At 58.8% G+C, this 113,171-nt stretch carries 112 protein-coding genes and 2 tRNA genes; 45 read left to right on the top strand and 69 right to left on the bottom strand.

Translation table 11 applies throughout. The features are described 5' to 3' along the window. Positions 1-272 precede the first annotated feature (272 nt). The 3 genes from EYC95_RS30965 to EYC95_RS04210 all read left to right on the top strand — a co-directional run bounded on the left by EYC95_RS30965 (position 273) and on the right by EYC95_RS04210 (position 1,520). A complete protein-coding gene (locus tag EYC95_RS30965; RefSeq protein WP_371928403.1) occupies positions 273-446 on the top strand; it encodes a gp19.5 family protein in 174 nt (57 codons plus the stop codon). Positions 447-513: 67 nt separating this feature from the next. After that, complete coding sequence (locus EYC95_RS04215) at positions 514-1,068, top strand: hypothetical protein (protein WP_131059239.1); 555 nt, start codon at positions 514-516, stop codon at positions 1,066-1,068. A gap of 242 nt (positions 1,069-1,310) precedes the next feature. After that, positions 1,311-1,520, top strand: coding sequence for an SEC-C metal-binding domain-containing protein (locus EYC95_RS04210; RefSeq protein ID WP_007906737.1), 210 nt, complete (start codon positions 1,311-1,313; stop codon positions 1,518-1,520). Between the two features lie 150 nt (positions 1,521-1,670). Here EYC95_RS04210 and EYC95_RS04205 read toward each other — a convergent pair whose 3' ends face one another. Next, entirely contained in the window at positions 1,671-2,222 is a 552-nt protein-coding gene (locus EYC95_RS04205) for a cysteine hydrolase family protein (RefSeq protein ID WP_131059238.1), read from the bottom strand. A 144-nt stretch (positions 2,223-2,366) separates the two neighbouring features. On the opposite strand from EYC95_RS04205, the gene EYC95_RS04200 reads away from it, so the two are divergent. The 11 genes from EYC95_RS04200 to pdeM all read left to right on the top strand — a co-directional run bounded on the left by EYC95_RS04200 (position 2,367) and on the right by pdeM (position 16,521). Further along, on the top strand, positions 2,367-3,011 hold the full coding sequence (locus EYC95_RS04200; RefSeq protein WP_131059237.1) for a glutathione binding-like protein: 645 nt from the start codon (positions 2,367-2,369) through the stop codon (positions 3,009-3,011). Positions 3,012-3,317: 306 nt separating this feature from the next. Next, a complete protein-coding gene (locus tag EYC95_RS04195) occupies positions 3,318-5,768 on the top strand; it encodes a penicillin acylase family protein (RefSeq protein WP_131059236.1) in 2,451 nt (816 codons plus the stop codon). Between the two features lie 225 nt (positions 5,769-5,993). After that, a complete protein-coding gene (locus EYC95_RS04185) occupies positions 5,994-7,028 on the top strand; it encodes a ligase-associated DNA damage response exonuclease (protein ID WP_131059234.1) in 1,035 nt (344 codons plus the stop codon). Next, positions 7,025-8,713, top strand: coding sequence for an ATP-dependent DNA ligase (locus tag EYC95_RS04180; RefSeq protein ID WP_131059233.1), 1,689 nt, complete (start codon positions 7,025-7,027; stop codon positions 8,711-8,713). Before EYC95_RS04185 ends, EYC95_RS04180 begins: the two co-directional genes overlap by 4 nt. Positions 8,714-9,068: 355 nt before the next feature. Then, complete coding sequence (locus EYC95_RS04175) at positions 9,069-9,851, top strand: transporter substrate-binding domain-containing protein (RefSeq protein ID WP_131059232.1); 783 nt, start codon at positions 9,069-9,071, stop codon at positions 9,849-9,851. A 56-nt stretch (positions 9,852-9,907) separates the two neighbouring features. After that, the gene (locus tag EYC95_RS04170) at positions 9,908-10,636 is read left to right on the top strand and encodes an ABC transporter permease (RefSeq protein WP_131059231.1); all 729 of its coding nucleotides are present in this window, start codon (positions 9,908-9,910) and stop codon (positions 10,634-10,636) included. Beyond that, positions 10,633-11,343: an ABC transporter permease gene (locus tag EYC95_RS04165; RefSeq protein WP_131059230.1), complete on the top strand. Its 711-nt coding sequence runs from the start codon at positions 10,633-10,635 to the stop codon at positions 11,341-11,343. Before EYC95_RS04170 ends, EYC95_RS04165 begins: the two co-directional genes overlap by 4 nt. Before the next feature lie 9 nt (positions 11,344-11,352). Further along, positions 11,353-12,471, top strand: a complete 1,119-nt coding sequence (locus tag EYC95_RS04160; RefSeq protein ID WP_131059229.1) for a succinylglutamate desuccinylase/aspartoacylase family protein — start codon at positions 11,353-11,355, stop codon at positions 12,469-12,471. Positions 12,472-12,484: 13 nt separating this feature from the next. Then, positions 12,485-13,249 carry an ABC transporter ATP-binding protein gene (locus EYC95_RS04155; protein ID WP_131059228.1) on the top strand — a complete coding sequence of 255 codons (765 nt, stop codon included), beginning with the start codon at positions 12,485-12,487 and terminating at the stop codon, positions 13,247-13,249. A gap of 129 nt (positions 13,250-13,378) precedes the next feature. After that, complete coding sequence (locus tag EYC95_RS04150) at positions 13,379-15,865, top strand: ligase-associated DNA damage response DEXH box helicase (RefSeq protein ID WP_131059227.1); 2,487 nt, start codon at positions 13,379-13,381, stop codon at positions 15,863-15,865. Continuing rightward, positions 15,865-16,521: a ligase-associated DNA damage response endonuclease PdeM gene (pdeM, locus tag EYC95_RS04145; RefSeq protein WP_131059226.1), complete on the top strand. Its 657-nt coding sequence runs from the start codon at positions 15,865-15,867 to the stop codon at positions 16,519-16,521. Before EYC95_RS04150 ends, pdeM begins: the two co-directional genes overlap by 1 nt. 134 nt (positions 16,522-16,655) lie before the next feature. On the opposite strand, the gene EYC95_RS04140 is transcribed toward pdeM, so the two are convergent. Both EYC95_RS04140 and dcd read right to left on the bottom strand, forming a co-directional pair. After that, a complete protein-coding gene (locus EYC95_RS04140) occupies positions 16,656-16,865 on the bottom strand; it encodes a hypothetical protein (RefSeq protein WP_131059225.1) in 210 nt (69 codons plus the stop codon). Positions 16,866-16,971: 106 nt separating this feature from the next. Next, positions 16,972-17,538, bottom strand: coding sequence for a dCTP deaminase (dcd, locus tag EYC95_RS04135; protein WP_007947207.1), 567 nt, complete (start codon positions 17,536-17,538; stop codon positions 16,972-16,974). Between the two features lie 354 nt (positions 17,539-17,892). On the opposite strand from dcd, the gene EYC95_RS04130 reads away from it, so the two are divergent. Beyond that, positions 17,893-18,102, top strand: coding sequence for a cold-shock protein (locus EYC95_RS04130; RefSeq protein ID WP_002554837.1), 210 nt, complete (start codon positions 17,893-17,895; stop codon positions 18,100-18,102). Between the two features lie 108 nt (positions 18,103-18,210). Here EYC95_RS04130 and EYC95_RS04125 read toward each other — a convergent pair whose 3' ends face one another. Continuing rightward, positions 18,211-19,218: a DUF481 domain-containing protein gene (locus EYC95_RS04125; protein ID WP_131059224.1), complete on the bottom strand. Its 1,008-nt coding sequence runs from the start codon at positions 19,216-19,218 to the stop codon at positions 18,211-18,213. 136 nt (positions 19,219-19,354) lie between these two features. Between EYC95_RS04125 and EYC95_RS04120 the strand changes: the two genes are divergently transcribed. The 4 genes from EYC95_RS04120 to EYC95_RS04105 all read left to right on the top strand — a co-directional run bounded on the left by EYC95_RS04120 (position 19,355) and on the right by EYC95_RS04105 (position 24,156). After that, the gene (locus tag EYC95_RS04120; RefSeq protein WP_371928402.1) at positions 19,355-19,735 is read left to right on the top strand and encodes an MGMT family protein; all 381 of its coding nucleotides are present in this window, start codon (positions 19,355-19,357) and stop codon (positions 19,733-19,735) included. A 44-nt stretch (positions 19,736-19,779) separates the two neighbouring features. Continuing rightward, a complete protein-coding gene (locus EYC95_RS04115; protein WP_131059222.1) occupies positions 19,780-21,339 on the top strand; it encodes an AmpG family muropeptide MFS transporter in 1,560 nt (519 codons plus the stop codon). 130 nt (positions 21,340-21,469) lie between these two features. Beyond that, positions 21,470-23,185, top strand: a complete 1,716-nt coding sequence (locus EYC95_RS04110; RefSeq protein ID WP_131059221.1) for a proline--tRNA ligase — start codon at positions 21,470-21,472, stop codon at positions 23,183-23,185. A gap of 17 nt (positions 23,186-23,202) precedes the next feature. Next, the gene (locus EYC95_RS04105) at positions 23,203-24,156 is read left to right on the top strand and encodes a hypothetical protein (RefSeq protein WP_131059220.1); all 954 of its coding nucleotides are present in this window, start codon (positions 23,203-23,205) and stop codon (positions 24,154-24,156) included. 122 nt (positions 24,157-24,278) lie between these two features. Here the strand turns inward: EYC95_RS04105 and dinB are convergent, their stop codons facing one another. Next, positions 24,279-25,340, bottom strand: coding sequence for a DNA polymerase IV (gene dinB / locus EYC95_RS04100; protein WP_131059341.1), 1,062 nt, complete (start codon positions 25,338-25,340; stop codon positions 24,279-24,281). A gap of 301 nt (positions 25,341-25,641) precedes the next feature. On the opposite strand from dinB, the gene EYC95_RS04095 reads away from it, so the two are divergent. From EYC95_RS04095 to EYC95_RS04080, 4 genes are all read left to right on the top strand, one after another. Beyond that, a tRNA-Met gene (locus EYC95_RS04095) sits at positions 25,642-25,718 on the top strand. A gap of 207 nt (positions 25,719-25,925) precedes the next feature. Beyond that, a tRNA-Met gene (locus EYC95_RS04090) sits at positions 25,926-26,002 on the top strand. A 280-nt stretch (positions 26,003-26,282) separates the two neighbouring features. Next, on the top strand, positions 26,283-28,925 hold the full coding sequence (gene mprF / locus EYC95_RS04085) for a bifunctional lysylphosphatidylglycerol flippase/synthetase MprF (RefSeq protein WP_131059219.1): 2,643 nt from the start codon (positions 26,283-26,285) through the stop codon (positions 28,923-28,925). Then, positions 28,925-30,220: a virulence factor family protein gene (locus EYC95_RS04080; RefSeq protein WP_131059218.1), complete on the top strand. Its 1,296-nt coding sequence runs from the start codon at positions 28,925-28,927 to the stop codon at positions 30,218-30,220. The genes mprF and EYC95_RS04080 overlap by 1 nt, the downstream gene beginning before the upstream one ends. A gap of 264 nt (positions 30,221-30,484) precedes the next feature. On the opposite strand, the gene EYC95_RS04075 is transcribed toward EYC95_RS04080, so the two are convergent. Then, positions 30,485-30,772, bottom strand: a complete 288-nt coding sequence (locus tag EYC95_RS04075) for a type II toxin-antitoxin system RelE/ParE family toxin (RefSeq protein ID WP_038979200.1) — start codon at positions 30,770-30,772, stop codon at positions 30,485-30,487. An 11-nt stretch (positions 30,773-30,783) separates the two neighbouring features. Beyond that, on the bottom strand, positions 30,784-31,074 hold the full coding sequence (locus EYC95_RS04070) for a type II toxin-antitoxin system Phd/YefM family antitoxin (protein ID WP_131059217.1): 291 nt from the start codon (positions 31,072-31,074) through the stop codon (positions 30,784-30,786). A gap of 518 nt (positions 31,075-31,592) precedes the next feature. Between EYC95_RS04070 and EYC95_RS04065 the strand changes: the two genes are divergently transcribed. Further along, the gene (locus tag EYC95_RS04065) at positions 31,593-31,919 is read left to right on the top strand and encodes a DUF3077 domain-containing protein (RefSeq protein WP_131059216.1); all 327 of its coding nucleotides are present in this window, start codon (positions 31,593-31,595) and stop codon (positions 31,917-31,919) included. A 188-nt stretch (positions 31,920-32,107) separates the two neighbouring features. Here the strand turns inward: EYC95_RS04065 and EYC95_RS04060 are convergent, their stop codons facing one another. Next, complete coding sequence (locus EYC95_RS04060) at positions 32,108-34,009, bottom strand: potassium transporter Kup (protein WP_131059215.1); 1,902 nt, start codon at positions 34,007-34,009, stop codon at positions 32,108-32,110. Positions 34,010-34,298: 289 nt separating this feature from the next. Between EYC95_RS04060 and rimO the strand changes: the two genes are divergently transcribed. The 6 genes from rimO to tsaA all read left to right on the top strand — a co-directional run bounded on the left by rimO (position 34,299) and on the right by tsaA (position 39,533). Then, on the top strand, positions 34,299-35,636 hold the full coding sequence (rimO, locus tag EYC95_RS04055) for a 30S ribosomal protein S12 methylthiotransferase RimO (protein ID WP_131059214.1): 1,338 nt from the start codon (positions 34,299-34,301) through the stop codon (positions 35,634-35,636). A 112-nt stretch (positions 35,637-35,748) separates the two neighbouring features. Further along, positions 35,749-36,222: a GNAT family N-acetyltransferase gene (locus EYC95_RS04050; RefSeq protein ID WP_131059213.1), complete on the top strand. Its 474-nt coding sequence runs from the start codon at positions 35,749-35,751 to the stop codon at positions 36,220-36,222. A gap of 189 nt (positions 36,223-36,411) precedes the next feature. Continuing rightward, a complete protein-coding gene (locus tag EYC95_RS04045; protein ID WP_131059212.1) occupies positions 36,412-37,122 on the top strand; it encodes an rRNA pseudouridine synthase in 711 nt (236 codons plus the stop codon). Between the two features lie 75 nt (positions 37,123-37,197). Next, positions 37,198-37,668 (top strand): DUF1456 family protein, encoded by a 471-nt coding sequence (locus tag EYC95_RS04040; RefSeq protein ID WP_131059211.1) that lies wholly within the window; start codon positions 37,198-37,200, stop codon positions 37,666-37,668. Positions 37,669-37,880: 212 nt separating this feature from the next. Continuing rightward, positions 37,881-38,651: an SDR family oxidoreductase gene (locus EYC95_RS04035; protein ID WP_131059210.1), complete on the top strand. Its 771-nt coding sequence runs from the start codon at positions 37,881-37,883 to the stop codon at positions 38,649-38,651. Between the two features lie 183 nt (positions 38,652-38,834). Further along, the gene (gene tsaA / locus EYC95_RS04030; protein ID WP_131059340.1) at positions 38,835-39,533 is read left to right on the top strand and encodes a tRNA (N6-threonylcarbamoyladenosine(37)-N6)-methyltransferase TrmO; all 699 of its coding nucleotides are present in this window, start codon (positions 38,835-38,837) and stop codon (positions 39,531-39,533) included. Between the two features lie 136 nt (positions 39,534-39,669). Here the strand turns inward: tsaA and fpr are convergent, their stop codons facing one another. Further along, positions 39,670-40,449 (bottom strand): ferredoxin-NADP reductase, encoded by a 780-nt coding sequence (fpr, locus tag EYC95_RS04025; protein ID WP_003443014.1) that lies wholly within the window; start codon positions 40,447-40,449, stop codon positions 39,670-39,672. Positions 40,450-40,571: 122 nt separating this feature from the next. Between fpr and EYC95_RS04020 the strand changes: the two genes are divergently transcribed. Next, positions 40,572-41,498: a LysR family transcriptional regulator gene (locus EYC95_RS04020; RefSeq protein ID WP_131059209.1), complete on the top strand. Its 927-nt coding sequence runs from the start codon at positions 40,572-40,574 to the stop codon at positions 41,496-41,498. Here the strand turns inward: EYC95_RS04020 and EYC95_RS04015 are convergent. The 3 genes from EYC95_RS04015 to EYC95_RS04005 all read right to left on the bottom strand — a co-directional run bounded on the left by EYC95_RS04015 (position 41,495) and on the right by EYC95_RS04005 (position 43,551). Then, complete coding sequence (locus EYC95_RS04015) at positions 41,495-41,857, bottom strand: diacylglycerol kinase (RefSeq protein WP_008010143.1); 363 nt, start codon at positions 41,855-41,857, stop codon at positions 41,495-41,497. The genes EYC95_RS04020 and EYC95_RS04015 overlap by 4 nt on opposite strands. Positions 41,858-41,932: 75 nt before the next feature. Further along, on the bottom strand, positions 41,933-42,583 hold the full coding sequence (gene erdR, locus EYC95_RS04010; protein ID WP_131059208.1) for a response regulator transcription factor ErdR: 651 nt from the start codon (positions 42,581-42,583) through the stop codon (positions 41,933-41,935). A gap of 209 nt (positions 42,584-42,792) precedes the next feature. Then, positions 42,793-43,551 carry a tRNA-uridine aminocarboxypropyltransferase gene (locus EYC95_RS04005; RefSeq protein WP_131059207.1) on the bottom strand — a complete coding sequence of 253 codons (759 nt, stop codon included), beginning with the start codon at positions 43,549-43,551 and terminating at the stop codon, positions 42,793-42,795. A gap of 189 nt (positions 43,552-43,740) precedes the next feature. Here EYC95_RS04005 and EYC95_RS04000 point away from each other — a divergent pair, with 189 nt between their 5' ends. Next, the gene (locus EYC95_RS04000) at positions 43,741-44,166 is read left to right on the top strand and encodes a PA3611 family quorum-sensing-regulated virulence factor (protein WP_131059206.1); all 426 of its coding nucleotides are present in this window, start codon (positions 43,741-43,743) and stop codon (positions 44,164-44,166) included. On the opposite strand, the gene EYC95_RS03995 is transcribed toward EYC95_RS04000, so the two are convergent. Then, positions 44,167-44,361, bottom strand: coding sequence for a hypothetical protein (locus EYC95_RS03995; protein WP_131059205.1), 195 nt, complete (start codon positions 44,359-44,361; stop codon positions 44,167-44,169). Positions 44,362-44,839: 478 nt separating this feature from the next. Here EYC95_RS03995 and EYC95_RS03990 point away from each other — a divergent pair, with 478 nt between their 5' ends. Continuing rightward, positions 44,840-45,958, top strand: a complete 1,119-nt coding sequence (locus tag EYC95_RS03990) for a TIGR00730 family Rossman fold protein (RefSeq protein WP_131059204.1) — start codon at positions 44,840-44,842, stop codon at positions 45,956-45,958. Positions 45,959-46,012: 54 nt separating this feature from the next. On the opposite strand, the gene recX is transcribed toward EYC95_RS03990, so the two are convergent. The 24 genes from recX to EYC95_RS03870 form a co-directional block, all read right to left on the bottom strand. Then, on the bottom strand, positions 46,013-46,480 hold the full coding sequence (recX, locus tag EYC95_RS03985) for a recombination regulator RecX (RefSeq protein ID WP_131059203.1): 468 nt from the start codon (positions 46,478-46,480) through the stop codon (positions 46,013-46,015). 8 nt (positions 46,481-46,488) lie between these two features. Next, positions 46,489-47,541, bottom strand: coding sequence for a recombinase RecA (recA, locus tag EYC95_RS03980; RefSeq protein WP_131059202.1), 1,053 nt, complete (start codon positions 47,539-47,541; stop codon positions 46,489-46,491). An 83-nt stretch (positions 47,542-47,624) separates the two neighbouring features. Continuing rightward, positions 47,625-48,125 (bottom strand): CinA family protein, encoded by a 501-nt coding sequence (locus EYC95_RS03975; RefSeq protein ID WP_131059201.1) that lies wholly within the window; start codon positions 48,123-48,125, stop codon positions 47,625-47,627. 80 nt (positions 48,126-48,205) lie between these two features. After that, positions 48,206-48,742 (bottom strand): lysis system i-spanin subunit Rz, encoded by a 537-nt coding sequence (locus tag EYC95_RS03970; protein WP_131059200.1) that lies wholly within the window; start codon positions 48,740-48,742, stop codon positions 48,206-48,208. Beyond that, complete coding sequence (locus EYC95_RS03965) at positions 48,724-49,287, bottom strand: glycoside hydrolase family 19 protein (RefSeq protein ID WP_131059199.1); 564 nt, start codon at positions 49,285-49,287, stop codon at positions 48,724-48,726. The genes EYC95_RS03970 and EYC95_RS03965 overlap by 19 nt, the downstream gene beginning before the upstream one ends. A gap of 65 nt (positions 49,288-49,352) precedes the next feature. Beyond that, positions 49,353-50,369 carry a contractile injection system protein, VgrG/Pvc8 family gene (locus EYC95_RS03960; RefSeq protein ID WP_131059198.1) on the bottom strand — a complete coding sequence of 339 codons (1,017 nt, stop codon included), beginning with the start codon at positions 50,367-50,369 and terminating at the stop codon, positions 49,353-49,355. A 9-nt stretch (positions 50,370-50,378) separates the two neighbouring features. Then, positions 50,379-50,591 carry a tail protein X gene (locus tag EYC95_RS03955; RefSeq protein ID WP_131059197.1) on the bottom strand — a complete coding sequence of 71 codons (213 nt, stop codon included), beginning with the start codon at positions 50,589-50,591 and terminating at the stop codon, positions 50,379-50,381. After that, positions 50,584-50,967: a phage tail protein gene (locus tag EYC95_RS03950; RefSeq protein ID WP_131059196.1), complete on the bottom strand. Its 384-nt coding sequence runs from the start codon at positions 50,965-50,967 to the stop codon at positions 50,584-50,586. The genes EYC95_RS03955 and EYC95_RS03950 overlap by 8 nt, the downstream gene beginning before the upstream one ends. Then, the gene (locus EYC95_RS03945; protein WP_131059195.1) at positions 50,967-53,036 is read right to left on the bottom strand and encodes a phage tail tape measure protein; all 2,070 of its coding nucleotides are present in this window, start codon (positions 53,034-53,036) and stop codon (positions 50,967-50,969) included. Before EYC95_RS03945 ends, EYC95_RS03950 begins: the two co-directional genes overlap by 1 nt. A 128-nt stretch (positions 53,037-53,164) precedes the next feature. Continuing rightward, positions 53,165-53,749: a phage tail assembly protein gene (locus EYC95_RS03940; protein WP_131059194.1), complete on the bottom strand. Its 585-nt coding sequence runs from the start codon at positions 53,747-53,749 to the stop codon at positions 53,165-53,167. A 153-nt stretch (positions 53,750-53,902) separates the two neighbouring features. Beyond that, complete coding sequence (locus EYC95_RS03935; RefSeq protein ID WP_131059193.1) at positions 53,903-54,409, bottom strand: phage major tail tube protein; 507 nt, start codon at positions 54,407-54,409, stop codon at positions 53,903-53,905. Continuing rightward, positions 54,409-55,575 carry a phage tail protein gene (locus EYC95_RS03930; protein WP_131059192.1) on the bottom strand — a complete coding sequence of 389 codons (1,167 nt, stop codon included), beginning with the start codon at positions 55,573-55,575 and terminating at the stop codon, positions 54,409-54,411. Before EYC95_RS03930 ends, EYC95_RS03935 begins: the two co-directional genes overlap by 1 nt. Positions 55,576-55,577: 2 nt before the next feature. Beyond that, positions 55,578-55,763, bottom strand: coding sequence for a hypothetical protein (locus tag EYC95_RS03925; RefSeq protein WP_131059191.1), 186 nt, complete (start codon positions 55,761-55,763; stop codon positions 55,578-55,580). Between the two features lie 92 nt (positions 55,764-55,855). After that, a complete protein-coding gene (locus EYC95_RS03920; protein ID WP_131059190.1) occupies positions 55,856-56,077 on the bottom strand; it encodes a hypothetical protein in 222 nt (73 codons plus the stop codon). Next, positions 56,074-58,329, bottom strand: a complete 2,256-nt coding sequence (locus tag EYC95_RS03915) for a phage tail protein (RefSeq protein ID WP_256656903.1) — start codon at positions 58,327-58,329, stop codon at positions 56,074-56,076. Before EYC95_RS03915 ends, EYC95_RS03920 begins: the two co-directional genes overlap by 4 nt. Next, positions 58,330-58,965, bottom strand: a complete 636-nt coding sequence (locus EYC95_RS03910; protein WP_131059189.1) for a phage tail protein I — start codon at positions 58,963-58,965, stop codon at positions 58,330-58,332. After that, positions 58,962-59,957, bottom strand: a complete 996-nt coding sequence (locus EYC95_RS03905; RefSeq protein ID WP_131059188.1) for a baseplate J/gp47 family protein — start codon at positions 59,955-59,957, stop codon at positions 58,962-58,964. The genes EYC95_RS03910 and EYC95_RS03905 overlap by 4 nt, the downstream gene beginning before the upstream one ends. After that, the gene (locus EYC95_RS03900; protein WP_131059187.1) at positions 59,954-60,286 is read right to left on the bottom strand and encodes a phage baseplate protein; all 333 of its coding nucleotides are present in this window, start codon (positions 60,284-60,286) and stop codon (positions 59,954-59,956) included. Before EYC95_RS03900 ends, EYC95_RS03905 begins: the two co-directional genes overlap by 4 nt. Positions 60,287-60,296: 10 nt before the next feature. Continuing rightward, positions 60,297-60,908, bottom strand: a complete 612-nt coding sequence (locus tag EYC95_RS03895) for a phage baseplate assembly protein V (protein ID WP_131059186.1) — start codon at positions 60,906-60,908, stop codon at positions 60,297-60,299. Positions 60,909-60,911: 3 nt separating this feature from the next. Then, complete coding sequence (locus tag EYC95_RS03890) at positions 60,912-61,424, bottom strand: hypothetical protein (protein WP_131059185.1); 513 nt, start codon at positions 61,422-61,424, stop codon at positions 60,912-60,914. Between the two features lie 46 nt (positions 61,425-61,470). After that, positions 61,471-61,821 (bottom strand): phage holin family protein, encoded by a 351-nt coding sequence (locus EYC95_RS03885; protein WP_131059184.1) that lies wholly within the window; start codon positions 61,819-61,821, stop codon positions 61,471-61,473. A gap of 80 nt (positions 61,822-61,901) precedes the next feature. After that, complete coding sequence (locus EYC95_RS03880) at positions 61,902-62,483, bottom strand: DUF642 domain-containing protein (protein ID WP_131059183.1); 582 nt, start codon at positions 62,481-62,483, stop codon at positions 61,902-61,904. A gap of 15 nt (positions 62,484-62,498) precedes the next feature. Next, positions 62,499-62,678 (bottom strand): Com family DNA-binding transcriptional regulator, encoded by a 180-nt coding sequence (locus tag EYC95_RS03875; RefSeq protein WP_131059182.1) that lies wholly within the window; start codon positions 62,676-62,678, stop codon positions 62,499-62,501. 511 nt (positions 62,679-63,189) lie between these two features. Continuing rightward, entirely contained in the window at positions 63,190-63,924 is a 735-nt protein-coding gene (locus EYC95_RS03870) for an XRE family transcriptional regulator (RefSeq protein WP_131059339.1), read from the bottom strand. A 211-nt stretch (positions 63,925-64,135) separates the two neighbouring features. On the opposite strand from EYC95_RS03870, the gene mutS reads away from it, so the two are divergent. Both mutS and fdxA read left to right on the top strand, forming a co-directional pair. Continuing rightward, complete coding sequence (mutS, locus tag EYC95_RS03865; RefSeq protein WP_178083817.1) at positions 64,136-66,703, top strand: DNA mismatch repair protein MutS; 2,568 nt, start codon at positions 64,136-64,138, stop codon at positions 66,701-66,703. Between the two features lie 142 nt (positions 66,704-66,845). After that, entirely contained in the window at positions 66,846-67,184 is a 339-nt protein-coding gene (fdxA, locus tag EYC95_RS03860) for a ferredoxin FdxA (protein ID WP_131059180.1), read from the top strand. A gap of 472 nt (positions 67,185-67,656) precedes the next feature. Here fdxA and rpoS read toward each other — a convergent pair whose 3' ends face one another. From rpoS to EYC95_RS03820, 8 genes are all read right to left on the bottom strand, one after another. Then, positions 67,657-68,664, bottom strand: a complete 1,008-nt coding sequence (rpoS, locus tag EYC95_RS03855; protein WP_010462770.1) for an RNA polymerase sigma factor RpoS — start codon at positions 68,662-68,664, stop codon at positions 67,657-67,659. Positions 68,665-68,769: 105 nt separating this feature from the next. Further along, positions 68,770-69,627 carry a peptidoglycan DD-metalloendopeptidase family protein gene (locus EYC95_RS03850; RefSeq protein ID WP_131059179.1) on the bottom strand — a complete coding sequence of 286 codons (858 nt, stop codon included), beginning with the start codon at positions 69,625-69,627 and terminating at the stop codon, positions 68,770-68,772. A 211-nt stretch (positions 69,628-69,838) separates the two neighbouring features. Continuing rightward, positions 69,839-70,474, bottom strand: coding sequence for a protein-L-isoaspartate(D-aspartate) O-methyltransferase (locus EYC95_RS03845; RefSeq protein ID WP_178083816.1), 636 nt, complete (start codon positions 70,472-70,474; stop codon positions 69,839-69,841). 41 nt (positions 70,475-70,515) lie between these two features. Beyond that, a complete protein-coding gene (gene surE / locus EYC95_RS03840) occupies positions 70,516-71,265 on the bottom strand; it encodes a 5'/3'-nucleotidase SurE (protein ID WP_131059177.1) in 750 nt (249 codons plus the stop codon). Further along, positions 71,253-72,311 (bottom strand): tRNA pseudouridine(13) synthase TruD, encoded by a 1,059-nt coding sequence (truD, locus tag EYC95_RS03835; protein ID WP_131059176.1) that lies wholly within the window; start codon positions 72,309-72,311, stop codon positions 71,253-71,255. The genes surE and truD overlap by 13 nt, the downstream gene beginning before the upstream one ends. Then, a complete protein-coding gene (ispF, locus tag EYC95_RS03830) occupies positions 72,308-72,781 on the bottom strand; it encodes a 2-C-methyl-D-erythritol 2,4-cyclodiphosphate synthase (protein WP_010462780.1) in 474 nt (157 codons plus the stop codon). The genes truD and ispF overlap by 4 nt, the downstream gene beginning before the upstream one ends. A 300-nt stretch (positions 72,782-73,081) precedes the next feature. Next, positions 73,082-73,936: an S-formylglutathione hydrolase gene (fghA, locus tag EYC95_RS03825; protein ID WP_131059175.1), complete on the bottom strand. Its 855-nt coding sequence runs from the start codon at positions 73,934-73,936 to the stop codon at positions 73,082-73,084. Positions 73,937-73,944: 8 nt separating this feature from the next. Continuing rightward, entirely contained in the window at positions 73,945-75,057 is a 1,113-nt protein-coding gene (locus EYC95_RS03820; RefSeq protein WP_131059174.1) for an S-(hydroxymethyl)glutathione dehydrogenase/class III alcohol dehydrogenase, read from the bottom strand. Positions 75,058-75,164: 107 nt separating this feature from the next. Here EYC95_RS03820 and EYC95_RS03815 point away from each other — a divergent pair, with 107 nt between their 5' ends. Further along, positions 75,165-76,061 carry a LysR substrate-binding domain-containing protein gene (locus tag EYC95_RS03815; RefSeq protein ID WP_131059173.1) on the top strand — a complete coding sequence of 299 codons (897 nt, stop codon included), beginning with the start codon at positions 75,165-75,167 and terminating at the stop codon, positions 76,059-76,061. A 153-nt stretch (positions 76,062-76,214) separates the two neighbouring features. Here the strand turns inward: EYC95_RS03815 and ispD are convergent, their stop codons facing one another. The 23 genes from ispD to rpsB all read right to left on the bottom strand — a co-directional run bounded on the left by ispD (position 76,215) and on the right by rpsB (position 102,395). Beyond that, positions 76,215-76,922 (bottom strand): 2-C-methyl-D-erythritol 4-phosphate cytidylyltransferase, encoded by a 708-nt coding sequence (gene ispD, locus EYC95_RS03810; RefSeq protein ID WP_131059172.1) that lies wholly within the window; start codon positions 76,920-76,922, stop codon positions 76,215-76,217. Further along, the gene (ftsB, locus tag EYC95_RS03805; protein ID WP_008028992.1) at positions 76,919-77,197 is read right to left on the bottom strand and encodes a cell division protein FtsB; all 279 of its coding nucleotides are present in this window, start codon (positions 77,195-77,197) and stop codon (positions 76,919-76,921) included. Before ftsB ends, ispD begins: the two co-directional genes overlap by 4 nt. 171 nt (positions 77,198-77,368) lie before the next feature. Continuing rightward, positions 77,369-78,658, bottom strand: a complete 1,290-nt coding sequence (gene eno / locus EYC95_RS03800) for a phosphopyruvate hydratase (protein ID WP_131059171.1) — start codon at positions 78,656-78,658, stop codon at positions 77,369-77,371. Between the two features lie 156 nt (positions 78,659-78,814). Beyond that, positions 78,815-79,660, bottom strand: a complete 846-nt coding sequence (gene kdsA / locus EYC95_RS03795; RefSeq protein ID WP_007949350.1) for a 3-deoxy-8-phosphooctulonate synthase — start codon at positions 79,658-79,660, stop codon at positions 78,815-78,817. Between the two features lie 5 nt (positions 79,661-79,665). Continuing rightward, a complete protein-coding gene (locus EYC95_RS03790) occupies positions 79,666-81,297 on the bottom strand; it encodes a CTP synthase (protein ID WP_131059170.1) in 1,632 nt (543 codons plus the stop codon). Between the two features lie 274 nt (positions 81,298-81,571). Next, positions 81,572-82,900: a tRNA lysidine(34) synthetase TilS gene (gene tilS / locus EYC95_RS03785; RefSeq protein WP_131059169.1), complete on the bottom strand. Its 1,329-nt coding sequence runs from the start codon at positions 82,898-82,900 to the stop codon at positions 81,572-81,574. Positions 82,901-83,031: 131 nt separating this feature from the next. Next, positions 83,032-83,979 carry an acetyl-CoA carboxylase carboxyltransferase subunit alpha gene (locus EYC95_RS03780; RefSeq protein WP_131059168.1) on the bottom strand — a complete coding sequence of 316 codons (948 nt, stop codon included), beginning with the start codon at positions 83,977-83,979 and terminating at the stop codon, positions 83,032-83,034. A 139-nt stretch (positions 83,980-84,118) separates the two neighbouring features. Then, positions 84,119-87,640: a DNA polymerase III subunit alpha gene (gene dnaE / locus EYC95_RS03775; protein WP_131059167.1), complete on the bottom strand. Its 3,522-nt coding sequence runs from the start codon at positions 87,638-87,640 to the stop codon at positions 84,119-84,121. Positions 87,641-87,779: 139 nt separating this feature from the next. Continuing rightward, entirely contained in the window at positions 87,780-88,418 is a 639-nt protein-coding gene (rnhB, locus tag EYC95_RS03770; protein WP_131059166.1) for a ribonuclease HII, read from the bottom strand. Continuing rightward, positions 88,415-89,545 (bottom strand): lipid-A-disaccharide synthase, encoded by a 1,131-nt coding sequence (lpxB, locus tag EYC95_RS03765; protein WP_131059165.1) that lies wholly within the window; start codon positions 89,543-89,545, stop codon positions 88,415-88,417. The genes rnhB and lpxB overlap by 4 nt, the downstream gene beginning before the upstream one ends. Positions 89,546-89,547: 2 nt before the next feature. Next, entirely contained in the window at positions 89,548-90,324 is a 777-nt protein-coding gene (gene lpxA / locus EYC95_RS03760; protein ID WP_131059164.1) for an acyl-ACP--UDP-N-acetylglucosamine O-acyltransferase, read from the bottom strand. Continuing rightward, positions 90,321-90,761, bottom strand: a complete 441-nt coding sequence (gene fabZ, locus EYC95_RS03755) for a 3-hydroxyacyl-ACP dehydratase FabZ (protein ID WP_008154051.1) — start codon at positions 90,759-90,761, stop codon at positions 90,321-90,323. The genes lpxA and fabZ overlap by 4 nt, the downstream gene beginning before the upstream one ends. A 108-nt stretch (positions 90,762-90,869) precedes the next feature. After that, positions 90,870-91,925, bottom strand: coding sequence for a UDP-3-O-(3-hydroxymyristoyl)glucosamine N-acyltransferase (gene lpxD, locus EYC95_RS03750; RefSeq protein ID WP_109628213.1), 1,056 nt, complete (start codon positions 91,923-91,925; stop codon positions 90,870-90,872). Between the two features lie 3 nt (positions 91,926-91,928). After that, entirely contained in the window at positions 91,929-92,432 is a 504-nt protein-coding gene (locus EYC95_RS03745; RefSeq protein WP_123365857.1) for an OmpH family outer membrane protein, read from the bottom strand. Between the two features lie 45 nt (positions 92,433-92,477). Beyond that, positions 92,478-94,853: an outer membrane protein assembly factor BamA gene (bamA, locus tag EYC95_RS03740; protein WP_131059163.1), complete on the bottom strand. Its 2,376-nt coding sequence runs from the start codon at positions 94,851-94,853 to the stop codon at positions 92,478-92,480. A gap of 74 nt (positions 94,854-94,927) precedes the next feature. Beyond that, positions 94,928-96,280, bottom strand: coding sequence for a sigma E protease regulator RseP (gene rseP, locus EYC95_RS03735; RefSeq protein ID WP_131059162.1), 1,353 nt, complete (start codon positions 96,278-96,280; stop codon positions 94,928-94,930). A 53-nt stretch (positions 96,281-96,333) separates the two neighbouring features. Then, positions 96,334-97,524, bottom strand: a complete 1,191-nt coding sequence (gene ispC, locus EYC95_RS03730) for a 1-deoxy-D-xylulose-5-phosphate reductoisomerase (protein WP_131059161.1) — start codon at positions 97,522-97,524, stop codon at positions 96,334-96,336. Next, positions 97,521-98,327: a phosphatidate cytidylyltransferase gene (locus EYC95_RS03725; protein WP_131059160.1), complete on the bottom strand. Its 807-nt coding sequence runs from the start codon at positions 98,325-98,327 to the stop codon at positions 97,521-97,523. Before EYC95_RS03725 ends, ispC begins: the two co-directional genes overlap by 4 nt. Further along, entirely contained in the window at positions 98,327-99,082 is a 756-nt protein-coding gene (uppS, locus tag EYC95_RS03720; RefSeq protein ID WP_131059159.1) for a polyprenyl diphosphate synthase, read from the bottom strand. The genes EYC95_RS03725 and uppS overlap by 1 nt, the downstream gene beginning before the upstream one ends. A gap of 13 nt (positions 99,083-99,095) precedes the next feature. Further along, positions 99,096-99,653: a ribosome recycling factor gene (gene frr, locus EYC95_RS03715; protein WP_131059158.1), complete on the bottom strand. Its 558-nt coding sequence runs from the start codon at positions 99,651-99,653 to the stop codon at positions 99,096-99,098. Then, the gene (pyrH, locus tag EYC95_RS03710) at positions 99,650-100,393 is read right to left on the bottom strand and encodes a UMP kinase (protein WP_003172271.1); all 744 of its coding nucleotides are present in this window, start codon (positions 100,391-100,393) and stop codon (positions 99,650-99,652) included. The genes frr and pyrH overlap by 4 nt, the downstream gene beginning before the upstream one ends. A 209-nt stretch (positions 100,394-100,602) precedes the next feature. After that, positions 100,603-101,466: a translation elongation factor Ts gene (gene tsf, locus EYC95_RS03705; RefSeq protein WP_131059157.1), complete on the bottom strand. Its 864-nt coding sequence runs from the start codon at positions 101,464-101,466 to the stop codon at positions 100,603-100,605. Positions 101,467-101,657: 191 nt separating this feature from the next. Further along, a complete protein-coding gene (gene rpsB, locus EYC95_RS03700) occupies positions 101,658-102,395 on the bottom strand; it encodes a 30S ribosomal protein S2 (protein ID WP_007907989.1) in 738 nt (245 codons plus the stop codon). Between the two features lie 373 nt (positions 102,396-102,768). Here rpsB and map point away from each other — a divergent pair, with 373 nt between their 5' ends. From map to dapC, 3 genes are read left to right on the top strand one after another with little or no spacing between them, the layout of a single operon-like run. Further along, on the top strand, positions 102,769-103,551 hold the full coding sequence (gene map / locus EYC95_RS03695) for a type I methionyl aminopeptidase (protein WP_131059156.1): 783 nt from the start codon (positions 102,769-102,771) through the stop codon (positions 103,549-103,551). A 45-nt stretch (positions 103,552-103,596) separates the two neighbouring features. Beyond that, entirely contained in the window at positions 103,597-106,299 is a 2,703-nt protein-coding gene (locus EYC95_RS03690) for a [protein-PII] uridylyltransferase (protein ID WP_131059155.1), read from the top strand. A 55-nt stretch (positions 106,300-106,354) separates the two neighbouring features. Next, on the top strand, positions 106,355-107,554 hold the full coding sequence (gene dapC, locus EYC95_RS03685; protein WP_131059154.1) for a succinyldiaminopimelate transaminase: 1,200 nt from the start codon (positions 106,355-106,357) through the stop codon (positions 107,552-107,554). A 79-nt stretch (positions 107,555-107,633) separates the two neighbouring features. Here dapC and EYC95_RS30095 read toward each other — a convergent pair whose 3' ends face one another. After that, positions 107,634-107,807, bottom strand: a complete 174-nt coding sequence (locus EYC95_RS30095) for a hypothetical protein (RefSeq protein WP_165557423.1) — start codon at positions 107,805-107,807, stop codon at positions 107,634-107,636. Positions 107,808-107,918: 111 nt separating this feature from the next. Here EYC95_RS30095 and EYC95_RS03680 point away from each other — a divergent pair, with 111 nt between their 5' ends. From EYC95_RS03680 to EYC95_RS03655, 6 genes are all read left to right on the top strand, one after another. Beyond that, positions 107,919-108,566, top strand: a complete 648-nt coding sequence (locus EYC95_RS03680) for a hypothetical protein (RefSeq protein WP_131059153.1) — start codon at positions 107,919-107,921, stop codon at positions 108,564-108,566. Between the two features lie 32 nt (positions 108,567-108,598). Then, entirely contained in the window at positions 108,599-109,342 is a 744-nt protein-coding gene (locus tag EYC95_RS03675; protein WP_131059152.1) for a M12 family metallopeptidase, read from the top strand. A gap of 484 nt (positions 109,343-109,826) precedes the next feature. Continuing rightward, complete coding sequence (locus EYC95_RS03670; protein ID WP_256656902.1) at positions 109,827-110,189, top strand: ArsC family reductase; 363 nt, start codon at positions 109,827-109,829, stop codon at positions 110,187-110,189. Positions 110,190-110,222: 33 nt separating this feature from the next. Beyond that, complete coding sequence (gene dapD / locus EYC95_RS03665; protein WP_131059150.1) at positions 110,223-111,257, top strand: 2,3,4,5-tetrahydropyridine-2,6-dicarboxylate N-succinyltransferase; 1,035 nt, start codon at positions 110,223-110,225, stop codon at positions 111,255-111,257. A 159-nt stretch (positions 111,258-111,416) separates the two neighbouring features. Then, the gene (locus EYC95_RS03660; RefSeq protein ID WP_131059149.1) at positions 111,417-112,622 is read left to right on the top strand and encodes an aminotransferase class V-fold PLP-dependent enzyme; all 1,206 of its coding nucleotides are present in this window, start codon (positions 111,417-111,419) and stop codon (positions 112,620-112,622) included. Further along, a complete protein-coding gene (locus EYC95_RS03655) occupies positions 112,619-113,029 on the top strand; it encodes a SufE family protein (protein WP_131059148.1) in 411 nt (136 codons plus the stop codon). The genes EYC95_RS03660 and EYC95_RS03655 overlap by 4 nt, the downstream gene beginning before the upstream one ends. Positions 113,030-113,171: the final 142 nt, after the last annotated feature.

Genomic DNA, 113,171 nt, shown 5'->3' with positions numbered 1-113,171 from the left:
AGTGGGTGCCGAAAAAATCTCATTGAGCGAACTCATAGTCGAAAACGCGAGAGACCCACGGTTGCTACTCCGCCCACTATCTGCGCTGGCATAGGTGTGACTGGGCAAGGGCGTCTGGTCACTTCCAGCACTCATTTAAAAACACCCACTATAAGCAGAGGGGGACTTTAGGCTATTCAAACAGCCCTGCTCTTTAAGACCTCTCTCTGGCTATCTCTCTGGTGATGAATATCAATTGACCAATAACCACTCACACACGGGAGGGCTTAGCGATGACTACTCGGTGGACAACCTTTGTAGCAGTAATCCGCACTCTGGCTACCCACCGTGTCACCTACCGATTTCTTGGTCTACTCCTTGTCACTCTTGGAGTTGCTCAAGGTGGTCCTTTGGTCGAAGGCCTTGGGGATGTCGTCTGCGTTGTGCTTGGTGGCTGCGCTGAGTGACGTAAGTACTGCTCTGATAGACTCGGAAGCTTACCGGTGCCGAAAACATTAGCGCCGGAGCTTCCCGATGGAGACGCATGAGATGGAGTTTACCGAGCACTATTACTTCCTTCGGATGTACTCAGTTGACCTAAACACCGCTCGCTTAGCCGTCAAGGTTCTAAAACGCTACAGACGTGCGGATGTTCGGTACGCGCTTCTTCGCGATCTTATAGTCACCTATGTTCGCCCCTTCTCCGTAAATAAGGGGCGACAGTCCAAGCACATTTTGAGTGTTAAAAGGCATGTCCCGGCGTCAATGAGGTCACTCCACGATGAGCTTGTACGCGTAAGAATGCAGCAGTTCGCCCACACCGATTTAACCTATTATTCACCCTTAACACTGACTTTCCGAGGTCCGAACGGGGAGTTCAACGGCTACGGGACGATGTTCAAGGGCTACGATTACGGGGCGCTACTCGAAAAGCTTCCTCACATCGAAAAGCTTATTGCGGCAGTAGAAACGAGCGTTAACGCTGAGTTGAGAAGGGAAGAACGGGAGTCGGGTACAGATGGTCCAGTCATCCCCATCCCTCCCGAGCAAAAAGCCGACCTTGAGAATCTGACAGAAAAATCTGAATGACCACCTCAATCAGGAGTTGCCCTCGCGTCCCCCCGTGGGTGCCCTCGCCTGAGCCTTATCGCGTGCCTACGTGGGTCCTTATCGCGTGCCCATGCGCGCCTTTGGATGAGACTTTTGGGGATGGGCCAAGAGTGCGACAATGGTGTAACAAACTCAGTAGACAACCGGCTGAGTAGGCCCATATGATTGACCTTCCGGCCTACTCGGCTAATCCCCGCCGATTTAATTCCGGAGCAAAACCGATGACCCAGCAACCCCATGTCCATGGCCCTGACTGCAACCACGATCATGACCATCACGACCACCATGATCACGACCATGGCCATGTCCACGGCCCGAACTGCGGCCACGCCCACCAGGAACCGGTGCGCAACGCCCTGAAAGACGTCGGCCGCAACGACCCTTGCCCATGCGGCAACGGCAAGAAATTCAAGAAATGCCACGGCGCTTGATGCTTCGGGCGGATAATTTTTTCGCCAGTTGAATCGCCTTCGCGAGCAAGCCCGCTCCCACATTTGAACTGCGCCCGACACATATTTTGTATCCGCCGCAGATTTAATGTGGGAGCGGGCTTGCTCGCGAAGAGGCCCTCAAACCCGCCATCAATCCAGAATCTGTGCAGTGCTGACGACCATCGCATATTCCCCGTGCAAATTCCCCAGCGACATCGCATGCACTTCCTCGGCTGAATGCGCATTGCCGAAATAATCAGCCTTATCGAACGTAAAGCACGCATCCTCCACAACCCAGGCGTCAAACCCCAGGTTCCCGGCCGTTCGCGCCGTGGACTCCACCGAGTTGTGAGTCGCAACGCCAACGATGATCAACTGCTCGATCCCCGCCTCGCGCAAACTCGCCTCCAGCCCCGTCGCACAAAACGCATCCGGCACCTGTTTGGAAATCAGCTGCTCGCCGGCCAACGGCTGGAAACGTTCCTGAATCTCCACACCCGATTGCTGCGGCCAGAACACTGAATCCGGTGAACGGGACAGGTGCTGCACATGAATCACCGGCCGCCCGGTTCGACGCCAATACGCGAGCAAATCTAGGATTCGCGCCTCGGCCTGAGGATTATTTCGGCGACCGAGCCTGGGGTGCAGGATGCCTTTTTGCTGGTCGACAATGATCAGTGCTGCGTTGTTCTTGAGCTCCATGCCGACTTTTCTCACACGAGGTCATTGAATTTCACGCACTTCAGCATCACCTCCTCTTACAGGCAAGCCATCGAATGCAAACAGGACGACCTGATGCCCGCGGTCGCTGTCCGACCCTACGACGTCTCTTGATGTGGAGTACTCATGATCGACCTGTATTACTGGACCACCCCCAACGGCCACAAAATCTCGATTTTCCTGGAAGAAGCCGGCCTGCCGTACAACGTGCACCCGATCAACATCAGTCAGAACGAGCAGTTCCAGCCGCACTTTCTGAAAATCTCCCCAAACAACAGAATCCCGGCCATCGTCGACAATGAGCCAATCGATGGCGGTGAACCGCTGTCGGTGTTCGAGTCGGGGGCGATTTTGCTGTACCTGGCGGAGAAGACTGGCAAGTTCCTGCCCAAAGACCTGCGCGGTCGCCAGCAAGCGCTGCAATGGTTGTTCTGGCAGATGGGCGGTCTGGGGCCGATGGCCGGGCAAAATCATCACTTCAGCCAGTTTGCACCGGAGAAAATTCCTTACGCGATCAAGCGCTATATCGATGAAACGGCCCGCCTGTACGGAGTGCTCGACAAACAGCTAGCCGATAAAGACTTCGTCGCCGGCAGCGAATACAGCATTGCCGACATGGCGATTTACCCGTGGATCGTTTCCCACAAGTGGCAGAGCCAGAACCTGGAAGACTTCCCTAACGTGCTGCGCTGGTTCACCCACATCCAGAACCGTCCGGCGACCGTAAAGGCCTATGCCCTGGCGGCCAAGGTCAACCCCCCAAAACCCTGAAAACGACGCATGACCTGTGGCGAGGGGATTTAGCGAAACGTCGCACCGCCCCGTTCGGCTGCGAGGCAGTCGTGAATACGGACAACTCGGTCTGTAAATGGATTCTGGGTGCCGCTTCGCGCCCCAACGGGGATAAATCCCCTCGCCACAAATGTGGGTGCCCGCGCTTATGTGAACAGTATTACGATCTAGAGTTGTGGTTTATCGGACAAATCCGGAAATAACCTGATACCCCGCTTGCGCGCCCTCCTCCTGCTCTCTAACGTAGCGCCTTTATTGCGCCTCTACCCCCGCAGGAGCTTTGCCATGGCCTCGCCAGCCCATACACATTTTCTTCCCCGGTTCGGCGTTGCCGCAGCAGTGGCCGGTGTTTTGAGCCTGACCGGTTGTCAGACCTGGAACACCCAGGACACCCTCCCGCCGACCACCGGCGTACAGCCGCTCAAGGGCCTGGCGCAGAACGTTTCGGTGCGCCGCAATGCCATGGGCATGCCGCTGATCGAAAGCAACAGCTTCCACGACGCCCTGTTCGCCCTCGGTTACGTCCACGCCAGCGACCGCATCACGCAAATGGTCACTCTGCGCCTGCTTGCCCAGGGCCGGTTGTCGGAGATGTCCGGTTCGGACCTGCTGGACGCTGACCGTTACATGCGCGCCGTCAACCTGAAGAAAAGCGCCGGCGAGCTGTACAAAGCGTCTTCGCCGCGCCTCAAACGCTTCTTCGAAGTCTATGCGCGCGGCGTCAACGCCTACCTGTTCCGCTTCCGCGACAAGCTGCCGGCCGACCTCGTGGCCACCGGTTACAAGCCTGAATACTGGAAGCCGGAAGATTCGGCGCTGATTTTCTGCCTGCTGAACTTCAGCCAGTCCGCCAACCTGCCGGAAGAAATCGCCGCGCTGATGCTGGCCCAGACCGTCACCACCGACAAACTCGGGTGGCTGACGCCGTCCGCTCCCGACGAAAAACTGCCGCTGGGCGAAGCCGAAAAACTTCAGGGCATCAAGCTCAATGGAGCAATCCCGGGCCTGGCCGACATCAGCAAAGCCACCGGGCAACTGTCCGACCTGAATCTGTTGGGCGCCACCTCGTCGAACAACTGGGCCATCGGCCCGCAACGCAGCCGCAGTGGCAAAAGCCTGCTGGCCAGCGACAGCCATGGCCCGTTGGGCGTGCCGTCGTTGTTCAGCTACGTGCAGATTCGCGCGCCGAAATACCAGGCCTCAGGCGTGACGATCGCCGGTTTGCCCATGGTGCTCGGCGGTTTCAACGGCAAGGTGGCGTGGAGCATGACCTCGGTCATGGGCGACAACCAAGACTTGTTCCTGGAAAAAATCAAACGCCAGGGCAACGGCCTCACGTATGAAGTCAGCGGCAAATGGCAGCCGGTGATCGTGCGCAACGAGACCTACTTCGTCAAAGGCCAGCGGCCGATTCGCGAAGTGGTGTACGAAACCCGTCACGGCCCGCTGCTCAACAGTGCCCAAGGCACGACGCTGGCCAATGGGTTCGGCCTGGCCTTGCAGACGCCAAACTTCACCGACGACAAGACACTGGACGCGTTTTTCGACCTGTCCCGTGCCCAGACCGTCGAGAAAGCCTCGGACGCCAGCCGTGAAATCCGCGCCATTGCGCTGAACCTGGTATTTGCCGACGCCAGCAACATCGGCTGGCAAGTCACCGGTCGCTACCCGAACCGTCGCGAAGGTGAAGGCCTGATGCCGTCGCCGGGCTGGGAAGGTCGCTACGATTGGGACGGTTACGCCGACCCGATGCTCCATCCCTATGACCAGGATCCGGCCCAAGGCTGGCTCGGCACCGCCAACCAGCGGGTCATTCCCCATGGCTACGGCATGCAACTGTCCAACTCCTGGTCAGCGCCGGAACGTGGCGAACGCCTGGCCGAACTGGCAAGTGTGGGCAAACACGACACGCGCAGCGTGATCGCGATGCAATACGACCAGACCACGACGTTCGCCGCCAAGCTGAAGAAAATGTTTGAAGCACCGGGCATGTCCCAGCCGCTCAAACAGGCCATCGAAGCGGTGCCGGTTGCCGATCGCGGCAAGGCTCGCGAGGCCTACACCCGCTTGATGGCGTTCGACGGCAAACTCGGCCCGACCTCTGCGGATGCGGCGATCTACGAGCTGTTCTTGCAGGAAAGCACCCAACAGATTTTCCTCGATGAACTGGGCCCGGAAAGCAGCCCGGCGTGGAAAGCCTTTATCGCCAACGGCAAGTTGTCCTACGCGGCTCAGGCCGACCACCTGCTGGGCCGTGAAGACAGTCCGTTCTGGGATGACGCGCGCACGCCGCAGAAAGAAGACAAGCCTGCGATCCTCGCCCGCAGCCTGGCAGCGGCGATCAGCGCCGGTGACAGCCAATTGGGTGGTGATCACAAGGCCTGGCAGTGGGGCAAACTGCACCGCTATGAATGGAAGAATGCCAGCGGCCAGACCGTGCGCGGTCCATTGGCGGCGGGGGGCGATCACACCACGCTGAACACCGCGGCGTTCACCTGGGGCCAGGACTTCAACACCACGCTGGCGCCGGCCATGCGCTTTATCGTTGATTTCAGCCAGGCGGAACCGTTGATGGGGCAGAACAGCACTGGACAGTCCGGCAACCCGGCGAGCCCGAATTATCTCGACAGCATTGATCCATGGCTGAAGGGGCAATACATGAGTTTGCCGATGCAACCGCAGAACTTTGACAAGGTGTACGGGAAGACGCGGTTGACCCTTACACCTGGCAAATAAGAGTCACCGCCGCTCCCACACGGGGAAATATTTCACCCGTACTGATCGTTCCCACGCTCTGCGTGGGAATGCAGCCCGTGACGCTCCGCGTCACTGGACGCGGAGCGTCCCTTGAGGCGTTACCACGCGGAGCGTGGGAACAATCGTCAAGCTTCAAAAAATCAATAGAACTTCTGCCTTCGCGCAAACCTCATAGCTAACAAGTCCCCCCATTTTGGTAACAACATGGATCTTGTTATCGCGCGCCCTGAAGGTTTGTACTGCCCCGTCGGCGATTTCTATATCGACCCGTGGCGGCCGGTCGAGCGTTCAGTCATCACTCACGCTCACGGCGACCATGCCCGCACCGGCAACCAGTATTATCTGGCGGCGGCCCCAGGCGAAGGGATTTTGCGTGCGCGATTGGGACAGGTCATCAACCTGCAAACCCTGCCCTATGGCGAGCGCTTGCAGCACCACGGCGTCACCCTGAGTTTTCACCCCGCCGGCCATGTCTTGGGCTCCGCCCAGGTGCGCCTGGAATACGACGGCGAAGTCTGGGTTGCCTCGGGGGATTACAAGATCGAACCCGACGGCACCTGCGCGCCATTCGAACCGGTGCGGTGCCATACCTTTATCACTGAGTCGACTTTTGGCCTGCCGATTTACCGCTGGCAACCCCAGGCGCAGATCTTTGCCGAGATCAATCAGTGGTGGCAGGCCAATGCCGCCGCCGACAAAACCAGCGTGCTTTTTTGCTATTCCTTCGGCAAGGCCCAGCGAATTCTCCACGGTATCAACGCCAGCCTCGGCCCCATTTTGGTGCATGGCGCGGTGGAACCGTTGAACCGGGTGTATCGCGAGAGCGGCGTTTACATTCCGCCGACGATCTATGCCGGCGACGTGCAAAAGAGCGACCCGATGATGCGCAAGGCGCTGGTCATCGCGCCGCCATCGGCCGGCGCCAGCACCTGGATGCGCCGCTTTGGCGATTACAGCGACGGCTTCGCCAGCGGCTGGATGCGTTTGCGCGGTACGCGGCGCAGACGCGGTGTGGACCGTGGCTTTGTCCTGTCCGACCACGCCGACTGGCCGGGCCTGCTCTGGGCCATCGAACAGACCGGCGCTCAGCGGGTGATGGTCACCCACGGCTCGGTCGGGGTGTTGGTGCGTCATCTGCGCGAACAGGGCCTTGATGCCATGGGTTTCAGCACAGAATACGGCGACGATGAGGAAGACAACGCCGCCGTCGAAACCGACAGCGCCGAGGTGACGCCATGAAGGCCTTCGCCGAGCTGTACGCCGAACTCGACGCCACCACGTCAAGCAACGCCAAACTGGCCGCCATGCAGTCCTACTTTGCCAAGGCTGCTCCCGAAGACGCCGCGTGGGCGGTGTACTTTTTGTCCGGTGGGCGACCTCGTCAGTTGGTGCCGGTACGCGTGTTGCGCGAACTGGCGGTCACGTTTTCCGGCCTGCAGCCTTGGCTGTTCGAAGAAAGTTACCAAGCGGTCGGCGATATGGCGGAAACCATTTCGCTGGTCCTGCCCGAGGCCCTGCACAGCTCCACCGACGGGCTAGCGGTATGGATTGAAGACAAACTGCTGCCATTGCGCGGTGAATCCCCGGAAGTCCTCGCTGAGCGATTGCCCGCGCTCTGGGCGCAATTGGATCGCCATAGCCTGATGCTCTGCATCAAACTCATTACCGGCAGTTTCCGCGTCGGCGTCTCCAAGCTCCTGGTGACGCGCGCCCTGGCGGCCATGGCCGGGATCGACAGCAAACGCGTAGCCCAGCGGTTGGTCGGTTACACCGACCTGTCCAATCGTCCGAGCGCTGCCAGTTATCTGAAATTGATCGCGGCCGAATCGTCCGACGAACATGCCCAACGCGGTGGCCAGCCCTACCCGTTTTTCCTGGCCCATGCCTTGGCGCAACCGGTCGAGCAATTCGAAAACGTGCTCGGCCCGGCGAGCCAGTGGCAAGTGGAATGGAAGTGGGATGGGATTCGCGCCCAGGTGGTCAAGCGTGACGGGCGGTTGTGGATCTGGTCGCGCGGCGAAGAGCTGGTAACCGAGCGCTTTCCCGAACTCGACAGCCTGTTGCACGGCTTGCCTGACGGGACGGTGATCGATGGTGAAATCGTCGCCTGGAAATCCACACGACCAAACACCGACGATGCCTTTGACCCGCAATCGCCGGCCTCTCCCGCGGTGTTACCGTTCGCGCTGTTGCAGCAGCGGATCGGCCGTAAAACCCTGGACAAGAAAATTCTCGAAGAAGTGCCGGTGGTGGTGCTCGCCTACGACTTGCTGGAATGGCAAGGCGAGGACTGGCGCAATCAGCTTCAGGCCAAGCGCCGCGCTCAACTGGATCAGCTCGTCACGACCTGCAACAACCCGGTGTTACTCGCCTCACCAGTGCTCACCGGCGAAGACTGGTTTGACCTCGCCAGACAACGCGAAGCCTCCCGCAGCCTCGGCGTCGAAGGCATGATGCTCAAGGCCCGGGATGCGCTGTATGGCGTCGGTCGGACCAAGGATATAGGCGTCTGGTGGAAATGGAAAGTCGACCCCTTCAGCGTCGATGCGGTGCTGATTTATGCGCAGCGCGGCCATGGTCGCCGGGCGAATCTCTACAGTGATTACACCTTCGCGGTCTGGGACGGCCCGCCCGACGCCAGCGAGCGAACGCTGGTGCCATTCGCCAAAGCCTATTCAGGGCTGACCGACGAAGAAATGCGCCAGGTCGACAGTATTGTGCGCAAAACCACGGTGGAGAAATTCGGGCCGGTGAGCAGTGTGAAACCGAGCCTGGTGTTTGAGCTGGGTTTTGAGGGCATCGCCCTGTCGAAACGCCACAAGAGCGGGATTGCCGTGCGGTTTCCGAGGATGTTGAGGTGGCGACAGGACAAGTCGGTGGAAGAGGCTGACAACCTCGCAACGCTGCAAGATTTGCTGGGCTAACCCCAATCTCTTTGTGGGAGGGGGCTTTTGTGGCGAGGGGATTTATCCCCGTTGGGCTGCGAAGCGGCCCGCGCGTCATTTCAGACTGAACGGTTTTGCCGAATTGACGACTGCTTCGCAGCCGAACGGGGATAAATCCCCTTAGGTATTTGTGCCATTCCGAACCAAGATGGTGCAGCAATTTTCCGACGCCCGTTTTCGTGCACAAATCCCCGATTGCCATTTCTTGAATCACCTTTTAAAACGCTTGTTCGGGACACTGGTTCGGAAATTGCTACTTTCATTAGGTCTTACGCTTTCCAGTAACAATAATTCTGCGCCACAAGCGCTCATATTGGTTCTTAGGGATTGAATAATGAAAAAAGCATTGCTGACCCTTTCTGCACTGGCGTTGTGCATGGCTGCTGGTTCCGCCATGGCAAAAGAATACAAAGAACTGCGTTTTGGCGTTGACCCTTCCTACGCTCCGTTTGAATCGAAAGCGGCTGACGGTAGCCTGGTGGGCTTCGACATCGATCTGGGTAACGCGATCTGCGCCGAGCTGAAGGTCAAGTGCAAATGGGTCGAAAGCGATTTCGACGGCATGATTCCGGGCCTGAAGGCCAATAAATTCGACGGTGTGATCTCTTCGATGACCGTCACCCCGGCTCGCGAAAAAGTCATCGACTTCTCCAGCGAGCTGTTCTCCGGCCCAACCGCCTACGTGTTCAAGAAAGGATCTGGCTTGACCGAAGACGTCGCTTCGCTGAAGGGCAAAACCGTCGGCTACGAGCAAGGCACCATCCAGGAAGCGTACGCCAAAGCTGTTCTGGACAAGGCAGGCGTGAAAACCCAGGCCTATCAGAACCAGGATCAGGTGTATTCCGACCTGATGTCCGGCCGTCTCGACGCGGCGATCCAGGACATGCTGCAAGCTGAACTGGGTTTTTTGAAGTCGCCAAAGGGCGAGGGCTACGAAGTCAGCAAGCCGGTTGACAGCGAATTGCTGCCGGCCAAAACAGCGATCGGTATCTCTAAAGGTAACAAAGACCTCAATGCACTTTTGGATAAAGGTATCAAAGCGTTACACGACGATGGCACCTACGCCACCATTCAAAAGAAACACTTTGGCGATCTGAATCTGTACAGCGGCAAATAATGCGCGGCGCCCATCTCACGATGGGCGTTTTTTTTATCCGATCAGGTTGCTGATTTATGTTCGAAAACCTCTTACAAAATCTGGGGCTCTCAGCCTTCAGCCTCAAGGGCTTCGGTCCGTTGCTGATGGAAGGCACCTGGATGACCATCAAATTATCGGCATTGTCGCTGCTGGTGGCCGTATTGCTCGGCCTGCTTGGCGCCACAGCCAAACTGTCAAAAGTCAAACTGGTGCGGGTTCCGGCCCAGATCTACACCACGCTGATCCGCGGCGTACCCGACCTGGTGCTGATGCTGCTGATTTTCTACAGCCTGCAAACCTGGTTGACGTCGTTTACCGATTTCATGGAATGGGAATACATCGAGATCAACCCGTTCAGTGCCGGGGTCATCACCCTGGGCTTCATTTATGGTGCGTATTTCACCGAAACCTTCCGTGGCGCGATTCTCTCGGTGCCTCGGGGTCAGGTCGAAGCCGCTACCGCTTATGGCCTTAAACGCGGCCAGCGTTTTCGAATCGTGGTGTTCCCGCAAATGATGCGTTTCGCCCTGCCGGGGATCGGGAACAACTGGATGGTGATGCTCAAGGCGACCGCACTTGTCTCGATCATCGGCCTGGCCGACCTGGTCAAGGCAGCCCAGGACGCCGGTAAAAGCACCTATCAGCTGTTTTACTTCCTGGTGCTTGCCGCGCTGATTTACCTGCTCATCACCAGCGCCTCCAACTTCGTCCTGCGCTGGCTCGAACGCCGCTACGCCGCCGGCTCCCGGGAGGCCGTACGATGATCGAACTCTTGCAGGAGTACTGGAAACCCTTCCTTTACACCGACGGCTACAACATTACCGGCCTGGCCATGACCATGTGGCTGCTGACCGCCTCGATCGTCATCGGTTTCCTGGTGTCGATCCCGCTGTCCATCGCCCGGGTGTCGCCGCACTTCTACGTCCGCTGGCCGGTGCAGTTCTACACTTACCTGTTTCGCGGCACGCCGCTGTATATCCAGCTGCTGATTTGCTACACCGGTATCTACAGCCTGGCCGCCGTGCGTGCGCAACCGGTGCTGGATGCGTTCTTCCGCGATGCGATGAACTGCACGATCCTGGCGTTCGCCCTGAACACCTGCGCCTACACCACGGAGATTTTTGCCGGGGCGATCCGCAGCATGGCTCACGGTGAAGTCGAAGCGGCCAAGGCCTACGGCCTGACAGGCTGGAAGCTGTATGCCTACGTGATCATGCCGTCAGCCCTGCGTCGCTCGTTGCCTTATTACAGCAACGAAGTGATTTTGATGCTGCACTCGACCACCGTGGCGTTCACCGCGACCATCCCGGACATCCTGAAAGTCGCGCGGGACGCCAACTCGGCGACCTTCCTGACCTTCCAGTCGTTCGGTATTGCCGCGCTGATTTACCTGACCATTACCTTTGCGCTGGTCGGCCTGTTCCGCCTCGCTGAACGCCGATGGCTGGCCTTCCTCGGGCCGACCCACTAGGACTTGCAAATGCGCCACCAAACACACGACCTGTTGGCCCCGCTGCCGGGGACTGCACGACAGATTCACAGCTTCCATTTCGGCCCATCGGCGGCCAAAGGCAAAATCTACATCCAGTCGTCCCTGCACGCCGATGAAATGCCCGGCATGCTGGTGGCCTGGCACCTCAAGCAGCGTCTGGCGGAACTTGAAGCCGCCGGCCGCCTGCGCAGCGAAATCGTGCTGGTGCCGGTGGCAAATCCCGTTGGCCTGGAACAGGTGCTGATGGATGTTCCGCTGGGTCGCTACGAGCTGGAAAGCGGGCAGAACTTCAATCGCTGGTTCGTCGATTTGAGCGAAGCGGTGGGCAACGAGATCGAAGGCCAGCTGGGCGATGACCCGCAGCGCAACCTCGAGACCATTCGCGCCACTCTGCGCAATGCGCTGGCCCGGCAAACCGCCAGCACTCAACTGCAATCCCAGCGCCTGACCCTGCAACGACTGGCCTGCGATGCGGACATGGTGCTGGACCTGCACTGCGATTTCGAAGCGGTCGCCCACCTTTACACCACACCCGAAGCCTGGCCGCAGGTCGAGCCTTTGGCGCGGTACATCGGCGCCGAAGCGAGCCTGCTGGCGACCGACTCGGGCGGTCAGTCGTTCGATGAATGCTTCACCCTGCTCTGGTGGCAGTTGAAAGAACGCTTCGGCGAACAGTTCAACATTCCGCTCGGCAGCCTCTCGGTCACCGTCGAATTGCGCGGCCAGGGCGACGTCAATCACCCGTTGGCCAGCCTCGATTGCCAGGCGCTGATCGATTACCTGATTCACTTCGGCGCCATTGTCGGCGAACCGGCTCCTTTGCCCGAGCTGCCCTACCCCGCCACACCGTTGGCCGGCGTCGAGCCGGTGTCGACACCGGTGGGCGGTCTGCTGGTGTTCACCGCGCTGCCGGGGGAATACCTCGAAGCCGGGCAACTGATCGCCGAAATCATCGACCCGATCGCTGATCGCGTCACCCCTATTCATTGCACCGCCGCCGGGTTGATGTACGCCCGCTCGCTGCGGCGCATGGCCACTGCCGGCATGGTGATCGCGCATGTCGCGGGCACCGAGGCCTACCGCAGCGGCTACCTACTTTCGCCTTGAGGATGCATGCCCCATGTACAAACTGACCATTGAAGGCCTGCATAAAAGCTATGGCGATCATCATGTGCTCAAAGGCGTTTCACTCAAGGCCAACACCGGCGATGTCATCAGCCTGATCGGCGCCAGCGGTTCGGGCAAAAGTACCTTTCTGCGCTGCATCAACTTTCTTGAACAACCCAACGACGGCGCCATGACCCTGGATGGCCAGAACATCCGCATGGTCAAGGATCGCCACGGCATGCACGTGGCCAACCCCGATGAACTGCAAAAAATCCGCACGCGCCTGGCCATGGTGTTCCAGCATTTCAACTTGTGGAGCCACATGACGGTGCTGGAAAACATCACCATGGCGCCGCGCCGGGTGCTGGGTTGCAGCAAAGAGGAAGCCGAAGACCGCGCGCGGCGTTATCTCGACAAGGTCGGGCTGGCGGCGCGCGTGGCGGATCAATACCCCGCGTTTCTTTCCGGTGGTCAGCAGCAACGCGTGGCGATTGCGCGCGCCTTGGCCATGGAACCGGAAGTCATGCTGTTCGACGAACCGACCTCGGCACTCGACCCGGAGCTGGTGGGTGAAGTGCTCCGAGTGATCCAGGGCCTGGCTGAAGAAGGCCGGACCATGATCATGGTGACTCACGAAATGAGCTTCGCCCGCAAGGTGTCGAGCCAGGTGTTGTTTCTGCATCAGGGCCTGGTCGAGGAAGAAGGCGCGCCGGAAGACGTGCTGGGCAATCCGAAGAGCGAGCGCTTGAAGCAGTTCCTGAGCGGTAACCTCAAGTAATCATCAAACCCTGTTGGAGCGAAGCTTGCTCCTACAAGGGTTGCGGTGTCGATCGGGAGTACTGCGATTAAACTTGTTCACTCGTGCCGCGGTCACTGAAAGAAGACTTTCAGAGCGCACACCGCCGGCATGGGAACCTCCCCCAACTACGCAAAACAATGGTTCAGCGCCCGCGACTGGAAGCCATTCGCCTTTCAGAAGCAGGTGTGGACGGCCGTTAAACGCGGTGAGTCCGGGTTGCTGCACGCCAGCACGGGTGCCGGTAAAACCTATGCGGTCTGGTTTGCCGCGCTCAATCGCTTCGCCACCTCGATTGCTCCTGTTGACCCCCCTCGCAAACGAAAACCGCTGGCCGAACCGCTGACGGTGCTGTGGATAACACCCATGCGCGCCTTGGCCGCCGACACCGCTCGCGCCCTGGAAGCGCCGCTGCACGACCTGCAGATCCCGTGGAGCGTAGGCCTGCGCACCGGCGACACCAGCAGCAGCGAACGTGCGCGACAGAGCCGGCGCCTGCCAACAACACTGATCACCACGCCCGAAAGTCTCACCCTGATGCTCGCCCGTGCCGATGCGCAAACAGCCCTGTCGACCTTGCGCATGGTGGTGGTCGACGAATGGCACGAACTGCTCGGCAATAAGCGCGGCGTGCAGCTGCAACTGGCCCTCGCCCGTTTGCGCCGGTGGATTCCGGATCTGATCGTGTGGGGCGTTTCCGCGACGCTGGGTAATCAACCCCATGCCGAACAGGTATTGATCCCACAGGGAGGCGGCATCAGCGTTCAAGGCCAGACGTCCAAGGAACTGCGGGTCGACACCTTGCTGCCGCCGGCCATCGAGCGATTTCCATGGGCCGGGCACATCGGGTTGAAGATGTTGCCGCAAGTCGTCGCCGAAATAGACTCCAGCCCCAGCAGCCTGGTGTTCACCAATACCCGTGCGCAATCCGAGATCTGGTATCAGGCCTTGCTGGAGGCACGCCCCGATTGGGCCGGACTGATCGCCTTGCATCACAGCTCACTGTCACGAGACACCCGCGACTGGGTCGAGCGAGCGTTGAAGGAAGGTCAGCTCAAAGCGGTAGTCTGCACCTCAAGCCTGGACCTTGGGGTGGATTTCCTGCCGGTGGAACGGGTGCTGCAAATCGGTTCGGCCAAAGGTGTGGCGCGCCTGATGCAGCGTGCCGGGCGTTCCGGCCATGCGCCGGGGCGTGTGTCACGGGTGACGCTGGTGCCGACCCACAGTCTGGAGCTAATCGAAGCGGCGGCGGCTCAAGACGCCGTGGCGCAGCGTCGTATCGAGCCCCGCGAGTCGCCGCAAAAACCGCTGGATGTGCTGGTTCAGCACTTGGTCAGCATGGCGTTGGGCGGTGGGTTTGTGCCCGATGAGTTGTATGAAGAAGTCCGTGGCGCCTGGGCTTATCGAGACCTCAGCGCGGAAGATTGGACTTGGGCTTTGGCTTTCGTACGCAACGGAGGGCTTTCCCTGACAGCCTATCCGGATTATCGCCGAGTCGAGCCAGACGAGCATGACGTCTGGTGCGTACCGGATGCGCGACTGGCCCGGCGACATCGCATGAGCATCGGCACCATTGTCAGCGATGCGAGCATTCAGCTGAAATTCTGGAGCAAGGGTGGCGGCGGCAAGCAACTGGGCAGTGTCGAGGAAGGGTTTATTGCGCGACTCAAACCGGGCGACGGTTTTCTGTTCGCGGGGCGCTTGCTGGAGTTGGTCCGGGTGGAAAACATGACCGCTTACGTCAAACGCAGCGCCGCGAAAAAAGCCGCGGTGCCGCGCTGGAATGGCGGGCGGATGCCGCTTTCCAATGAACTGGCACAGGCGGTGGTCGTGCGCTTCAGTGCGGCGGAACAAGGCGAGTTCATCGGCCCGGAAATGCGGGCGCTGCGTCCGTTGCTGGAGGTGCAAAAACGCTGGTCCGGGCTGCCAACCTCCAGTACGTTGCTGGCCGAAGCGCTGAAATCCCGCGAGGGCTGGCACCTGTTCCTTTACCCCTTTGCCGGGCGCCAAGTGCATCTGGGACTGGCGAGTTTGCTGGCGTGGCGGGTAAGCCAGCAGCAGGCGCTGACGTTTTCCATCGCGGTCAACGATTACGGGCTGGAATTGCTCAGCGCCACTTCCGTGGACTGGTCGCAGGTGTTGAACCCCGGACTGTTGAGCCCCGAGCATTTGTTGAAAGACGTGCTCGCCAGTTTGAATGCCGGGGAACTCGCGCTGCGCCGCTTTCGGGAAATCGCACGAATTGCCGGCCTGGTGTTTGCCGGCTACCCCGGCGCACCGAAAAGCACACGCCAGGTTCAAGCTTCCAGCGGGCTGTTCTTCGAAGTGTTCAAACAGTACGACGCCGGGAACCTGTTGCTGGCTCAGGCCGGGGAGGAAGTCCTACGGGAAGAACTGGATATTCATCGTCTGGAACAGACGTTGGCGCGCATCAATCAGCTGAAATTGGACCTGCATCACATCAAACGCCCTACACCGTTGGGGTTTCCACTGTTGGTGGAGCGCATGCGGGAAAGCATGAGTTCGGAAAAACTCGCGGACCGTATCCGACGCATGGTAACCGACCTTGAGAAAACCGCCGAAACCGGGAAAACCTGATGAGTACGTCCTATCCCGTGCGACTGGCCGGCGAAGAACTGTGGCTGCTGCCGGAAAAAGCCATTTACTGGCCGGCGCAACAAGCCCTGCTGATCGCCGATGTGCATTTTGGCAAAGCGGCAGCGTATCGAAGCCTTGGTCAGCCGGTGCCCCATGGCACCACCGCCAGCAATATCGCCGTGCTGGAGGGGTTATTGGCCGCCCTGCCCTGTCGCCAGCTGATTTTCCTCGGGGATTTCCTGCACGGGCCGGGCTCCCATGCTACCGGCACGTTAAGCGCACTGGCTGAGTGGCGAGCGCGCCACCCTGATCTGCCGATGACGCTGATTCGTGGCAACCACGACAAACGCGCCGGGGACCCGCCAGCCTCGTTAAACATTCGCGTAGTGCCTGAGCCGTTGTTGCTCGGACCGTTCGCCTTGCAACATGAGCCCGCTGCGCATCCGCAGCGGCATGTGCTCGCCGGGCACGTGCATCCGGTCTATCGGCTGAATGGCAGGGGTCGGCAGAGTCTGCGACTGGCGTGTTTCAGACTGGGAGAGGACATCAGCCTGCTACCGGCGTTTGGCGCGTTTACCGGCGGTTATCAGGTCGATCGGGACGCCAGCTGCAGGATTTTTGTCATCGGTGACAACGAAATATGGCCAGTCAGCTGAATTCTGCCCCTTACCCTGTAGGAGCGAAGCTTGCTCGCGAAGGCGGTGTGTCAGTCAACACATTCTTATCTGACACACCGCCTTCGCGAGCAAGCTTCGCTCCTACAAGAAGCCATTCAATTTCGGATTGGCAATCAGGCTACAGGCGCGGGAGGCGGCTCATCCGGCAGGGTAGGCTCACCGGGCTCTGTAGGTTGTTCGTTGGGGGTATCGGGATCAGGCTGGCCGGGGATGCCCCCTGCCATGCTGACGGCTGGATGTGCCAACAAGGACCAGGCCAAAACGCCAACCTGATTGGGCTCAAGCCTTGCCAGTTCGGCACTTATTCGCGGATCGATCTTCATAAAGCACTCCTGAGCGATGGCCCGGTCCGCTGTGCGCGAACCGGGCAGTACACCCAATAGAGTGTCTACCCGCTCAAGAATTCCCGCCACCTGCCAGATGAATCGATCAGGTGCGCGGAAGGGTGACGCCTAGCTGGCCCTGGTACTTGCCGCCACGGTCCTTGTAGGAGACTTCGCACTCTTCGTCGGATTCGAAGAACAGCATCTGCGCCACGCCTTCGTTGGCGTAGATCTTCGCCGGCAAGGTGGTGGTGTTGGAGAATTCCAACGTCACGTGGCCTTCCCACTCGGGCTCAAGCGGCGTCACGTTGACGATAATGCCGCAACGCGCGTAGGTGCTTTTACCCAGGCAGATCGTCAGCACGTTGCGCGGAATGCGGAAAAACTCCACGGTGCGCGCCAGGGCGAAGGAGTTTGGCGGGATGATACAGACGTCGCTTTTGACGTCGACAAAGCTCTTCTCATCGAAGTTTTTCGGATCGACGGTCGCCGAATTGATGTTGGTGAACACTTTGAATTCGTCGGCACAGCGTACGTCGTAGCCATAGCTCGAAACACCGTAGGAAATCACGCGCTCGGCGCCTTCACCGCGCACCTGGCGCTCTACGAAGGGCTCGATCATGCCGTGCTCTTGCGCCATGCGGCGAATCCACTTGTCCGATTTGATGCTCATGGCGGGTGTCCTGAATAGCGAGGTGGAAAAATTCTGTCCGGCATCTTACCGGGCGCGCGCTCCGGGTTCAAAGTCCGGGGCACAATTCTCGCCGATCCCCCGTGATAACTGGGCCTTCGTCGTAATCCGATGCACCGTCAGTCATGAAAACAGAGAAACCTTCGCCGGAAGGATTGGCACGTTCCGGAAAAAGGGTTAAGGTGGCGCCACTGTGCTGCTTGTGTCACTGAGAATCTCTACACGATATGTTGAATTTCGATCCAACCATCTACAAGAATTTTTCCTGCTCTTTGCACTCAGTCTCGGCCAGGGTTCTTCCTGCGTCGCAGTTATCTTTGTTCAAGGAGTTACACCATGTCTAATCGCCAAACTGGTACCGTTAAGTGGTTCAACGATGAAAAAGGCTTCGGCTTCATCACTCCACAATCCGGTGACGACCTGTTCGTTCACTTCAAAGCTATCCAATCCGACGGCTTCAAAAGCCTGAAAGAAGGCCAACAGGTTTCTTTCATCGCTACCCGCGGTCAGAAAGGCATGCAAGCTGAAGAAGTTCAAGTTATCTAACTTGTACTTGCTTTAGTAAAAAGCCCCGCCCTCAAAAGCGGGGCTTTTTTGTGCCTGTGTGATTTGCAGGAAAAAAAATCGCAGCCAGTGGCTGCGATTTTTTGCGTCTTACCAGGCTACACCGAATCCTGCGGTGTAGCGGGTCTTGTCCAGATCGGCATCGTCGGTGCCGCTGATGATGTCTCGCTCGGCCTTCAGGTTAAGCGAAGCCCACTCGGTCACCTTGTAGCGCAAGCCCATTTCGGCATCGAGCGCGTAATCCGCCACACCCGACAGCGGCTTGCCCACTTCGCCGTTCGTGAAGAACTCCACCTTCTTGCCGATCAGGTAGCGGTTGTAATCCCACTTCATCGCCAGGGAATAGAAGTTTTCCTTGCTGCCGTCGGAGAACTCATAGTCCGTGCGGTTGACCAGCGAGCCCAGGGAGAATGCGCCAAGCTCGTTATCCCAGAACTGGTAACCCGGACCGGTACCGACCGTGCGCTGACGGGAGAGGTCTTCAACCTTGTCGCGTTTATAGACCGCACGACCCTGCCAGAACCATTTCTCGGTCAGGAAGCGGTCGAGCGAGTATTCACCCCGCCAGTTGTCAGTGGTGACCACGTCATCCTGGAATTCGCGGTTGTACTCACCTTCCGCGATATGCCGCCATTTGCCATGGCGCGCAGTAGTCTTGAAGTCGATGTCGTAGTCATCGGTATCTTTTTCCGCCCGCTGGTAATCCAGCGCCGCGTCGATATTCCCTTTCCACACCAGGTCTTCGACCACCGGCTTGGGTTTGAGAATCTGCTGGATACTGGCCAGCTCGACCGTCTTCGGCGCCTCGCTGTTTTCCAGCGTCACCTTGCCGTCGTCTGCCGCATGCAGCGACTTGGCCTTCTCGCCGGTGTAGGCATCCTGCTTGACCAGCAACTCCTGATCACTTTCCAGGGTCTTGACCTGTTTCCAGTCGATCGGGACCGCACCGGCGTACTCGGTCTGGATCAGCAATTTACCGCCATCGAACAGCGTGATCTTGCCGCTCAATTTGTCACCGTTCTTCAACCAGACGGTATCAGCGAGCAACGGCGTGGAGGCGCTGAGGACAGCGAGGCACAGCAGGGATCTGGACACCATAAGCAAATACAGGCTCAAGTTTGCGAAAAAAAGTCGGCATTATCCCTGAGAATAAGACCCTAGCAAGGACTGACCCGACTATTTCTATTGAGTTCATTTCTCAATTGCTAATCCAGGACTTACTCTACCGACGGTAATGCGAACTTCCTCAGGAACCACGGACGTGACCGACTCACCCGCTGAAACCGAAAGTGCGGCGCAAATCCGACGCACGGCGCTCTACCTGACCCTCGCGCAGGTGCCCGAGGGCAAAGTGGTGAGTTATGGTCAACTCGCCGAGCTGGCCGGACTCGGCCGCGCCGCGCGCTGGGTGGGCCGCACATTGAGCCAACTGCCCGGCGACACTAAATTGCCATGGCACCGCGTACTCGGCGCCGGCGGTCGGATCAGTCTGCCTGTGGGTAGTCCTTCAGGTGATGAGCAGCGCGCGCGATTGCGCTCTGAAGGCGTCAGTATCCTGAACAATCGTGTTGATATTCAGCGCCATGGCTGGCGCCCGGTAGAGCACAGCGGTTAGAGTGCGCGCTTTGTTTCCGTAATTCTTGAGGCAGACTCCAGCCCATGCCCCGTAAAACCTGGCGCGCCGCGCTCGCCGCCTATGCCAGCCCCTCGACGCTTGTGTTGTTGTTGCTTGGTTTCGCCGCCGGCCTGCCCTACATGCTGGTGTTTTCGACGCTTTCCGTCTGGCTGCGTGAGGCCGGTGTGGCCCGCGAAACCATCGGCTATGCAAGCCTGATCGGTTTGGCCTATGCCTTTAAATGGGTCTGGTCCCCGCTGCTCGACCAATGGCGCCTGCCATTTCTCGGCAAGCTCGGTCGACGACGCTCCTGGCTGGTGCTGTCCCAGGTGCTAGTGATCCTCGGCCTGATCGGGATGGGCTTCTGCGATCCGCAAAAGCATTTGTCTTGGCTGATCGCTATCGCGGTGGTCGTCGCCTTCGCCTCGGCGACGCAAGACATCGCAGTTGACGCCTATCGCCTCGAAATCGCCGACGACACTCGCCAGGCCGCGCTCGCTGCCAGCTATATGTCCGGCTATCGGATCGCCGCCCTGCTGGCGACGGCCGGCGCGCTGTTCTTCGCTGAAGGCTTCGGCTCCACCGGTTTCAACTACAAGCATTCGGCCTGGGCCGGCACCTACATACTGTTTGGCGCCCTGATGGTCCCGGCGCTGCTGACCACACTGTTCATGCGCGAACCGCCCGTACCCCTGCGCACTCAACTTCAGGCCGGGCGCTACAGCTTTATGCATCAACTGATGTCGGTGTTCGTGCTGATCGTGCTGCTGGTGTCCGTGCCGGCCATGTTCACCCAGCTCTACAACACCGATTTCGCCAGCGTGCTGTTCGAAGGCGTGAGCCCGCTCGACCTGCTGCTCGAAGACCGCGCCTTCCTGCGGGCCATCCTCTACACCACGCTCACGTTTATGTGCCTTTCGGCCATCGGCCGCCGTGGTCTGGCGCCGGTGCTGACACCGATCAACGACTTCATTCTGCGTTACCGCTGGCAGGCGTTCCTGTTGCTCGGGCTGATTGCCACCTACCGCATGTCCGATACGGTTATGGGCGTGATGGCCAACGTGTTCTACATCGACCAGGGCTTCACCAAGGATCAGATCGCCAGCGTCAGCAAAATCTTCGGCCTGATCATGACCCTGGTCGGTGCCGGCATGGGCGGCCTGCTGATCGTGCGTTTCGGCATCCTGCCGATTCTACTGATCGGCGGCATTGCGTCGGCCGGCACCAACCTGCTGTTCCTGATGCTCGCCGACATGGGCGCCAACCTGAACATGCTGATCCTGACCATTTCCCTGGACAACTTCAGCTCGGGCCTCGCGACGTCGGCATTCGTCGCGTACCTGTCGAGCCTGACCAACCTCAAGTTCTCGGCCACCCAGTACGCCCTGCTCAGCTCGATCATGCTCCTGCTGCCACGCCTGATCGGCGGCTATTCAGGGGTCATGGTGGAGAAATTCGGTTACCACAACTTCTTCCTGATCACGGCGCTGTTGGGTGTACCAACCCTGCTGCTGATCGCCCTGCACTGGTTTCAGGAGAGCCGCCGTGCAGGCCCGACGCCGACACCCGAACCGGTGCCGACCCAGGTCGCGGAAGAATCGTAGGACATTTCGCAGAGGGCGCAGCGATTCCCGCCCTCCTGCCACACCGCCGACCGCACGCCTGTACGCCAGCGGATCTCGCCCGTACAATGCTCCGTCATTTCTCGTCATCAGCAACCGACAACGGCCAACCATGCGCACCAGTCAATTTTTGCTCGCCACACAGAAAGAAACGCCTTCCGACGCGGTCGTCATCAGCCATCAGCTGATGCTGCGCGCCGGCATGATCCGCAAACTCGCCTCGGGCCTCTACACCTGGCTGCCGATGGGCTTGCGAGTGATGCGCAAGGTCGAAGCCGTCGTTCGTGAAGAAATGAACGCCGCGGGCTCTCTCGAAGTGTTGATGCCGAGCACCCAACCGGCTGAGCTGTGGCAGGAATCCGGCCGCTGGGAAGAGTACGGCCCTGAATTGCTGCGCTTCAAGGATCGTCACGGTCGCGACTTCTGCGCCGGCCCGACTCACGAAGAAGTGATCACCGACCTGATGCGCAACGAGTTGAGCAGCTACAAACAGCTGCCGATCAACCTGTACCAGATCCAGACCAAGTTCCGTGACGAAATCCGCCCACGCTTCGGTTTGATGCGCGGTCGCGAGTTCATCATGAAGGACGCCTACTCCTTCCACGCGGATCAGCCTTCGCTGCAGGTCACCTACGACCGCATGCACCAGGCGTATTGCAACGTGTTCACCCGTCTGGGCCTGAAATTCCGCCCCGTAGAAGCCGACAACGGCTCCATCGGCGGTGCCGGCTCCCACGAGTTCCACGTACTGGCCGAATCCGGTGAAGACGATATCGTCTTCAGCAACGGTTCCGACTACGCCGCAAACATCGAGAAAGCCGAAGCTGTACCGCGTGAAACCTCTCGCGCCGCACCGGCTGAAGAATTGCGTCTGGTCGACACACCGAACGCCAAGACCATTGCGCAACTGGTCGAAGGCTTCAACCTGCCGATCGAAAAGACCATCAAGACCCTCGTGGTTCACGCGGAAGAACAAGGCAAGCTGATTGCCCTGATCATCCGTGGCGACCACGAGCTGAACGAAATCAAAGCCTCCAACCAGCCTGGCGTTGCCAGCCCGCTGGTCATGGCTTCCGACAGCGAACTGCGCGATGCCATTGGCGCCGGTGCCGGTTCCCTCGGCCCGCTGAACCTGCCACTGCCAATCATCATCGACCGTTCCGTCGAGCTGATGAGCGACTTCGGCATCGGTGCGAACATCGACGACAAGCACTACTTCGGCGTGAACTGGGAGCGCGATCTGCCGGTTCCGACCGTTGCCGACCTGCGCAACGTTGTTGCCGGCGACCCAAGCCCGGATGGCAAGGGCACCCTGGAAATCAAGCGCGGCATCGAAGTCGGACACATCTTCCAGCTGGGCAACAAGTACAGCAAGGCGATGAAGTGCGAAGTGCTGGGCGAGAACGGCAAGCCGGTTACCCTGGAAATGGGTTGCTATGGCATCGGCGTTTCCCGCGTGGTGGCTGCGGCCATCGAACAGGGCAACGACGACAAGGGAATCATCTGGAGCGACACGCTGGCTCCATTCCAGATCGCTCTCGTACCGCTGCGCTATGAAACCGAACAGGTTCGCGAAGCCACCGACAAGCTGTATGCAGAACTGACTGCAGCCGGCTTCGAAGTATTGCTGGACGATCGCGACAAGAAAACCAGCCCGGGCATCAAGTTTGCGGACATGGAGCTGATCGGCATTCCTCACCGGATCGTGGTCAGTGACCGCGGCCTCGCCGAAGGCAATCTGGAATACAAGAGCCGTACCGAACCTGAAGCGCAAGCGCTGCCGGTTGCTGACGTGCTGTCTTTCCTCCAGGCCCGTATCCGCCGCTGACACCAGATAGAGAAGTCATGTTCAAGCGAAACACCTTAGGCCTCGGTGGTGCCGCCCTGTGCGGCACCCTGCTGGTCAGCGGCTGTGCCAATCACATGTCGCAACGCAGCGAGCACGAGGAGCGCGTCGAGCGCAAATTGCTCGATCACAGCCTGCAGATCGATGTCGGTGAGCCCAAGGTGCTTGAGCTGCCGCAACGGCGGGTGAAAATCCACGAGCAGAAGACGTTCGAAGTCACCGAATTCGAAGTCACGCGTCACTACGATCGCTACACGCCTTACCAACCCTGGCGCGAGGTCTACGAGATTCCGCTGGGTGCGGTGGCGGTGGTGGGCGGTGTCGGGGCCAACGTGGTCAACGTGTTCGCCCTCGGCAACCTGCCGGACAGCGTCACCAAGGATTGGCTGAGCTACGGCTTTGCCGGGCTCAACCCGTTCATGAACGCTCAGTCCAACGGTCGTGCGCAGCAGAACCTGGCCGGCATCGACGAAATCCAGCTCGACAAACGCACCGAATACTCGAGCCTGCCCTGGAGCGAGCGTCCGGTTGTAGTGAAGGCCGGCAAGGAAACGTTCGAGCTGAGCACCGACAAAAACGGTGTTTTACGCATTAACCTGCTGGACAGCCCGTTCGCTGAACATGACATCAATCATTTGAGCCGACTGCTGATCAGTGTCGAAGACGGTCAGGACGATGTGCACACCGATTCGTCCCTGGCGGTCAGCAGTGGCTTGCGCGGCAAACTGCTCGAAGCGCATGCCCTGATTTATGACGACCTCGAAGACGACGAAGTGAGCCAGTGGGTACACCGGGTCAAGCGCTTGTCGGAACTGGGTCTGGAAGAAGAAGCCAGTGAGCTGGAACAAAGCCTGATCGAACTGACCCGCAATGATCCAGAGTTGCAGACCGAATTCCTCAAGTCATTGACCAAGGATGCCGGGCGACTGGTGGCGGATCCGGGGCCGAACTAAAAGCAAAAGCTTCGCGGGCAAGCCTCGCTCCTACAGTATTGGGCTGAACGCGGTACCGCGCATGACACAAATCCGTAGGAGCGAGGCTTTCCCGCGAAGAGGCCCTTGGATTCACCAAAAATCTACCGCTCAAACAACTCCATCTGCTCAAACCCACCGCGCAAATCCTCCAGCCTGACCCCAATCCCCAACAACCGCACCGGTTTCCCGCCGCGATTGAACGCCTGGGTCAGCAACAACTGATAACTCCCCAAATCCCGCCCTGCCCCGGCCTGTTCCAGTGTCGTCTGGGTAAAGTCATGGAATTTCACTTTGACGAACGGCTTGCCGGGCCGGTAGCTGCTGTCGATCCGCGCCATGCGGCCCGCCAGTGTTTCCAGCAGCTCGGGTAATTTATCCAGGCAGCTCACCAGATCGGGCAGGTCCACGTCGTAGGTGTTTTCAACACTGATCGACTGCCGACGGCTGTCGTTGTGCACCAAACGCTCATCAATCCCACGGGCCAGGCTCCAAAGTCGCTCGCCAAAACTGCCGAACTCACGCACCAGCGCCAACTTGTCCCACTCGCGCAGATGCGAGCAATCGACAATGCCGAGTTTGCTCAGTTTGTCCGCGGTGACTTTTCCCACGCCATGCAGCTTGCTCACGGGCAAACCGCTGACAAAGTCTTCTACTTGATCCGGCGTAATGACAAACAAGCCGTTGGGCTTCTTCCAGTCACTGGCGATCTTGGCCAGAAACTTGTTCGGCGCTACGCCGGCCGAAACCGTGATGTGCAACTGATTGGAGACTCGGCGGCGAATGTCTTGGGCGATGCGCGTGGCGCTGCCACCGAAATGCGCACAGTCGGACACGTCGAGGTAAGCCTCGTCGAGGGAAAGTGGCTCGATCAGGTCGGTGTAATCGCGAAAGATCGTGTGAATTTCCTTCGACGCTTCTCTATAGGCGTCCATGCGCGGCTTGACGATGGTCAAGTCCGGGCACAGTTTCAGGGCATGCCCGGAAGACATCGCCGAGCGCACGCCATAGGCCCGCGCCTCATAGTTGCAGGTGGCGATCACTCCGCGCCGATCCGCCGAACCACCCACTGCCAGGGGTTTACCTGCCAGGCGCGGGTCGTCACGCATCTCGATGGCAGCGTAGAAGCAGTCACAATCGACGTGGATGATTTTTCGCTGGGTCATATAGAAGCGGTGTTCATGGTGAAGAAATGGAGTCATGGGGTGCCGGATCGGCAGTATCTCACTGACACCTGTATATAGCACCAGTAGTCTGAATCTTCTTCCTCGCTCGTAGGAAAAGTCATGGATGAATTTATTTTCTCAATCGAAAGCCCACCTTCAATAGAGCTGAAAGCCTTGCCACGCCTGACTCGTAGCCCATTACACCGCCGTACTTTCAAGCTAAGCGATTGAACCAGAACAGGTTTTATCCGGATTGAAGGTTGACAGCCCGGCGATCCTCTGTAGAATGCCGACACACAGACGCGGGATGGAGCAGTCTGGTAGCTCGTCGGGCTCATAACCCGAAGGTCGTCGGTTCAAATCCGGCTCCCGCAACCAAACATCAAAAAAGGCTACTCGAAAGAGTGGCCTTTTTTGTGCGCGTCTGTTTTGTGCTCATCTATACTTACCAGAGGGAGAAATCGTTCTGATTCCGAAGCTTAAGTCTGCCCTGCGACCGCTCGCCGCTTATTTACACTTATTTGACCCGGTTCCAGATTAACAGTTGACACACAGGCGTATCTCTATAGAATGCCGCCACACAGACGCGGGATGGAGCAGTCTGGTAGCTCGTCGGGCTCATAACCCGAAGGTCGTCGGTTCAAATCCGGCTCCCGCAACCAAACATCAAAAAAGGCTACTCGAAAGAGTGGCCTTTTTTGTATCTGTTGAAAAAGTCCTTTCGCAACAATGACCTGTCACTGTGTAGAGACGCGTTCGGGATCTCCAAGGCTGTGAGTTCAGACTATGTTGAATCGCAGACAGAGAACCCTCTACGAGCAATGACATGCCATCGCCGATAACCGGTGAGAGGCGTTAAATTTTGTGATTATTTTTTTCTACAGGGATTGGTAACTTGGCTGGATACCCCCATCCTGTCGCGCACAATCCAAGAGGTGATTGATGCGCGCCAACTCGTCTGATCCACAAGACACCGTCACAGCGACACAACCGATCAAGGCCGAGCGTCTACGCTTGCTGGATCTGGTCAGCAAGTACCGTCAGCCCATCGGCCTGGCGGTCACTCTGCTGTTGTTCGCTATCGCGCTGATTGCCTGTCGTCATCTGCTGAGCGAACTCGATCTGTACGCTTTGCATGACTCGATCCTGGAAGTACCGAAACCGGCATTGCTGGGCGCATTGGGTGCGACAGTGGTCGGTTTCATCATTCTGCTGGGGTACGAATGGTCGGCCAGCCGCTACGCGGGCGTGACACTGGCGCCGCGCATCCTGGCACTGGGCGGCTTCACTGCGTTTGCCATCGGCAACGCCATCGGTCTTTCGATGCTCTCGGGGGGCTCGGTCCGCTACCGTTTATATGCACGTCATGGTCTGGGGGCTTCGGAAGTCGCTCACATGACGCTGTTTGCCAGCCTCTCGCTCGGCTGCGCCTTGCCACCGCTGGCCGCCCTGGCAACCCTCAGCAACCTGCCAGCCGCCTCGGCGGCCCTGGGACTGTCCGAAGGTTTGCTGGGTGGCGTTGCCGCAGCCGTATTGCTGCTCTTCAGCGTATTGGCCATCGGCATCTACCGCCGTCGCCTTCCGGATCAGCCTTCCAAGGACAACTTGCTGGTCAAGGTCGGACGCCGCACTTTGCGCCTCCCCGGCCGCCGCCTGACCTTCCTGCAACTGATCATTACCGCCCTGGACGTGGCCGCCGCCGCGACCGTGCTTTATTTGTTGCTGCCGGAAGCGCCGCCCTTCGGTGCATTCCTGCTGGTGTACCTGCTGGCCCTGGCCGCTGGCGTGCTCAGCCATGTGCCCGGCGGTGTCGGCGTATTTGAAGCCATCCTGTTGGCCGCCTTCGCCGCCACACTTGGCGCTGCCCCACTGGCCGCCGCGCTGCTGCTCTATCGCCTGATCTATGTCGTGCTGCCACTGTTGGTGGCGTGTGTGTTCCTGCTGATCAACGAAGGCCAGCGTCTGTTTCAGTCGCGCCAGTCCCTGCGGGCCGCTTCCGGTCTGGCGGCGCCGATTCTGGCGGTGCTGGTGTTCCTGTCCGGCGTGGTGCTGCTGTTCTCCGGCGTGACTCCGGAAATCGACACCCGCCTGGAACACATCGGCTTTCTGATCCCCCATCGCCTGGTCGACGCTTCGCACTTCGGTGCCAGCCTGATTGGCGTGCTGTGCCTGCTGCTGGCTCAAGGTCTGCGTCGTCGGCTGTCCGCCGCGTGGATGCTGACCACCATTCTATTGCTGGTCGGCGCCCTGCTGTCTCTGCTCAAGGGCTTTGACTGGGAAGAAGCCTGCCTGATGACCCTGACGGCGAGTCTGTTGGGGGTTTTCCGGCGCTCGTTCTATCGCCCGAGCCGCCTCACAGAATTGCCGTTCTCGCCGCTGTATCTGGTGTCCAGCCTGTGCGTGCTCGGTGCCTCGATCTGGTTGCTATTGTTTGCCTATCAAGACGTCCCGTACAGCCATCAACTCTGGTGGCAGTTCACCCTCGACGCCGATGCCCCGCGTGGCTTGCGCTCGCTGCTCGGTGCCGCAGTGCTGCTGGTCGTGGTGTCCCTGACCTGGCTGCTGCGCACCGCGCGTCCGGTGATTCACTTGCCGACACCTGACGAGCTGGATCGCGCGGTGAAGATTCTCATGGCCTCTGCCCAACCGGACGGTGGCCTGGCCCTGACCGGTGACAAGGCGCTGCTGTTTCACCCCAACGATGAGGCGTTCCTGATGTACGCCCGCCGTGGCCGCAGCCTGGTGGCCTTGTACGACCCGATCGGCCCGACCCAGCAACGGGCGGAAATGATCTGGCAGTTCCGCGACCTCTGCGACATCCACCACGCTCGCCCCGTGTTCTATCAAGTGCGCGCCGAGAACCTGCCGTACTACATGGACATCGGCCTGACCGCGATCAAGCTCGGCGAAGAAGCCCGGGTCGATCTGCAGCGTTTTGATCTCGAAGCCAAGGGCAAAGAGATGAAAGACCTGCGCTACACCTGGAACCGCGGCACCCGCGATGGCCTGTCGCTGGAAATCTTTGAGCCGGGCCATGCGCCGATGGATGAGCTCAAGGTGATTTCAGATGCCTGGCTGACCGGCAAGAACGTGCGTGAGAAAGGCTTCTCGCTCGGCCGCTTCAGCGACGACTACCTCAAGCATTTTCGCGTGGCGGTAATTCGTTTCGAAGGCCGCCCGGTGGCGTTCGCCAACCTGCTCGAGACTTACGGCCATGACCTGGCCAGCCTCGACCTGATGCGCGCGCACCCGGACGCCCCCAAGCTGACCATGGAGTTCATGATGGTCGGCCTGATCCAACATTATAAAAATCATGGATACGCGCGCTTCAGCCTGGGCATGGTGCCGCTGTCGGGGTTGCAACCCCGGCGTGGCGCACCGCTGACCCAGCGTCTGGGCTCGATGGTGTTCCGCCGTGGTGAGCAGCTCTACAACTTCCAAGGCTTGCGCCGCTTCAAAGACAAATTCCAGCCTGACTGGGAACCCCGTTATATGGCCGTGCCCGCCGGACTCGATCCGCTGGTTGCCTTGGCCGATACTGCTGCCCTGATTGCGGGCGGCTTGACTGGATTGGTGAAACGCTGATGATTCAACGCTCCTTGCGGTACGTACTGGGCACGCTGGTCGTGCTGGCCCTGATTGTCGGTGGCGGTTACTGGTACCTGAAACGCCCGGCACCCGAACCGACCCTCCAACAGCTGATACCGGCCGATGGCGCGGCGATGACGCGCGTCATCCCCGGCAACACGCCGCGCGCCCAGGTGCTGGTGGCGGTCAATGAAGACCAGAAACTCAGCGACAAACAATTGATGACCCTGAGCCGCACCGGCTCGGCGCAGATTGTTCAGGTGATCCTGCCTAAAGACTGCCTGCTGCAAAGTCGCGCCCTGCAATCGGGCCTGAGGGAACTCAACGGCCCGGCGACCCTGGTCAGCGGCATCGGCCCCGGCGCCGTGCTGGCGTGGCGCTGGTTGTCCGAGCAGAAGGACGACAAGGCTCAGGCCGTCTCCGTCGATCTGGCCCTGGAAAAGCCCGGGTGCACCCATCTGCTGCCGAAACGCGCCGCTCACGGTCACTGGCTGGTGGCCTGGAACGACAACCCGGACGACACCAGCGCCGGCTTCGTGCGCGATCAACCCAACGCCGAAACCAGCATCAGCGACTACGACATCAACCTGCCGCAAGTGCTAAACAACGAACTGCGCAAGCTCCTCGTCGGTGGCGATAAAGCCGCTGGTGGCCTGCAGATTCCGGTGGTCGAAGTCCCGGCCGGCCAGGCCAAAGACACCGTGACCCTGTTCCTGTCCGGTGACGGCGGCTGGCGCGACCTGGACCGCGACGTCGCGGGCGAGATGGCCAAGATCGGCTACCCGGTGGTCGGCATCGACACCCTGCGCTACTACTGGCAGCACAAGAGCCCGGAGCAAAGCGCCCTGGACCTGGCCGAGCTGATGCAACACTACCGGCAGAAATGGGGCACCAAGCGCTTCATCCTGACCGGTTACTCGTTCGGCGCCGACGTCCTGCCGGCGATCTACAACCGCATGGAACCGGCAGAACAGCAACGCGTCGACGCAATCATCCTGCTCGCCTTCGCCCGCACCGGCAGCTTCGAAATCGAAGTCGAAGGCTGGCTCGGCAACGCCGGCAAAGAAGCCGCCACCGGCCCGGAAATGGCCAAGCTGCCGCCGGAGAAAGTGGTGTGCATCTACGGCGAAGAAGAAGTCGACGAAAGCGGCTGCACCGACAAGAGCGCCGTGGGCGAAGCAATGAAACTGCCTGGCGGCCACCACTTCGACGAGAACTACCCGGCGCTGGCAAAGCGGTTGGTGGACATCATCGAGAAGCGCCAGGCCAAGGGTGAGACGGCTCAGGAGTGATCTGAGGCCTGCCCACGAAAAAGCCCCCGCTGCCTTTTGGTTGCGGGGGCTTTTTTCATTTCTACAGACACCACAAATCTCTTGGGTAGATCAGATCCCTTGTAGGAGTGAGCCTGCTCGCGATAGCGGTCTGCCAGATACACCGATGGTGAATGTCAGCCCGCTATCGCGAGCAGGCTCACTCCCACAGGGATGGTCAGTGGATTCAAAATCACCGGGCACAAAAAAGCCCCCACTACCTTCACGGCAACGGAGGCTTCCTACTTATAGGCGACGCTCTGCGGCGTCATAAACCTCTTCGTCACGTCGGGCCCCGACTGCGACGATCAATACCTGAATGGCCTTGCCGTCGACTCGATATACAATCCGCGTGTCGCCTGTCCGGATCCGTCTGCAGCCTGCAAGACTGGCTCTTAGGGGCTTGCCGCTCTTGTCCGGCTCACCATTGATAATCCGCTCTTCGATAACATCAAGAATGCGGTTCGCCGCCACAGCTCCCAGCAGATCCAGATCCTTCTGGACCTCCGGATGATAGATAACGCCCCAAACCATCCACAGCTCCTTTAGTCTTTCTTGGCGTACCGCGCCCGCATATCGTCGTGGCTGACAGCCTTGGCCTGATCAAAACCGATCAGTCGCTCTCGAGCCGCAGCTTCAACCCGAAGGTCCTCAAGCTCGTCGAGCATTTCCTGATACGCCTCGACATTGATAATGACCGCTGCGGGTTGGTTGTCTTTGAAAATGACCAGTCGTTCGGTGGCTCGGCTGGAAATCTCCTTTAGCCTCGCACTAAACCCCCTGACCATCGCAGTCACCGAAATCGCTTGGTCAGCACGCTCCAGTAATGCCGTCATACTCACCTCTCTACACATCATGCAAATTTGAACACACAGTTCTACGCAGATTATTGCGTCGAATTAGACATACAGCAAGCTGCAAAAAGCGCGTATTTATCATCCAACGTTTTTCATCCTGAGAAAACGTGAGCCGAAACGTGTAAACACTCTCGCCGTGTTTAGTTTCGTTTACTTAAGGTGTCGCAATATCGGATGACGCCCGCAGACCTTGTAGGCAAACTCCGAATCTCGTGTTTGGGCACTTTGCCGCCTTGTTGCGTTTTTCTTCGACGGGATACTCTCCGGACGTCGCTGACCATTCAGTGATCGGGCTTGGAAACCCGACGAGCGTATAGCAACAACGTGCCCAACATGACCGCAGGCCTTTACGGCTGCAATCCTGTGTCATGGCGGTTGTGCGTGGGACGTCTTCGGACGTGCCGGTTTCCTAGGCTCCCGGTTTTCCAACCTGCGCACAGCTGCCACCCATTCGCTTGGAAACGAACGTGGCAGCTCCTCAAGCTTAGGGAATAGAAATGTCCAAAATAGATACGACCGCAATTTCAGAACTAAAAACCATAGGCTTCACCCCACTCATCTACTGCCCGGATCAGGCGTTGTTCAACGTCCGAGCCGGTGTCCCCATCGTTCAAGCATTGTCACAAGCCTCCGACCTGCTGTTCCTCGCCAAATCATTTTCCGAGGATGCCGCCTACGCAAAAGACACCGACCGCCACGCCTGGGCTGCTCACTATCTGACGGCGATGGGTAAGGCGGTAATTGATGATGTGGTGAAGGTGCTGACGCCACGACCTGCCCGGACCAAAACTGAATCTGAAGAAGATCTGCCCGAAAGCCAGTAACACCGCAAAACCCCTGTGGGAGCGGGCTTGCTCGCGAAAGCGGCCTGTCAGTCGCCATCAATGTTGAATGTCAGACCGCTTTCGCGAGCAAGCCCGCTCCCACATTGGATCTTCACTGTTATCAAGTAATGCGGCCGGACACAAAAAAGCCCCCGCTGCCGCAAGGCAACGGGGGCTTTTTGATGGGGCTACATCTCTACCTGTGTACCCAACTCAATCACCCGGTTCAGCGGCAGATTGAAGAAGCGCAAATTGCCGTTGGCATTCTTCAACATGAAGGCGAAGAGCGCCTCGCGCCAGCGGGCCATGCCTTCGAGTTTGGAGGCGATCACCGTCTCGCGGCTGAGGAAGTAGGTGGTGCGCATCGGGCTGAAGTCGAGGTCATCGAGATGACACAGCTTCAGCGCTTGCGGCACATCCGGTTCGTCGATGAAACCAAAGTGCAGGATCACCCGGAAGAACCCTTCGCCGTGGGATTCAACCTCGAAGCGCCGTGTCGGCGGTACCCGCGGGATGTCTTCGTAGACCACGGTCAGCAGCACCACTTGCTCGTGCAGCACCTGGTTATGCAGCAGATTGTGCAACAACGCGTGAGGCACGGCGTCCGGGCGAGCGGTGAGGAACACAGCGGTGCCCTGGACGCGATGCGGTGGTTGTACGGCGATACTGCTGATGAAAATCGGCAGCGGCAGCCCACCCTCGTCCATGCGTTCCACTAGCAGCTGTTTGCCGCGCTTCCAGGTGGTCATCAGCACAAACAGCGCGATACCGGCGATCACCGGGAACGCTCCGCCCTGAATGATTTTCGGCACGTTGGCCGCGAAGTACAGACCGTCCACCAACAGGAAACCGAGCAACAGCGGCACCGCGAGGATCGGAGGCCATTTCCACAGCAGCAATATCACCGCCGAGACCAGAATGCTGGTCATCAGCATGGTCCCGGTCACGGCCACCCCGTAAGCCGAGGCCAGGGCGCCGGAGGATTCGAAGCCGATCACCAGCAGAATCACACCGACCATCAGCGCCCAGTTCACCGCGCCGATGTAGATCTGGCCTTGTTCGGCACTGGAGGTGTGCTGAATGTGCATGCGCGGAATGTAACCGAGCTGGATCGCCTGACGGGTCAGGGAGAACGCACCGGAAATCACCGCTTGCGAGGCAATCACCGTGGCCAGGGTCGACAAACCGACCAACGGGATCAACGCCCAGCTCGGCGCCAACAGATAGAACGGGTTACGAGCGGCTTCCGGATCACCGAGCAGCAAGGCGCCCTGACCGAAGTAGTTCAGCACCAGCGCCGGCAGCACGAGGATGAACCAGGCGCGGGCAATCGGCTTGCGACCGAAGTGGCCCATGTCGGCGTACAACGCTTCGGCGCCGGTCAGTGCCAGCACCACCGCGCCGAGGATGGCTACGCCCATGCCCGGGTGTACGATGAAGAAGCGCACGCCCCAGATCGGGTTCATCGCTTGCAACACTTCCGGTTGCTGCAGGATGCCGTGGACACCGAGCGCACCTAGCACCACAAACCAGGTGACCATGATCGGGCCGAACAGAATGCCGATCCGCGCAGTGCCGTGGCGCTGAATCAGGAACAGCGCCACCAGCACAACCAACGACAGCGGCACCACCCAATGGTCTATACCCTCGAAAGCCAGTCCAAGGCCTTCAATCGCCGAGAGCACAGAGATAGCCGGCGTGATCATGCTATCGCCGTAAAATAGCGCCGCACCGATCAGCCCGCAGACCACTAGAAAAATGCGCAGCTTCGGATGCCCGGCCGCAGCCCGCCGAGCCAGGGCGGTCAAGGCCATGATCCCGCCTTCGCCCTGGTTGTCGGCACGCAGCACGAACAGCACATATTTGATTGAGACAACCCATATCAGCGACCAGAAAATCAGCGCCAGAATCCCGAACACGCCGTCATGGTCGACCGGTACACCATAGTGACCGGAAAACACTTCTTTGAGGGTGTACAGCGGGCTCGTGCCGATATCGCCATAAACCACCCCGACCGCCGCGACCAGCATGCCGATCGGCTTCGCCGCCGAATGCTCGGCTCCCGCCGCCTGACTACTTGCCTGACCCATCCACCACTCCTACTACCCAGACCGGACTTCTTTGAAAGAAGCACTATGCTTTTAAACGCAGCATGCGCTGTTTTACATGACGTTACAGACGTTTTGTTGACTGTAAAGAATCGGTAAAGCCTAACGGGACGAAGCATAGCGCAGCACTCGTCGTATTTCCCTGCATAAAGCTGGTCAACTGCGCCTCTCATCGCTAGAATTGCGCACTTTTTGACCAGAGGCGCAACATAGCGCCCGTCAGTCGCCTTGCCGTCTTCGGCTGGAGGCGTCTCAAATACCGAGGTTAGACATGTCCACCACTCCTGCGCCGGCCAATCCAAAGGTTGGCTTCGTATCCCTGGGTTGCCCCAAAGCACTGGTCGATTCCGAGCGCATCCTTACCCAGCTGCGCATGGAAGGTTATGACGTTGTGTCCACCTATCAGGACGCCGACGTCGTGGTGGTCAACACCTGCGGTTTCATCGATTCGGCCAAGGCTGAATCTTTGGAAGTGATTGGCGAAGCCATCAAGGAAAACGGCAAGGTCATCGTGACCGGCTGCATGGGCGTCGAAGAAGGCAACATTCGCAAGATTCACCCGAGCGTGCTGGCCGTGACCGGTCCGCAGCAGTACGAGCAGGTGGTCAATGCCGTGCACGACGCCGTGCCGCCGCGTCAGGATCACAACCCGCTGATCGACCTGGTGCCACCGCAAGGCATCAAGCTGACCCCGCGCCACTACGCGTACCTGAAGATTTCCGAAGGCTGCAACCACAGCTGCAGCTTCTGCATCATCCCGTCGATGCGCGGCAAACTGGTCAGCCGTCCGGTCGGTGATGTGCTCGACGAAGCCCAGCGCCTGGTCAAGGCCGGCGTCAAAGAGCTGTTGGTGATCTCGCAAGACACCAGCGCCTACGGCGTCGACGTGAAATACCGCACCGGTTTCTGGAACGGCGCGCCGGTGAAAACCCGCATGACCGAACTCTGCGAAGCCCTGAGCACCCTCGGCGTCTGGGTGCGTCTGCACTATGTTTATCCGTACCCACACGTCGACGAGCTGATCCCGCTGATGGCCGCCGGGAAAATCCTGCCGTACCTGGACATCCCGTTCCAGCACGCCAGCCCGAAAGTCCTGAAGTCCATGAAACGCCCGGCCTTCGAAGACAAGACCCTGGCGCGGATCAAGAACTGGCGCGAAATCTGCCCGGATCTGATCATCCGTTCGACCTTCATCGTCGGCTTCCCCGGCGAAACCGAAGAAGACTTCCAGTACCTGCTGAACTGGCTGACCGAAGCCCAGCTCGACCGCGTCGGCTGCTTCCAGTACTCGCCGGTGGATGGCGCTCCGGCCAACGATATGGACCTGGAAGTCGTTCCGGACGACGTCAAACAGGACCGTTGGGACCGCTTCATGGCGCATCAACAAGCCATCAGCTCGGCCCGTCTGCAAATGCGCGTCGGCCGTGAAATCGAAGTGCTGGTCGATGAAGTCGACGAACAAGGCGCGGTTGGCCGCTGTTTCTTCGATGCCCCGGAAATCGACGGCAATGTGTTCATCGACAACGGCAGCAACCTGAAGCCGGGCGACAAGGTCTGGTGCAAAGTGACCGACGCCGACGAATACGACCTGTGGGCTGAACAGATCTAAACGCAAAAAATACGAAAAGCCCTGCTCTCTTGACGAGATGCGGGGCTTTTTTACGACTATCGTTTTGTGAGGAAAGGATTCTCGACACTCACAGGAAAAGGGGCATTCGGCCATGCGCCAACATTCGGTTATCCACACGCCGAAACAGAGCGACTACGTAGAACTCACTCAAGTCTGGGAAGCCTCGGTGCGCGCCACCCATGACTTTCTGCCGGACAGCTACATTGAATTGCTGAAGAACCTGGTGCTGACCCGCTACCTCGACGCGGTGATGCTGATCTGCACCAGGGACTCGCGCCAGCGCATCACCGGGTTTGCCGGGGTGGCGGCGGGCAAGATCGAAATGCTCTTCATTGACCCGGCCCACCGCGGCCAGGGCCTGGGCAAACAGTTGCTGCGTTATGCCATGGAGCATTTGAACGCCGACGAGCTGGACGTCAACGAGCAGAACCCGCAAGCGTTGGGTTTTTACTTCAAGCAGGGGTTCGAGGTGATTGGCCGTTCGGAAGTCGATGGCATGGGCCAGCCTTATCCGCTGTTGCACATGCGCTTGCGCCAGGCGCTTCAACTGACGCGCAATGGCTGACTCAACATAGAACAAGTGTGGGAGCGGGCTTGCTCGCGAATGCGTGTGTCATTCAACAGATAATTGGCTGACCCACCGCTTTCGCGAGCAAGCCCGCTCCCACATTAAAAGCACATGCGGCAAATGGAGCCGGGATTAACCGGCGCCACGCAGGTACAATGCCCACCCCTTTTTTGTTACGGCCCTGTCATGACTGACCCGATTCGTCTCTCCAAACGCCTCATCGAACTCGTCGGCTGTTCCCGTCGGGAGGCTGAGCTGTTCATCGAGGGCGGCTGGGTCACCGTGGACGGCGAAGTCATCGACGAGCCGCAGTTCAAGGTCGACACGCAAAAAGTCGAGCTTGATCCAGAAGCCAAGGCCACTGCACCGGAGCCGGTGACCCTCCTGCTCAACGTGCCCGTGGGCATGGACGCGGAAACGGCGATGGCGACCATCAACGCCGAGACCCTGAGCGAAGAACACCGCTTCAGCAAACGTCCGCTCAAGGGCCACTTCCTGCGCCTGACCGCCAGCACCGACTTGCAGGCCAATGCCAGCGGCCTGCTGGTGTTCACCCAGGACTGGAAGATCCTGCGCAAGCTCACCGCCGATTCCGCCAAGATCGAACAAGAATATGTCGTCGAGGTAGAAGGCGACATGGTGGCTCACGGCCTCAACCGCCTGAACCACGGCCTGACCTACAAAGGTAAGGAACTGCCGCCGGTCAAGGCCAGCTGGCAGAACGAAAACCGCCTGCGTTTTGCGATGAAGAACCCGCAACCGGGCGTGATCGCCCTGTTTTGCCAGGCCGTTGGTCTGAAGGTCGTCGCCATCCGCCGCATCCGCATCGGCGGCGTGTCCATCGGCAAAGTGCCGTTGGGGCAATGGCGTTACCTGTCCGGCAAAGAGAAGTTCTAAGACTTTTCACGCCGCCACACATTTCGGCGCCGCTGTTTATGCGGCGCCCACTGCTGAATATCAGGATTGCACACCATGATTCATAACGACGTACTGCGCAGCGTGCGCTACATGCTCGACATCAGCGACAAGAAAGTCATCGAGATCATCAAGCTCGGCGGCATGGACGTGGCCCTGGAAGACCTGGTGACGTACCTCGATAAGAAAGAGGAAGACGAGGAAGGCTTCGTACGCTGCCCGGACGAAGTCATGGCGCATTTCCTCGATGGCCTGGTGACCTTCAAGCGCGGCAAGGACGAAAGCCGTGCGCCGCAACCGATCGAAGTGCCGGTGACCAACAACATCATCTTGAAGAAACTGCGTGTGGCCTTCGAATTGAAAGAAGACGACATGCACGCGATCCTCAAGGCGTCCGAGTTCCCGGTGTCCAAGCCTGAGCTGAGCGCCCTGTTCCGCAAGTTCGGCCACACCAACTACCGCTCGTGCGGCGACCAGTTGCTGCGCAACTTCCTCAAGGGCCTGACCCTGCGCGTTCGCCCGCAGTAAATCGCCCACGAAACCTCGAGCGGCCACCGTCCCCTGTAGGCGCACAGCTTGCTGGCGAAGGCGATCTTCAAAGCGCCATCGCAGCAAGCGCTGTCCCTAAGAAGTGGTGGCCGCTCAAGGCTGTATAGACCTTCATTCCTCGCAAAAATAGTGGCTCCGCTTCTGGCGGCTGACGACTAGGGTGTATTGACCCTCAGCTCTCAGGATTCGCCATGCACCCGTACTTTTCCCTGCAAGGCCGCACCGCTCTGGTGACCGGTGGCACCCGTGGTATCGGCAAAATGATCGCCAAGGCTTATGTCGAAGCTGGCGCCACCGTGTACGTCTGCGCCCGGGATGCCGAAGCGTGTCAGCAGACGGCGGATGAACTGAGTGCGTTGGGTCGTTGCCACGCCATCGCTGCCAATCTGGCCACTGAAGAAGGCGTGCAGCATCTGGCCCTGCGGCTGGGTGAGCAAATCAGTCACCTGGACATTCTGGTGAACAACGCCGGCACCACGTGGGGCGCTCCACTGGAAAGCTACCCGGTCAAGGGCTGGGAGAAGGTCATGCAGCTTAACGTGACCTCGGTGTTCAACTGCATCCAGCAGTTTTTGCCATTGCTGCGCAAGGCCGGTTCGGAAGCCAATCCTGCGCGGATCATCAACATCGGTTCGGTGGCGGGGATTTCTTCCTTTGGCGAACAGGCTTACGCCTACGGGCCGAGCAAGGCGGCCCTGCATCAACTGTCGCGGATTCTCGCGCGGGAGCTGGTGAGCCAGCACATCAACGTCAACGTGATCGCGCCGGGGCGTTTCCCGAGCAAGATGACGCAGCACATTGGTAATGATGAGCAGGCGCTGGCCGAGGATACGGCGTTGATTCCGATGAAACGCTGGGGGCGAGAGGAAGAGATGGCGGCGTTGGCGATCAGTCTGGCGAGTACGGCCGGGGCTTACATGGCCGGGAATATTATTCCGTTGGATGGTGGGTTCAGTCTCTAGATTGGCGGTGCGTCCTTCGCGAGCAAGCCCGCTCCCACAGGTTTTGTGCTGAACACACATTGTGTGTTCGCTCGAGAACCCTGTGGGAGCGGGCTTGCTCGCGAAGGGGCCCTACCGGTCACCACCGATTCCAGGGTTGATCGGGTTATCATGCCCGCCCAAATTCCCGCCTCGACCCAAACCATGACCTACAACGTTTCCCCCATCGGCTTCGTGCGCTCCTGCTTCAAGGAGAAGTTCGCCATCCCGCGCCAGCCGCAACTGGCCCCGGCCGCTCGCGGCGTGCTGGAACTGGTGGCGCCGTTCGATCAGGGCGATGCGGTGCAAGGGCTGGAACAGGTGAGCCACGTCTGGTTGCTGTTCCTGTTTCATCAGGCCTTGGAAGAAAAGCCACGCCTGAAAGTCCGCCCTCCTCGCCTGGGCGGTAACAAATCCATGGGTGTGTTCGCCACCCGCGCGACGCATCGGCCCAATGGCATCGGTCAATCCGTGGTGAAGCTGGACAAGGTTGAAGCCAATCGCCTGTGGATATCGGGAATCGACCTGCTCGACGGCACGCCGATTCTCGACATCAAACCCTACGTGCCTTACGCGGACATCATTGACACGGCCTCCAATAGCATTGCCAGCGCCGCGCCACTGTTGATTCCCGTGCAGTGGACGGATTCAGCACTGTTACAGGCTCACGAGCACGCTCAGCGTCTTGAAGAGCCCTTGGTCGAACTGATCGAGCAATGCCTGGCGCAAGATCCACGTCCGGCGTACCAGATTCCTACGCCTGAGCGGGAATATGGTGCGCAGTTCTGGGATCTGGATGTGCGCTGGCATTACCCCGAGGCGGGCGTGATCCTCGTGCTTGAAGTCATTCCCGCAAAAGTCTGACCCCCAGAAACGAAAAAGCCCGCGCTGCCTTCTCAGGCAACGCGGGCTTTTCATGACCAACTCAAAACCACTGTGGGAGCGGCGGTGCGGCGATCCGACTTGCTCGCTCCCACAGGTAGAGCAGTGCAGCGGCTTCTTACTTCTCGACGAACGCACGCTCGATCAGGTAGTCACCCGGCTCGCGCATCCGCGGCGAAACTTTCAGGCCGAAGCTGTTCAACACTTCGCTGGTCTCGTCGAGCATGCTCGGGCTGCCGCACAGCATGGCGCGGTCATCCTGCGGGTTGATCGGCGGCAGACCGATGTCGCTGAACAGCTTGCCGCTGCGCATCAGGTCGGTCAGGCGACCTTCGTTCTCGAACGGCTCGCGGGTCACGGTCGGGTAGTAGATCAACTTGTCACGCAGCGCCTCACCGAAGAACTCGTTCTGCGGCAGGTGCTCGGTGATGAACTCGCGGTAAGCGACTTCGTTGACGTAACGAACGCCGTGGCACAGGATCACTTTTTCGAAACGCTCGTAGGTTTCCGGGTCCTGGATGACGCTCATGAACGGCGCCAGACCAGTACCGGTGCTGAGCAGGTACAAATGTTTGCCAGGCTTCAAGTCATCCAGCACCAGGGTGCCGGTAGGCTTTTTGCTGATGATGATCTCGTCGCCTTCCTTCAGATGCTGCAGCTGGGAAGTCAGCGGGCCATCAGGCACCTTGATGCTGAAGAACTCGAGATGCTCTTCCCAGTTCGGGCTGGCAATCGAGTAAGCGCGCATGAGCGGCCGGCCGTTGGGCTGTTGCAGGCCGATCATCACGAACTGACCGTTCTCGAAGCGCAGGCCCGGATCGCGGGTGCACTTGAAGCTGAACAGAGTGTCGTTCCAGTGATGAACACTGAGGACACGCTCGTGGTTCATGTTGCTCATGTACGTGGGACTCCTGGAGATTTTGCCTGCGCCACTGATGTGCGCAATTGCATCGCATTCTAATGGCAGCGACAATATCTGTTAAATGGATTATTAAGATAAGGGTTATCGGTTATATAGATATGCGATTTACTCTCCGTCAACTTCAAGTATTCGTCGCCGTCGCCCAGCAGGAAAGCGTATCCCGTGCTGCCCTGACGCTCAACCTCTCGCAATCGGCGGCGAGCACCTCGATCACCGAGCTAGAGCGCCAGTCCAGCTGCCAGCTGTTCGACCGCGCCGGCAAACGGCTGAGCCTCAACGCCCTTGGCAAACAGTTATTGCCCCAAGCGGTGGCCCTGCTCGACCAGGCCAAGGAAATCGAAGACTTGCTCAACGGCAAGTCCGGTTTCGGCTCTCTGGCGGTCGGCGCGACCCTGACCATCGGCAATTACCTGGCCACCTTACTGATCGGCAGCTTCATGCAGCGCCATCCCGAAAGCCAGGTGAAGCTGCACGTGCAGAACACTGCCAACATCGTGCAGCAAGTCGCGCACTATAAAATTGATCTGGGTCTAATCGAAGGCGACTGCAGCCATCCGGACATCGAAGTGCAGAGCTGGGTCGAGGATGAGCTGGTGGTGTTCTGCGCACCGCAGCATCCACTGGCCAAGCGTGGCAGCGCGACCATGGAAGAACTGACCCACGAGGCCTGGATTCTGCGGGAACAAGGTTCTGGCACGCGACTGACCTTTGACCAGGCGATGCGTCACCATCGCAGCGCGCTGAACATCCGTCTGGAACTGGAACACACCGAAGCGATAAAGCGCGCGGTGGAGTCAGGCCTGGGGATTGGCTGCATTTCGCGCCTGGCGCTGCGCGATGCGTTCCGCCGCGGCAGCCTTGTGCCCGTGGAGACGCCGGATCTGGATCTGGCGCGGCAGTTCTATTTCATCTGGCACAAACAGAAATATCAGACGTCGGCGATGCGCGAATTCCTCGACCTGTGCCGCGCTTTCACCGCCGGGGTTCAGCGCAGCGACGAGATCGTGCTGCCCACCATCGCTTAAAGCAGAATCACCGCCCACACCAGCGCGATCATACTCAACGCCACGAACTGAGCGGCGCTGCCCATGTCCTTGGCGTTCTTGGACAGCGGGTGCAATTCGAGGGAAATGCGGTCGATGGCCGCTTCCACTGCCGAATTCAACAACTCGACGATCAATGCCAACAGGCAGACCGCGATCAGAAGCGCCTGCTCGACACGGCTGACGTTCAGAAAGAACGAAAGCGGGATCAGGATGACGTTGAGCAACACCAGTTGCCGAAAAGCCGCTTCGCCGGTGAAGGCTGCGCGCAGGCCGTCCAGCGAGTAGCCGGAAGCGTTGAGGATGCGTTTGAGGCCGGTTTGGCCTTTGAATGGAGACATAGAGTAGGCAACTGACCAAAGATGAGTGGGAAAGCTAGATCAACCAAAGTCAAAAAAGCGTGAACAGGCCAACTCTTAGTGGCTCGAAATTGACTCAAGTTGTTGCAGGAGCAACGCAGCCTGGGTGCGAGTCCGCACGTTCAGCTTACGGAAAATCGCTGTGACGTGGGCCTTGATCGTCGCTTCGGAAACGCTCAACTCGTAAGCAATCTGCTTATTCAGCAGTCCTTCACAGACCATTGTCAGCACCCGGAACTGCTGAGGCGTCAGGCTGGCAAGGCCTTCACTGGCCGCCTTGGCTTCAGCGGAAACGCTCACGGCTTCGAACGCCTGGGGCAGCCAGAACACATCGCCATCGAGCACTGCACGCACGGCTTTCTGGATGACGCTCAGGTCACTGGACTTGGGAATGAAGCCACTGGCGCCGAATTCACGGGACTTCACCATGATCGAGGCTTCTTCCTGGGCCGACACCATCACCACGGGAATCTGCGGGTACTGACCGCGGAGCAGCACCAACCCGGAAAAACCGTAGGCCCCCGGCATGTTGAGGTCCAGCAGCACCAGATCCCAGTCAGCCTTTTCGTCCAGTCGGGTTTCCAGCTCGGCAATGCTTGCCACTTCCACCAGACGGACATCCGGCCCCAGACCGAGGGTCAACGCTTGATGCAGGGCGCTACGAAAAAGAGGGTGGTCATCGGCAATCAGGATTTCGTATGTGGCCATTTTTCTAATGATCCTGTTTTTCTAACAACTCAAGGCACAGCCACGGAGCTGCACCAACAGGGCACGTTCAACGCCAATCACGTGGCTATCACGTAAAGAATACGGCGTATCAAACTTTGGCCGCGCCCCAATCGGCGCCAAGCATGCCCAGCGAAACCGGGGTGGTCAAGGTGCCTGGCCGGTACAGTTCTTTGCAGTATGGGCGACAATCAGCAGATGACCGGAGCCGTGTTCTGCACGAAAGGCATCAGCTCGGTGTGGGCTGGCGTTGCAACGTTCATGTCCAGCTGGTGTTTCGCGTCCAGGTAATGCTGGCTGAACACATCGAAATAAGCGTCCAGCGCCGATGCCGCCTCGGTATCGCCCGCAAGATCCAGACACAGTGCCGCCACTTCGGCAGTGCACAAATGCTCACTGCGGGTCGACCTGCGCAACCGGTAGCGCGACAGCTTTTCGGGCAACAGGCTCAGGATCGGCAGCCGATCAAAATACGGGCTCTTGCGGAAAATCTTCCGGGCTTCGGTCCAGGTCGCGTCGAGCAGAATGAACAATGGCCGCTTGGTGCTATCGGCCTCGACGGTGTTCGTCACTCGCTCAGGCTCGACGTATTCACCCGGAAAGACCAGATACGGTTGCCATTGCGGGTCGGCCAGCAACGCCAGCAGCTGCGGATCAGTTTCCGTGCGGGACCAGATAAAGGCATGGTTGTCGCGCACCACATCAGCAATCAACCAACCGGTGTTGCTCGGTTTGAACACTTCCTTGTTGGTCATGATCAGGCACACGCCGGAGCGGGCCTCGACCTGCGGGCGCCAGGCGCACAGGCAGTGACTCTCGATCACGCGGCAGGCTCGGCAACGCGGCGCCCTCCAGCCACGGGCCTGAATCGGCTTGATGCCCTCCTCCTCTCGCTCGTCGCGCAAGCGGGCGACGGCGTTTGCCGCAAAGGGTGGGGTTACAGGGCTCATCGCAGGCAGCACCAGAGGGGAAAGAAAATCGACACGAAAAACACTCGACAGGGCACAAAGACGCGGCAGTTTATCAGAGCAGCCGGCGCAAGCCTGTACCGTCCAGGCCTCGTCCCCTATAATTCGCCGCCACTGAACGCACAGTCATGTGACGGGTCGAACCACCAGTCACTGAACCAGGAGAGTTTCATGCTGCGCCTTATCGTTCCCACCGCTGCCATTTTGCTGGCGTCGTCTTTCAGCGCTCAGGCTGCGTCCTTGAGTGAGCAGAATCTCAACCGAGAACTGCGAAACGTCGCCGCACAAAGCAGTGTTGGCACTCCACGGGCGATCAACGAAGACATTCTTGATCAAGGCTACACCGCCGAAGGCAATACGCTGATCAATCATCTGAGCGTACAAAGCAGTCACGCCAACAAGATGCGTGCCGACCCCAAAGCCGTGTATTTCCAGCTGGGCGCCTCTGTATGCAACAACCCATCGTTCCGCAAACTGATGGCCAAGGGCGCGGTCATGCGTTACGACTTCACTGAGGTGAAGACCAACCGCTCAGTCGGTTCCGCCAGCTATCAGGAATCGGATTGCCCGAAAGCGGCTCCGGCCAAGAAGAAGTAATCATCGGGAATTGGCGCGCCGCTGTTCATCCTCGGCGCGCAGTTCTGCCACCAACGCCTGCAAATAACGCGAACGCCGCTCACCGCCCCCCAGTCGCCGGCAGCACTCCTCTTCGAGACTCAAATGATTAGTCTCGGCGGATGACTTCAGTAATCGATACAGATGCGTATCGATTTCCAGAATGACTCTGGCCATCGTTTCCAGCCTCCCTGCACCTCGCCCTGTTTGGGCGAAAAATCCTTGAACCGCTTGAACCGTGCGCCCTGCCTTTGACGCAAAGTTGTCGTGTCACGCCTGTAACTTAGTAAATCAGAGCGTTGAGCCCGTGGCTTGCGTTCTGACGAACGGTGAATTCACCTTGCAAATCGTCAATAAGCGGTTGCCAGGAAAGACTTTGCGGCGCAATGATCAAGTCAGCGAGAATCTCTGCAAGGGTCTAGATTTAGAGTGTTCACGATCACTTTTTCAGGGCAGGAAAGGGGCTGCCCGTCGCGTGTCTTGTTGTGCGAACGTTTCTTTCATCCAAGGAAAAAACAGAGCCTGTATGGACGACTCGAACCGAGTCGGGTGGAGCGCCCAGGCATGGGCTTGGGCAGACAGCGACACATGAGGTGTCGCGGCGCTGACGACTGTTTTGTCGGTGCCAAGGGTTCTGTGCAGAAGGAGAAGTTGAATGCCTTACCAACCGAATGACCTCCTGAGCCGTCATTTCGAAGAAAGCGGCCACGACCTCATCAGCAAGGTCGAAGAGCAACTCAACCTGGTTTCACCCAACAGCCCCAACATCCCGATTTACCGCGACATGATCCTGACCGTGTTGCGCATGGCCCAGGAAGATCACAATCGCTGGAATGCCAAGATCACCCTTCAAGCCCTGCGCGAACTGGAGCATGCGTTCCGCGTACTCGAACAGTTCAGGGGGCGACGCAAGGTCACCGTTTTTGGCTCGGCGCGCACACCGATCGAACACCCACTGTATGGCCTGGCCCGGGAACTCGGCGCTGCGCTGGCGCGCTCGGACTTGATGGTCATTACCGGTGCCGGTGGCGGCATCATGGCGGCGGCCCATGAAGGTGCCGGCCTGGAACACAGTCTGGGGTTCAATATCACCCTGCCCTTCGAGCAGCATGCCAACCCCACCGTCCAGGGCACCTCAAACCTGCTGCCCTTCCACTTCTTCTTTACCCGCAAGCTGTTCTTCGTCAAAGAAGCCGATGCGCTGGTCTTGTGTCCAGGCGGTTTCGGCACCCTGGATGAAGCGCTCGAAGTGTTGACGTTGATTCAGACCGGCAAAAGCCCATTGGTGCCTGTGGTGTTGCTGGATGCGCCGGGTGGCAAGTTCTGGCAAGGCGCGCTGGACTTCATTCACCATCAACTGGAGGAAAATCGCTACATCCTGCCAACCGACATGAAGCTGGTGAGCCTGGTCTACAGCGCCGAAGAAGCGGTGGAGCAGATCAACCAGTTCTACGGCAACTTCCACTCCAGTCGCTGGCTCAAGCATCAGTTCGTGATCCGCATGAACCACAAGCTCAGCGACCAGGCGCTCGAAGACATGCAGGAAGCGTTCGCCGACCTGTGCCTGAGCGATCACTTTCATCAGCATGCCTATAACGGCGAGGAGCACGATGAAGCGCAGTTCAGTCATCTGGCGCGACTGGCCTTCAACTTCAACGCCAGGGACCATGGCCGCCTGCGGGAACTGGTGGACTACATCAACCTGCCGGAAAACTGGGCCCATTCCAAACCCCAGGCGCAACAGCGTGCGCGAGAGCCGTCCAAGGTGACATGAGACAAAATCGAGGCAAAAAAAACGGCCCGCTATCGAAATAGCGGGCCGTTTTTATTAATCATCTATTCCCCGACCGCTGAACAAGCGGCCGATCATTTCCATGGAGTATCCCCGATAACTCAGGAAACGCCCTTGCTTGGCGCGTTCCCGGACGTCTATCGGCAGATGCCCGGCAAATTTGCGCCGCCAGGTCTCTTCCAGTTGCTCCTGCCAGTTGAAACCGCTCTCGCGCAAGGCGAGTTCGATGTCGTTACGTTGCAGGCCGCGCTGGCTCAGTTCCTCGCGAATACGCAAAGGGCCGTAGCCAGAACGAGCACGGTAGGAAACGAAGCTTTCGAGGTAACGGGATTCGGACAGCAGACCCTCTTCCGTCAAACGGTCGAGTGCTGTGTCAATCATTTCAGGAAGAGCGCCGCGCTGACGCAGTTTACGCGTCAGCTCGACTCGACCGTGCTCGCGTCGTGCGAGCAGGTCCATGGCGGTTCGCCGCACCGCGACGAGTGTATCGAGTACGGCGGTCATCGGATCAATCAGATATCAGCGTCTGCCAGGTCAGCAGCCGTCTCTTTGACTGGCGATGCTTTGACGTCCGGCGCAGGGGTCAGCAACTTGTCACGCAGTTGCTTCTCGAGCTTGGTGGCGATTTCCGGATTGTCTGCCAGGAACTTGGCCGAGTTGGCCTTGCCCTGACCGATCTTGGTGCCTTCATAGGCATACCAGGCGCCGGACTTCTCAACAAAACCGTGGAGAACACCCAGGTCGATCATCTCGCCATTCAGGTAGATGCCCTTGCCGTAAAGAATCTGGAACTCAGCCTGACGGAACGGCGAAGCCACCTTGTTCTTCACGACTTTGACGCGGGTTTCGCTACCGACGACTTCATCACCTTCTTTCACCGCGCCAGTACGACGGATGTCCAGACGAACCGAAGCGTAGAACTTCAGCGCGTTACCACCGGTGGTGGTTTCCGGGCTGCCGAACATCACGCCGATTTTCATGCGGATCTGGTTGATGAAGATCACCAGGCAGTTGGCGTTCTTGATGTTACCGGTGATTTTACGCAGCGCCTGGGACATCAGACGGGCTTGCAGGCCCACGTGCATGTCGCCCATCTCGCCTTCGATTTCAGCCTTCGGAACCAGGGCAGCCACGGAGTCGACGATGATCACGTCAACCGCGTTGGAACGCACCAGCATGTCGGTGATTTCCAGGGCTTGCTCGCCGGTGTCCGGCTGGGAAACCAGCAGGTCGTCGACGTTGACGCCCAGTTTGCCAGCGTATTCAGGGTCGAGGGCGTGTTCGGCGTCAACGAATGCGCAGGTCGCGCCGGCTTTTTGAGCCTGGGCGATCACCGACAGCGTCAGCGTGGTTTTACCGGAGGATTCAGGACCGTAGATTTCAACGATACGGCCTTTTGGCAGACCGCCAATGCCGAGCGCGATGTCCAGACCCAGAGAGCCAGTGGAGATAGCCGGGATCGCCTGACGGTCCTGATCGCCCATACGCATTACGGCACCCTTGCCGAATTGACGTTCGATCTGACCCAGGGCCGCAGCCAAGGCTTTCTTCTTGTTGTCGTCCATTAAAGTCCTCACGTAATCAATAAGGCCTGACGGCCAACACCTGTATAAGTAGCCAGTATTATTCCACAGCGTTTCAGGATCGCCTACCCCTGATTTGAGATTTCTCCAGCGGCATGACGCAGCAGCCCCTCTAGCGCGGCCTTAACCGTTTGTCGGCGGACCTCATCGCGGTTACCGGTAAAGTGCTGCACCTCGCTGAACACCTGCTCACCGACGCCCCACGCCAGCCACACCGTGCCGACCGGTTTGTTCGGAGAGCCGCCATCCGGGCCGGCCACGCCGCTGACCGCCACGGCAAAATACGCCCGGCTTTTTTCCTGCGCGCCGCGGACCATCGCCTCGACCACTTCACGACTGACCGCGCCCACCACAGGGAACAATTCGGGAGAAACGTTCAGTTGCTCGGTTTTCTGCCGGTTGGAGTACGTCACATAACCGGCCTCGAACCACGCCGAACTCCCCGGGATGCGAGTGATCGCTTCTGAGATCCCACCGCCGGTACAGGACTCGGCAGCGGTGACGTGGGCATTCAGAACCTGCAAGCGCCTGCCAAGGTTAGCGGCCAGTTGAGTGATTTCTTTCACGGTCATCTCCTGAGCGAGCGGAATGAGCACTACCGTACACGAGCAGATTGCGCTTGCAAGGCACAGGATCGATCAAAATGTTAGCGAGCGACGGCTCTGACGTAGGCCTGACAGGCCTGCAATGCAATCAGTCCGCTATCGCCGGCGTCGGTGATGGCGATAATTCGTTGAGCATGCGACGGGTCAAGTCGGGCTCGCGGGGCGCCATTATCCAGGCTGCGGGAGCTGGCGGAGGCTGGCACTGAATCGCCTGAGGCAGCGTCGCCGGCATCGAGGAGAACTGACAGGCGCAGATCAGCAGTGGCAAGACGATCGCGCAAGCGACCTTGATCACGTTGGGCATCGCTCAGCGCTCGGTAATGGGTGTGTTCGCTGGCCGAAAGACGCCGCTCCAGCGCCAGACGCTTGTCCTGCTCGGCCTGTTGCTGCGTTGCGGCGGCCAGCGTCAGCTGATTCAGTGCCTCGGCGTGCAGCCTGGCCTGTTCCGTCAGTTGCCGGCCGTACCGCCAATCTTGAACGTGCCAGGCCAGCGCCGCCGAGCCATACGCCAACACCGCCAGTAACACAACAAGGCCGATTGCCCGGTAAGAAAACGGCATCAGACCGAAGACTGGCATAACACCGCCCTCGCCCGCGCCCAGAGTTGCAGACGATCTTGCAGGCCGTTAAGGCCACCGTTAATGCGGCGGGTGATGCTGTTGAATTGATCGCGGTCGGCCAGTTCGTTAAGGCCGTTTTGTTGCCAGAACCAGGCGGCTGATTCGGCGGCCCATTGAGGCTTTTCCAGCAGTTCGGGCAAAAACAACAAACGATCATCGCCGAACAGACCGAGGCTGCATTGGTGATAGTTGTCGCGACCGGTGATCTGGATCAAGCCTCGGCCACGATACTTTTGGCCATCGCCGTCTAACGCGGGTGTATTACCCAAACGGGCGGCCAACGTGCCGGTGTCGTACTTGCTCAAATACTGGTCACTGCCAAGTTCACGCACATAATGCAGCTGCCCGGACTCATGGCCGACTTGTGCGAGGAAAGCGGCGATGCGTTTCGGCGTATTGATGCTGTAGCGAACCATGGCGGTGTTGAGAACGGAAATGAAAACGCCCGCTTGGGAGCGGGCGTTGGGCATGATGGTTTCCAGCAGTTGTTGCGTAAGAGTCATGGTTATACCCAAAGACAGGATGGAAAAGTCACTCGGCCGTCACCGGTAGAAATCAGTTCATGTCTTCAGGACCGGGCATCCAGACAGGTCGCCTCGATCGAACAGCGATAGCTGTTCTGACGACTGCCGCTGGCCGTAACCTTGTCGATTGACCAACGACCGCGCATGAAGTCGGGCCATGTACTGTCCAGCAGCACCAGACCTTCGGCGGCCAATCCCGGATTGCCGGGGCAGTCGATCTTCACCTTCAATGCTTCACGCAACATCCGGCGCACCTCGCCTTCACCGGCGGCCCGGGCATCGCCTGCGCTTTGATAGCGTTGCCGAAGGGTCTTGAACGGCGCGATGCCGCTTTCCTCGACACGCACTTGACCAGCCGCTGCATCCCACCAACTGGTCTTGCAGCCCTGGTATTTTGCCCGCGCGGTTTCTTCGAGTGTTGCAGCGATAAAAGCCTGATCGCCCGGTCGATTGTTGGTCGTCACAGAGAGCTTTATGTCCGGCATGACTTTACCCGACAGCGACTTCGCCTGACCACGTCGCGCCAGCACATACAGATCGTTGACCGGTTTGGCGACACCGTCATGGAGGCAGGCAAGTCGGGTCAGAAAACCCATGTCCGTCTCGTTGGACTGGTCGATATGTTCAATCTTGATTTGCGCCAGATCAGGGGCTACGCGCGGTGAAAATCCATGCCTGGACGTCAACTGGCGAAACAGCGTCCCAATGGTTGTCGGACCATGACTGACTGATCGGCGTTGCTTGAAGCCGGTCTCATCCGCGGCACTGAACGGTGCCGCCGTGGCCACCAGCGTCATGCGCAGGGGAAACAGCGTCGGCGTGCGCCGTGTGACGACGAATTCACCCTTATCAACCAGGCCCGACTCCACATAGCCCACTCGCAAGCCGATTTTTCCGCCCAGGCTCGGCAGTCCTCCGAGTCCTTCCAAGTTAATTGCAAGCGTCAGTTGATCGGACTCTATCCCTGCCGCATCGATGTGCTGCCATGAAATCAGGCGCTCGTTGAGCAGCGCAGCGTTCGCACCGTAAATCTCAACCGAGGGTGTAAAACCAAGTGACATGTAGCCTCCTTAATCCCAGGCCGAAGCCGGCTGGGGTGCAATCGGTTTTGAATCGAGTTCAGGCAGCAGCACCCGCACACCCGCCGGCAATACCGGGGCAAATTCGGCGAGTCCCGGATTGAGACGCCAAAGCGCCTCCTCGGCGGCATCGTCACAACGCTCAAGCGCCCGATACAGCAGCAGATTCACCGAATCACCGGCAATACTTCGAACACTACGCATTGGCGAACTCCAGTAAATCGATTGCCCACTCGACCACCATCGCAGTGCCGTCATCAATCACGCTCGATTGGGTTTCCGACACCGTGATGATCTGCCATAGGCCCCAATTGCGGCTGATGCCGTCAACCAACGGCACAGGGACGCGCAGCGCCTGCAATGCACGCAACTCATCAAGCCGGTCCATCGCCGTCGCGTACATCGATTTGCCCGATATTTTCAGCGTTTGCAGGCCTTGGCCGGTCTGACTGGATATGGGTTTACCGGTGACAATGTCGATGCTCTTCCAACCTCCATCCGCCCCGCGCAGCAAGCTGTTGTAAGCGAAGTTTCTGGACAGGCCGAAAATGAAATTGCCCAACACCATTTGCTGACGCATCAGGTACCTCCGTCGGTCAGGGCCGCGTCACTTCGCATGGCGAGTGAGTTGGGCAGGGTCATAAGTCCGAATTGGCCGGTAATCTGCTGTATCACCAGGTTCGCCAACTGAGTGGCGCTGGCCTGATCCTGGCCATTGATGTAGATGTTCGCCGTCATCGAGTTCTGCTGATTGCTGGTCCGGGCGCTGGTCAGGTCTTTGCTGACCTGATCCGGAGCGGCGAGTTGGTCGGCAGGTGCGGCGAGTTTTTCACCCAGCCAGCTACCCGACTCCCCACCTATCCAGCTCCCTGCCAATCCGCCGCCGACCGCACCTATCGCTCCGCCAATGGCCGTGCCAAGGGGACCGAGTAAGGTACCCACAGCGGCGCCCATGGAAGCACCCGCCGAAGCCCCCGCCCAACCGCCGCCAGCGGCTCCCAGGCCAGCGCCGAGCATCTTGAGGTCGCCGCTCATCGTGCCTTCAATCACATCGGGGACGGCCTTTAACGCAAATGCTCCAGGTAAAAAACGCTTGAATACGCCCAATGAAGCACTCATGCCTTTCAGAGAATTTCCGGTGAGCCGGGGAGCCTCGCCGCCCAATACTCGCTTGGCCGCCTGACTGGTCATCTCATCCTTCACGGCTGTGAACAACGCCCCCACCAGCGGTTTGATCGCTGCTGCAACCAGCACAATTGCAGCGGTGGCTTTAGGCGAGGTTTCAGCAAATTCACTCAAGCTATCAACCAGGGAACCAAGCGAGTGGATCGAGCTATCCGTCGCAGGTGCCAGCGCATCGCCCGTGGCCACCGACAGATGATCAGTGCGTGCGCTCAAAACGTTCAACTGGCCTTGCCGGGTTTTCGACAGCGCGAGTGCGTCTTGCCTTACTGAGCCCTTGTCACCCAGTTCCGACGTGGCGTACTGGGCTTTGTCTTTCACCTGCCAGAAGGCTTGATTCACATCGCCAAGATTTTGCGCCATGCGCAGCGCCGCCAGATCGCTATTGCCAAATAACGTGGAGGCCAGCGTCGGGCGTTTCTCGGCAGGTTGCGCGTTCAAGGCCGCAAGCACCGACATTACCGTGCCAGGTGCCGCGTCAATATCACGCAAGCCGTTCGCCACCGCTTTCGGCTCCAGCCCCAGCTGCTTCCAGGCCGCCTGCTCGGTTTTGGAGGCCTGATCCCCCTTGCCCATGGCAGCGGCGATGTCTTTCAGCGCTACGCCGGCATCAGCCTTTTGCGTACCGGTGTTCAATAATGCCGTCGTTAATGCGGCGGCTTGCGCGGGTGCCAGGCCTGCTGCTGTAGCAGCACTACCATCACGCTGCAAGACGGCGCCGATGTCAGTTGCTTTCGCACCACGGGGTATCTTGCCCAACTGGTTGACTGCATCCGCCAGGTCAAAGGTTTGAGCACCGTTGAGCTTCATGGAGGTGCGCCAATCGACCATCATCTCTGCGACATCCATGGCCGGCATTTTGAACGCCGACGCGGCGACGCCAGCGTCACTTGCAAAGCGCAGCAGCTCAAACTGTCTGTCCGAAGCATTGGGCAGATCACCTGCGATTCCCGCCTTGGCGGCCAGGCTTTCAATCCGCACCAAATCAACCGCGTTGGTCCCTCCGGCCGCCACCAGCGGAGCGCTAGCGATGTGCTGGGTTGCCTGCGCCATCTCTTCGCTCTGACGCGGGGTAAATTGGCCTGCCTGCTTCAGATCGGCCCTGGCCGAATCCATCGCTATCGCGGGTTTAAGCAGGTCGGGCGGGTCGATAAGGCTACCCGACTTGCCCGCACTCTTCTGCTCGCAGGCCGACTCACACTTTTCACCGGCTCCCGTCGCCTGTGGTAACAATCGTTGCGACGAAAGCTTCAAGGTCAACGACTCAACAGCCGTTGTCAGTAGCCCGAGCTTGATCCCGACGTTTTCCAACGCCAGACCGAGGCCAGGCATTTGATCCCTGGCGTAGGGGCCAGTACCTTGTGCTGACATAACGCTTGTGGATGCGGTAGTCAGGCTGGTATGTGCAAACGCCAACCCACCGTTATCGATGGCTGCGTATTTGAGCGAATATCTATCGTCCGCCATCCCGCTCTACTCCTGTTTCACGCCAAGGCGAGTGATCGCGATGTCGTAGCGGCGCAATGCCTTGCCGGCGTCCCATTCCAGAATTTCCGCCTCACTTACCGAGTAAATGAGCGGCACAACATCGAGGATTACTTCGATGTCGCGCTCCGAAAGAAGTCCGCCGGTTTGTTTAAAAAATCGTCGATGCGTACCTGAAGCTGTGTCCAGTCGGGCACGGTCAACAGATCCAGATCAGGAATCATCAGGCCGGTGCAATGAGCGGTGATGAACTCGGCGCGCTCTTTGGGCGTCTTGAGTTTTTTCATCGCCTTGGTCGCTCGCAGTACCGGCATTTCCAGGGTGAGCGAGGTCAGGCTGCGACCTGCTGCGTTAAGCGGTTGCAGCAGTTGCACTTGATCGGGATCGTCCGATGCTGCGTCCGCTTCGGTGTCCTGCTGTAGAAAATACGACGCCGGGCGAGTAGACATCTCATGCACGTACTGCGCGATGCTCACGTAGTCCGGGCGTTTGAGCTGGTCGAGTTCCTTGACCGACAGACCGGTGGCCAATTTCGCCAGCTCAAAGAACTGATCATCTTCGTCATCGCCCGCGCGGGCCAGTGCTTCCTTCTGTGCAGCGTAAAACAACGGTTTGAGCTGAATCTGCTCGAGCGTCGATTGATCGTCGGCGGTGATCGGCGACAGCAAGACGTGAACGGGAGGCGTCCAGGACATGAAATGAATTCCTTGGGTGTGCAACCTGTGGGAGTGAGCCTGCTCGCGATTGCGGCGGTACATCCGACATCAAATGTGTCAGGCACACCGCTATCGCGAGCAGGCTCGCTCCCACAGGGACTGCGCTTAACTGAGTTGGGGTCGTGCGAGGGGTTACGGGATCAGCACCGCGCGACGGGCATCACCGAGAATGTCCACGCCGTTGAGCACGAACTTTTGCGTGCGCACGTCGATGTCGATCACCGGAATACCGTTTTCGAGACGGTTGTAGGTGCGGCACGAAAGTTCGAGCGTGGTGGTGGGTTTGTCACCCATTTTGATCGCTGTTTCGACCAGGGATTTCAGCTTGCCGCCGACGGTGTGGTAGGTAAACCAAGTGTTGCCATCCTGATCCTGACCGGCCTCGCGCACGTTCAGAAGAATGTCGTCCCCCAGTTTCACACCCAAGGCCAGCATCACCTCCGGCCCCATGCCTTGCAGGACCAGATTAGCCGTCAGCACGGTGCCGTTCTTGATCATTTCCTCGCCGATAAAGCGCCCGCCCGTCATGGTTTCCATTCCGAACTCAATCTTCGGCGGAGTAAAACTTTCCACGGTCGCTGACAACGGCAGGCCTTGCAGGGTGGCCGCGATGGCCTGTCTTACACGGTTGGTAAACATTAGAGAACGTCCTCCAGGAACTGCTCGATGATTTCATCGCGGGCGTTGAGTTGATAAACCATGTGTTCGTTCGGCGCGTAGCGGCCGTAGTCGATGACGATGAACCAGGTGCCGTTCTTGTACTTTTCGACGCTGTTCAATTCCGGGTGCAGGTACACGCTGCCACCGGGAATGGTTTCGTCGGCAACCAGGGTTTGCAGCCAGTCGTTGATGCGCTTGACCTCCTGATCCATGAACGACTTGGTCAGGTTTTTCGCCATGGCTTTCTGGCCAGCCTTGACCAGCTTGCGGCTGATCGCATCTTCGAGGCCGACGTAGCTGATGAACTTGCCGGTGATGGAGCGGTTACCCAACAGCGAGAAGCCGCCGAGGATGGTCCGGGCGTAGTAGCTGATGCCGTAGCGGTTGAGCAGATCGCCTTCGGTGGATTTGTCGAGGATGTTGTATTCCACGACCCGCGACACGTCTTCGGCGTAGGTCACCTGATTGCCCGGGCTCTCCCACTGCTTGACCTTGGCCAGGGCGGCGATGGCCAGGCTCGATGGCGACAGGAACACATTTTTCTTCGCTGCCTTGGAGTACACCGACGGCATGTTGTGTACCAGCAGGCAACGGTCAAAACCGAGGTCCGCACCGCCCAATTCCTGGCTGTAGGTCACTTGATCGGCCACCGCGGCGTCCTTGCCGTCGAGTACCACCCGCGCCTTGATGCGCTTGCCGAACGAAGCGAATTCACTGGCCACGGCTTTGGTGCTGGTGAAGCCTGGTGCACCGATGATGGTCAGGTCTTCGGGCACACCGCTCAACGCGGCCAGGCCCAGTTTGCGACCGGTCAGAGGCTCGACGCCGCCGATCACGTTATTCACCGTGTCCGCCGGGGTCGCGCCCTCTTCGACGATGACCACGTAGACCGGTACCTTGACCACTTTCAAGATCTGGAACACTGCGTGAAACAGCGTGCCCGACTCAGTGCCGGTCGGATCGAGCAGCGCCTGAGTGGTGAAGCTGTTGATGCGGAACGGGGCATTGCGCGGAATCAGCGGATCGGCCTTCGGCGCGGTGCCGATCAGACCGATGACGTTGTCACCCAGGCCGCCCATGGCCTCGGGGGATTCAGTGGCATTGACGGTAATGCCGTTGTGCTCGAAGTTCAGAACCTCAGCCATGGTTATTCAGCCTTCTTGGCAGCGGCCTTCACGGCCTTGGTGGATGTGGATTTCAGCTCCAGGCGACCGGCGCTGAGCAGTGCATTGGCCTCGACGTCGAGCAGGTCCAACTCTTGGCCGGAGGCGGACCAGTGACCGCGCCCGACGGGGAACGGGACGAGGACGGTGTAGGTTTGGCGTTCTGCCATTTGGGTTTCTCCAGGTATAAAAAAGCCCCTTGAGGAAGGGGCTGTCGGGTGTTGATTTGTGGATAAGAAAACGCCCCGTCGGTGCGGGGCGTTCAGGGTTGCGAAGCAGCGCTTTGATCGCGTGCTTCTATTGATATTTCTCTGGGCTCACTGGTCGACAGCCCTGTCAGGATTGACTGGGTCATCGTCAACAACGCCACGTATCGCGGATCATCGTCTTCAACCTCGACGATATCTGGCCAATACGCCGGGTCCTGGCGGCACGGGGAAATCGTGACAACCTGATCCCCTCTGATCTGTACGAACTTGCTCATATCGAATACCCATTGCAGTGAGCGTAAAACGTTGGTCCACCTGCATTACTGCTGGTGGTGATGTGCGTAAGTTGCGGCGTCTCAATCGCGACATCGTAGAAATTCAACAGCGTTAACTGACCCGCAACGATCGAGTTCGTGAAGTTACTCTGCCCGATGCCATAGGCGCCGGTAGCCAGGTTGATGGTCATGGCTCCCCCATTGACGCTGAACAATCCGAGCTCGCCGGAATAGGACTTGGCATTGGGTGGAACGACGTTGGTAATCGCCCAAGGTGCATTTGCGATGTTCACCATACTCGTAAACATCTGAAGCAATCTGATGTAGTGGCGACGCCCGTTTACGATGACCGGAAGCATTTGACCCGAGGCATTGGTTGCGACCACTGCGACAAGTGCGGAGGCGGTATACCCTGCCGGCATCGGCTTCTTGCACACGTCAGCGACAACGGCCGACGTTGCATTCACTGCGTACGCGACTGCTTGCCTGGAGACCGGATTGTAGATGGCGTAAATCGCCACGTAACCGCTGGACGGGGCAGTGCCACTGTCCATGCCTCCAGCGCCAACCGTCGCCAGATTAATGTTCAGCGCCAGGTTAGGCAGGACCCACTGGCGACCACCAAAAGCATCCTTGACCACCAATTCGTCAGCCGTGTAAGTGGCCGTTGCCGACTCAGCGGTCAGCACCATCCGGCCATTGCGTACATCGCCAACGACACCACGATTGACGGCCATTGTCTGCACTTCCGTGGCAAGTGCCGCGATATCGACATTTCCCTGATTGATCGGTGCGTTCCAGGCTTTGATGCACAACATGAACGCCACGTTGTTTGGTCGCGTGATGCCATAGGTGACCTCGGGGCCACCGGGAAGCGGGTAGTTTGCCTGCGGGTTCACACCCATCAACGTTACGCCCGAGTAAAGCCCCGTATCGCCGCTGTCGTACCCTGTCTTTATCCTTGATGCAGCGTAATCCGCGATATTGGAAGCGATCGTTTGGGTGGCCGGCAGGTTGGTGTCTATCGCTGCGATACTGCCTTTCTGCCAACTGCCGATCATCCGGCCCGGGTCAACACCACGACCATGGTCCCAGCCACGAACAAATTCGCCACGCGACTCAGGCAACCGGGTGTAGCCCGCTGCGTCACCTGGCAAGTTGTACTTGCGGTTGAGACAGGCAGCCAAATCAGGATACAGCGTGTCTTTAAACAGACTGTTATCTACTTCGAGAAAACCTGGCGGAACGCTTTCCGTTGGAAACGTGACCATAGCCCCGACTGGTAGAGCCGAAGCCTGCGCGATCATCGCCTCGATTTCGGGCTTCGTGTAAGTATCCTTGATGCCAAACCCCGCCAGGGTTTCCGGGTTCGTGCCCGCAGTGGCGCGTCCGTATTTATCGACCGTCAGGCTCTTGTAAGTCCCAGCCTGAATACCCGTTCTACCGGCCAGCATTTCAAAGCTCAGCGTAGTAGTGCCCAACGTAATCGGACCATTCGTGACCAAGTGCCAAAGAGAGTCACCGTTCGCCGCACCCTCTTCGACCATTACAGTCAGGTTTGGCGTCACTTTGATGCTGGCGTTGGCGTCAGTCGCACGCAGCCAAGCGCCATTGGCCGCAACATAAATGCCGTTGTCCTTCGCCGCCGTTTGCGCCACCACCAGCACGCGTTGTCCAGACAGCACCGCGACGCCGTCGATCTGCTGCGCGCCACTCAACACGATGTTTTCCGTAGTCGCCGCGCGAACCGATTGCTTGCCATCGAGCTTGCCCAACTCGTCCGCGAGATAACCCATCACCCAGGCCCGCGTTGCCTTGACCACTGTGTCATCGATCACCAGTGTCACAAGTGAGGCATTGCTCGTCTCGAAAATCGAGCGGATATAAAACTCTTTGCCCGACCCCGACGTCGCCAATACCGGTTTAAACGATTCCGGGTACTTCACGATGGCGTACAGAATCCCGGTATCGGTCCAGATCCCGGCCTCACGCACATACCAGCCGCCAACATCCGGCGGGATGGTCACTTCAGCCAGCAACCAGCTCGGATTTTTCTCATCCTGGAACAGCGCATTGAGCGGCCCGCGCCAGACTTCGCGCTTGAGCGCGGTGTCGGTTGCCGCCGGGTTGTAAACCGCGCCACCGCCGTCACCAACGGAAAGTTGAGACAACTTGATCGGCAAGCCCGCCGCCTTGCAGGCAGTTTCGTAGGCGATCCCCGCATTGGTAAGCAGGGTGTAATAGTCGGCCATTTAGGACCCCTGAGGATAAATAGTGGAGGTTTCGACGGTGTAGAGCCCGGCGGCCATAAAGGCCTGGCCCAAGGCTTCGAGCCCTTCGATGACAATCGGATATACCGTGGTCAGTTCGCCACAGACGGTGGCGGCGCCGATGACGTGATTGCCGAAGGCGCTCAAGCCGACGGAGACCGTCAAGGTGTCGCGTTCGCTTTTGGCATCCGCCAGCCGTCGATCAAGGCGAGCGTCGATTTCTTCGCTGTAAGGCTGTTCGGTAAAGGCCCGAACGGAAAAGCTATAAGGCGGGCCTGGCGGTGTTTGCTCGTACCAGGCGCGCACGTCGGGTCGCAATTGCAAACCTTTAGCGGCGTTTTCCAGCGCCTTTCGAGTACCGGCCTGTCGTGCGGTGGGCCAGGCGAGTTCGACCGTTAAACGCTTTTCAGCTTCGGGCGCTTCGGAACTCCATTCGCTGACACCGCGATCCGCTCCGAGGTACGGCAGGAACGCCAACGGTGTTTCGGTGGGGTTCATCAACTCCGGAAACGGCGGCGTAATACGCTCAAGCAACCGGCCAAAACCCAGATCAAGCGCCCTTTCCAGCGGCGAACTGTTGGCCGGCAGCAGGCCAGGACGAGACGTTTCGTCACTCATAGCGTGTTCACCTCGACCTCGACGCCCGTGCAATAGGGTGCTTCGAAAGCGGTTGTCACAATCGGCTCGACCGGCTCGAGAATCTCAAGCTGAACCGCGCCAGCACGGTGCAACGTGTAGTCGATCCAGCTCGGATCCACCCGCCCTTCCAGTCGATGACAGGCATCGGCATACGCCTGCAACTGCTGTTGCGCGGCAATCTGGGTCAGCCCCGAATCAGGCCCGGCGTTGATCTTCGCCACAACCCGGATTTTGTAGGTCTTGATGTGCGCCCCCTGCACCGTGACAAGGTCCGTTTCGGGGCGCACATCAGGCCGGGCGAAATGCTGGCGAACACCGTCAAGCAACGCTTCGGATGGCGTGCCATCACCTTCCCGGGCAAGCACGGTAACCATCACCTCGCCAGGAGCGGTGCGGCGTCCGTTGCCGTCCTTGACCTGCGCCGCGTAGCCGTCCGGGTCGAACGTGTAGGTGACCGTCACCACGCCCGCAACGGCGGTTTCCACCTTCACGGCGGGTCGCTCACCGAGGGTGAACACCTCACGACGGTATTGCATGCGCGACCCGGCGGCCGGTGCATGGGGCGCCAGGTAATAACGCAACCGGGCGTCATCGTCGCTTTCATAAACCGGGGCCACGGGCGGGAATGCCGCCGGGTCGCCCGGGTCCAGCAATTGTCTTTCAAGGCCCATGTCCGCCAGTCGCGCATCGAGATTGCTACCCGTCGCCCACCACGCCAGCATCTGCTTGATGCGGGCGTTGTACTTGCGTTCGTGGATTTGCAGACGCACACAAAAGGCTTCAAGGGCCAGGGTCAGCAACTCGCTTTCGTTGTCGAGGCTGACTTTGAGTTTTGCCGCACGCTCGGGAGAGCGGGCTGCGACGTACTCGACGACAAACGTCTTGAACTCCGCGAGCAGGTCCTCGAACGCCTCGACGGTGACGATCGAAGGTTCGGCCAACTGGTTCTGCCCGGGTATCAACATACTCATGTCACCACCTCGAATGTCTGATTACGGTTTTTCCAGAGGCCGGCGAAACGCAGCAGCAGCCCTGCCCCGTGTCGGCTGGCAACAATGACCTGAGGCTGGAAATCACCAATGCCGTTCTGCTCGTTGTAAAACGCCTGCGCCGCGTGGCTCTGGGCAAGCATCAGCATGTCGTCGCCGAGGTTCTGACCCAGCAGGTCCGGGATCAGGGAGCCGTACAAAGGGCGCTTCTGACGCGTACCCAAGGGGGTGGTCAGCGCCCGGGTTGCGCGCTGTACAAACTGCAGCCAGTCGTCGACCGTTACGCCAGTGTTTCTATCGATTCCGATCATGGAAAACTCTTTATGCAGTGCTAATGACTCGCCCCTGGTGATCCACCACGAGGCCGCTCAGGTGCACACCGGATGCGTCGAGCAGTAAGCCGGTCGCGCCCAGTTGCAGTTGGATCGCCTCAGGCGTCATGACCAATCGGGTCGGGCCGATGCTCAGCTCGAGCGATTCGCGAGTGCCGATGAATGTTGCAGGGCCGTTTTGCCAGCGCAGGGCATGACTGGCGTCGTCGTAGCCACTTTCGGTGCCGTCCTGATAGCGGCGACGCGTCAGCGAAGCCATCGTTGAGGCCGGCGGAAACTGACCACCATTGAGGCCGAACAACGCAACGGACTGACCGCTGCTTTCACCCCCGCCATGGTTCAACAACACACACTGTTCACCGATGGAGGGAATGCGCGACTCGCTTTGTGCTCCGGCACTCGGGTTGAAAAACCGGATGGCCGGCGTCAGCAATTCACCATGGCGGACCCTGCACGTGTTGCTGCTCGCATCGACTTCCTCGCACACGCCAATGCGGCAGAGGCTGTCGGTGCGCCGGTGCAGGTCTTCAATCTCGGTTTCCATTTCGGCCAGACGCTCGATGATCGGGCCCAGGTGTTGGCTGATAAGTGCATCGAACATGGATTACCCCTCAAGCGTCTGGTACTGGTCCGGATCGTCGATGTTCGACACCTCCCACGTGCGGGCAAATTTAGGCGTGCCCAAGGGGTCATCCAACAGCAACGGCCCGAGGTACAAGTTCTGGGTAAATGAAACGGTCCAGGCGTTGTATTCCCTGGAGCCGCTGATGAACGTGGACGCAATGCCATCGATGCTCATCGGCACATCGCACTGATCGCCGGGCAATTTCCAGCGGTTATCGGTGACCAGGTTTTTCAACTCGCTGCCCAGATCGCAGGCCGCCAGGCCGGAAGTGGGCAACACGATTTGCAACGAAACCGTCAGTAGATGAGCGATGCGCCCGTCATTGGCACGCCTGCCCGGCGCATCGTGTTCGAGTGCAATCAGAACCCAGGCCAGATTGCCTGCGCTGTCGAAATCTTGATGACTCCCGACATTCAAACCGGGAACGGCGATGCGCAGTGCCTCTGCAATCGCGGAAAACAGCTGTGACGGTTTTTCGATGACGACCGGCATTAATGGCCTCCTGTCAGATTTCAATGTGAGGGGCAGCGACGTCGCCTCACTGTTGATCAGGGCGAGAATCGCGCGGCGGCACTTCGCAAACGCCAATCCGCTTGGCCGCCCAGCGCTCATAGAGCCCGATGGCAACGTCCGCCCCGGCCATCGCCGTCAAACAGCCAAATGCGCAAGCGGCCCAGATCGACATGCCGGCGGCGTACAGCAGCATGATGGCCGAGACCCCGCACACCACGCAGGCCCCGGAACGCAGGGCAAGACGCCGCAGCAGCGACCAGCCGCGGGCGCCGTCCTTGTCCGCGCGCCACATTTCGCCGGACACCCCGCCCACCAAGGCAAGGACAATGACGAGCCAGATCGGCATGTCCAGCAACGCTTGTTGCTCGTTTGTCATGTCACGTCCCCTGGGGGTGATTGATAAAGGATCGGGCTGCTTGTTTGGAAGCAACCCTCGCGATGTCAGGCGTGAAGGGTTTACAGACGTTCAACAATCACGCTGTCGATAAAAGCGAAGTTGTTGTACGGGTTCTGTTCGTTGAAAAAAGCCAACGTCGTTTGCGGCGTAGTCGCTGTGAAGTCGTAAGTGATGGTGCTCCACTCGACCGTGACGCCTTTGGCAGCCGGGGTGTTGAAGGTGGCGGTCTGCCCGGCCACTTTCACCTGGATGACGCCGTCGCCGGAGCGACTGGCAAACCGCGAATTACCTGCACTGAAGGTCAATCGGTACTTGGCGCCAACCGTGGTGGCGAAGTTCTGTTGAATCCCGCCGCCGTTGCCATAGACGTAGTTGGCCAGGTCGACAATGACCACGCCGTCCGCGGCGACAGAGCCACCAATCGAGGCCGGCATGTTGAAATACTCGGCACCGGACAGAAATGTCGTCCAGCCCGTGATAAAACTGGTTTTCGCCGCGGTATCCAGAATGCAGCTACCGCTGCAGCCAGGCTGTTCAAAGCTGCCGTTGACCAAAAGGTTGGCGGCAACAACATTGCCCCCGGCGCCGAGCAGCGCAATGGAAAGCAACAGCGGGGTAACGTACTTTTTGAAACGGTTCATGGTTCACCTATTGAGTTAATGAGTTGTTTGCGCGGCGGATGCAGCGCTTATGTCGCTCAAAGGCGATCGCTCGAGGCTCGTGGCCTTCACATGATTCAGCGTCCCGCATCGCGAGCACTTGATCTGGAGTTCGGTGCACTCACCCACTCGGGCGAGCAGTCTCTTGCAATGTCCACATCTGCATTCTTTCAACATCTGCAATGCCTTTTTATTTCTGCCGGATCCTTCCTGTTGCTCTGCCGATGCCCAGACGAGGGTGGGTGTGCCTGAGGGTAGGTAGGCATTCCAAAAAGCCCGGAGCGTTCCGGGCTTTTCAGTAATGCGGTCCTTCGCGTTGACTTTTCGGCGCTACTGGCGCGGTACGAGTCCATTCAAATTGTTCTTCCGACCGCGGTCCCTGCCCGCCGGATAACTGCTTCTGGTGCTTTACGCTGCACACCCGGGTCAGTTGCCAACCCTCTGAACCGTTGAGGCCGGTTCATCGCTGCCTTTGTGGTGGAACTAAAGAGCTTTGTTTCGAGCTGCTTTGTTGAGCGGCTTGAGACAAAGAATATGCATGGATGCATATACAGTCAATGCATAAATGCATTTATTTATGCGCGCAGAATGCACGTACGCATAGACATCCCGCAAACAAAGGCGCTGACGGTTTTTGGCAGGCGAAAAAAAACCCGCTCTCGGCGGGTTTTAGCGGACAGCGGTGAGGTTAACGGGCGTACATTCCCCACCAGAAAACGTGACCGAGAATGACGATTTGCTCTTCCTGGACTTCCTGGAAGGTGTAATCCTCGTCCGGGTGTTCATCGCGATTGAAGCTGCGCAGGCGAATGCCGGTGGGCAAGCGATAAAGCTGTTTGACTCGCAATTGACCGTTGTGGTTGATGGCATACAGGTCGCCATCAATGATGTCGCCAATCCCGCACTTGCCCGCATTCACGCCAACGGTGGCGCCATCGCGCAGCACCGGCAACATACTGTTGCCGCGCACCGTCACGCATTTCGCCTGATCAAACTGCACACCGTTGTGGCGCAAACTGCGCTTTCCGAAGCGCAGGCTAGAGCGCTCGCTCTCTTCGATGACGAATCTTCCTGATCCAGCAGCCAATTCAACCTCGCGAAGAAAGGGGACCGACACCTCGTCGTCATCGACGGGCGTATCGTCGTCCCACAGACTTATGTCCTTGAGTTCGGAATGCAATTCATCGCGCCCGGCATTGGCGGTGGACGCAACATCCGCGCGCCCCCGCAACTGATCGGTGCTCACGGCGAAGTACTCGGCAATCTTCGAAATGTGTTTATCTGAAGGATCGACGATCTTCCCACTGAGGATCCGCGAGAGAGTGGATTGAGGCACGCCGGTGCGACGGTGAAGCTCCGTGGGGGAGATTCCGTGCTGATCGAGCAGCGCTCTTAGGACGGTAGAAACATTGCGTTTTTGCATAGCGGGCATAGTGCTTGAACTTTTTTCGGAAGACAAATGCTGTTTTGCATAAATCATGCATAGACAGCAGAAATGTACAGCAGGGCTTTCACGCCTGCGTCCGGCAGACCGCTCATGTTAACCTTGCGCCTATCGCGGAAAAGCCGGGCCGATGTCCCTCCTTTGCCCTACACCTTTCAACGAATTTGCCTGATATCCGATGAATAAAGCACTGTCCGATCTGTCCAGCCACACGCCGATGATGCAGCAATATTGGCGCCTGAAGAACCAGCACCCCGACCAACTGATGTTCTACCGCATGGGTGACTTCTACGAGATCTTCTACGAAGACGCGAAGAAGGCCGCCAAGTTGCTGGACATCACCCTGACCGCCCGTGGTCAGTCGGCCGGTCAGGCAATTCCGATGTGTGGGATTCCTTACCACGCCGCCGAAGGTTATCTGGCGAAACTGGTCAAGCTCGGCGAGTCGGTGGTGATTTGTGAGCAGGTCGGCGATCCGGCCACCAGCAAAGGGCCGGTGGATCGTCAGGTGGTGCGAATCATCACGCCGGGTACGGTCAGCGATGAAGCGCTGCTGGATGAGCGTCGGGATAACCTGATCGCTGCGGTACTGGGTGACGAGCGTCTATTCGGTCTGGCCGTGCTGGACATCACCAGCGGCAATTTCAGCGTGCTGGAAATCAAAGGCTGGGAAAACCTGCTGGCGGAACTGGAGCGGGTCAATCCGGTGGAGCTGATGATCCCGGATGACTGGCCAAAGGACCTGCCGGCGGAAAAACGTCGTGGGGTTCGTCGCCGTGCGCCGTGGGATTTCGAGCGCGACTCAGCGCTGAAAAGTCTTTGTCAGCAATTTTCCACCCAGGACCTGAAGGGTTTTGGCTGTGAAAACCTGACCCTGGCCATCGGCGCCGCCGGTTGCCTGCTCAGCTACGCCAAGGAAACCCAGCGCACCGCCCTGCCGCACTTGCGCAGCTTGCGTCATGAACGCCTGGACGACACCGTGGTGCTGGACGGCGCAAGCCGTCGCAACCTGGAACTGGACACTAACCTGGCGGGCGGGCGCGACAACACGCTGCAATCGGTGGTCGATCGTTGCCAGACGGCCATGGGCAGCCGTCTGCTGACTCGTTGGCTGAACCGTCCGCTGCGCGATCTCACCGTACTGCTGGCGCGCCAGACCTCGATCACCTGCCTGCTCGACGGTTACCGTTTCGAAAAACTGCAACCGCAGCTTAAGGAAATCGGCGACATCGAGCGAATCCTGGCGCGGATCGGCCTGCGTAACGCCCGTCCTCGTGACCTGGCACGCCTGCGCGATGCGCTCGGTGCGCTGCCTGAGCTGCAAGTGGCGATGACCGAGCTGGAAGCTCCGCACATCATTCAATTGGCGAAGACCACCAGCACCTACCCGGAACTCGCGGCGTTGCTGGAAAAAGCCATCATCGACAACCCGCCCGCGGTGATCCGTGACGGTGGCGTTTTGAAAACCGGTTACGACAGCGAACTCGACGATCTGCAATCGCTCAGCGAAAACGCCGGGCAATTTCTGATCGACCTTGAAGCACGCGAAAAGGCTCGCACCGGCCTGTCTCACCTGAAGGTCGGTTACAACCGCATTCACGGCTACTTCATCGAGTTGCCGAGCAAGCAGGCCGAGTCGGCGCCGGCCGACTACATCCGCCGCCAAACGTTGAAAGGTGCCGAGCGGTTCATCACACCGGAATTGAAAGCGTTCGAGGACAAGGCACTGTCGGCCAAGAGCCGTGCCCTCGCCCGCGAGAAGATGCTCTACGAAGCGCTGCTCGAAGACCTGATCGCCCAGTTGCCGCCGCTGCAAGACACCGCCGCCGCACTGGCCGAACTGGACGTGCTGAGCAACCTTGCCGAGCGCGCCCTGAACCTCGACCTGAACTGCCCGCGCTTCGTTGACGAGCCGTGCATGCGCATCACCCAGGGTCGCCACCCGGTGGTCGAGCAAGTGCTGACCACGCCGTTCGTGGCCAACGACCTGAGCCTTGACGACAATACGCGCATGCTGGTGATCACCGGTCCGAATATGGGCGGTAAATCCACCTACATGCGTCAGACCGCTTTGATCGTGTTGCTGGCGCACATCGGCAGTTTCGTGCCGGCGGCCAGTTGCGAATTGTCGCTGGTGGATCGGATCTTCACCCGGATCGGTTCCAGCGATGACCTGGCGGGTGGGCGCTCGACCTTCATGGTCGAAATGAGTGAAACCGCGAACATTCTGCACAACGCCACCGAACGCAGCCTGGTGCTGATGGACGAAGTCGGTCGCGGCACCAGCACCTTCGACGGCCTGTCCCTGGCCTGGGCCGCCGCCGAACGCCTGGCCCATCTGCGGGCTTACACGCTGTTCGCCACCCACTATTTTGAGCTGACGGTGCTACCGGAGGCGCAACCGCTGGTGGCCAACGTTCACCTCAATGCCACCGAGCATAACGAGCGCATCGTGTTCCTGCACCACGTGTTGCCCGGGCCTGCCAGCCAGAGCTACGGCCTGGCGGTTGCGCAGTTGGCCGGTGTGCCGAGCGAAGTGATCGTGCGTGCTCGCGAGCATTTGGGCCGACTGGAAGCGACTGCCCTGCCTCATGAAGTTCCGAAGCCAGGCAAAGGCAAACCGGCCGCGCCGCAGCAGAGCGATATGTTCGCCAGCCTGCCGCATCCGGTACTGGATGAGTTAGCCAAACTTGATCTGGACGACATGACACCGCGTCGCGCGTTAGAAATGCTCTATGCACTAAAGACACGGATCTAACGCACTTGCCTGCAAGCTGTTAGAATCTCGCGCGGTTTGGGATGCTGCAGGCTAATAGCCTGGCCTGCAGACTATCGCTCCCAAACCTGGCGACCCCAACGTGAAGGGGCTCCGCTGCCGCCGCCTGAGGAGAAAATTAGAAATGACCTTCGTCGTCACCGACAACTGCATCAAGTGCAAGTACACCGACTGCGTAGAAGTCTGTCCGGTGGACTGCTTTTACGAAGGCCCGAACTTCCTGGTGATTCACCCGGATGAGTGCATCGACTGCGCACTGTGCGAACCAGAATGCCCTGCCGTGGCCATTTTCTCTGAAGATGAAGTCCCGCAAGACATGCAGGAATTCATTCAGCTGAACGTTGAGTTGGCCGAAATCTGGCCAAACATCACCGAGAAGAAAGAATCGATGCCGGACGCTGAAGAGTTTGATCGCGTCATCAACAAATCTGTAGGTAGCAAACTCCAAGACCTCGAACGCTGATTTCCCCCGCGTTCTCGAAAAGGCCCCTCGCGGGCCTTTTTGCTTTTCTACAGGCAAAAAAAGGGGCGGTTTGACCCGCCCACATTTTTTCCCTATTCCCTGTGTTCCTTTTCATCGTCCTGATGAATCGCTTCCTGCGATGTCCATTCCCTTCATCCTTGAAGGGCGTATCTGTCCGTCGACACAGTTCAGATACTAGAGAGTTCCCCACCAAGAGCAATCGGCCAAAATCACCAGAACTCTCTGTCACATGCTTTTAATGTTTAATAATAACTATATAAATCAATTAGATAGTAAGAACGACGTAAGAAGATGGATGACTGCCACCCTGTAAAAATAACGAACACTTACGAAAGAGTAAGCCAAGACTTACAGCGCAAGACTACAAACCTGAGTCGATTGCCACCCATCTCTCAGGCAATAAAAAACCCCGCACCAGTCGGGGTTTTTTAATGCCACTCAAGCTTGTCGCTTACTGAAACAGCGACTCGCTCGACAGGCCGTTCTTCTCGAGAATCTCCCGAAGACGTTTCAGGCCTTCCACCTGAATCTGTCTGACCCGTTCCCGGGTCAGGCCGATTTCCAGGCCCACATCTTCAAGCGTGCTGCTCTCGTGACCGCGCAGGCCGAAGCGGCGTACCACCACTTCGCGTTGCTTGTCGGTCAGTTCCGAAAGCCATTGATCGATGCTCTGTGACAGGTCGTCGTCCTGCAACAGTTCACATGGATCGGTTGGGCGGTCATCCGTGAGGGTGTCCAGCAGGGTTTTATCCGAATCCGGACCCAGCGAGACGTCGACCGAAGAAACCCGCTCGTTCAAGCCGAGCATGCGCTTGACCTCTGCCACTGGTTTTTCCAGCAGGTTGGCGATTTCTTCGGGTGAGGGTTCGTGATCGAGCTTTTGAGTCAGCTCCCGTGCAGCCCGCAGGTACACGTTAAGCTCTTTGACCACATGGATCGGCAACCGGATGGTCCGGGTCTGATTCATGATCGCGCGCTCGATGGTCTGACGAATCCACCAGGTAGCGTAGGTCGAAAAGCGGAAGCCGCGTTCAGGGTCGAATTTCTCCACTGCCCGGATCAGTCCGAGGTTGCCCTCTTCGATCAGGTCCAGCAGCGACAGCCCACGATTGACGTAACGTCGGGCGATTTTCACCACCAGCCGCAGGTTGCTTTCAATCATGCGCTTGCGCCCGGCCGGATCACCACTTTGCGACAAGCGCGCAAAATGAACTTCTTCTTCCGGGGAGAGCAGAGGGGAAAAGCCGATTTCATTGAGGTACAGCTGCGTGGCATCGAGTGCCCGCGTGTAGTCGATGTACTTGTGTTGCTTTAACGAAGCGGAGTGTTTGGATTTGGCACGAACGGAAGGCGGTGCAGCCCCTTCATCATTCGACATCGAATCCGTAGCGATGCCGGTCTCCATAAGGAGAACCTCATCGTCGATGTCAAACTCCGGCACTTCTTTACTGAGAGCCATTGTTATAGTCCTTTGGTGAGTTCGACCTCAAGCTCAAGCGGCGCCTTGATCCTTGGCAACGCTGGAGCCTGTTCCCTCTACGTGACGGAACAGGCTGACAACAAATCAACGACGTGGCAGGAATTGCAGCGGATCTACAGGCTTACCTTGTCGGCGAATCTCAAAATGCAGTTTCACCCGGTCTGTACCCGTTGACCCCATTTCGGCAATTGTCTGTCCGACCTTGACCTGCTGCCCCTCCCGAACCAACAGCCTGCGGTTATGTCCGTAGGCACTGACGTAGGTATCGCTGTGTTTGATGATGACTAATTCGCCGTAGCCCCTTAAGCCACTCCCGGCGTATACCACCGTCCCATCAGACGCAGCTAAAACAGGCTGTCCCAAATCCCCGGCGATATCAATTCCTTTATTCAAACTACCGTTTGAGGAGAACTTTCCAATCAGAATGCCATTAGATGGCCATCCCCAGCCGGTCGGGGCCGGGCCGGCAGGAGGCATCGGAGCGGGGGTCAGCTTGCTGCCGACGGACGGTGCAACCACCGTTGTGCTCGTAGTTGCGCCATTCGGCTGGCGCCGGATTACCGTAGTTTTCAGCGTCGAAGAAGGCGTTGAATCGGTAGCGCTGGCGATCGGCGTCGGGGTTGAACCAGTGCGACCATCGAAGCGAATTGTCTGACCCGGATGGATCGTATACGGCGTAGGAATATTGTTCCGTGCGGCGAGGGCTTTGTAGTCCCAGCCGTAGCGAAAAGCGATCGAGAACAACGTATCTTTTGGTCGAACGACGTACTGACCCGTGGTCACCGCCGGACGCTGGGCGACGCCTTTGTTGCGGTCGACGACACGCACGTCACTCGTTTTGGAACTGGAGCAACCGACCAGCAAGGTGCTCAAGACGAGGCCAATCACCAGGCGCTGAAAGCTCTTTGTACCCATACGCTGCGCAATGACTGTGAGACTCACCCGCCGCTCCCTTTGTGGTGGCTGAAATTGTGGATTGCCGTGTTTCGGCACGAAATGTCGCAAGTATAACGGGCCAAACAGGCTTTACCTTTAATGAAGCGAAATCGCTTCGCGCACACGTTTGCTGCCCGCCGATGAATACCGTTTAACACTTCGATGCCGCTGTAAGACCCGGGCAATCGAAGAGAATTCAGCGCGCCTGAACAAATGCTCAGGCCAGCGGCCCGTTGAGCAGTGGCACAAAGCGCACCGACCCCAGAACACGACGTGAAAAGCCTTGTTCTTCGCGGATGATCAGCATCAGTTGCTGCACTTCACCGGAGCCGACAGGGATCACCAGTCGCCCGCCTGGGGCCAACTGATCGAGCAGCGCCTGCGGTACATTGGTGGCCACCGCGGTAACGATAATACCGTTGTACGGCGCCAGTGCCGGCCAGCCTTCCCAACCATCGCCCCAGCGAAACACCACGTTGCGCAGGTTCAGCTCCACCAAGCGCTCCTTGGCCCGGTCCTGCAAAACCTTGATGCGCTCCACGGAGAACACCCGTTCAACCAGCTGCGACAGCACTGCCGTCTGATAGCCCGAACCGGTGCCGATTTCCATCACCTTGTCCAGCGGACCGGCCTCCAGCAGCAACTCGCTCATGCGAGCCACCATATATGGCTGGGAGATGGTCTGGTTGTGTCCGATCGGCAGCGCCGTGTCTTCGTAGGCGCGATGAGCCAGCGCTTCGTCGACGAACAGGTGACGCGGCGTGCGGCGGATGACTTCCAGCACCTTGGCGTTGGAAACCCCTTCTTCATACAGACGCTGAATGAGGCGTTCGCGGGTCCGTTGCGAGGTCATGCCGATGCCGCGACGCAGAATATCGTCTTGTTCACGAGCCATTAGCGCAGCCCCTCCAACCAGCCATCGAGACTTCTGAAGGCATCATTGAAGGTGCGATCCAGTTGTAGCGGGGTAATCGATACATAGCCCTGCATCACCGCATGGAAATCGGTGCCCGGGCCGCCATCTTCGGCATCCCCGGCGGCGGCGATCCAGTAACCGGACTTGCCGCGCGGGTCGACCACTTTCATCGGCGCCGCAGCACGTGCGCGGTGCCCGAGACGGGTCAGTTGAATTCCGCGAATGTGATCCAGCGGCAAATTGGGAATGTTCACGTTCAATACCGTGCGCGGTGGCAAGTCGAGGTCAGCGTGGGCCTCGACCAGTTTGCGCGCAAAGTAAGCGGCTGTGGGAAGGTTCTCCACTTGCCGTGAGACCAACGAGAAGGCGAACGAAGGACGCTCAAGGAATCGTCCCTCAAGTGCCGCAGCGACGGTGCCGGAATACAACACGTCGTCCCCCAGGTTGGCGCCCAGGTTGATGCCGGAAACCACCATGTCCGGTTCGCGTTCCAGCAAGCCGTTAAGGCCCAGGTGCACGCAATCGGTGGGTGTGCCGTTCAGGCTGATAAAGCCGTTGGCCAGGGTTTGCGGGTGCAACGGACGGTCGAGCGTCAGCGAGCTGCTGGCGCCGCTTTTGTCCTGGTCCGGGGCGATAACCACGCACTCGGTGTAATCCGCCAGCGCAGCATACAGCGCGGCGAGACCGGGTGCGGTTACCCCATCGTCGTTAGATATCAGAATACGCATGGGCTGTCCGTCTGCCCCACCGGCACCAGATCAACAAGCTCGCGCACCAATACGGTGGCAAAGCATCCGGCCGGGAGGACGAATTCCAGTTGCAGAATGTCAGGCTCGGGATAATGCCACGTCAACCCACCAATGGGCAGCCGCAGGATGCGACGTTCGTGGCTCATTCCGGCGTTAATCAACCAATCGCGCAGATCCGCTTCGCGAGCGGCGATTGCCTGCTCCAGTACATGGACAGCGCCGGTCGCCGGCGAGTCACCTTCGCCCCACTGGGGACCGGTCGGGTGCAGGTCGAGAATCGCCAGGCGCGGGTCGCTGCACTCGGCTTCACCTGCCGGAAAAAAACTGCGACTGTCGGTGAAGGCCAGCAGATCGCCCACCTGCGCTTGCTGCCAGGTACCATCCGCCACACGCGCCGCCAACACCTGGTTGAACAGAAAACTGCGGGCAGTGGAGAGCAGACGCGAACGTATATTGCGCTGCTCCGGCAACGCTTTACGCGCGGCCCAGGCACGGGCATCGACCACGTTACCGCCGTCGAACCCGAAACGCTGGGCGCCGAAATAATTGGGAATACCTTGCTTGGCGATCAGCTGCAGCCGCGCTTCGATGGCCGCCTTGTCGCCAGCAAATTGCGTCAGGCGCAAGGTGAAACCGTTGGCCGAGTGGGCACCGCGTTGCAGCTTGCGTTTGTGCCGACCGGTCTTGAGGATTTTCAGCGTGTCGTTTTCTGCCGCCGACAAATCAGGATCTGCCTTGCCCGGCAGTTGCACGCTGAACCACTGACGAGTCAGCGCCTGGCGATCCTTGAGGCCCGCATAACTGACGGTGCGCAATGGCACACCCGCCGCCTTGGCAATCCGCCGTGCCGCTTCTTCGGTGTTCAGGCCGCGTTTCTCCACCCAGATCCACAAGTGTTCGCCATCACCACTGAGGGGAATATTGAGCACTTCATCGACCTGAAAATCTTCCGCTGTGGCTTTTAAAACCGCAGTGCCGAGGGCTTCACCATAGGCCCGCGGGCCGAGCAATTGCGCTTCATTCATGCGCGCAGCAACAAGGCAACGGAATGCACGGCAATGCCTTCTTCGCGACCGACAAAGCCGAGCTTTTCGGTGGTGGTAGCTTTCACGTTCACTTGATCCAACTCAACTTGTAGATCCGCGGCAATCAGCGCGCGCATCGATTCGATATGCGGGGCCATTTTCGGCGCCTGGGCGACGATGGTGTTATCGACGTTGCCGACCTTCCAGCCTTTGGCGTGGATCAGTGCGACGACGTGACGCAATAGCACGCGGCTGTCGGCGCCCTTGAATGTCGGGTCGGTGTCCGGGAAATGTTTACCGATATCACCCAACGCAGCGGCGCCGAGCAAGGCATCGCTCAAGGCGTGCAGCAGGACGTCACCGTCGGAGTGAGCGAGCAGCCCGAAGCCGTGTGCGATACGCACACCGCCCAGAGTAATGAAATCGCCTTCAGCGAAACGGTGCACATCATAGCCGTGGCCAATACGCATAAAAAAACGCCCCGATTTTTGTCAGGGCGTGATTCTACCTGCATTAGGCGAGGGGGTGCTCTCAATTAGTTTCCCCTCCGCGTTGTCGCCTTAAAGCGGGCCAGGCAAGGCGCAGGCCGCTGGGAATGGTTGTTCCCTTTCCAAGGCCTGCAACGCAGCCTGGCCCGCTTTAAGGCGACAACGCGGAGGGCCGGGCCTGCTGTTGTGCAGGGCTGCGTTGCTCGAAGCTTATTTGGAATGACCAAACCACGCTTCTCGCGCCTTGCCCTGCACAACAGCAGACCCGGCGCGGTGGGGAAACTAACTGAGAGCCCCCCCTAGGGCGCGTGCGTGATGCTGCAAGTGGTCGTCAATGAAGCTGGCGATGAAGAAATAGCTGTGATCGTAGCCCGGCTGCAGGCGCAACGTCAGCGGATGACCGGCCAGTTTGGCCGCCTGTTGCAAGGCTTCAGGCTTGAGTTGGGTAGCGAGGAAATCATCGCGATCACCTTGATCGACCAGCAACGGCAACTTCTCGCCAGCCTCGGCAATCAACGCGCAGGCATCCCATTCGCGCCACTTCGACCGGTCTTCACCCAGGTAACGGGAAAAGGCTTTTTGGCCCCACGGGCAATCCATCGGATTATTGATCGGCGAGAACGCCGACACCGACTGATATCGCCCCGGATTGCGCAAGGCACAAACCAGCGCACCATGGCCGCCCATGGAGTGACCGCTGATGCCGCGCTTGTCCGATGCCGGGAAATGGGCTTCAACCAATGACGGCAATTCCTGCACGACATAGTCATGCATCCGATAGTGCCGCGACCAAGGTTCCTGCGTGGCATTCAGATAAAATCCGGCACCGAGACCGAAGTCCCAGGCGCCATCCGGATCACCCGGCACATCCGGGCCGCGAGGGCTGGTATCCGGTGCAACGATGATCAATCCAAGCTCGGCGGCCATGCGCATCGCGCCGGCCTTGTGCATGAAATTCTCGTCGGTGCAGGTCAGGCCGGACAACCAATACAGCACCGGCAGTTTGCCGCCCTGCTCCGCTTGCGGCGGCAGGTACACGGCGAACACCATGTCGCAGCCGAGCACATCGGAGCGGTGCTTGTAGCGTTTGTGCCAGCCGCCGAAGCTTTTCTGACAGGAGATATTTTCCAGGCTCATGACCGACCTCAGAAATGAATGACGCTACGGATGCTTTTGCCTTCGTGCATCAGGTCGAATGCCTTGTTGATGTCTTCCAGGCCCATGGTGTGGGTAATGAAAGTATCCAGCGGGATTTCGCCGGTTTCGGCCATTTCGACATAGCTCGGCAACTCGGTACGACCACGCACGCCGCCGAACGCCGAACCGCGCCAGACGCGACCGGTCACCAACTGGAAGGGACGGGTAGAGATTTCCTGGCCGGCACCGGCCACGCCGATGATCACCGATTCGCCCCAACCCTTGTGACAGCACTCAAGTGCGGCGCGCATCAATTGGACGTTGCCGATGCACTCGAAGGAAAAGTCGACGCCGCCATCGGTCATGTCGACGATGACTTCCTGGATCGGGCGGTCGAAATCTTTCGGGTTCACGCAGTCGGTTGCACCCAACTGCTTGGCGATCTCGAACTTGCCCGGGTTGATGTCGATGGCAATGATCCGCGCAGCCTTGGCTTTGACCGCGCCGATCACAGCCGACAGACCGATGCCGCCGAGACCAAAAATGGCCACGGTGTCACCCGGTTTTACCTTGGCGGTATTGAGTACCGCGCCGATGCCGGTGGTGACACCGCAGCCCAGCAGGCAGACTTTTTCCAGCGGCGCTTCTTTAGCAATCTTTGCGACCGAGATTTCCGGCAGCACGGTGTATTCGGAAAAAGTCGAGGTACCCATGTAGTGGAAAATCGGCTGGCCCTTGTAGGAAAAGCGCGACGTGCCATCCGGCATCAGGCCTTTGCCCTGGGTCGCGCGGATCGCCTGACACAGGTTGGTTTTGCCCGACAGGCAGAATTTGCACTGACGGCATTCCGGGGTGTACAGCGGGATCACATGATCGCCGACGGCGACGGAGGTCACGCCCTCGCCGATCGCTTCAACCACCGCGCCACCTTCGTGACCGAGGATCGACGGAAAAATGCCTTCCGGATCAGCGCCGGAAAGGGTGTAGGCATCGGTATGACAGACACCGGAAGCCACCACACGCAACAGAACTTCACCGGCCTTGGGCATGGCGACATCGACTTCGACGATCTCGAGGGGTTTCTTTGCCTCGAAGGCAACGGCAGCGCGCGACTTGATCATGTGGATTCTCCGGTGAATAAAAACGAGACAGGGAGTGTAATACACCGCCTTACGAGGAATAATCCGGACAAAAGCAAAACATTATTGCCATACAGGGATAATCCTTGATGTCCGAAAATCGCTGGGAAGGAATCGACGAGTTCGTCGCTGTGGCCGAGTGCAGCCAATTCACGGCGGCTGCGGAACGCCTAGGGGTTTCTTCCTCTCACGTCAGTCGACAAATCGTACGCCTCGAAGAGCGCCTTCAGACCAGACTGCTTTACCGGAGCACCCGAAGGGTCACGCTGACCGAAGCCGGGCAAACCTTTTTGCAGCATTGCCAGCGCTTGCAGGACGGTCGCGAAGAAGCCTTGCGCGCAGTCGGCGACTTGACCAGCGAACCCAAAGGCATGCTGCGCATGACCTGCGCCGTGGCGTACGGCGAACGGTTCATCGTGCCGTTGGTAACCCGCTTCATGGGCCTTTATCCGCAACTGCGCGTCGACATTGAACTGAGCAACCGCCCGCTCGATCTGGTGCACGAAGGGCTGGACCTGGCGATCCGCCTCGGTCGCCTTCAGGATTCGCGACTGGTCGCCACACGCCTGGCACCACGGCGCATGTACTTGTGCGCATCACCGACCTACGTGGAACGGTATGGTCGCCCGCACAGCTTGTCGGAACTCAGCCGCCACAATTGCCTGATCGGCAGTTCGGACATGTGGCAACTGGAACAGAACGGGCGGGAATTTTCGCAACGGGTACAGGGAAACTGGCGCTGCAACAGTGGGCAAGCGGTTTTGGATGCGGCGCTACAGGGTGTGGGTTTGTGTCAGCTGCCGGACTATTACGTGTTGGAGCATCTGAAAGTCGGCTCTTTGATTTCATTGCTGGAGGCGCATCAGCCGCCCAATACGGCGGTGTGGGCGCTTTATCCGCAGCAACGGCACTTGTCGCCCAAGGTGCGCAAGTTGGTGGATTATCTGAAGGAAGGTTTGGCCGAGCGGCCGGAGTACCGAGGCTGATGTTTCAGTGCCAGATTTGTTGTTTGATCTACCGCTTTCGCGAGCAAGCCCGCTCCCACATGGAATCTCCAGTGAACATATCATTTGTGTACACCGGAGATTCAATGTGGGAGCGGGCTTGCTCGCGAAAGCAATCTGACAGACACCGCCGAATCAGCGGCGATTAGCCCAACGCTGTCGCAGCCATTCGAGGTCTTCAGGGCGTGTGACTTTGAGGTTGTCGGACCGCCCTTCAATCAACCGCGGCGCCAAACCCGCCCACTCCATGGCCGAAGCTTCATCAGTCACCAAGGCATCCGCCACCAGACTGTCCGCCAACGCCCGATGCAACGCCCCAAGGCGAAACATCTGCGGCGTATACGCCTGCCAGATCACGCTGCGATCCACGGTTTCAACCACGCGACCGTGCTTATCGACACGCTTGAGGGTATCGCGTGCCGGCACCGCCAGCAGTCCGCCCACCGGGTCGTCAGCCAATTCGCTCAGCAACTTGTCCAGATCGTCGCGGCTCAGATTCGGTCGTGCGGCGTCATGAACCAGCACCCAATCTTCATCATCAGCACCCTGTGCATGCAAATGCAGCAAGGCATTGAGCACCGACCCAGAACGCTCATCGCCACCGTCTACCCGCTGAATACGCGGATCGGCAGCACACGGCAGGTTCGGCCAATAAGGATCATCAACAGCAAGACTGACCACCAACCCCTTCAGGGCAGGATGATCAAGGAAACAGCCAAGGCTGTGTTCGAGAATAGTGCGCCCGCCCAGTTGCAAGTATTGCTTGGGACGGTCCGCGGCCATACGGGCACCGACGCCCGCGGCAGGAATCACGGCCCAGAAGGCCGGTAACGACTGAATCATTGGGCCAACTGGTAAAGGGTTTCACCGTCCTTGACCATGCCCAACTCATGGCGAGCCCGCTCTTCAACGGTCTCCATGCCTTTTTTCAACTCACTGACTTCAGCGTCCATGACCCGATTGCGTTCCAGCAACCCTTCGTTCTCAGCGTGTTGATCCGCGATCTGCTGAGTCAGCTCGGCCACTTGCGCCAGACTGCCATTACCCACCCACAGGCGGTATTGCAGGCCAGCCAGCAGCAGGAGCAAGACGAGGAACAACCAATTGGGACTGCGCATCGAATATCAGGTATCCAGTGGAAAAAGACAGCCATGCCAAAACTTTGAAGCTTCTGATAGCACGAAGCCTGGAAGAACCAGGCTTGTGCTCTTAAGGCATCAGATTAGTGGCAAATCCATCGCTGCTGCGATTTTTCCGACACAATCCGGTGTCTTTTTACCAGTTAACGATTAACCGCGGAATTCGCTGCGACCGTTGTACTTGGCTTTGCCATTCAACTGCTCTTCGATACGCAGCAGTTGGTTGTACTTGGAAACGCGGTCGGAACGGCACAGGGAGCCGGTCTTGATCTGGCCAGCCGCAGTGCCCACAGCCAGGTCGGCAATGGTCGAATCTTCGGTTTCGCCGGAGCGGTGCGAGATAACGGCGGTGTAACCAGCGGCCTTGGCCATCTGGATGGCTTCCAGGGTTTCGGTCAGGGTGCCGATCTGGTTGAACTTGATCAGGATCGAGTTGGCGATCTTTTTATCGATGCCTTCTTTCAGGATCTTGGTGTTGGTTACGAACAGGTCGTCGCCCACCAGCTGAGTCTTCTCGCCGATCTTGTCGGTGAGGATTTTCCAGCCAGCCCAGTCGGACTCGTCCAGGCCATCTTCGATGGAGATGATCGGGTAACGCTCGGTCAGGCCTTTGAGGTAGTCAGCGAAACCTTCAGCGGTGAACACCTGGCCTTCGCCGGACAGGTTGTACTTGCCGTCTTCGTAGAATTCGCTGGCTGCGCAATCCAGAGCCAGGGTCACGTCGGTGCCCAGCTTGTAACCGGCGTTGGCCACGGCTTCGGAGATCACTTTCAACGCGTCTTCGTTGGAGGCCAGGTTCGGCGCGAAACCACCTTCGTCACCGACGGCAGTGCTCAGGCCACGGGCCTTCAGGACGGCTTTGAGATGATGGAAAATCTCGGTGCCCATGCGCAGACCTTCCGAGAAAGACTTGGCGCCTACTGGCTGAACCATGAATTCCTGGATGTCGACGTTGTTATCGGCATGCTCGCCACCGTTGATGATGTTCATCATCGGAACCGGCATCGAGTAAACACCCGGGGTGCCGTTCAGGTTGGCGATGTGAGCGTACAGCGGCAGGTCCTGGTCCTGTGCTGCTGCCTTGGCCGCGGCCAGGGAAACGGCGAGGATCGCGTTGGCGCCCAGGGAACCTTTGTTTTCAGTACCGTCGAGCTTGATCATCGCGTGATCCAGCGCTTTCTGGTCGCTTGGGTCTGTACCTTTCAACAGGTCGCGGATCGGACCGTTGATGTTGGCGACGGCTTTGAGTACGCCTTTGCCCAGGTAACGGCTCTTGTCGCCATCACGCAGCTCGAGTGCTTCACGCGAGCCAGTGGAAGCACCGGACGGCGCGCAAGCGCTGCCGATGATGCCGTTATCGAGAAGCACGTCCGCTTCCACGGTGGGATTGCCACGGGAGTCGAGAACTTCACGACCTTTGATGTCGACGATTTTTGCCATTGTTGTAAACACTCCAAAGTTGACGAAAACGACGCAGCTAGAGGAAATCTTTTACCGTCGGCAAGTGGTGTGCAGCGGGCAGACTTGCGGACGATAAGGCTCAGGCCCGAGGGCCTGAGCAACAAATCGTGCGGTACTTTACCGGAGAAATGAGGTTTACGCGGTTTCTACCGTCGGAAAACTCTTCACCAGTTCATCCAGAGCTTTGAGCTGGGCCAGGAATGGCTCCAGTTTGTCCAGACGCAACGCGCAAGGGCCGTCGCATTTGGCGTTGTCCGGGTCCGGGTGGGCTTCGAGGAACAGACCGGCCAACGACTGGCTCATGCCCGCCTTGGCCAGATCAGTGACCTGGGCGCGACGACCGCCGGCGGAATCGGAGCGACCACCGGGCATTTGCAGCGCGTGAGTCACGTCGAAGAACACCGGGTATTCGAACTGCTTCATGATGCCGAAGCCGAGCATGTCGACGACCAGGTTGTTGTAGCCAAAGCTCGAACCGCGTTCGCAGAGGATCAACTGATCGTTACCCGCTTCCACGCACTTGCTCAAGATGTGTTTCATCTCATGCGGGGCGAGGAACTGGGCTTTCTTGATGTTGATCACCGCGCCGGTCTTGGCCATCGCGACCACAAGGTCGGTCTGGCGCGACAGGAAGGCCGGCAGCTGGATGATGTCGCAGACTTCAGCGACGACCGCGGCCTGATCAGGCTCGTGGACGTCGGTGATGATCGGCACGCCGAAGGCTTGCTTGATGTCCTGGAAAATCCGCATGCCCTCTTCCAGGCCGGGGCCACGGTAAGAGGTCACGGAGGAACGGTTGGCCTTGTCGAAGCTGGCCTTGAACACGTAAGGGATACCGAGTTTCTCGGTGACCTTTACGTATTCTTCGCAGACCTGCATCGCCATGTCGCGGCTTTCCAGCACGTTCATGCCACCGAAAAGCACCATTGGCTTGTCGTTGGCAATCTCGATATCGCCTACACGGATGATCTTCTGCGCCATCGGATTTACGCCTTCTTCTGGTGTTGAACCAAAGCTGCTTTAACGAAACCGCTGAACAACGGGTGACCGTCGCGAGGTGTCGAGGTGAACTCAGGGTGGAACTGGCAAGCGACGAACCATGGATGATCCGGAGCTTCAACCACTTCTACCAGCGCGCCATCACCGGAACGACCGGAGATTTTCAGGCCGGCTTCCATGATTTGCGGCAGCAGGTTGTTGTTCACTTCGTAGCGATGACGGTGACGCTCGACGATCACGTCCTTGGCGTAGCAATCGTGGACCAGGGAACCCGGCTCAAGCAGGCAATCCTGCGCGCCGAGGCGCATGGTGCCGCCCAGATCGGAGGTTTCGGTACGGGTTTCGACCGCGCCGGTGGCATCTTCCCACTCGGTGATCAGACCCACGACCGGGTGACCGCTTGCACGATCGAACTCGGTGGAGTTGGCGTCTTTCCAGCCCAGCACATTACGAGCGAACTCGATCACGGCCACTTGCATGCCCAGGCAGATGCCGAGGTACGGAACCTTGTTTTCGCGAGCGTACTGAACGGCGGTGATCTTGCCTTCCACGCCACGCAGACCGAAGCCGCCCGGTACGAGGATCGCGTCGACACCTTCCAGCAGCGCGGTGCCCTGGTTTTCGATGTCTTCGGAATCGATGTAGCGCAGGTTGACCTTGGTGCGGTTGCTGATGCCGGCGTGACTCATCGCTTCGATCAACGACTTGTAGGCGTCCAGCAGTTCCATGTACTTGCCGACCATCGCGATGGTGACTTCGTGTTCCGGGTTCAGCTTGGCGTCAACCACGGCTTCCCACTCGGACAGATCGGCGCTGCCGCATTGCAGGCCGAAACGCTCGACAACGAAATCATCCAGGCCCTGGGAGTGCAGGATGCCCGGGATCTTGTAGATGGTGTCGGCGTCTTCCAGCGCGATCACCGCACGTTCTTCAACGTTGGTGAATTGCGCGATCTTGCGACGCGACGAGATGTCGATCGGATGATCGGAACGGCACACCAGCACGTCTGGCTGCAGGCCAATGGAACGCAGTTCCTTGACCGAGTGCTGAGTCGGCTTGGTTTTGGTTTCGCCGGCAGTGGCGATGTACGGCACCAGCGTCAGGTGCATCAGCATCGCGCGCTTGGCGCCGACTTCGAAACGCAATTGACGGATCGCTTCGAGGAACGGTTGGGATTCGATGTCACCCACGGTGCCACCGATCTCGACCATGGCCACGTCGGCATCGCCGGCGCCCTTGATGATGCGGCGCTTGATTTCGTCAGTGATGTGCGGGATCACCTGGATGGTTGCACCCAGGTAGTCACCACGGCGCTCTTTGCGCAGGACGTGTTCGTAGACACGGCCGGTGGTGAAGTTGTTGTTCTGGGTCATGGTCGTGCGGATGAACCGCTCGTAGTGGCCCAGGTCCAGGTCGGTCTCGGCGCCGTCGTGGGTGACGAACACTTCACCGTGCTGGAACGGGCTCATGGTGCCCGGGTCAACGTTGATGTACGGGTCCAGCTTCAGCATGGTGACCTTAAGTCCCCGCGCCTCCAGGATGGCCGCCAATGAAGCCGAGGCAATGCCTTTCCCCAATGAAGAAACAACACCGCCCGTGACGAATATGTAGCGCGTCATGAAAAACCCTAGAAGTCTGCGTTAAAGCGGTCCGAGCCGCCGGGGAAAGCGAAGGAAGGCCGAAGCCCCCGATCACCTGCATTAATCACAGTGCACCTTTCAAAAAAACCGCCGCGTTGGGACAGACCGGCAGATGAAACACCGGTACGTTGCTCGCTACACATTTTTTGGAATCGCCCAGCAAAGACTGCTTGGTAATCGGCAACTCCTGCAATTCAGGCGAATCCACAGAAGTTGTATCAAGAAGGGAGCGTAGTCTACCGGAAACCCCCTTTCAGCTCAAACCTTGATCTTCGGTCGGTGGGTCCCAATGCAAATGCCAGCCTTCCTGCTCGTTGCCATCGAGGCCCCGCAGGTTGGCCACCGCCAGCAATTGCGCGTCCCGGTAGAGCAGCGGCAATCTGCCACGGGCGAAGCCCGGAACACCACGCTCGTTGAGCAAACGCTTGAGATCCCGGTGCCCGCGATCAGGCAGATTCGTGACCTCTCCTCCCTCACGATAGCGGATCTGCAGCGGGCCAGCGGGGATTTGGCCGGTGCAGGTGAGTACGCCATTTTCCGGTAACCCCAGCGCTGTCGAGGGATCAGCCCAGACGCCGGCGTATGGCGGGATACGCAGCCAACAGCCTGATAGCCACCAGATCCGCCCCCCCGCCCGATGCAATTCACCCTCCGCCAATCGCCAGACCGGACGGGCATCGCCAGTGGCATCGCGCAAATCGTCCCAACCCGACCAATGGTCGCTATCCGGCAGTCGCGTCAGTGCTGTGAGCCAGTGACTCACTGCGTTGCGTTGTCGCGCGGCAGAGAGTTTTGCCAGCGGCGCCAACTCCAGGGACGGCAAACCCAGCCAATCAAAATCACTGACAGTGCGGGCACTGGCCAGATCGATTTGCGCCAGGTCTTCGAGTAACCCCTGAGCTTCGCTCAGATGCGCGGCGCTGCGGGCCATGGTCGCCACCGCTTGCGGCCAGCGCTCGGTCAATACCGGGAACACGCGATGCCGCAGGTAATTGCGGGAGAACTGTCGATCCTGGTTCGAAGGGTCCTCGATCCAGCTCAACCGATGCTCGGCCGCGTAGGCCTCAAGCTCGGCGCGCGTGACATCGAGCAACGGGCGCAGAAGATGCCCGCGACCCAGGACGCGCTCGCGAGGCATGCCCGACAAGCCCCTCACCCCTGCCCCGCGCAACAGCCGAAACAACAGGGTTTCCGCCTGATCGTCGCGGTGCTGCGCGGTCAGCAGCAGTTCATTCGCTTGAGTGACTTCAATGAACGCGCCATAGCGCGCATCCCGGGCCGCACGCTCCAGACTGGCGCCGGGATGGACCTGCACGTGAACCACCTGTAGCGGCACGCCCAGCGCGTCACAGACCGACTGACAATGTTGCGGCCACGCATCAGCCGCAGCCTGAAGGCCGTGGTGGATATGAATGGCTTGAAGTTCGGGCAGGGATTGGTTTTTTGCGAGATGGGCGAGGAGGTACAGCAGAACGGTGGAGTCGAGCCCGCCACTGAAGGCGATGCGCCAGACCGGAGCGTTGCGCCACGGGGCAAGTTTCAGCAGAACTCTGGAAGGCAGATCAATCATGGGCTGACTCATATCGATCACTCCACACAAAACAAATGTGGGAGCGGGCTTGCTCGCGAAGAGGCCATCAAATTCAACATCATCGTTGACTGACACACCGTCTTCGCGAGCAAGCCCGCTCCCACATTTAAGCCAAGGTCAGATCAGAGACCGTAGCTCATCAGACGCTCGTAACGACGGGCCAGCAGCGCTTCGTTATCGAACTTCTTCAACATCGCCAGTTGCGAGCTCAGCTCGGCACGGATCGATGCCGCCGCAGTCGCAGGATCACGATGAGCGCCGCCCAGCGGCTCGCCGATCACCTTGTCGACGATGCCCAGGCCTTTCAGGCGCTCGGCGGTGATACCCATGGCTTCAGCAGCGTCCGGCGCTTTCTCGGCGGTTTTCCACAGAATCGAGGCGCAACCTTCCGGCGAGATCACCGCGTAGGTCGAGTACTGCAGCATGTTCAGCTGATCGCAAACGCCGATCGCCAGAGCGCCACCAGAACCACCTTCACCGATCACGGTGGCGATGATTGGGGTTTTCAGACGAGCCATGACGCGCAGGTTCCAGGCAATCGCTTCGCTCTGGTTGCGCTCTTCAGCGTCGATGCCAGGGTAAGCGCCCGGGGTGTCGATGAAGGTCAGGATCGGCATTTTGAAACGTTCGGCCATTTCCATCAGGCGGCACGCCTTGCGGTAGCCTTCCGGACGCGGCATGCCGAAGTTGCGGCGAACTTTCTCGCGCACTTCACGGCCTTTCTGATGACCGATGATCATCACCGGCTGATCGTCCAGACGGGCAATGCCGCCAACGATCGCAGCGTCGTCGGAGAAGTGACGGTCGCCGTGCAGTTCATCGAACTCGGTGAAGATGTGTTCGATGTAGTCCAGGGTGTACGGACGTTTCGGGTGACGCGCGAGACGTGCGATCTGCCAGCTGGTCAGCTTGCCAAAGATGTCTTCGGTCAGCGTGCTGCTTTTGTCCTGCAGGCGGGAGATCTCATCGCCGATATTCAGCGAATTGTCGTTACCGACCAAGCGCAACTCTTCGATCTTGGCTTGCAGGTCGGCGATCGGCTGTTCGAAATCTAGAAAATTCGGGTTCATAGGCGTCCGTCTTGGGTCGACGTCCAAGAGAGCTTGGGCCGGCCGGTTGTCTATTCGCGCCCTACCTTAAGGGACAGGCGCGTTCAGGTCGAGATTAAAAATTCAGGTCGAGATCAGGGCCTTCGGTGGAACCTGACCGTCAACGGTATTGGAGGAAGACGTTGTCTCGCCCGAACTGGTCACGCAAGGCTTGAATCAACGCATCCGCCGGGTCGATTCGCCAGGTCTCGCCAAACTGCAGCAAGGCCTTCGCATCGGGGCTCGTGTACTCCATGGTAATCGGGCACGCGCCGCGGTGACGCTTGAACAACTCACCCAGCCAGCGTAGCTGATCGCCTTTCAAATCCTTGGTCTGCAACTTCAGGCGCAAGCTTTCGGCGAGGTTGGTGCGCGCATCTTCCATGCTCATCACCCGCTTGACCCGCAGCCGCAGGCCGCCGGAGAAGTCGTCGTTGCTGACTTCGCCTTCGACCACCACCATCGCGTCGGTCTGCAACAGCGACTGCGCCGAATGGAACGCCTCGGCAAACAGCGAAGCTTCGATCCGCCCGGAGCGGTCATCGAGGGTGATGAACCCCATCTTGTCGCCCTTTTTGTTCTTCATCACCCGCAGGGCGATGATCATGCCCGCGACGGTTTGCGTATCGCGAGCCGGCTTCAGGTCGATGATGCGCTGACGGGCAAAACGGCGGATCTCGCCTTCGTATTCGTCAATAGGGTGACCGGTCAAGTACAGGCCCAAGGTGTCTTTCTCGCCTTTCAGGCGTTCCTTCAACGTCAGCTCTTTCGCCTTGCGGTGATTGGCGTAGACATCGGCGTCTTCCTCGACGAACAGCCCGCCAAACAAGTCGGCGTGGCCACTGTCGTGGGTGCGTGCGGTTTGTTCGGCGGCCTTGATCGCCCCTTCCATCGCATTCAGCAACACGGCGCGGTTCTGGTCGATGCTCGCTTGGTAGGCTTTCGGTTCGTCATGGAAATAAGGCCCCAGACGATCCAGCGCGCCGCTGCGGATCAAACCGTCCAGGGTGCGCTTGTTGATTCGCTTGAGGTCGACACGGGCGCAGAAGTCGAACAAGTCCTTGAACGGACCGTCTTGGCGCGCCTCGGTGATCGCTTCCACCGGACCTTCGCCCACACCCTTGATCGCGCCGAGGCCGTAAATAATCCGACCTTCGTCATTCACCGTGAACTTGAACTCCGAAGTATTCACATCCGGCGCGTCGAGACGCAGCTTCATGGTGCGAATTTCTTCGATCAAGGTCACGACCTTGTCGGTGTTGTGCATATCCGCCGACAGCACCGCAGCCATGAACGGCGCCGGGTAGTGCGTTTTCAGCCACGCGGTCTGGTACGACACCAGGCCGTAAGCGGCGGAGTGGGATTTGTTGAAGCCGTAACCGGCGAATTTTTCTACCAGGTCGAAAATGTTACCGGCCAGGTCCGCGTCGATATTGTTAGCGGTGCATCCTTCAATGAAACCGCCGCGCTGCTTGGCCATTTCTTCGGGCTTTTTCTTACCCATGGCCCGACGCAGCATGTCCGCACCGCCGAGGGTGTAGCCGGCCATGACCTGGGCAATCTGCATCACCTGTTCCTGATACAGGATGATGCCGTAAGTGGGTGCCAATACGGGCTTGAGGCCTTCGTACTGGTAGTCCGAGTGCGGGTACGCCAGTTCGGCGCGGCCGTGCTTACGGTTGATGAAGTCATCCACCATGCCCGATTGCAGCGGGCCCGGACGGAACAGGGCCACCAGTGCGATCAAGTCTTCCAGGCAGTCGGGCTTGAGCTTTTTGATCAGCTCTTTCATGCCGCGCGACTCGAGCTGGAACACCGCGGTGGTTTCGGCTTTTTGCAGCAACTGGTACGTCGGTTTGTCATCCAGCGGGATGAACGCGATGTCCAGCGGCGGCTCATCGACCTTGGCGCGGTCGCGGTTGATGGTTTTCAGCGCCCAGTCGATGACCGTCAGGGTCCGTAGACCGAGGAAGTCGAACTTCACCAGACCCGCAGCCTCAACGTCATCCTTGTCGAACTGGGTCACCAGACCGTCGCCGGCCTCATCGCAATAGATCGGCGAGAAGTCCGTCAGCTTGGTCGGGGCGATGACCACACCACCGGCGTGCTTGCCGACGTTACGCACAACGCCTTCCAGCTTGCGCGCCATTTCCCAGATTTCCGCGGCTTCTTCATCGACCTTGATGAAGTCACGGAGGATTTCTTCCTGCTCGTAAGCTTTTTCCAGGGTCATGCCGACTTCGAACGGAATCATCTTCGACAGACGATCCGCCAGACCGTAGGACTTGCCCTGCACCCGCGCCACGTCACGGACCACAGCCTTGGCGGCCATGGAACCGAAGGTGATGATCTGACTCACCGCGTTGCGGCCATATTTCTCGGCCACGTAGTCGATCACGCGGTCACGACCGTCCATGCAGAAGTCGACGTCGAAGTCGGGCATGGAGACCCGTTCCGGGTTAAGGAAACGTTCGAACAGCAGGTCATATTCCAGCGGATCGAGGTCAGTGATCTTCTGCACATAGGCCACCAGCGACCCGGCACCCGACCCCCGGCCAGGCCCGACCGGCACGCCGTTGCTCTTGGCCCACTGGATAAAGTCCATAACGATCAGGAAGTAACCCGGGAACCCCATCTGGATGATGATATCCAGCTCGAAATTCAACCGGTCGACATAGACCTGGCGCTTGGTTTCGTAGTCTTCGGTGGTGTCCCTGGGCAGTAGCACGCTGAGGCGATCTTCCAGACCGTCGAACGAGACCTTGCGGAAGTACTCGTCGATGGTCATGCCATCAGGGATCGGGAAGTTGGGCAGGAAGTGAGTGCCCAGCTTCACTTCGATGTTGCAGCGCTTGGCGATCTCGACGGTGTTGGCCAGCGCCTCGGGAATGTCGCTGAACAGCTCGGCCATTTCCTCGGCGCTTTTGAGGTATTGCTGATCGCTGTAATTTTTCGAACGCCGCGGATCGTCGAGGGCGCGGCCCTCACCGATGCAGACGCGGGTTTCGTGAGCCGCGAAGTCTTCCTGCTTGATGAAACGCACGTCGTTGGTGGCGACCAGCGGCGCACCGATTTTTTCGGCCAGGGCCACGGCGCCGTGCAACTGTTCTTCGTCGTTGGGACGGTTGGTGCGCTGGATCTCCAGATAGAAGCGGTCCGGGAACACGGCCATCCATTCACGCGCGAGGTTTTCCGCTTCAGCTGGATTGCCGCTGAGCATCGCCAGGCCGATCTCGCCCTCTTTTGCCGCCGACAGCATGATCAAGCCTTCGCTGGCTTCGGCCACCCATTCACGCTCGATGATGATCGAGCCATTGCGCTGGCCGTCGATGAAGCCGCGGGAAATCAGTTCGGTGAGGTTGCGATAGCCGACAGCGTTCATCGCCAGCAGGCTGATCCGGCTCAAGGCGTTGTCCGGATCTTTGTTCGACAGCCACAGGTCGGCGCCGCAGATCGGCTTGATGCCTGCGCCCATGGCCGCTTTATAGAATTTGACCAGGGAACACATGTTGTTCTGGTCGGTGACCGCTACGGCAGGCATGTTCATGCCGACCAGGGTCTTGACCAGCGGCTTGATCCGCACCAGACCGTCGACCAGGGAATATTCAGTGTGCAGGCGTAGATGAACGAATGAAGCCGGCATAGTGATCCTGCGTAAAGTCATGAAAACAACAAGGCCCGGAAATCCGGCGTTTAAAGCTACTGCGCTTGGTAAGCCTGCGCTCGCTACGCTTTAAAACGCCGGATTGTACCGGGCCTTGGCGAAAACATCAGCCTCGCAACTAACTCTCGATCAGGTTTTCCCGCGCCTCATAAGCCAGGCGTACCGGGGCGAACGAACGACGGTGAATCGGGGTCGGGCCCAGCCGTGACAAGGCTTCCAGATGAACGGGTGTCGGGTAACCTTTGTGTCCACCGATGCCGTAACCCGGGTAAATCAATTCGAAAGCAGCCATTTCACGGTCACGACTGACTTTGGCCAGGATCGATGCCGCAGCGATGGCCGGCACCTTGCCGTCGCCCTGCACCACCGCTTCGGCGCGCATGGACAGTTTCGGGCAACGGTTGCCATCGATCATCGCCAGTTTCGGCTGGATGTGCAGGCCTTCGATCGCGCGCTGCATGGCCAGCATGGTGGCATGCAGAATGTTCAACTCATCGATTTCTTCGACTTCAGCCCGGGCGATGCACCAGCTCAAGGCTTTTTCGCAGATTTCATCGTAGAGCTTTTCGCGGCGGGCTTCGGTGAGCTTCTTCGAATCGTTCAGACCGAGAATGGGCCGGTTCGGATCGAGAATCACAGCGGCTGTCACCACGGCACCACACAGCGGGCCGCGGCCGACTTCGTCAACGCCGGCAACCAATTCTTCGACTTCAGCGACCAAGGTGAAATCGAGACCCATCTGTAGTGCTTTTGTCATTGTGTTTTGCCGATCAGATTCAGTACTGCGTCCGCTGCCTGATTTGAGGCATCCAGACGCAAGGTACGGTGGATTTCATCGAAGCCACGGGTCTGTTCCTCGCCACCTGCGATCAGTGGCGACAACGTCTGGGCCAGCGCTTCAACCGTCGCATCATCCTGCAGCAACTCGGGCACCAACAAGCGCTGGGCCAGCAGGTTCGGCAACGAGATGTAGGGGCTCTTGACCATGCGCTTGAGAATCCAGAACGTCAGCGGCGCCAGACGATAAGCGACGACCATCGGCCGCTTGTACAACAGCGCCTCGAGGGTCGCCGTTCCGGAGGCAATCAACACCGCGTCGCAGGCTGCAAGCGCCAGATGAGATTTGCCGTCAAGCAAGGTCAGCGGCAGGTCGCGACCGGCGAGCAACTCTTCAAGCTGCGCGCGGCGCTGAGGGCTGGCACACGGAATAATGAACCGCACGCCTGGGCGCATGGCGCGCAAACGCTCGGCGGTATCGAGGAACAACGCGCCCAGGCGCCCGACTTCGCCACCGCGACTGCCCGGCATCAGCGCAACCAATGGTCCATCAGGCAAACCGAGTTCGGCGCGCGCGGCGCAACGATCAGCTTCGAGGGGGATCGCATCGGCCAGGGTGTGCCCGACAAACCGCACCGGCACGCCCTTCGCTTCATAGAACTTCGCTTCGAACGGAAACAGCGTCAGCATCAGGTCGCAGCCTTCGCGAATCTTCAGCACCCGCTTCTGCCGCCACGCCCACACCGACGGGCTGACGTAATGCACGGTCTTGATCCCGGCCTGACGCAGCTTGAGTTCGATATTGAGGTTGAAGTCCGGGGCATCGATGCCGATAAACGCATCCGGCTTTTCGGCGATCAGGTCGGCAATCAGCTTTTTGCGACGCGCCATCAGCTCGCGCAATCGACCCAGTACTTCCACCAGGCCCATGACCGAAAGACGTTCCATCGGGAAATACGAAGTCAGGCCTTCGGCCTGCATCAGCGGGCCACCGACACCGATGAACTCTACCGCCGGATGCTGAGCTTTGAGTGCGCGCATGAGACCCGCGCCCAGAATGTCACCGGAAGCCTCACCCGCCACCAGCGCAATACGCAAATTAGCCATGATTAACGTGTGATGCCGCGGGTCGAAGACTGGATGGAATCACGGAACACCGCGACTTCCGGGAACTGGTCCGAAGGTTCGGCCAATTCGGCGAGTGCCTGTTCAACCGTCAGGCCCTGGCGGTAAACCACCTTATAGGCACGACGCAGGGCGTGGATCGCGTCTTCGCTGAAACCACGACGTCGCATGCCTTCGAAGTTCATGCTGCGCGCTTCGGCGGGGTTGCCAAACACCGTGACGTACGCTGGAACGTCCTTGCCAATGGCGGTACCCATGCCGGAAAAGCTGTGGGCGCCGATGTGGCAATACTGGTGGACCAGGGTGAAACCGGACAGGATCGCCCAGTCTTCCACGTGCACATGACCCGCCAACGCTGTGTTGTTGACCAGGATGCAGTGGTTGCCGATCACGCTGTCGTGGCCGATGTGGGCATAGGCCATGATCAGGTTGTGATCGCCCAGGGTCGTTTCTGAACGGTCCTGAACGGTCCCGCGGTGAATCGTCACGCCTTCACGGATGACGTTGTGGTCACCGATGACCAGGCGGGTTTCTTCACCTTTGTATTTCAGATCGGGCGTGTCCTCACCTACCGAAGAAAACTGGTAGATGCGGTTATGCTTACCGATTCGGGTCGGGCCCTTGAGAATCACATGCGGCCCGATCACTGTCCCCTCGCCGATTTCCACACCTGCGCCGACGATCGACCATGGGCCGACCTCGACACCTTCGGCCAGGACGGCCGTCGGATCGATGATTGCGCGAGGGTCAATCAAACTCATAGTTTGCGTTCCGCGCAGATGATTTCAGCGGAGCAGACTGGTTTGCCATCGACCGAAGCCTGGCACTCGAACTTCCAGATTTGGCGCTTGCAGCTGATGAAGCGGGCTTCGAGGATCAACTGATCGCCTGGGGTGACGGGCTGGCGAAAACGCAGCTTGTCGGAGCCGACGAAGTAGTAAAGCGTGCCGTCGGCGGGCTTCACGTCGAGCATTTTGAAGCCAAGGATACCGGCAGCCTGAGCCATCGCTTCGATGATCAACACGCCCGGCATGATTGGATGCGCAGGGAAGTGACCATTGAAGAACGGTTCGTTGATGCTGACATTCTTGTAGGCGCGAATGCGCTTGCCTTCCACATCCAGATCCACGACCCGGTCCACCAGCAGGAACGGGTAACGGTGAGGCAGGTATTCGCGAATCTCGTTGATGTCCATCATTTCGGGGGGAAGCCTATGTAAAGATTGGGAGCGCGCGACTGACGCGCACCCCTCTAGCAAATCAAGGAGGCAGTCTAGCGGCTGTGCACACTTGATATGGAAATGGTATCAGCCATCTGATGAAGCATTACCGTCAGGGGTCACGTCCCCTACACGCTTTTCCAGCTGTCGCAAACGTCGCGCGATGTCATCGAGCTGACGGATACGGGCCGCGCTTTTGCGCCATTCGGCTGCTGGCTGCATTGCCGTACCGGAAGAATAGGAACCCTTTTCGGTAATCGAGTGGGTCACCATGGTCATCCCGGTGATAAAAACGTTGTCGCAAATTTCGATATGCCCCACCAGCCCTACGCCACCGGCGAGCATGCAATGCTTGCCGATTTTGGTGCTGCCGGAGATCCCCACACATGCGGCCATGGCGGTGTGATCACCGACCTGCACGTTGTGGGCGATCTGAATCTGATTGTCGAGCTTCACACCGTTACCCAAGACGGTATCGGCCAGCGCGCCGCGGTCGATAGCGGTATTTACGCCAATCTCCACATCATCACCAACCAACACACCACCGATCTGGGCGATTTTCTGCCAGACACCCTTCTCGTTGGCAAAACCGAAGCCTTCTCCACCCAGCACTGCACCGGACTGGATCACGACCCGTTTGCCGATGCGCACGTCGTGGTACAGCGTGACCCGCGGGGCCAGCCAGCCGCCCTCGCCGATTTCGCAACGGGCACCGATGAAGCAATGCGCACCCACGGTCACACCAGCGGCGATACGCGCGCCGCTTTCGATCACCGCAAAGGCACCGATGCTCGCCGCCGGATCAACCACTGCGTCCACAGCCACTACCGCAGTCGGGTGAATACCGGCAGGCGCCTTGGGCTTGGGATCGAACAGATGGGAAATACGTGCGTAGGCCAGATAAGGATCAGGCACCACCAATGCATCGCCGGCAAAACCCTCAGCGTCAGCGGCCTTCAGCAACAGGGCTGCGGCCCGGCAGTCCACCAGGTATTTACGGTATTGGGGGTTTGCGAGAAAGCTCAACTGAGCTGGGCCAGCCTCTTGCAAAGTGGCTAGCCCAGTAATTTCTTTCTCCGGGTCGCCACGTAGCGTGGCGCCGAGGAACTCGGCCAATTGGCCGAGCTTTATAGTCGCTGTCATGGATTACTTCAGCTGATTCATGCGCTCGATAACCTGGCGAGTGATGTCGTACTGAGGTTTGACATCAATCACTGCGCCACGCTCGAAGACCAGGTCAAAAGCACCTTTCTTGATGACTTCTTCCACAGCGCTGTCCAGTTTCGGCTTGAGCTGCTTCAGCATTTCACGGTCGGCAACGGCTTTCGCTTCGTTCAGTTCCTTGGACTGGAACTGGAAGTCACGGGCCTTTTGCTTGAACTCGAGCTCAAGGCGTTCACGCTCGCCTTGCTGCATCTTGTCGCCGCCCGCCATCAGACGGTCCTGGATGCCTTTGGCGCTGCTTTCCAGAGTCTTGAGCTTGGACAGTTGCGGGCCGAACTTTTTCTCGGCATCCACGGCGTATTTCTTGGCCGCGTCGGATTCCAGCAGGGCCATCTGATAGTTCAGAACGGCGATTTTCATGTCGGCAAAAGCCGGACCTGCTACCAGTAAGGTCGCCAGGAGAACCAATTGAGTCAACTTACGCACGATGCACTCCTACAAAATCCATTGTCGTTATTGTGGGGCAGACGCTTAGAACGTCTGACCAAGAGAGAATTGGAACACTTGAGTCTCAGCGTCATCCGGTTTCTTGATGGGCATGGCCAACGCGAAGCTCAGAGGACCCAGTGCGGTGACCCAGGTCACGCCCACACCGACGGAACTGGCCAAGTTGCTCAGACTGATGTCGTTGCACTTTGTGTTGGACGCCGAACCGTTTGCATTGGTGGTGTCTTTGCACTGTGAGTCAAAAACGTTACCCACATCCCAGAATACCGAAGTACGCAGGGAGCGTTGATCCTTGACGAACGGCAGAGGGAACAGAAGCTCTGCACCACCCTGGATCAGGACGTTGCCACCAAATGGCAGTGGATCCTGGTCCGGATCGGCCAATGTACCCGGGTTTGTACCACGACTAGGTGTACTGCGCGGACCCAGGGTGCTGTCCTTGAAGCCACGAACCGAGTTGAAACCACCAGCATAGTAGTTTTCATAGAACGGCAAGCCGTCGGTCGAACCGTAACCGTCGCCGTAGCCCAGTTCGGTGTGCAGACGCACGGTGTAGTTTTCAGACAATGGCTGGAACAACTGGCCACGGTAATCAACTTTGAAGAACGACAGGTCGCTGCCAGGCGTAGTGGTTTCCAGTGTCAGGCTCTGGGAACGTCCACGGGTCGCCAAAACGCCTTTGTTCAGGGTGGACTCGGACCAGCCGGCCGACGCCTTGAAGTTCAGGTAGTTGTCGCCTTCCTTGTTTACGAAGTCAAAAATCTCGTCAACGGTGTACTGACCAGTCTTGATCTTGTCCTGTTGCACGCTCAGACCGAAGGTCAGGCGCGACGTCTCGCTGATCGGGTAACCGACGTTAACGCCAGCACCCAGGCTGTCTACGGCATAGCTGGCTACGTCGACATCGAGGTCATCGTAATCGGTGGTGCGATAGAAAGCGTTGTAACCCAGGCTCACGCCATCAGCCGTCCAGTACGGGTCGACATAACCGAAGTTATAGCGGCTCTGGTATTCACTGCGGGTCAAACCGACGCTGACCTTGTTACCGGTACCCAGGAAGTTGTTCTGAGTGATCGAACCACCGAGGATCAGACCGGCGCTTTGAGCGAAACCGACGCTAGCGGTGATCGAACCGGAAGCCTGCTCTTCAACGCTGTAGTTCACGTCAACCTGGTCATCGACACCCGGTACAGCAGGTGTTTCAACGTTGACTTCCTTGAAGAAGCCCAGACGCTCAAGACGGGTCTTGGATTGGTCGATCAGGTAGGTCGAAGCCCAGCCGCCTTCCATCTGACGCATTTCACGGCGCAGCACTTCGTCTTCGGACTTGGTGTTGCCGCGGAAGTTGATGCGGTTGACGTAAGCACGCTTGCCCGGATCGACTGCGAAAGTGATGTCGACCGTGTGGTCTTCATCGTTAGGCTGAGGCACACCATTGACGTTGGCGAAGGTGTAGCCCTCGTTGCCCAGGCGGCGGGTGATCAGCTCGGACGTGGTGGTCATCAGCTTGCGCGAGAACACTTGGCCTTTCTGAACCAGCAGCAGGGACTTGACCTGGTCTTCAGGGACTTTCAGGTCGCCGCTCAGCTTGACGTCACGAACGGTGTATTTCTCGCCTTCGCTGACGTTGACGGTGATGTAGACGTGTTTCTTGTCCGGGGTAATGGACACCTGGGTCGAAGCGATATCCATGTTGATATAGCCACGGTCCAGGTAGTAGGAGCGCAGACGCTCCAGGTCACCCGACAGTTTTTCACGAGCGTACTTGTCATCGTTCTTGAAGAACGACAACCAGTTGGTGGTCTTCAATTCAAACAGGTCGATCAGGTCTTCATCAGGGAAGACCGTGTTACCCACCACGTTGATGTGCTGGATAGCCGCAACGGTGCCTTCGTTGATATTGACCTTCAGGCCGACGCGGTTACGCGGCTGCGGCACCACTTCGGTGTCGACGGTAGCCGAGTATCGACCCTGGGCGACATATTGGCGCTGCAGTTCGTTGCGGACACCTTCGAGGGTGGCGCGCTGGAAGATTTCGCCTTCGGCCAGACCGGATTGTTTGAGGCCCTTCATCAGGTCTTCAGTAGAGATCGCCTTGTTACCTTCGATCTCGATACTGGCGACCGACGGACGCTCGACTACCGTGATGACCAGGACGTTGCCATCGCGGCCCAGCTGGATATCTTGAAAGAACCCGGTTTTGAACAGCGCACGAGTGGATTCCACCAGGCGACGATCATCCGCCTGTTCACCGACGTTTAACGGCAAAGCACCAAAGACGCTACCCGCGGAGACCCGCTGGAGGCCATTGACGCGAATATCAGAGATAGTGAAGGACTCGGCGTGAACTTCGGCGATCATCAATACGGTGAGAACCGCAGTTAGCAGCAGACGTTTCATGAAGTCCTTTCTTATTCCAACTGGCAATAAACAAACTGCCGCAAAATGCGGCAGATTCGCAATTCAGCGAAGTGTTACAGACGGCCCAAATCATTGACCAGAGCAAGCAACATCACCCCGACCACCAAACTGATACCGATCTGTATCCCCCAACCCTGCACCCGATCTGACAAGGGACGACCACGCGCCCACTCGATCAGATAAAACAACAAATGTCCCCCATCCAGTACAGGAATGGGCAACAAATTCAGAACCCCCAGGCTAATACTCAGATAAGCAAGGAAATTCAGGAAATCAGCGACACCCGACTGGGCAGAAGCGCCCGCCACTTTAGCAATGGTTATCGGTCCACTCAAGTTTTTTACCGAGAGCTCACCGAACAACATTTTCTTGAGCGAATCGAGGGTCAGTACACTCATGGTCCAGGTGCGTCGAGCACCCTCGCCAATTGCGGCCAACGGGCCATAACTGACTTCGCGAATCATCTCTGGCGGCCAATCGACCGCTTTCACCCCGGCGCCCATGTAACCGGTAGGCGCCTTTTTCTCGCCGCGAGCGGCCAAAGTCACAGGGACGTCGATTTGAGCACCATCACGCTCAACGCGCAGCATGATTTTGGTATCCGGATGCATACGGACCGTGTCGACCACCTGTTGCCAGTCATCAAGTGACTTACCGTCGAGGGCCAACAGCCGATCACCGGTCTTCAGGCCCGCAGCCTGTGCCGGCCCTTTCGGATCAAGTTCGGCCAACACGGGCGGCAGCGCCGGACGCCACGGGCGAATACCCAACGAACGGATAGGATCCGGCTCGTCTGCGCCCTTGAGCCATTTATCCAGCATCAGCTCACGCGGTGAATCTGCCGTGGAACCTTGCTCACGCACCAACAATTGAAGAGTACCGCTCTCGCCAAGACGACGGACCAGTTGCAGATTCACTGAGGCCCAGCCGGAAGTCGGCTCGCCATCGATGGCAATGATTTCCTGACCGGCACCCAGACCGGCCTTGGCAGCGATGCTGCCGGATTCGACCGCGCCGATGACCGGCCGCACCTGCTCGCTGCCGAGCATGGCCAGCACCCAGAAAAACACCATTGCCAATAGAAAGTTGGCGATCGGTCCCGCGGCCACGATGGCAATACGCTGACGGACAGATTTGCGATTGAAGGATTGTTCGACCTGATCGGCCGGCACTTCGCCTTCGCGCTCGTCGAGCATCTTCACGTAGCCGCCCAACGGAATGGCCGCCACCACAAACTCTGTGCCTTTCTTGTCGTGCCAACGCAGCAGTGGCATGCCGAAGCCCACGGAGAAACGCAGCACTTTGACTCCACAGCGACGTGCGACCCAGAAATGGCCGAATTCGTGGAAGGTGACCAGCACGCCCAATGCAACCAGGGTGCCGACAATCATATAGAGCGCGCTCATCTACTTTCTCCGCAATCCTATCCAGTGCTGCATGGGCCAGCGTATTGCAGCACTCACCGCCCGTGACGACTCAGCCATTGCCCGGCCAGTACTCGCGCTTTCGCGTCGGCCGTGAACACCGCCTCGAGATCATCCACCGCAACCACAGGCTCAAGGTTTAACACTTCCTCGATGATACTCGCGATTTCCGGGTAGCGAACCCGCCCGTCGAGAAACGCCGCGACAGCCACTTCATTTGCCGCATTGAGCATCGCCGGCGCGCTATTGCCCGCTTCGGCGGCCTGTCGCGCAAGGCGCAGGCAAGGGAAACGCTCTTCGTCGGGCTCCTGAAAGTCCAGGCGCGCGATGGCGAACAGATCCAGCGGCGCTACGCCCGAATCGATGCGCTCCGGCCAGGCCAGGGCATTGGCGATCGGCGTGCGCATGTCCGGATTGCCTAACTGCGCCAGCACCGAGCCATCGATATAGTCGACCAGAGAATGAATCACGCTCTGCGGGTGAATCACCACTTCGACCTGGGACGGCTTGGCGTCGAACAGCCAGCAGGCTTCAATCAATTCAAGCCCTTTGTTCATCATGCTGGCCGAATCGACCGAAATCTTGCGACCCATGGACCAGTTCGGATGAGCGCACGCTTGCTCAGGCGAAACATGCGACAACTCGGCCATCGGTGTCTGTCGGAACGGACCACCAGAGGCTGTCAGCAGAATCCGACGCACACCGACTGCGCCAAGCCCACGGGCGAAATCCTGTGGCATGCATTGGAAAATCGCGTTGTGTTCGCTGTCGATCGGCAGCAGCACCGAGCCGCTTTTGCGCACGGCCTGCATGAACAGGGCACCCGACATGACCAGCGCTTCTTTGTTGGCCAGCAGGATCTTCTTGCCCGCCTCGACCGCCGCCAGGGTCGGACGCAAGCCCGCCGCGCCAACGATGGCCGCCATGATCGCATCGACCTCGGGATCGGAAGCAACCTGGCACAGGCCCTCCTCTCCCACCAACACGCGGGTCGACAGGCCCGCGGCGCGCAAGTCGTCCTGCAAGGTTCGGGCAGCACCCGCTTCCGGCACGACGGCAAACCGCGGCGTATGACGCACGCACAAAGCCAGCAGCTCACTCAGGCGGCTGTAACCGCTCAAGGCGAAAACCTGATAGCGCTCGGGATGGCGAGCGATCACATCCAGGGTACTCAGACCGATCGAACCGGTCGCCCCCAGAACGGTAATCTGTTGTGGGCGGCTCACGGTGCAGCCATCCACAACAGCACGGCAAAGACAGGGATCGCGGCCGTCAGGCTGTCGATGCGATCCAGCACACCGCCATGCCCCGGCAGCAGGTTACTGCTGTCCTTGATGCCCGATTGACGCTTGAACATGCTTTCGGTGAGATCACCCACGACCGAGATGAACACGATAATTGCCGCACCGATCAACCCTTTGAAAAGCTCGGCAACCGTCCAGTCCCGAACCAGGCCGACAATGACAGTGATTACCAGGCTCAGCGCCAGGCCGCCATACACGCCTTCCCAGCTCTTGCCGGGACTCACCAGCGGCGCCAGCTTGCGCTTGCCAAAGGCCCGACCGGAAAAGTACGCGCCGATATCGGCGCCCCAGACCAGCACCATCACCGCCATGATCAGCCAGTTGCCCAAGGGTTCCTGCTTGATCTGGACCAGACCTTGCCAGGCCGGCAGCAAGATCAGCAAACCGATCACCAGCTTGCAGGCCGTGCTGGACCAGTGTTCGCTGGAGCGCGGGTAAGTCAGCACCAGATACGTCGCCACGCCCCACCAGAGCACCGAAGCACCCAACACCCAGGGCGCGAGCCCCGGCAGGATGTGCATGACAAACAGCATCAATGCGACCACAACCGCATAGGCAACGCGAATCGGCTGGGCGTTAAAGCCTGCCAGGCGAGCCCACTCCCACGCACCGAGGGTCACGACCAGCCCGATGAACAGCGCAAAGCCTGTGCCTTCGAGCAGGAAAAACCCGCACAAGGCGATCGGCAGCAGGATCAGCGCGGTGATGATTCGTTGTTTAAGCATTAAACCCGGGCTCCAGACTCGACCTGCTCGCTCGTTTTACCGAAGCGGCGCTGACGAGAAGCGAAATCGGCCAGCGCGTTACGCATGGCGTCGTGTTTGAAGTCCGGCCAGAACAGGTCGGAGAAGTACAACTCGGCATAGGCCAGTTGCCACAGCAGGAAGTTGCTGATGCGGTGTTCGCCACCGGTGCGGATACACAAGTCCGGCAACGGCAGATCGCCGGTGGCCAGACAGGTCTGCAACAGCTCGGGCGTGATGTCCTCCGGACGCAGATGCCCGGCCTGAACCTCACGCGCCAGACGCTGCGCGGCTTGCGCGATGTCCCACTGACCGCCGTAGTTGGCGGCGATCTGCAAGACAAAGCGGTTGGCACCGGCGGTCATCGCTTCGGCTTCACGCATGGCAACCTGAAGCTCGGGATGAAAGCGCGAACGATCACCAATGATGCGCAGACTGATGTTGTTGTCATTGAGGCGCTTGGCCTCGCGACGCAACGCCTTGAAGAACAAATCCATCAAGGCACTGACTTCATCGGCCGGGCGCTGCCAGTTCTCACTGGAGAAAGCAAACAGGGTCAATACCTCGACCCCTGCCTCGGCACACACCTCGATCACTGCGCGAACTGCATCCACACCCGCTTTGTGCCCGGCGACACCCGGCATAAAGCGCTTTTTCGCCCAGCGATTATTACCATCCATGATGATCGCGACATGGCGCGGCACCGCGGACGGCGCAGTCTGCTTGGTCTTTTCCATGAAAACGCGACCCTTATACGGCCATCAGGTCGGCTTCTTTCTGCTTGGTGGCCGCATCAATGTCAGCCTCAGCCTTGTCGGTCAGCTTCTGGATATCGGCAGCGGCACGACGCTCTTCGTCTTCGCTGATTTCCTTGTCTTTCACCAGCTTCTTCAAATCACCCAAAGCATCGCGACGGATGTTACGTACCGCCACACGAGCGTCTTCGGCAGCGCTACGCGCCTGCTTGGTAAAACCTTTGCGGGTCTCTTCGGTCAGCGCCGGCATGGAGATCAGCAGCAACTCACCCAGATTGGTCGGATTGAGGTTCAGACCTGCGCTCTGGATAGCCTTGTCGACAGCGGCAAGCATATTGCGCTCAAAAGCTACTACTTGCAGGGTGCGGGAGTCTTTTACGGTGATGTTGGCCACTTGGGTGATGGAGGTGTCTGCGCCGTAGTACGGCACCATCACGCTACCCAGAATGCTCGGGTGTGCCTTGCCAGTGCGAATCTGGCCAAATGCATGGTTCAGAGAATCCAGGGATTTCTGCATGCGCTCTTGAGCGTCTTTCTTGATTTCGTTGATCATTGTTGGCCTTCCTCGATCAGGGTCCCTTCAGCGCCGCCATGTACGATGTTCAGCAGGGCGCCGGGCTTGTTCATGTTAAAGACGCGCAACGGCATCTTGTGGTCGCGGCACAGGCAAATGGCCGTCAGATCCATCACACCCAGCTTGCGATCCAGCACTTCATCGTAGGTCAGATGATCGAACTTCTCGGCATGCGGGTCTTTGAATGGGTCAGCGGTGTAGACGCCATCGACCTTGGTTGCCTTGAGCACGACATCGGCGTCGATTTCGATCGCTCGCAAGCAGGCTGCCGAATCCGTGGTGAAGAACGGATTACCGGTACCGGCCGCAAAGATCACGACTTCCTTGGCATTCAGGTGGCGCATGGCTTTGCGACGATCGTAGTGATCGGTCACGCCAACCATGGAGATGGCCGACATCACGATGGCCGAGATATTGGCACGTTCCAGCGCATCGCGCATGGCCAGGGCGTTCATCACAGTGGCCAGCATGCCCATGTGGTCGCCAGTGACCCGATCCATGCCGGCCGCACTCAGTGCAGCACCGCGGAACAAGTTACCGCCACCGATCACCAGACCGACCTGCACACCGATGCCGACCAATTGACCGACTTCCAGCGCCATGCGATCCAGGACTTTCGGATCGATCCCGAACTCTTCCGAGCCCATCAGGGCCTCGCCGCTAAGCTTGAGTAGAATGCGTTTATAGCGAGCCTGATAACCACTGCCCTGCTGAGCCATTGCGAATCTCTCCTGCGGCGTATTTTAAAATTCTTTGCGAGCTGTTTTCAGCTGGCGTTCACTCTAGCTTGGCGCTGCTTCAGCGCCATCGGAACATGGCTTTGTAAGCCAGTTCCAAAGGGAAACCAATTAAAAATTGGTGCCCCATCTGAAAAGAGGCTGCGCGCGTAAGCGGGCAGCCTCTTCAGGGCGACAGTTAAAAAACCGTCTTATTGCTTGGCGGCAGCCAGCTGGGCAGCAACTTCTTCAGCGAAGTTGTCGACCGGCTTCTCGATGCCTTCGCCTACTTTGAAGTAGGTGAAAGAAACGATTTCAGCACCGGCTTTCTTGGCCAGTTCGCCGACCTTGATTTCAGGGTTCTTGACGAACGCCTGCTCAACCAGGCTCGCTTCAGCCAGGAACTTGCTGATACGGCCTTTGACCATGTTTTCAACGATGTTTTCCGGCTTGCCGGCGATCTTGTCAGCGTTGAGGGTCAGGAACACGCCCTTCTCACGCTCGACCGCTTCAGCGGAAACTTCCGACGGCAGCAAGAATTCAGGGTTGGTCGCCGCTACGTGCATGGCGATGTCTTTGGCCAGCTCAACGCTGCCGCCTTTAAGGGCAACCACAACACCGATCTTGTTGCCGTGCAGGTAACCGCCAACAACATCACCTTCAACGCGAGCCAGACGACGGATATTGACGTTTTCGCCAACCTTGCCGACCAGAACCAGGCGATCAGCTTCTTGAGCGGCGATCAGCGGAGCAACTTCAGTCAGTTTGTCAGCGAACGCTTTTTCAACGCTGGAAGCGACAAATGCCTTGAAGTCATCCTGCAAAGCCAGGAAGTCAGTCTGCGAATTCACTTCCAGCAGAACGGCGGATTTACCGTCTTCCTTCAGAGCGATAGCGCCTTCAGCGGCTACGTTACCTGCTTTCTTGGCAGCCTTGATGGCGCCCGAAGCACGCATGTCATCAATGGCTTTTTCGATGTCGCCGCCAGCCTTGGTCAAGGCCTTTTTGCAGTCCATCATGCCTTCGCCAGTACGCTCGCGCAGTTCTTTGACCAACGCCGCAGTAATCTCTGCCATTTCAAAATTCCTCTTGGATAGGTTTTCAACCATTCCACCCGATCGAACGGGCGATCAATTCTTCCCGAACCCACTTGTTAGCAGCTGCACGTTACAGAGGCTGTAGCTGCGCCGCTCACAACCGGTTTTCAAGGTGGCAAAAAGGGGGCCAAGCCCCCTTTTTGCTTACTGAGTCAACGCCAGGGCGTCAATTACTCAGCTGCAGCCGCCGGAGCTTCTTCAACGAACTGCTCGGTGCCGCCAGCAACGTGGTTGCGACCGCGGATTACTGCGTCAGCCATCGAACCCATGTACAACTGGATAGCGCGGATTGCGTCATCGTTGCCTGGGATGATGTAGTCAACGCCTTCCGGGCTGCTGTTGGTATCGACTACGCCGATAACCGGGATGCCCAGCTTGTTGGCTTCGGTGATCGCGATGCGCTCGTGATCAACGTCGATAACGAACAGAGCGTCTGGCAGACCGCCCATGTCCTTGATACCACCCAGGGAACGATCGAGCTTCTCAAGATCGCGAGTGCGCATCAGCGCTTCTTTCTTGGTCAGCTTGGCGAAAGTACCGTCTTCGGCTTGCACTTCAAGGTCACGCAGACGCTTGATGGAAGCACGGATGGTTTTGAAGTTGGTCAGCATGCCGCCCAACCAGCGGTGATCGACGTACGGCGAACCGCAACGTGCTGCTTCTTCAGCAACGATCTTGCCAGCGGAACGCTTGGTGCCGACGAACAGAATCTTGTTTTTGCCCTGGGCCAGGCGCTCTACGAAAGTCAGAGCTTCGTTGAACATTGGCAGGGTTTTTTCAAGGTTGATAATGTGGATCTTGTTACGCGCGCCGAAAATGTACTTACCCATTTTCGGGTTCCAGTAACGGGTCTGGTGACCGAAGTGCACACCGGCCTTCAGCATATCGCGCATGTTGACTTGGGACATGATAGTTCCTTAATAAGTCGGGTTTGGCCTCCACGTATCCCAATGACCAACCAGCAGCATCAGCTGAAGGCACCCAGGTCATCGTGTCGACACGTGTGTGGATTTAAGCCTCTCGGGGTATCCCCGGAAAGCGGCGCATTTTATATCACAGGGCTGCAAAAAACGGAACCCGGATTCTCAATTCCTGACGCACGACTTCAGCCGCGCCCTTGGAATCGCCCAAGAATGCGCCAATCTATAGAGAGAAGCGATGCACAGAGGCTCAGATTTGCGCTGATCGTCTGTTAGAATCGCGTTTTTCAGGGCCGCGAAGATCGATCGCGCAATGCCCATTTCGTTTTAGCAAGCGCCATCGAGCGCAGAGAGAGCCTGTATGACCGTCACCCTCAAAACCCCCGAGGACATCGCAAAGATGCGTGTCGCCGGCAAACTGGCCGCCGATGTGCTGGAAATGATTGCCGAACATGTCAAGCCGGGCATCACCACCGAAGAACTGGACCGCATCTGCCACGACTACATCGTCAACGAGCAAAAAGCCATCCCTGCCCCGCTCAACTATAAAGGCTATCCGAAGTCGATCTGCACCTCGATCAACCACGTGGTCTGCCACGGCATCCCGAACGAGAAGCCGCTGAAGGATGGCGACACCCTGAACATCGATGTCACCGTCATCAAGGACGGTTTCCACGGTGACACCAGCCGCATGTTCCACGTCGGCACCGTGCCGGTCTGGGCCGAGCGCCTGTCGCAAATCACCCAAGAATGCATGTACAAGGCCATCGAAATCGTCAAACCCGGCTGCCGCCTGGGCGACATCGGTGAAATCATCCAGAAACACGCTGAAAAGAACGGTTTCTCGGTCGTACGCGAGTTCTGCGGTCACGGCATCGGCAAGGTGTTCCACGAAGAGCCGCAAATCCTGCACTACGGCCGCTCCGGCACCGGCATGGAGCTCAAAGCGGGCATGACCTTCACCATCGAGCCGATGATCAACCAGGGCAAGGCCGACACCAAGGTATTGGGCGACGGCTGGACCGCGATCACCAAGGACCGCAAGCTGTCGGCCCAGTGGGAACATACCCTGTTGGTGACCGAGACCGGTTACGAGATCTTCACCCTGCGCGCGGATGACACCATCCCGCGCGTTTCGGCCTGATCCGACCCGCGCCGTTCAAAGCCTTATAGATAGGAAAGCCAATCGATGCCGCAGGTGGATCCCGAACTCTTCGACCGCGGCCAGTTCCAGGCTGAACTGGCCCTGAAGGCAAGCCCGATCGCGGCCTTCAAGAAGGCGATCCGCCAGGCCCGCGAGGTGCTCGACGAGCGCTTTCGCAGCGGCCGGGACATTCGCCGGTTGATCGAGGATCGCGCCTGGTTCGTCGATAACATCCTGCAAAAGGCCTGGGAGCAATTCAACTGGAGCGAAGACGCCGACATCGCGCTGGTCGCGGTCGGCGGCTACGGTCGCGGCGAATTGCATCCTTATTCCGACATCGACCTGTTGATCCTGCTGGACAGCGCCGATCACGAAGTTTTCCGTGATTCCATCGAGCGTTTTCTGACGCTGTTGTGGGACATCGGCCTGGAGGTCGGCCAGAGCGTTCGCTCCGTGGACGAATGCGCCATTGAAGCCCGCGCCGACCTGACGGTTGTCACCAACCTGATGGAAAGCCGCACCATCTGCGGTCCCGAACGCCTGCGCCAGCGCATGCTCGACGTCACCAGCACCGCGCACATGTGGCCGAGCAAGGACTTCTTCCTGGCCAAACGCGCCGAGCAAAAGGCCCGTCACCACAAATACAACGACACCGAATACAACCTGGAACCCAACGTCAAAGGCTCACCCGGCGGGCTGCGGGACATTCAGACGATTCTGTGGGTGGCCCGCCGCGAATACGGCACCCTGAACCTGCGGGCCCTGGCCGGCGAAGGCTTCCTGGTCGAAAGCGAAAACGCCCTGCTGGCCTCGTCCCAGGAGTTTTTGTGGAAGGTCCGGTACGCGCTGCACATGCTCGCCGGTCGCTCCGAAGACCGCTTGCTGTTCGATCACCAGCGTTCGATTGCCGGGCTGCTGGGTTTCGAGGGCGATGACGCCAAGCACACCATCGAAAACTTCATGCAGCAGTATTACCGGGTGGTCATGAGCATTGCCCAGCTCAGCGACCTGATCATCCAGCACTTCGAGGAAGTCATCCTCGCCCCGGAAGACGAAGCGCCGCCGCAGCCGATCAATTCGCGGTTCCAGTTGCACGACGGCTACATCGAGGCGCGCAACGACAACGTGTTCCGTCGTACGCCGTTCGCCATGCTCGAGATCTTCGTGCTGATGGCCCTGCAGCCGGAAATCAAAGGCGTACGCGCCGATACCATTCGTCTGCTGCGTGAGCATCGCCACCTGATCGACGACGATTTCCGCAATGACATTCGCAACACCAGCCTGTTCATCGAACTGTTCAAGTGCAAGATCGGTATCCACCGCAACCTGCGCCGGATGAACCGTTACGGGATCCTCGGGCGTTATCTGCCGGAGTTCGGCTTCATTGTCGGGCAGATGCAGCACGACCTGTTTCACATCTATACGGTCGACGCCCACACCCTGAATTTGATCAAGCACCTGCGCAAGTTGCAGTACACCCAGGTGTCGGAAAAATTCCCGCTGGCCAGCAAGCTCATGGGCAAACTGCCCAAACCCGAGCTGATTTACCTGGCCGGCCTGTACCACGACATCGGCAAGGGCCGGCATGGCGACCACTCGGAAATCGGTGCGGTGGATGCCGAAGCCTTTTGCCAGCGCCACCAATTGCCGGTGTGGGACAGCCGCCTGATTGTCTGGCTGGTGCAGAACCACCTGGTGATGTCGACCACCGCCCAGCGCAAGGACTTGTCCGACCCGCAGGTGATCCACGATTTCGCACAAGCCGTCGCCGACGAAACCCGTCTCGATTATCTGTACGTGCTGACCGTTGCCGACATCAATGCCACCAACCCGACCCTGTGGAATTCCTGGCGCGCCAGCCTCTTGCGTCAGCTCTACACCGAGACCAAGCGCGCCTTGCGCCGCGGCCTGGAAAACCCGGTGGACCGCGAAATGCAGATCCGTCAGACCCAGAGCGCAGCCCTGGATATTCTGGTGCGCGGCGGTACCGATCCGGACGATGTCGAGCAGCTGTGGTCGCAATTGGGTGATGACTACTTCCTGCGTCACACTGCCGGCGACGTCGCCTGGCACAGCGATGCGATCCTCCAGCAACCGGCCGATGGCGGGCCGCTGGTGTTGATCAAGGAAACCACCCAGCGCGAATTCGAGGGCGGCACGCAGATCTTTATCTACGCACCTGACCAGCATGACTTCTTCGCCGTGACCGTGGCCGCGATGGACCAGCTCAACCTGAACATTCACGACGCCCGGGTCATCACCTCCAGCAGCAAGTTCACCCTCGACACCTACATCGTGCTCGACACTGACGGCGACTCGATCGGTGATAACCCGGCACGGGTCAAGCAGATCCGCGACGGCCTGACCGAAGCCCTGCGCAACCCGGATGATTACCCGACTATCATCCAGCGCCGCGTGCCGCGTCAGCTCAAGCATTTCGCATTTGCGCCGCAGGTGACGATCCACAACGACGCTCAGCGTCCGGTGACGGTGCTGGAGCTCAGCGCGCCGGATCGCCCCGGGTTGCTGGCGCGAATCGGCACGATCTTCCTCGAGTTCGACCTGTCGCTGCAGAACGCCAAGATTGCGACCCTCGGTGAACGCGTGGAAGACGTGTTTTTCATCACCGACGCGAACAACCAGCCGCTGTCCGACCCACTGCTGTGCACCCGTCTGCAGGATGCGATCGTTGAACAGCTGAGCGTCAGCCAGGAACCCGATATCAAATTGTCCCGACTCAGTATCTGAGTTATCAAATTTCCCCTGTGGGAGCAGGCTCCCTCCCACATCTAAAGAGGCCCCCATGAACAACGCTCTGAACCAGTTGCAGCCCTACCCGTTCGAGAAGCTCCGCGCCCTGCTCGGCAGCGTCACGCCAAACCCGGACAAGCGCGCCATCGCGCTGTCCATCGGCGAGCCGAAGCATCGCTCGCCAAGCTTCGTCGCCGAAGCCCTGGCAAGCAATCTGGATCAGATGGCCGTTTATCCGACCACCCTCGGCATTCCCGCCCTGCGTGAAGCCATCGCCGCGTGGTGCGAGCGCCGTTTCAACGTTCCGACCGGCTGGCTCGACCCGGCGCGCAACGTGCTGCCGGTCAACGGCACTCGCGAAGCGCTGTTTGCCTTCACCCAGACCGTGGTTAACCGTGGTGATGATGCATTGGTCGTCAGCCCGAACCCGTTCTATCAGATCTACGAAGGCGCGGCGTTCCTCGCCGGGGCCAAGCCGCACTACCTGCCATGCCTGGACGAAAACGGCTTCAATCCGGATTTCGACGCTGTATCACCTGATACCTGGAAACGTTGCCAAATCCTGTTCCTGTGCTCGCCAGGTAACCCGACCGGTGCGCTGATTCCGGTCGACACCCTGAAAAAACTGATCGCCCTCGCTGACGAATACGACTTCGTGATCGCTGCGGACGAGTGCTACAGCGAATTGTATTTCGACGAACAAACCCCGCCGGCCGGCCTGCTCAGCGCCTGCAGCGAACTGGGCCGCAAGGATTTTAAGCGTTGCGTGGTGTTCCACAGCCTGTCCAAGCGCTCCAACCTGCCAGGACTGCGTTCAGGTTTCGTCGCCGGCGATGCCGACATCCTCAAGGGCTTTCTGCTCTATCGCACCTACCACGGCTGCGCGATGCCGGTTCAGACCCAACTGGCCAGCGTCGCCGCGTGGAATGACGAAGTGCATGTACGCGCCAACCGTGCGCTGTATCGCGAGAAGTACGATGCGGTGCTGGAAATCCTCGGCCCGGTAATGGACGTGCAACGTCCGGATGGCGGCTTCTACTTGTGGCCAAATGTTGAAGGCGACGACGAGGCGTTCTGCCGCGACCTGTTCGTTGAAGAACACGTCACCGTGGTGCCGGGCTCTTACTTGTCCCGTGAAGTTGACGGTTTTAATCCGGGCGCAGGCCGTGTGCGCATGGCACTGGTTGCGCCGCTGGCTGAGTGTGTAGAGGCGGCCGAGCGGATTCGCGCGTTTATTACCCGCAAGCAGTAAACCATGAAACCGTGCCATTCAATATGGCACGGCAACTTGTATTGTCAGACCCCACTTCAATACAACCAACCCCGCCCCACTACAAAACACCAAAGTTCATATAAATCCATATTGCTTCTCGAGCGCAATACCTGGCACTTCCAACAACACCAAGCAACACTTCCCGCAAGTCTTTCTCTTTACCAAATCCAATACCAACACTAGATTCTACTTCTGCCGCACCCCTATTAACAAAACAAGGAAGTTGAATCATGTATTTCACAGTATCTTTTGCTATCACGGCGTACGAAAACTTCGAACCCCCCTGCAACTTTGCAATTACACCGCGCACGCCTACTCAGATTCTCCCAGGAGTGGCAAAATAATGTGGGCCAAGAAAAACCCTTCCAAATTCTGGACTCCCGGTCGCACTCTTCGCATTGCCTTTCTCAATGGAACCGAAGAATTCAAGGCCGCGACCATCACCGCAGCCAACAACTGGCTACCGCATATCAATTTAAGTTTCGAATTCGTCGAAGGTAAAGAAGGCGACATCCGCATACTTAGCGAGGAAGGAACGTTCTCGTCTAACGTCGGCACAGACGCACTGTTATCTACAGATGAGCCAACCATGAGGCTCTGGCCACACTCCCCCATCCAAGCACGTTATTTTGCAGCCAATGTAATGCATGAATTCGGTCATATGCTGGGGGCAGAACATGAACAGACCCACCCGACAGCAAACATCCCCTGGAACACGTCAGCCCTTTATGCAGAGCATGGATTAACTGACAACCCTGAAAAAGACGACTACCAAGCCAAAGTGACACGAGAAAGACTCCACCAATGGTACCTGGATCGCGCAGACCCCGACGCGAGCATTTATTCAGAGTACGACCGAAAGTCGATCATGCACTACGAAATCCGCCAATCCTGGACCGAAGGCGACTTCCGGATCTTTCTCAATTTTGATCTCAGCGAAAAAGACAAGGCCTTCATGGCCAAGGCTTATCCGTATCCCGACAACAAGTGAATCAGACAACTTTGACTTTAGTGAGTACCAAAATGAAAAACGCAAAACCCTGTTCTGTAATTCCTCCAAAAGATCAGCTAGCATCATACAAAGCAGCCATTACAGAAAACCCGAACAACGCCTCAAATAACGAATTATCCATATTAGCCGTTGGCGACTACCAAAAATTGTGGAAACCTGGTCGCGAACTGAAAATTCGCTTTCTTGAAGATGTTTCATCAAGCTTCGTACGAGCCTTTTCCCAAGCAATCACCCACTGGATAAAACACGCAAATCTAAAATTCGTAATAGTGCCGAAAGGCGACGCAGACATTCGAATCACAACTGACAGCGAACACAACAAATCGCTGATAGGTACCGACGCGCTGACTTTTGATCAAAACGAAGCGACGATGTACCTTGAAACAACCCCAAGCGACGAATACTTTGAATCGACCGTGCTCCATGAAATGGGACACGCACTTGGCTACCTGCACGAGCACTTGCACCAGGACGCAACCATCCCTTGGAACCGAGAAAAAGTTTACGAACATTATTTCGAGAATTACGGATGGGACAAACAGCGCGTGGATGAAAACGTGTTGACGCCCTATTCGGGTGCGATAGTGGACACCGAATACGATAAGAACTCCATCATGCACTACGAGGTTGATAAAGAGCTGACCGACGGTGTGTGGGAAGTCGGCAAAAATACCGTGCTGAGTGAGCTGGATATAAAAATGGCGAAACGCACTTATCCGGAAGATCCGGATGATGTGCCCTGGAAGAATGTGTAAACGAGTTTCTTGATAATCGGGAAGTCGCTATCTGACCTGCCCCTGACTCGACTCGCTCAGATCCAGCTCACCCCCATATCTCCCGCAGCACGTCATCGCTGATCTGGTGCTGACGGATCAGGCTGTTAAAACACCGAGCGCTGCGCCCGCAGCGCTTTCAAGCGTATTCCGTTGCTGCCAATCAGCAGCGGCTTCCAGACAATCGACAGCATTGAAGTGCCATATTAGCCGCTTAGACTGGGGACTGGCCGTTGCATCAATGCCGCACGCAGTCGCGAATTGCTTGATAAACCCTGTAGGAGCGAGCCTGCTCGCGATGGCGATATTTCAGTCAACATAGCCTGCGACTGACACACCCTCATCGCGAGCAGGCTCGCTCCCACAGGGTTTGCGATGACTTAACAACCACGGCCGACGCGAAACCGTCCGGTCATGGCATAATCCGTCACCTTTAATTTCCAGCACCTGCAAAGGGGGCAATTCCTTGACCGTTTCAAGCAAAACGTTGCACCTTTTCGGCATCAAAGCCTGTGACACCATGAAAAAGGCGCGCACCTGGCTCGATGAACACGCTGTCAGCTATGACTTCCATGATTACAAGACGGTCGGAATCGACCGTGAACACCTGAACCAATGGTGCGACGAGCACGGCTGGCAAGTGGTGTTGAACCGTGCAGGCACGACCTTTCGCAAGCTCGACGACGAACGCAAAGCCGATCTCGACCAGCGCAAAGCCATCGAACTGATGCTCGCACAACCCTCGATGATCAAGCGACCGGTGCTTGATCTCGGTGACCGAACCCTGATTGGCTTCAAGCCAGATATCTACGCGGCAGCGCTCAAGTAAGGCAGCCCGTTCCATTTTGTTAGAGGTATCAACATGTCCACTACTCTGTTCAGCCTGGCCTTTGGTGTTGGCACTCAAAACCGTCAAGGCGCATGGCTGGAAGTGTTTTACGCACAGCCACTGCTCAACCCGTCGGCCGAACTGGTCGCGGCCATCGCGCCGGTTCTGGGCTACACCGAAGGCAATCAGGCCATCGCATTCAGCACCGCTCAGGCCTCGCAACTGGCTGAAGCGCTGAGAGGCGTCGACGCTGCACAAGCTGCCTTGCTGACCCGTCTGGCCGAGAGCCACAAGCCGCTGGTTGCCACCATTCTGGCTGAAGACGCGCAACTGACCTCCACGCCTGAGGCTTACCTCAAGCTGCATTTGCTGTCCCATCGCCTGGTCAAGCCGCACGGCCTGAACCTGGCGGGCGTGTTCCCGTTGCTGCCGAACGTGGCCTGGACCAGCCAGGGCGCAATCGACCTGGCCGAACTGGCCGAACATCAACTGGAGGCCCGTCTGCGCGGCGAGCTGCTGGAAGTGTTCTCGGTAGACAAGTTCCCGAAAATGACCGACTACGTGGTTCCGGCCGGCGTGCGTATCGCTGATGCGGCACGTATTCGTCTGGGCGCTTACGTCGGCGAAGGCACCACCGTGATGCACGAAGGTTTCGTCAACTTCAACGCCGGCACCGAAGGCCCGGGCATGATCGAAGGCCGCGTGTCGGCTGGCGTGTTCGTCGGCAAGGGTTCGGACCTGGGCGGCGGCTGCTCGACCATGGGCACCCTGTCGGGTGGCGGCAACATCGTGATCAAGGTCGGCGAAGGCTGCCTGATCGGCGCGAACGCCGGGATCGGCATTCCGTTGGGCGATCGCAACACCGTTGAGTCGGGCCTGTACGTGACCGCCGGTACCAAAGTCGCGCTGCTGGACGAAAAAAATCAGCTGGTCAAAGTCGTGAAGGCCCGTGAACTGGCCGGTCAGCCTGACCTGCTGTTCCGCCGCAATTCGGAAACCGGTGCTGTGGAATGCAAAACCCACAAATCGGCGATCGAACTGAACGAAGCGCTGCACGCTCACAACTAAGCAGCACGTCAAACGATCACCTGTCTCTGTAGGAGCGAGGCTTGCCCGCGAAGCATTTGGCGGCCTCAAGGGCCACTTCGCGAGCAAGCTTCGCTCCTACAGGTTCGGCGTAGACCCGATCAGGCGTACACCCGCCCATGTTTACCAGGGCCCGATAGCATGATGATTCCCTCTCCCTGGCGGGCCGATTTTCCGGCCATCGCCGCTTTGCAACGGCAAGACCAGACGTATCTGGACAACGCCGCCACCACGCAAAAACCTCAAGCCCTGCTGGATGCCCTGGCGCATTACTACGCCAATGGCGCGGCCAACGTGCATCGGGCGCAGCACTTGCCCGGCGCCCATGCCACCCAGGCGTTCGAGGCCAGCCGCAGCAAAGTCGCCCAATGGCTGAATACTGGCGATTGCGGGCACATCATCTTTACCCATGGCGCGACCTCCGCGCTGAACCTCCTGGCGTATGGCCTGGATCATTTGTTCACTCCAGGCGATGAGATTGTCATCAGCGCCCTGGAGCATCACGCCAACCTGCTGCCGTGGCAGCAACTGGCCCTGCGTCGCGACTTGAAACTGGTGATCTTGCCGCTGGACGCTGACGGTTTGATCGACCTTGATGCCGCCGCACAATTGATCGGTCCGCGAACCCGTTTGCTGGCGGTCAGTCAGCTGTCGAACGTGCTCGGCGCCTGGCAGCCTTTGCCCGCCTTGCTGGCGATGGCCAAGGCGCACGACGCGTTGACCGTGGTCGATGGCGCGCAAGGCGTGGTTCACGGTCGGCATGACGTGCAGGCGTTGGGTTGCGACTTTTATGTGTTCTCCAGCCACAAGCTCTATGGCCCCGACGGTTTGGGCGTGCTGTTCGGTCGCCATGAAGCGCTGAAACAACTGTGCCATTGGCAGTTCGGCGGCGAAATGGTGCTGGATGCGGATTACCACAGCGCACGCTTTCGCCCCGCGCCACTGGGTTTCGAAGCGGGCACACCGCCGATTGCCGGTGTGATCGGCCTGGGGGCTACGCTGGATTATCTCGCGGGGCTTGATCAGGACGCCGTGTCTGCCCATGAAGCGGCGCTGCATGACTATTTGTTGAAGGGGCTTGAAGCGCGCAATGGCATTCGACTGTTGGGCAAGCCGCAACTGGCGTTGGCCAGTTTTGTCGTCGAGGGTGTGCATAACTCTGATCTGGCGCATTTGCTGACCGAACAGGGCATCGCGGTACGCGCCGGACATCACTGCGCCATGCCGCTGCTCAAGAGCTTTGAACTGGCTGGGGCGATCCGGGTGTCGTTGGCGCTGTACAACGATTCCGAAGACCTGGAGCGGTTCTTTGAAGCGCTGGATCAGGCGCTGGAGTTGTTGCGATGAGTTTGCCGGCCGATGCCGTTATCGCCCTCGAAACCTTTCAAAATGCTGCAGGTTGGGAACAGCGGGCGCGGCTGTTGATGCAATGGGGGGACCGTCTGCCTGCGTTGAGTGACGTGGACAAGGTAGATGCCAACCGCGTGCATGGCTGTGAAAGCCAGGTGTGGTTGGTGGGCTCGTTGGACGACGGCCACTGGCAGTTCATGGCCAGCAGCGATGCGCGGATGATTCGCGGGTTGGTGGCGTTGCTGTTGGCGCGGGTTAACGGGTTGTCGGCGAATGAGTTGCGGCAAGTGGATTTGCCGGGGTGGTTTGATCAGCTGGGCTTGTCGCGGCAACTGTCACCTTCGCGCAGTAATGGCCTTAATGCCGTGCTACAGCGGATGACTGAGTTGGCTAAGTCCCTGTAGGAGCGAGGCTTGCCCTAATGCCAGTCAGTTAAGCCCTCCAGCCCTCTTTTTGGGGTATTTGACTGGTCTAGGCTTGACCACTCTTGGGTAACTTCGCTCTCGTCTGGCTGGCAGTATGAAGTGCTGAGCCTGGATTCTCAGT

This window comes from Pseudomonas sp. BGI-2, assembly GCF_004310295.1.
Classification (GTDB): Bacteria; Pseudomonadota; Gammaproteobacteria; order Pseudomonadales; family Pseudomonadaceae; genus Aquipseudomonas.
This window is presented reverse-complemented; position numbering and strand designations above follow the sequence as displayed.

Excerpts from the sequence above, each read along its gene's own strand:
- EYC95_RS30965 (WP_371928403.1), top strand. The coding sequence starts at position 273 with ATGACTACTCGGTGGACAACCTTTGTAGCAGTAATCCGCACTCTGGCT.
- EYC95_RS04215 (WP_131059239.1), top strand. The coding sequence starts at position 514 with ATGGAGACGCATGAGATGGAGTTTACCGAGCACTATTACTTCCTTCGG.
- EYC95_RS04210 (WP_007906737.1), top strand. The coding sequence starts at position 1,311 with ATGACCCAGCAACCCCATGTCCATGGCCCTGACTGCAACCACGATCAT.
- EYC95_RS04205 (WP_131059238.1), bottom strand. The coding sequence starts at position 2,222 with ATGGAGCTCAAGAACAACGCAGCACTGATCATTGTCGACCAGCAAAAA.
- EYC95_RS04200 (WP_131059237.1), top strand. The coding sequence starts at position 2,367 with ATGATCGACCTGTATTACTGGACCACCCCCAACGGCCACAAAATCTCG.
- EYC95_RS04195 (WP_131059236.1), top strand. The coding sequence starts at position 3,318 with ATGGCCTCGCCAGCCCATACACATTTTCTTCCCCGGTTCGGCGTTGCC.
- EYC95_RS04185 (WP_131059234.1), top strand. The coding sequence starts at position 5,994 with ATGGATCTTGTTATCGCGCGCCCTGAAGGTTTGTACTGCCCCGTCGGC.
- EYC95_RS04180 (WP_131059233.1), top strand. The coding sequence starts at position 7,025 with ATGAAGGCCTTCGCCGAGCTGTACGCCGAACTCGACGCCACCACGTCA.
- EYC95_RS04175 (WP_131059232.1), top strand. The coding sequence starts at position 9,069 with ATGAAAAAAGCATTGCTGACCCTTTCTGCACTGGCGTTGTGCATGGCT.
- EYC95_RS04170 (WP_131059231.1), top strand. The coding sequence starts at position 9,908 with ATGTTCGAAAACCTCTTACAAAATCTGGGGCTCTCAGCCTTCAGCCTC.
- EYC95_RS04165 (WP_131059230.1), top strand. The coding sequence starts at position 10,633 with ATGATCGAACTCTTGCAGGAGTACTGGAAACCCTTCCTTTACACCGAC.
- EYC95_RS04160 (WP_131059229.1), top strand. The coding sequence starts at position 11,353 with ATGCGCCACCAAACACACGACCTGTTGGCCCCGCTGCCGGGGACTGCA.
- EYC95_RS04155 (WP_131059228.1), top strand. The coding sequence starts at position 12,485 with ATGTACAAACTGACCATTGAAGGCCTGCATAAAAGCTATGGCGATCAT.
- EYC95_RS04150 (WP_131059227.1), top strand. The coding sequence starts at position 13,379 with ATGGGAACCTCCCCCAACTACGCAAAACAATGGTTCAGCGCCCGCGAC.
- pdeM (WP_131059226.1), top strand. The coding sequence starts at position 15,865 with ATGAGTACGTCCTATCCCGTGCGACTGGCCGGCGAAGAACTGTGGCTG.
- EYC95_RS04140 (WP_131059225.1), bottom strand. The coding sequence starts at position 16,865 with ATGAAGATCGATCCGCGAATAAGTGCCGAACTGGCAAGGCTTGAGCCC.
- dcd (WP_007947207.1), bottom strand. The coding sequence starts at position 17,538 with ATGAGCATCAAATCGGACAAGTGGATTCGCCGCATGGCGCAAGAGCAC.
- EYC95_RS04130 (WP_002554837.1), top strand. The coding sequence starts at position 17,893 with ATGTCTAATCGCCAAACTGGTACCGTTAAGTGGTTCAACGATGAAAAA.
- EYC95_RS04125 (WP_131059224.1), bottom strand. The coding sequence starts at position 19,218 with ATGGTGTCCAGATCCCTGCTGTGCCTCGCTGTCCTCAGCGCCTCCACG.
- EYC95_RS04120 (WP_371928402.1), top strand. The coding sequence starts at position 19,355 with ATGCGAACTTCCTCAGGAACCACGGACGTGACCGACTCACCCGCTGAA.
- EYC95_RS04115 (WP_131059222.1), top strand. The coding sequence starts at position 19,780 with ATGCCCCGTAAAACCTGGCGCGCCGCGCTCGCCGCCTATGCCAGCCCC.
- EYC95_RS04110 (WP_131059221.1), top strand. The coding sequence starts at position 21,470 with ATGCGCACCAGTCAATTTTTGCTCGCCACACAGAAAGAAACGCCTTCC.
- EYC95_RS04105 (WP_131059220.1), top strand. The coding sequence starts at position 23,203 with ATGTTCAAGCGAAACACCTTAGGCCTCGGTGGTGCCGCCCTGTGCGGC.
- dinB (WP_131059341.1), bottom strand. The coding sequence starts at position 25,340 with ATGACCCAGCGAAAAATCATCCACGTCGATTGTGACTGCTTCTACGCT.
- mprF (WP_131059219.1), top strand. The coding sequence starts at position 26,283 with ATGCGCGCCAACTCGTCTGATCCACAAGACACCGTCACAGCGACACAA.
- EYC95_RS04080 (WP_131059218.1), top strand. The coding sequence starts at position 28,925 with ATGATTCAACGCTCCTTGCGGTACGTACTGGGCACGCTGGTCGTGCTG.
- EYC95_RS04075 (WP_038979200.1), bottom strand. The coding sequence starts at position 30,772 with ATGGTTTGGGGCGTTATCTATCATCCGGAGGTCCAGAAGGATCTGGAT.
- EYC95_RS04070 (WP_131059217.1), bottom strand. The coding sequence starts at position 31,074 with ATGACGGCATTACTGGAGCGTGCTGACCAAGCGATTTCGGTGACTGCG.
- EYC95_RS04065 (WP_131059216.1), top strand. The coding sequence starts at position 31,593 with ATGTCCAAAATAGATACGACCGCAATTTCAGAACTAAAAACCATAGGC.
- EYC95_RS04060 (WP_131059215.1), bottom strand. The coding sequence starts at position 34,009 with ATGGGTCAGGCAAGTAGTCAGGCGGCGGGAGCCGAGCATTCGGCGGCG.
- rimO (WP_131059214.1), top strand. The coding sequence starts at position 34,299 with ATGTCCACCACTCCTGCGCCGGCCAATCCAAAGGTTGGCTTCGTATCC.
- EYC95_RS04050 (WP_131059213.1), top strand. The coding sequence starts at position 35,749 with ATGCGCCAACATTCGGTTATCCACACGCCGAAACAGAGCGACTACGTA.
- EYC95_RS04045 (WP_131059212.1), top strand. The coding sequence starts at position 36,412 with ATGACTGACCCGATTCGTCTCTCCAAACGCCTCATCGAACTCGTCGGC.
- EYC95_RS04040 (WP_131059211.1), top strand. The coding sequence starts at position 37,198 with ATGATTCATAACGACGTACTGCGCAGCGTGCGCTACATGCTCGACATC.
- EYC95_RS04035 (WP_131059210.1), top strand. The coding sequence starts at position 37,881 with ATGCACCCGTACTTTTCCCTGCAAGGCCGCACCGCTCTGGTGACCGGT.
- tsaA (WP_131059340.1), top strand. The coding sequence starts at position 38,835 with ATGACCTACAACGTTTCCCCCATCGGCTTCGTGCGCTCCTGCTTCAAG.
- fpr (WP_003443014.1), bottom strand. The coding sequence starts at position 40,449 with ATGAGCAACATGAACCACGAGCGTGTCCTCAGTGTTCATCACTGGAAC.
- EYC95_RS04020 (WP_131059209.1), top strand. The coding sequence starts at position 40,572 with ATGCGATTTACTCTCCGTCAACTTCAAGTATTCGTCGCCGTCGCCCAG.
- EYC95_RS04015 (WP_008010143.1), bottom strand. The coding sequence starts at position 41,857 with ATGTCTCCATTCAAAGGCCAAACCGGCCTCAAACGCATCCTCAACGCT.
- erdR (WP_131059208.1), bottom strand. The coding sequence starts at position 42,583 with ATGGCCACATACGAAATCCTGATTGCCGATGACCACCCTCTTTTTCGT.
- EYC95_RS04005 (WP_131059207.1), bottom strand. The coding sequence starts at position 43,551 with ATGAGCCCTGTAACCCCACCCTTTGCGGCAAACGCCGTCGCCCGCTTG.
- EYC95_RS04000 (WP_131059206.1), top strand. The coding sequence starts at position 43,741 with ATGCTGCGCCTTATCGTTCCCACCGCTGCCATTTTGCTGGCGTCGTCT.
- EYC95_RS03995 (WP_131059205.1), bottom strand. The coding sequence starts at position 44,361 with ATGGCCAGAGTCATTCTGGAAATCGATACGCATCTGTATCGATTACTG.
- EYC95_RS03990 (WP_131059204.1), top strand. The coding sequence starts at position 44,840 with ATGCCTTACCAACCGAATGACCTCCTGAGCCGTCATTTCGAAGAAAGC.
- recX (WP_131059203.1), bottom strand. The coding sequence starts at position 46,480 with ATGACCGCCGTACTCGATACACTCGTCGCGGTGCGGCGAACCGCCATG.
- recA (WP_131059202.1), bottom strand. The coding sequence starts at position 47,541 with ATGGACGACAACAAGAAGAAAGCCTTGGCTGCGGCCCTGGGTCAGATC.
- EYC95_RS03970 (WP_131059200.1), bottom strand. The coding sequence starts at position 48,742 with ATGCCAGTCTTCGGTCTGATGCCGTTTTCTTACCGGGCAATCGGCCTT.
- EYC95_RS03965 (WP_131059199.1), bottom strand. The coding sequence starts at position 49,287 with ATGACTCTTACGCAACAACTGCTGGAAACCATCATGCCCAACGCCCGC.
- EYC95_RS03960 (WP_131059198.1), bottom strand. The coding sequence starts at position 50,369 with ATGTCACTTGGTTTTACACCCTCGGTTGAGATTTACGGTGCGAACGCT.
- EYC95_RS03955 (WP_131059197.1), bottom strand. The coding sequence starts at position 50,591 with ATGCGTAGTGTTCGAAGTATTGCCGGTGATTCGGTGAATCTGCTGCTG.
- EYC95_RS03950 (WP_131059196.1), bottom strand. The coding sequence starts at position 50,967 with ATGCGTCAGCAAATGGTGTTGGGCAATTTCATTTTCGGCCTGTCCAGA.
- EYC95_RS03945 (WP_131059195.1), bottom strand. The coding sequence starts at position 53,036 with ATGGCGGACGATAGATATTCGCTCAAATACGCAGCCATCGATAACGGT.
- EYC95_RS03940 (WP_131059194.1), bottom strand. The coding sequence starts at position 53,749 with ATGTCCTGGACGCCTCCCGTTCACGTCTTGCTGTCGCCGATCACCGCC.
- EYC95_RS03935 (WP_131059193.1), bottom strand. The coding sequence starts at position 54,409 with ATGTTTACCAACCGTGTAAGACAGGCCATCGCGGCCACCCTGCAAGGC.
- EYC95_RS03930 (WP_131059192.1), bottom strand. The coding sequence starts at position 55,575 with ATGGCTGAGGTTCTGAACTTCGAGCACAACGGCATTACCGTCAATGCC.
- EYC95_RS03925 (WP_131059191.1), bottom strand. The coding sequence starts at position 55,763 with ATGGCAGAACGCCAAACCTACACCGTCCTCGTCCCGTTCCCCGTCGGG.
- EYC95_RS03920 (WP_131059190.1), bottom strand. The coding sequence starts at position 56,077 with ATGAGCAAGTTCGTACAGATCAGAGGGGATCAGGTTGTCACGATTTCC.
- EYC95_RS03915 (WP_256656903.1), bottom strand. The coding sequence starts at position 58,329 with ATGGCCGACTATTACACCCTGCTTACCAATGCGGGGATCGCCTACGAA.
- EYC95_RS03910 (WP_131059189.1), bottom strand. The coding sequence starts at position 58,965 with ATGAGTGACGAAACGTCTCGTCCTGGCCTGCTGCCGGCCAACAGTTCG.
- EYC95_RS03905 (WP_131059188.1), bottom strand. The coding sequence starts at position 59,957 with ATGAGTATGTTGATACCCGGGCAGAACCAGTTGGCCGAACCTTCGATC.
- EYC95_RS03900 (WP_131059187.1), bottom strand. The coding sequence starts at position 60,286 with ATGATCGGAATCGATAGAAACACTGGCGTAACGGTCGACGACTGGCTG.
- EYC95_RS03895 (WP_131059186.1), bottom strand. The coding sequence starts at position 60,908 with ATGTTCGATGCACTTATCAGCCAACACCTGGGCCCGATCATCGAGCGT.
- EYC95_RS03890 (WP_131059185.1), bottom strand. The coding sequence starts at position 61,424 with ATGCCGGTCGTCATCGAAAAACCGTCACAGCTGTTTTCCGCGATTGCA.
- EYC95_RS03885 (WP_131059184.1), bottom strand. The coding sequence starts at position 61,821 with ATGACAAACGAGCAACAAGCGTTGCTGGACATGCCGATCTGGCTCGTC.
- EYC95_RS03880 (WP_131059183.1), bottom strand. The coding sequence starts at position 62,483 with ATGAACCGTTTCAAAAAGTACGTTACCCCGCTGTTGCTTTCCATTGCG.
- EYC95_RS03875 (WP_131059182.1), bottom strand. The coding sequence starts at position 62,678 with ATGTTGAAAGAATGCAGATGTGGACATTGCAAGAGACTGCTCGCCCGA.
- EYC95_RS03870 (WP_131059339.1), bottom strand. The coding sequence starts at position 63,924 with ATGCAAAAACGCAATGTTTCTACCGTCCTAAGAGCGCTGCTCGATCAG.
- fdxA (WP_131059180.1), top strand. The coding sequence starts at position 66,846 with ATGACCTTCGTCGTCACCGACAACTGCATCAAGTGCAAGTACACCGAC.
- rpoS (WP_010462770.1), bottom strand. The coding sequence starts at position 68,664 with ATGGCTCTCAGTAAAGAAGTGCCGGAGTTTGACATCGACGATGAGGTT.
- EYC95_RS03845 (WP_178083816.1), bottom strand. The coding sequence starts at position 70,474 with ATGACCTCGCAACGGACCCGCGAACGCCTCATTCAGCGTCTGTATGAA.
- surE (WP_131059177.1), bottom strand. The coding sequence starts at position 71,265 with ATGCGTATTCTGATATCTAACGACGATGGGGTAACCGCACCCGGTCTC.
- truD (WP_131059176.1), bottom strand. The coding sequence starts at position 72,311 with ATGAATGAAGCGCAATTGCTCGGCCCGCGGGCCTATGGTGAAGCCCTC.
- ispF (WP_010462780.1), bottom strand. The coding sequence starts at position 72,781 with ATGCGTATTGGCCACGGCTATGATGTGCACCGTTTCGCTGAAGGCGAT.
- fghA (WP_131059175.1), bottom strand. The coding sequence starts at position 73,936 with ATGAGCCTGGAAAATATCTCCTGTCAGAAAAGCTTCGGCGGCTGGCAC.
- EYC95_RS03820 (WP_131059174.1), bottom strand. The coding sequence starts at position 75,057 with ATGATCAAGTCGCGCGCTGCCGTTGCCTTCGAGGCAAAGAAACCCCTC.
- EYC95_RS03815 (WP_131059173.1), top strand. The coding sequence starts at position 75,165 with ATGTCCGAAAATCGCTGGGAAGGAATCGACGAGTTCGTCGCTGTGGCC.
- ispD (WP_131059172.1), bottom strand. The coding sequence starts at position 76,922 with ATGATTCAGTCGTTACCGGCCTTCTGGGCCGTGATTCCTGCCGCGGGC.
- ftsB (WP_008028992.1), bottom strand. The coding sequence starts at position 77,197 with ATGCGCAGTCCCAATTGGTTGTTCCTCGTCTTGCTCCTGCTGCTGGCT.
- eno (WP_131059171.1), bottom strand. The coding sequence starts at position 78,658 with ATGGCAAAAATCGTCGACATCAAAGGTCGTGAAGTTCTCGACTCCCGT.
- kdsA (WP_007949350.1), bottom strand. The coding sequence starts at position 79,660 with ATGGCGCAGAAGATCATCCGTGTAGGCGATATCGAGATTGCCAACGAC.
- EYC95_RS03790 (WP_131059170.1), bottom strand. The coding sequence starts at position 81,297 with ATGACGCGCTACATATTCGTCACGGGCGGTGTTGTTTCTTCATTGGGG.
- tilS (WP_131059169.1), bottom strand. The coding sequence starts at position 82,900 with ATGAGTCAGCCCATGATTGATCTGCCTTCCAGAGTTCTGCTGAAACTT.
- EYC95_RS03780 (WP_131059168.1), bottom strand. The coding sequence starts at position 83,979 with ATGAACCCGAATTTTCTAGATTTCGAACAGCCGATCGCCGACCTGCAA.
- dnaE (WP_131059167.1), bottom strand. The coding sequence starts at position 87,640 with ATGCCGGCTTCATTCGTTCATCTACGCCTGCACACTGAATATTCCCTG.
- rnhB (WP_131059166.1), bottom strand. The coding sequence starts at position 88,418 with ATGACAAAAGCACTACAGATGGGTCTCGATTTCACCTTGGTCGCTGAA.
- lpxB (WP_131059165.1), bottom strand. The coding sequence starts at position 89,545 with ATGGCTAATTTGCGTATTGCGCTGGTGGCGGGTGAGGCTTCCGGTGAC.
- lpxA (WP_131059164.1), bottom strand. The coding sequence starts at position 90,324 with ATGAGTTTGATTGACCCTCGCGCAATCATCGATCCGACGGCCGTCCTG.
- fabZ (WP_008154051.1), bottom strand. The coding sequence starts at position 90,761 with ATGATGGACATCAACGAGATTCGCGAATACCTGCCTCACCGTTACCCG.
- lpxD (WP_109628213.1), bottom strand. The coding sequence starts at position 91,925 with ATGACAGCGACTATAAAGCTCGGCCAATTGGCCGAGTTCCTCGGCGCC.
- bamA (WP_131059163.1), bottom strand. The coding sequence starts at position 94,853 with ATGAAACGTCTGCTGCTAACTGCGGTTCTCACCGTATTGATGATCGCC.
- rseP (WP_131059162.1), bottom strand. The coding sequence starts at position 96,280 with ATGAGCGCGCTCTATATGATTGTCGGCACCCTGGTTGCATTGGGCGTG.
- EYC95_RS03725 (WP_131059160.1), bottom strand. The coding sequence starts at position 98,327 with ATGCTTAAACAACGAATCATCACCGCGCTGATCCTGCTGCCGATCGCC.
- uppS (WP_131059159.1), bottom strand. The coding sequence starts at position 99,082 with ATGGAAAAGACCAAGCAGACTGCGCCGTCCGCGGTGCCGCGCCATGTC.
- frr (WP_131059158.1), bottom strand. The coding sequence starts at position 99,653 with ATGATCAACGAAATCAAGAAAGACGCTCAAGAGCGCATGCAGAAATCC.
- pyrH (WP_003172271.1), bottom strand. The coding sequence starts at position 100,393 with ATGGCTCAGCAGGGCAGTGGTTATCAGGCTCGCTATAAACGCATTCTA.
- tsf (WP_131059157.1), bottom strand. The coding sequence starts at position 101,466 with ATGGCAGAGATTACTGCGGCGTTGGTCAAAGAACTGCGCGAGCGTACT.
- rpsB (WP_007907989.1), bottom strand. The coding sequence starts at position 102,395 with ATGTCCCAAGTCAACATGCGCGATATGCTGAAGGCCGGTGTGCACTTC.
- map (WP_131059156.1), top strand. The coding sequence starts at position 102,769 with ATGACCGTCACCCTCAAAACCCCCGAGGACATCGCAAAGATGCGTGTC.
- EYC95_RS03690 (WP_131059155.1), top strand. The coding sequence starts at position 103,597 with ATGCCGCAGGTGGATCCCGAACTCTTCGACCGCGGCCAGTTCCAGGCT.
- dapC (WP_131059154.1), top strand. The coding sequence starts at position 106,355 with ATGAACAACGCTCTGAACCAGTTGCAGCCCTACCCGTTCGAGAAGCTC.
- EYC95_RS30095 (WP_165557423.1), bottom strand. The coding sequence starts at position 107,807 with ATGATTCAACTTCCTTGTTTTGTTAATAGGGGTGCGGCAGAAGTAGAA.
- EYC95_RS03680 (WP_131059153.1), top strand. The coding sequence starts at position 107,919 with ATGTGGGCCAAGAAAAACCCTTCCAAATTCTGGACTCCCGGTCGCACT.
- EYC95_RS03675 (WP_131059152.1), top strand. The coding sequence starts at position 108,599 with ATGAAAAACGCAAAACCCTGTTCTGTAATTCCTCCAAAAGATCAGCTA.
- dapD (WP_131059150.1), top strand. The coding sequence starts at position 110,223 with ATGTCCACTACTCTGTTCAGCCTGGCCTTTGGTGTTGGCACTCAAAAC.
- EYC95_RS03660 (WP_131059149.1), top strand. The coding sequence starts at position 111,417 with ATGATGATTCCCTCTCCCTGGCGGGCCGATTTTCCGGCCATCGCCGCT.
- EYC95_RS03655 (WP_131059148.1), top strand. The coding sequence starts at position 112,619 with ATGAGTTTGCCGGCCGATGCCGTTATCGCCCTCGAAACCTTTCAAAAT.